Here is a 112,832-nt window from a genome sequence, read left to right on the forward strand (position 1 = left end):
TTGGATTATCAGTCGCGTTACCTGCTCGACCGCTGGACCTACGAAAGCGAAGGCGTCGACGACGACGGCGAGGTTTAACGAAGCGGGCTGCGGCCCCGCCACTGCAGTGACGGGACCGCGCCCTACGCGAACACCGGCGGCGGGTAGCCTTGCCGAACCGACCCTTCCCAGCCGGCGTCACGTAAATCGTTTTGTCGAAGCGATCCGGGTCACAACCTTACCGAACCAACGGACCTTCCCGAGATCGCTCCGACAAAAAGGGAAATCAGCAGCCCTCCTTTTTCTTCTTTTTGCGCGTGGCCAGCACCGGGACTTCGGTCGGGGGCGGCGGGGCGAGGAGTTGCGGCATGCCGTCACCGCCGGAAGCGGCGTCGGCGCGTGGGGTGCCGCCAAAGAATTTGGCCACAGCGGCGCGGGCGGCGAAGTCGGCGGTCTGTTCCGGGGTGGGGTTTTCGGATGCCGGGGCGGGGAAGAGCACCTCCTGTTTCCAGGCATCAAGGCCACCGCGTAGCAGGTAGCTGTGGTCGTAACCGAGGGAGCGCATGAGCAGCCACGCTTGGGCGGCCTGCAGCTCGCTGTCGCTGTAGAAGAGGATGCGTTCGTTGCGCGGCACGAAGTCGGCGGTGAGGGAGGCGAGCGGCACGTTGATGGCGCCGGGAATCCGATAGGTCGCGTAGGCATCGGCGTCGCGCACATCGACGATGAGCAAGTCGTTGCGGCCCTGCACAAGGCGGTCGGCGAGGTCGCGGACGGCGAGCTGATCGGCGGGGTTGGCGGCTTCGAGGGCGAGGGTGCGGGTATCGATGCGACCCTCGACGCCGCGGTAGGGATTGCCGGCGAGGGCGGCGATCACACCGAGGCCGAGCAGGGCGCCGGCGAGTTTGCGCGACGGGGCGAAGCGGCGGGCGGGGGCGAGGAGGGAATCGAGGTCGGGACGGCGACCGCCGAAGCGACCCTCGGCCCATTCGGCGGCGACGAAGGCGATGATGGCCATGACCACGACGGCGAGGACGAGGAAACCGTAGGGGATGTGGAGCAGCTCGGGCAGGGTGAGTTTGCCGAGGGGCGTGCTGTGGGCGAAGTCGGCGATGGACGGATAGATTTCACCGTAGGCGAAGAGGCCGACGATGATACCGCCCAAGTAAACGATGCCATCGATGCGGCCGGTGGCGGCGCTCACGCAGGACGTGCCGGGACAATAACCGCCGATGACGAAGCCGATGCCGAGCAGGATGCCGCCGATGATCTGCGGCCAGATGTAGGTGGAAGTCAGATACACCAGGGACAGGTCGACGAAGCCGGCGGCGGAGAGCAGGGTAAGGCCGACCATGGCGGTGATGATGGCGGTGAACATGACCTTCAGCACGCGCAGCTCTTTGAAGTAGAACTGGGCGGCGAGCACGCGGGCGTTGCCGAAGCCGGCGCGCTCGAGGATGAAGCCGAAGGCGATGCCGATGAGGAAGGCGACGATGAGCGACATCTCCTCACCGAAGAGACCGAATTTGTAGAAAGGGGCGGGCATCGGGAAAGGGGGAAGAGTGAATGGTGAAGGGTGAAAACTGGGGGCTCAGATCCATTGTTTGCGGACGAACCAGGCGAGGGCGTAGGCGCCGCCGAAGACGCACATCATGAAGGCCCAGCTGCCGACGTTGAGCAGGGCGCCGCCGGTGAGGGCCTGACCGCTGGTGCAACCGAGGGCGAGCTTGGCGCCGATGGCCATGATGGCTCCGCCGATGAAGGCGAAGACAAGGCGCGGGCCGTTGGTGATGCGCGGTCCTTTCTCGACGGTGAAGCGCAGGCGCGAGCCGAGGGCGCCGGAGAGGAAGCCGCCGACGAAGACGCCGAGGACTTCAAACACGAGCCAGTCCTTGAGCGGGTTGTAGGAGCCGTCGCCGAGGTAGCCGGTGTAGAATTCGTTGTTGGCAGCGTGCTCGGGGGCAACGGCATCGACGGTCACGGCGACCGCGGTGGAGAAGGCGCCGGACGCACCGAGTCCGCGGCCCATGACGACGAAGGCGGCGAGCAGCACAAGGCCGAGGAAGAAGCCGGCCCAGTAGGGATTCATGTGCGGTTGCGGGCCGGGTTTGGCGGAGGGAGTGGCGAGGTCGGGAGCGGACATGGCGACGAGCGGGTAAAGGGGTTAGTGCGAGGCGAGGGAGCTCCAGTGGCTGGCCTGGCCGGCGGCGACGATGATGAAGCGCAGGGCGAGACCGCCGCCGAGCACGAGCAGTGCGGGCGCGAGGGTGTGGCGGATGCGGTGGAGCAACTCGAAGTGTTGCAGGATGAGCGGCAGGAGGATGCCGAGGCCGACGACGAAGACCCAGAAGACGGCGGCGTAGGGACCGTTGAGGAGCAGGCCGATGGCCTGTTGGTGCACGGCGGTGGAGGTGAGGTGGCCGATGAAGAACAGGCCGATGAGGGCAAACTCGATGGTGAGGAAACTGTTGTCGGCCTGAGCGAGGGCGGGGGCCAGGCGGGTGTCGAGCGGGCGGGCCTTGGTCCAGCCGGTGACGGTGGAGATGAGGAAATCGGCAAAGGCCGGGCGTTCGTCGTCGGGCATGCTGACCACGAGGATGCCGTGCAGGAAGGCGGCGGCGCTGGAGAGGCCGGAGAAGAGGAAGAGCGGACCGAGCACGGCGCTGTTCCAGAGCGGGCGGGCGCCGAGGGCGCCGAGCAGGATGCCGGTGTAGATGCCGAGACCGATGCCGAGCAGCACGTTGGCCAGGCCGGTGAGAATGATGATGCGGGGCCGGGCCAGCATGAAGTCACTGATTGTAGTGAGAATGGGGATACGTCGGGCGACGCTGGGCAGGGTTTCCGGCAGGTGGACGAGGGCGTTGGCGAGCAGCGCGGGATAGACGGCGAGCAGGATCCACGAGCCCCACGACATGGGGGAGGTGATCTCGAAGGTGAGGTAGAGGCGCCAGACGTAGAGCTTGTGCTCGAGGTCGAGGAAGAGGGCGAGCATGCCCAAGCTGAGCAGGGCGAGTCCGGCGAGCGGACCGATGGTGCAGCAGACCATGGCCTGCCGTTGATTGGGTCGCATGAGCAGCAGGCGAGCACCGGCGATGACCATGAGACCGGCGACGAGGCCGCCGAGGAAGAGGTAAATCGGAACCTCCCAGCCCCACACATGGAAGTGGGGATCGATCCCGGGGTTGCTGCGGTGGATGACGGTTTCGGTCATGGCGGGGCCTCCTCAGTTAATGTAATAAATGCTGGGTTGGGTGCCGGCCTCGGGGAGGAGGGAGTGGGCGCGGTTGGCGGCGAGCAGGCGGCTGACTTCGCTCTGCGGATCATCGAGGTCGCCGAAGTGCATGCAGCGTGTTGGGCAAACGGATACACAGGCCGGTTCGAGGCCCTGCTCGACGCGGTGGATGCAGAAGGTGCACTTGGAGGCGTAGCCGTCGGGGTGGACGAAGCGGGCGTCGTAGGGGCAGGCGGCGAGGCAGGCCTTGCAGCCGATGCACTCTTCCGGGGTGACGAGCACGACGCCGCCGCGCTCATGCACGTGCGAAGCGCCGGTGGGGCAGCAGTGCACGCAGGGAGGATGGGCGCAGTGGTTGCAGCGCTCGGTGCGGATCTCGTGGCGCAGAGTGGGGAACTCACCGGTGGTGGTTTCGGTGATCCAATCGCGGCAGTAGCCCTCGGGCACGTTGTTCTCCGTCTTGCAGGCGACGACGCAATCCATGCAGCCGACGCAGCGGCGGGTATCGATGACCATTCCGTAACGCATGGGATCAGGCCTCCGCGGGTTCGAGGGTGACAAAGTTGATGTTCATGCCGGTGCCGCCCATGAGCGGATCGGTTTTGTAGCGGGTGATGAGACCCGCGTCGGAGGCGCCCTGGCGGTAGGCGTGGCGCAGGCCCTTGGCGGTGTGACCGAAGCCGTGGACCATAAACACGCAGTCGGAGCGGATGCGTTGAGTGGCTTTGACGAGGACGGGGTCGCTGAGCACGTCGTCCTGGTTGCGCAGGCGCACGCGGTCGCCGGAGCGCAGGCCGAGGCGGCGGGCGGCGGTGGCGTTGAGCCAGACCTCGTTTTCGCGCATCATGTCGGCGAGCAGCCGGTTGGTGTGGGTGCGGCTGAAGGAGTGCATGGGGGCGCGGCCGTAGAGCAGGCGGAAGGCGCCGGGCGGGCCCGGGTCGGGCGGGGTGTAGCGTGGGATGGGATCGAAGCCGTGCTCGGCGAGTTGGTTGGAGTAGAACTCGATCTTGCCGGTGGGGGTGTAGAACTCGGCGGGCACACCCTCTTCAAAATAGATGGGCGGACGCGGCCCGAGGATGAGGCCGTCGCGTTTGAGCGTGGCCCAATCGAGGCCGGCGGCATCGACGCGGTATTTGAGGTAGTCCTCGATGTGCTCCCACGGGTAGTAGCGACCGAGGTCGAGTTTGAGCGCGAGCTGGCGGGCGATCCACCAACCGGGCTTTTGGTCGTGCGGGGACTCGACGACGGGTTGGCGCAGGGCGACGAAGGGTTGTTTGAAATACTCGACGTTGAGGTCGTCGTGGCGCTCGAGGTAGTTGGATTCGGGCAGGACAACGTCGGCCCAGCCGGCGATCTCGGAGGGGATGACGTCGACGACGACGAGGAGCTCGAGTTTTTTGAGGGCCTCGATGGTGGCGCGCTCGTCGGGGAGGGCGTGGAGGAGATTGGTGGCGTAAACCATCCAGCCCTTGATGGGGTAGGGCTCGTCGCTGAGGGTGGCGTTGCGGATACCGGTGGTGATGGCTTCGTCGGCGAAGGGGTATTTTTCGTCGGGATTATCGAGGCGCCCGCGGGCGGGTTTTGGGTAGGCCGGGTAGGGGTAGCCGGGGACGTCCATGAAGCTCGGCACCCAGAAGCCGCCCTTGCGGCCCCAGTTGCCGAGGAGGGCGTTGAGCAAGGCGATGGCGCGGGAGCGTTGGGCGTCGTCGCCATACCAATTGACGTGGCGGCCGGGGTGGACGAGGGAGGCCGGGCGATGGCGGGCCATCTCGCGGGCGGTCTCGCGAATGACGGACGGCTCGATGCCGGTCTCGGGGTAGGCCCACTCCGGGGTGAAGGCCTGGACGTAGGCGGCAAATTGTTCGAAGCCGTAACCGTAGTTGGCGATGTAGTCGGCGTCGTAGAGTTTCTCCGTGACGATGACGTGCATCCAAGCGAGGAGCAGGGCGAGGTCGGTGCCGGGGCGGATGGGCAGCCAGTATTTGGCTTTGGAGGCGGCAACGGAGTAGCGCGGGTCAACGCAGATCACGGTGGCGCCGGCGCCGACGGCTTCGGCGAATTCCTGCACCTGGGTGTTGTGCATGTTTTCGCCGAGGTGGGAGCCGATGAGGGTGAGGCAACGGGTGTGGGCGATGTCGGTGCGCTCGGGGGAACCAACGCCCTCGCCAAAGGTGAGGTTAAAACCCACATCGCGCGGACCGCGGCATTGGGCGAAGGAAGGCGCGGAGATGTTGGGCGTGCCGTAGGCCTTGAGGGTGTGTTTGAAGAACGTGCCGCCGAGTCCGTGGCTGAAGAGGGCCATGGCTTCGGGACCGTGGCGCTCGGCGATGCCCTTCATCTTGTCGGCGATGTAGGTGAGGGCCTCGTCCCAGGTGACCTCTTGCCACTTCTCCTCACCGCGATCGCTGACGCGGATGAGCGGTGTGCGCAGCCGATCGGGGTCGGTGTGGGCGCCGATGCCGCCGGTGCCGCGTGGGCAGAGGCGACCGCGGGACAGCGGGTCGGAGGGGTTGCCCTCGATCTTCCAGAGCGCGCCGTCGCGGACGGAGGCGACGGCGTTGCATTTCCAGAAACAGATGTCGCAGAAGGTCGGCGTCGTGGTGGTGGTGCCGGGTTTGGCGCCGAAGGCCGAGGACCACGCGCCGGCCGCGGCCGAGGTCGCGCGGGAAGCGGCTTGGGCGGCGAGGATCGAACCGGCGCTGATGCGCAGGAAACGACGGCGGGAGAGAGCAGGGGCAGGCATGGCGGCAAGGAGGTTCGGCGGGGGGCAGGTTGCCCGAAATCAGACGGGGGGACTCTGCGTCGGTTGGCCTAGAGTGGTCATAAATTGAAATATGAGCAAAAACGGATATAGGCCGGGATGCGGGATGCGGGGTATCCGGGGTTCGGCTTATTTTTCGGTCGCTGGATTAGTTTTTAGCCACTGATTCCACGGATCCACACGGATAGAACGGCTGTTTTTACCGGGGAGAATCCGTGGATATCTGTGCAATCCGTCGCTCTTTCGTGTCCTCGAGGAGACCGTTCTAGAAGCGGTAGCCATACATGATCTGGGCGTTCAGCTGGCTGTGGCTGACGGTGATCCCGTAGCCGCTGGTGGTCTTCACTTCCGGGGCGTAGGTGAGCGAGAAGTCGAGACTCTGGCGGTCGTCAAACTGGTAACCCAGGCCGCCCGTGATGTGGGTTTTGATGATGGCCGGGAAGAGGCAGTTGAGGAAGGTGTCCGGCACGGGGTCGTTGCCGTAGTTGAAGCCGCCGCGGACGGTGAGCTGCGGGGTCACGCGGTAGGCGGCGCCGAGCTGGATGATGGTTTGGTCGTCCCAATCCTGATAGAGCACGGAGTCGAGCACGGCGCCGGCGAAGTTGCCGTTGGTGGCGACGTTGTCGGCGGTGAAGCTCATGGCGAATTGGTCCATGACATCGGCCCAAAGCACGTGGCGGAGGTCGGCGACGAAGAGCCAATCGGAGGAGGGGCGGTAGGCGAAGCCGGCGCCGAGCATGGCGGGCCATTCGAAGTCATCGACTTTGATGGTGCCGGTGAGGGACTGGGCCATGGCGCCCATGCCGGGAATGTTGAGCTGGAAGGCGAGGTTGTTGCCGGGGGCGTCGAGGTCGCCGAGGTCGGTCTTGGCGTGGTAGGTGAGGCCGAAGGTGAAGGTCTCGTTGACCTCGTAGGTGAGGCCGATCTTGCCGGCGAAACCGTAACCCTGCGCCTCACCGGTGAAGTCGGAGGAGTTGGAGAAATCGAAGTAGGCGTAGTCGACGTTGGTGCCCATGGGCAGCTGCATCATCATCTGCTGGAAGCCGGAGACGAGGGAGCCGGAGGCGCGGCCGAAGTTTTGTTGGGTGGGGTCAACGAGGTCGAAGAACTGCGGGCCGCTCATCGCCATCTGCAGGTCCATGCCGGCCCAGACGAAGTCGGCGGTGGCGCCGATGGTGAGGCGATCGTTGACGCGATAGGCGACCGGGAGGATGGCGCGGCCGAGGGAGACCTCGGTGCGGTTGATGAGGTCGAAGCCGAGTCCGCGCCAGGAGGCGGGATCGTATTCGCAGCCCATACCGCCTTGGCCGAAGACGGCGGCGCCGTAAACCCAGTCACCGGAGCGGCGGGTGTAACCGAAGGCGGGCATGAAGAAGGATGTGGCGCTGGAGTCGGCGGAGACGCCGGCGGGGTTGGTGGCGGTGATGTCGGGGCCAAGCACGCCGAGGGCGAGGTCGAGGCGGGCGGCCTCTTCCATGAGGGCGAGGGTGGCAGGGTTGTTGATCACCCCGGCGGTGCCATTGTCGTAGGCGAAGGAGGCGCCACCCATACTGGTGGCGACGGGCCCGTAGCCCTCCATGTTCATGCCGTTGGTAGCGTAAAGAGCGGAGGCAAACGTCAGCGCGACCAACGTCGAGCAGACGGACGAGCAGCGAATCGGGGAGTTCATGGCAAGGCGGCGCGCGGAGGCGCTTCGGGGTTTTGGAGGGGTGATGATAGGGGAGGGGTAATGCTGAGTATCGTCGCAATTAGCCAAACTTACACTGCGCCTTTTGTTCGATAAGTATCAGATATTGCTCATATGCGTAAGCATTGGATTAGTTGGGATGATGGTTCGCTGGTGAATGGCTCGTGGGCAGCAATTTAGGTGGGTGGGCGGAGGGGGGCCGGATGGGCCTACCTAAATTTGAGTATTCTGCTCCATCGTGGGTTGTTGCCCCTTTTGAGAGGGTCCGGGTCATCTGGTCGCGGGGCGGTTTTCCCCTCCTCGCAACTCATTTTCTGGAGCGGTTGAGTCGACCGCTTCAGGTCACCGGGGCCGTCAGCGTCAAGGCCAGTGCGCTGGCGGCCCACTTATTTTAGGGCGAATCACAGGCTGCGATTCGGCAAAACGGGGCGGGAGATCGGACTGGCTTTGGTGGGGACTTTTTCCAAGGTGAGCGCCGTGGATACACCGTCTGACTCTGCTCCGGTTGAAAGGGAGGCGCGCGCGGCCAAAAGGCGCGACGAAAAGTCCGCCTTGCAGCTTCCGCCCGTGCCGCCGGCGGAGCAGCGGATCGTGGTGGAGCATCAGGTGAAGCGGTTGGATTGGAGTCTGCCGGTCGAGGCGGTGCTTGGCGCCGTGAGCATGGAAAAGGGGTTTGGTTTCACCCTGTGGCAGTTTGTGCGGGCGCCGCGGCGCGCGTTCGAAGCCTACTTGGGCGCGGAGCGACTGCGTTTTAGCAATCCCTTGAAACTGGTCGTCCTGCTCACCGCGTTGGCGACGTTTGTGAATTACCAGTCGGGCGCGATGGACCAGATGGTCGCCGGGATGAGTGCAGACATGGATGCGGCGACGAACGGGCAGAGCGAGGCGGTGTTTGGCCTGCTGCAGCGGAACTACAATCTGATCCTGATGGCGTCGTTACCGTTCATGGCGCTGACCACTCGTCTGTTGTATTGGAAAAGGGCCTACAACTTGATCGAGCACCTGGCGCTCAACGGTTTCATTTTTGCGGTCACCACGGTGGCCTACCTGGTGGCGGCGTTGCTGGTGCCGGTCTGGGGCGGAGTGATGACGGTGTATGCGATCGGCTCGGTGATCTATCAAACCTGGGCCTACCGCCGCGTGATGGGGCCAAACTGGTTGATCGCAGTGGGGGCGGTGATCATCGGGGCCGTCGCCTACATGCTGGCGACGGGATTTTTGGTCGGGGTATTGATCACCTTGCAGCAGCGGGGCGCGCTCTGAATCAGAGGCGGCCGCCGAGCTTCACCAGGAGGTCGCGGGTGAGGCGGATGCCGGTGGCGGCGTCGATCTCATCGCCCTCGTATTCGACGTCGATGTATCCAGAAAAACCAGACGCGTGCACGATCTCGATGAGGCGACGGAAGTCCATGGTGTCCTCCTCGCCCGACGCGTCGAAGTGGAAGGTCTTGCCGCTGACGCCCTTGGCGTAGGGCATGGACTGGGTCGTGCCGAGGTAGCGGTCGTAGGTCCAGCCCGCGCGGTGGTCGCCGTAGTTGCCGAAGTCGGGCAGGGTGCCGACGCGCGGGTGGGCGACGAGGTCCATGAGGGCGGCGAGCCACGCGCCGTTGGAGGAGAGGCCACCGTGGGGTTCGACGATGACGGAGAGGTCGTAGGTGTCGCCGATCTCGCAGAGGCGGCGCAGGCCGTCGGCGGTGCGATCGAGTTGGGTGCCGTAGCTCTCGCTGGCGTCGGAAAAGGCGTTCACGCGGATGGCGTGGCAGCCGAGGGTGCGGGCGGCCTCGAGCCACGGGAGGTGGGCGTCGATGGAGGCCTGTTGGGCGGCGGGATCAGGGTCACCGAGGCGGCCGCAGCGATCGCACATGATGAGCACGCTGTGCACGCCCTCGCCGTCGGCGACGCGTTTGAGTTCGGCGGTGATTTTGGGGGAGAAGCCCTCGAGGTAGAACTGGTTGACGTATTCGACGGCGGAGATGCCGAAGTCGTTTTTGGCGATGGCGGCGAAGCGCAGTTTGTCGCGGGCGCCGCTCCAGAAATCGCGCTGCAGGGACCACTGGGCGAGGGAGATATCGAACCACGGTGCGACCTCGGGTGAGACGGGGTCGGCGGCGGTGAGGGCGCGGGGTGCAAGGGCGGCGGCGCCGAGACCGAGGGCGCTTTTGACGAAGGTGCGACGGGAAGGCATGGCGGGATAGGGAGACGCGTTTTGGGGCTGGCGAAGGGGCGGGGAGACGGGCAGGGTGGGTGCCGACTGGCCGTCCTGCGAGATTGTTTACCCCTATCCTCTGGTTGAGATGAAGCATGTCCCTTTGATGGTCGTCCTGGTGTTGTCGGTTGCTGCGCACGCGGTGTTGTGGTGGACGCGCGGAGCGTCTCCGGCGGAGGTGGCGTCGCAGCTCGAGGTGGCGAGAATAGCGGCGACGGTCGCGGCGGTGCAGAAAGCGGAAGCGGCGCAGGAAGCCATGGTCGAAGAAACGCAGGCGGCGTTGTGGTCGGACGTGGGCACGGGAGATTTGGAGGGGTTGGTGGCCCGGTGGCGGGATGCCGGCGTGCCGCGGCATCTGCTGCGAGCGATGGTGGCGGCGGAGGTGCGGCGACGGAAACAGGGGGAGGTGGAGGCTTTGTTGGCGGAGGTTAAACCCTATCGGTATTGGGATTCTGGTGACGCGTTGTATTTGGCGACACTGGGGCGGGACTACCAGCGGCTGCGGGAGGAGATGGACGCTGAGGTGGCGACCCTGTTGGGCGGGGAGGTGGAGCGAGACCCTTACCGTGAGGTGGCGGAGCGGCGGCAGTATGGAGAGTTGCCGGCAGAGCTGTCGGCGCGGGTGAGTGCGGTGGTCTCGGATTACGGAGATCTGCGGGCCAATCTTTACATGACCAGCATGGGGGTGATCACCCCGGAGGATGAAGAACGGCTGGCGTTTCTGGAGGCGGAGGAGCGGCGGGATTTGGAAGAATTGCTCACGCCCGAGCAGCTCTTCGAATATCGGCTGCGCAATGATCAGGCGGCGCAGATGTTGCGCACCCGCCTGGGGGTCATGGGTGTGACGGAGGCGGAGTTTCGCGCGATCTATCAGGCGAGTGAGGAACTGAACCGCACGCTGCCGGAGGTCGGGCAAACGGATTTCAGCTTCCCGGCGCTGCAGGCGCGGAGGGAGCGCACGACCGCGCTGGTGGCGGCGTTGGGCGAGACCCTGCCGCCGGAGCGGCAGGCGCTGTTGGAGCAGGCGCTGGATCCGTCGTTGATGATGCTCAACAATCTGGTGGCGCGCTACGGTCTGGAGCCGCAGGTGGCGCGCCGGGCGACTGAGCTGCAGACGGAGCGCATTCAGGAGGTCACGCAGCTGCGCAACAACAGCGAGATGGATCCGGCGGAGCGGGAGGCGGCGGTGGCGACTTTGCGGGAGAAGACCTTTGCCGAGTATCGTGAGCTGCTGGGCGAGGACGGTCTGGCGGCCTACCGTCGGTTCGGCGGGCAGTGGATGGACAGCATGTTTAACGCGCCGACGGCGCCGGGGGGCGGGGGCTGAGCACGTGGCGTGGCGTGGCGCGGGATCGGGTAATGTAGCCATTTATTGGTTACAGCATGAGGACAAGTCATGCGCGGGTTCGGGCAAGCGGTGGCGAGTCGAACGCGCGGGCTTGCGCTAGGGTGCTGCCGTTGCCGCCCCAAACGGTGACCGTGAATAAACCCTACACCTTGTTGCTATGAACTTCTCTCGTCTTGCCCTGGGCGCGTTGGCCTTGGGACTCGCTACTGCCTCATCTGTTTTTGCCGCTGGCCCCTGGTCGGTGCGCCTCCGTGCGACCTATTTGGAGACGGTCGACCAGTCGCCTGCGTTCTCCGCTCTGGGCATCAACTTCGCTGATGATGCGGTCATCGTGAGCGACAAGTTCATTCCGGAAATTGATATCGATTACGCGTTTAACGACGTTCTGTCGGCCGAGCTCGTGCTCACCATCCCGCAGAAGCATCGCGTGGATCTGGCCGGCGTGGGTCGTCTGGGTTCTTTCAAGCATCTGCCCCCGACGCTGCTGCTGCAGTATCACCCGAAGGTCTCGGATACCTTCCAGCCCTACCTCGGCGTGGGCGTGAATTTCACCCTCATCTTCGATGACAATCTGGTGGTGGCCGGTGTGCCGCTGGCGCTGGAAGACTACAGCGTGGGCCTCGCGGCACAGGCGGGCTTCGATGTGCGGGTCAACGATCGCTGGTCCTTTAATGTCGACGTGAAGCGGGCGGCCATTCGGTCGGACGTGTTGGCGGGGGCGGCCAAGCTCACTACGGCCAAGCTCGACCCGTGGCTGTATGCGGTGGGCATGAAATACGATTTCTGAGGCGCGGGTAACGTCTCAGGACGGACGATGGGTAAGTTGTCCGTTGGTCCGGCGCCGGGAGTGCAAGCCCGGCGCCTTTCCATGTCCGGACACAAAGAGATTGATCGGATCCGGCTAGGGAAAATTCCTATTGCGTGGGGTGGGGCGGAAGGCGCGTTGACTCGCTGTCGGGATAGGCCCGACTGTCTCGGCCCGCCTGTCCAAGATGATAGCCCACTGCGTGTTACCAAACTACAATCTCAAGCTGTTTAAGCTGGTGGGCGCGGTGGAGGTGAAGGAAGTGCTCGCGTTTATCAAGGGCCGGGCGGCGGCGGGTGATCGGGAGGTGATGCCCTCGCTGTGGGTGGATCTGCGGGAGGTGGCGACGGTGATGTCGTATGAGGAGGTGAGTCAGATCATCGCCGGTCTGCAGTTGAGTGAGGTGGTAAATCGGGAGCACCGGGTGGGGTTTTTGGTGGCGAGCAAGGCGGTGTTTGGGGTGTGCCGGATGTTTGGGATGTTGTTGACCTCGCGGCTGGAGGTGGAGGTGCAGGTGTTTCTGTCGATCGAGGCGGGGGAGAAGTGGTTGGGCGTGCCGCTGCGGGAGCTACTGGCCGAGCTGCCGCCGGAGCGGTGGGAAACGGCTTAGTAGCCGATTAGGTCGTGGCGCGGTCTTGGCATGAGGCGGTCGAGGGGGCAGACTCGTCGGCCTAAAATCCCATGAAGATCGGCGTGATTGCAGACATTCACGGCAATGCTCCGGCGCTGGAGGCAGTGTTGGAGGAGTTGCCCCGGCATGAGGTGGACCTGGTGGTGCAGCTGGGTGATGCGTTTAACGGGCCGATCGACCCGGTGGGCGTGGCGCGGTTGTTGCGGGCGGTGCCGATCGCGCACGTGCGCGGCAATGGTGAACGCATGATTTTGGCGGAGGATGCGGCGGAGCGTTCGGCGAGTGCGACGTTTGCGCGGGAGCGGCTGAGTGCGGATGACTTGGAGTGGATCGAGAGTTGGCCGCGGGTGCACCGAGAGGCAGGCTTGCTGGCCTGTCATGGCTCACCGCGCAGTGATGTGGAGTATTTGCTGGAGCACCTGCAGGCCGGTGGCGGCGTGACGCGGCGACGGCCGGCGGAGGTGGCCGAGATCCTCGGGGCAGACCGGGCGGGGCTGGTGCTGTGTGGGCACACGCATGTGCCGGGGATGGTGAGGGTGGACGCGCGTTGCACGGTGGTGAATCCGGGCAGCGTGGGGTTGCCGGCGTATGCGGATACGGTGCCCGTGTCGCACAAGATGGAGGTCGGCAGTCCCGAGGCGCGCTACGCCGTGGTCGAACTGGGTGGCGAGGACGGGTTGCGGGTCACGCAGTTCACGGTGCCCTACGCCGTGGAGCGGGCGGCGCACCGGGCGGAGCAGTTTGGCTTCGACGACTGGGCGTGGACCCTGCGCACGGGTTTTGCGCGCTGAGTCATTAGAAAACGGATACGTGGATCAGGCATCGGCCGCGGCAGCCGGGTCGCCGTTGTGCACGGAGTGGAAAAATTCGGTCACGTGTGTTTCCAGCGCCGGCAGCATGTCGTCGGCAGTGGAGACATCGAGGTCGTGGAAGTGCCAGTAGGTGATGCGGTCGACCCAGTCGGGGAAGTCGCGGCGCAGGTAGGCGCGGTGTTCGGCTTCCTTGAGGGCGACGCTGATCTGGGCGTAGGCGAGGTCGGCGGTGGTGAGCCGGTTGCGGTCGGGGGTGGTGTGGCGGCGGTCGATGCCGTGCTGGTCGAGCCAGGCGGTGGTGAAGGGCGACAGACCGGGCGGTGCAAGGTCGATATCGACGCCGCGGGAAAAGGCGCGCCAGGGAGAGTTATGCTGCTCCGCGAGATGGTTGAAGAGCGCTTCGGAGAAGCGGCTGCGGTAGTAGTTACCGGTGCAGATGAAGAGCACGTGCGGAGCGGCGGGCGAAGGCGACGTCATACCGGCGACTAGGATGCAGGCCGTGGCCGGTGGCAACGTGTTGTGGCGGGTTTACCTAATCGTAATCCGGAGCAGACGCGCCTCTAGGGCGTGGTCAGGCCGAGCAGCTCGAGGGTGGGATCGAGTTCTTCGCGGGCGAGGGGGAGCACGGCCTCGGTCTGGAAAATCATCAGAATCTGGGCGCCCTTGGAGGTGTTTTGCAGATCGGCAATTGTTTCGATGATGCCGTCGAGTTCGGGTGACTCGTAGCCTTTGCGGAAAGCGAAGATGCGATTGGGGTAGGGCTGCGAGGTGGCGATGGGGTGGAGCCGTTTGCCGATCTGGGGGTTCAGCTCGCTCATGGTGGCGAAACCTTGGGCGGTCACGAGACTGGCGGACACCTGCCCAAAGAAGACGGGGAGGACGGCCTGGGACAGTTTGCTTTTGCGGGTGAGGCGGCCGAAGTGCTCGGTGGCGGGAGGCAGGCCCGCGGTGGTGAGTTCGCGATCGAGCCAGGGCAGGGCGAGGCTGGAGTTGGCGTTGTCGAGTATGAGCAGTTCGCGGCCGGCGAAGTCGGCGAGAGTAGGTTCGGGAGAGCCGGGCGGAGTGTTGACGAGCAGGATGTAGCGGGTGTCCTCCGCGGTGCCGTATTCGGAAAGTCGATACATGTGGTCGAACTCCACCCGGGGCAGCAAGTGGGCAAATTCGTAGGCGGGCAGGGCGACCGCATCGGTCTCATGGGCGAGCAGGGAGGCCGCCATGGCGTCGGTGGAAGAGAAGATCACCACCTCGGGTTCGGCGTTGAGGCCGCGCTGGGAGGTGATGGTGTCGGCCCAGATGCGGAGGGAGGCGCGGGCGTCGTTTTCGTTGACGTCGGCGAACATGCTGGAGGTGAAGGCGATCTTTAGCGGGCCTTGATCTTCCTCGGCGGCGGGGGCGACGAGGGGAGCGAGGGCCGCCAGCACCAGTGTCGCAAGGGCAGCGAACAAACGGGCCAAACCGCAGCGGTGAAGTCGAAAGCGTTGGAACGCGAAGTTATACATGAAGCGGCCAGGGAGGAGTGCGGGTAGAACTTGGGAAACTGACCGCTGCATGGCGAGCGGGTTTCCGGCTACTTCAATGCAAGGCGTTAAACAGCCAGCCGAGCAGGGTGGTGCCGATCAGCACCACGACTGAAAAGGTGGCGAGCAGGCGCACGGTCATGACGCTGCGCAATAGCACGAGTTCGGGGAAGGACACGCCCACGGCGGAGAGCAGGAAGGCGAGCGCGGTGCCGAGGGGCACGCCTTTGGAAACGAAGGCGTCGAGCAGGGGCACAGTGGCATTGGCGCTCACGTAGAGGGGCAGGCCGGCGAGGGAGGCGAGCGGCACAGTCCAGGTGCTGGTGCCGGCGAAGAGGTTTTCGAAAAAGCCGGCGGGCACGAAGCCGTGCATGGCGGCACCGAGGCCGAGGGAGACGAGCAACCAAGGGGCGATCTTGCGGAGGATGTAGGCGCTGGTTTCGGCGGCGTCGCGCAGGCGGGGTTCGAGCCCGTGCGGGGCGGGTTCGTCGTCTTCGTCGGTGGGCGTCTTCAGCGCGTCGGGGCTGAGCCAGCGATCGGCGCGCAGGAAGGTGAGCACGAGCCCGCCCACGATGCCGAGCCCGATGCCGGCGGCGGCGTAGGTGAAAGCAAAGCGCCAGCCGAAGGTCGCGCCGAGCAGGGCGACGGCGATCTCGTTGACAAGCGGCGACGCGATGAGGAAGGCGAAGGCGACGCCGATGGGAAAGCGGGCTTGGATGAAGCCGAGGAAGACCGGCACGGAGGAGCAGGAGCAGAAGGGCGTGAGCGCGCCGAAAAGCGCGGCGGCCGGATAACCGAGGGTGCGGCCACCGGGGCGATCGAGAGCGGCGCGGATACGATCTAGCGGCAAGGCGCCGCGCACGAGGGCCATGATGAAGGCCACGACGGCGACCAGCACCACGATCTTGAGCAGATCGTAGACAAAGAAGTGCAACGCGGCGCCGGCGCCGTTGGCGGCGTCCCAGCCGGCGAGTGCAACGGCGCGGTCGGCGATCCATTCAGCCCAAGTCCACATGATGTCAGCTTACAACGGGCGCGAGGCGTTTGGCCATGCACGGCTTGGCCAAGTTGCGTTGAAATCTCACCGGAGTTCGGTGGCGGCTCGCAGCAATTCGAGCGACGGCTCCAGGTCGGCCGGGAGGCAGGGGACGAGTGCTTCGCCTTGGAAGATGAGCAGGACCTGTTGGCCGCTGGGCGACTGATGCAGCGTGCGGAGAGCGGCGAGAATGCCGGGTAACTCGGGGGAGTTGAAATCGGCGCGCAGGGCCATCACCGCCGGGATGTAGGGCGGGGAGCTGGCCACGGCCACCAGTTGTCGACCGAGCTGGGGATTGAGCTCGGCCATGGTCTCAAAATCGCGGCGGGTCAGCAGGCAGGCAGTGGCGCGGCCGAAGAAGACGGGCAGGACGACCTGGGTGAGTTTCGGGTGGGGAATGAGGTGGTCAAAAAAGCTCGGGGCGGAGGGCAGGTCCTGGTCGTGGAGGGTGCGATCGAGCCACGGGAGGGCGAGGCAGAGCCGGGGACTTTGGTGCACCAGCAGGTCGTGGTCCTGCAGCTCGGCGAGGGAGGTGATGCCCTGGTCGCGGCGGACCAGGATGACATACTCCTCGTGCGTCTGACCGGCGGTCTGAGTGACGAACAGATGGGAGAGCTCAACCGCTTCACGGAGGGCAAAAAAATCGTCGGTGGTGAGTCCGGCTGCCTCGAGGGTGCCGGACTGCAGGGCGGTCGTCAGTGTGGTGAGGTCTGCGATGATCTCGGCGTCGGGTTGGATGGAGAGATCGTTTTCGGCCGTGATCGCATAGGACCAGCTTTTGACGGCGGCGCGGGCGTCCTGGGCGTTGATGACCTCAAATAGGGAGGCGGAGAAGCCGACGCGAAAAGGAGTCGGTGGTGGTGCTGGGGCCAACTCGTCGGCGCGCGTGCTGAGGGCGAGGCAGGAGAGCATCACGAGGCTACGGCTGAGCAGGTGCCGGAGCGGGCCGAGGTGTAAGGCGAGAGAGCTGAAGCGGCCCCGGTTCGGAGAAGGAAGGCGGCGGCGTTGGGTGGGGTGATGCAACGTAAGCCTTTCCTACGGCACGCTTCAGGGGGAGGCGAGCAGCTTCAGGGACTCGGCCAAGTCTTCCATGCTCAGGGGCGACACGGATTCCGACTGGAACATGAGCAGGATCTGTTCGCCCTTGGGGGAGAGTTGGAGCTCGGTGATGGCCTCGATCACCGCGGGGAGTTGGGGGGCGTCGTAGTTGGCGCGAAAGGCGACCACGCGCGGAATCAGCGGCGGGGAAACGGCGATGGGCTGGAGTTGGCGGCCGATCTGGGGATTGAGCTCCTGCATGGTCTCGAAGCCCTGCAGCGTGACCAGGCAGGCCGCGGTCTTTTTGAAGAAAACGGGCAGCACGGCGCGGGAGAGTTTTCCTTCCGGCGTCACCTGGCCGAAATGCGCATCGGCGGAGGGCAGGCCTTCCTGGGCGAGCAAGTGGTTGAGCCAAGGGAGCGCGAGGCAGGATTGGGCGGTGTCCAGCGCGATCAGGTCGCCCCCGGCCAGGGAGGCGAGGGTCTGGGCGGGCGCGGCACCGGTGGCGGGGGCGAGCAACACGTAGCGGGTGTCCTCACCACCGTGGTCATACATGCGAAAGAGGGGATCGAACTCCACCTTATCGAGGAGCGTGACAAACTCGGTGAGGGGCAGGGCGATGGCCTCGACTTCGCCGGCGAGCAGGGCGGCCGAGATGGATTCGAGATCGGGGAAGACGAGGGCGTCGGGCTCGGCATCGAGATCGCGTTCGACCGTGATGGCCCGGGCCCATACGCGCAGGGCGGCACGGGCGTCGTTTTCGTTCACGTCGGCAAACATCGAGGACGTGAAGGCGACGCGGACCGTTTCCGATGCCACCCCTTCGTCTGAAGACGCACCAGCGCGGGGTGAAAGGATCAGGAGGGCTGCAAGGGTCGACCACACCGCCGGACGGCAGACGCACCGAAGCCATCGCCGACCGCGGACGAGCAGGTCGGCGACCGGAGTGCGACGGTCGTTGGACATGGTGGTGGTTGACATGGGAACGCTGGAGATGGGCAAAGGCTCCCCAAGCTCCTGTCTATCGGAGGGTGGGGCGAGACTCTTTAGGCGTTCCGGGGGCCGAAATTTTACTTAGCCTCGGAGCGGCGGCCCTCGAGGCGAAGGGCGTGGCCGCTGACCAAGGCGAGAGCGACGCGGTGACGGGCCCGGCGCAGGATGCGGTCGAACGTCTGACGGGACACTCCCATGCGGGTGGCGGCGTCGACTCGGTAGAGCCCCTCATGATCGGCCAGCCGGATGGCCTCCAATTCGTCGGTGGCAAGGGTCACTTCCTGCAACTCGCGCAGCGGAATGCCGGCGGGTTTGAAGAAGTGACTGGGGGGATGATGGGAAATGGTGCGCGGGCAGGGCGGGCGTGGCATGGCGAGCGGTCAGGTGTGGGCGCAATGCTGGCAGACTGCCGGAGCGGGGCTATGACGGAGTTCACCGGCCAGCCACGATGAAACCAGCTCCTCGGGCGGTGCCGCGAACACCCCGGTGAGCACATCGACTTGGTGACGGTGAAGCTCGGTCAACGCGCTTTGGCCAATGTGCTGCACAAGCAACTGCTCCACGCCGCTGCGCCGCAGCAGGCGGGGCCATTGGCACGGGCGCGAGGCGGCAGGCACCACGATGAGGCGTCGTCGCACCCGGCGTTGCTCCAGGTCGAGGTCGAAGACTTCAAATTTGGCCGCGTCGCCAAAATGCTCGGGCAGGCGGTCGTCGGCGGTGAGGGGCAGGGCGAGTTTCATAAACACGAAAGGGTGGGGCGGGGTTTAGGCGGCGGACATGAACTTGGCTTCGGCGGCGACGCAGCGGCGACCGTCCTGGGTGATGGCGGCATCGAGCACCAGCAGGCGGCCGAGGTGCTGGCGCAGGCAGGCGGTCACGGTGAGCGGGTGCTCGGTCGCCACGGGGTGGCGGTAGCGGATGCACAGCTCGGCGGTGCGAGCCACTACGCCTTGGGCGAAGAGGGCGTGAACCATGGCACTGTCGACCAAGGTGGCGAGGACGCCGCCATGCACGGTGTCGGCGTAACTGCAATGGGCGGCCGGGCAGCTCCACGCGGCGGTCACGCCGTGGTGGGTGGGGTCGACCTGAAACGCCAACGCCAAACCACCGGAGCCCTCAACGGTGCCGCAGGCGAAGCAATGCGGGTGCTCGCGGTGTTGCAGGCACTGGCGGTTTTCTTCGGAGGGAGGTGGCAGAGGGACTGGCGCGGACATGGGCGGCGGACTCGATTGAAGTGAGCATATGCTCAATACGAGTCGGCGCAAGTCAGGACGCATTGGCGGTGAATGTCGGGACAGTGGAGCCGATCACCGCCTGCGTATTCAATAAATGGTGACGTCGATCAGGGCGATGCCGCCGTCGCCGAGCGGATCGAGGGCGTGCACGGTGATGGCGCCGGGGCCGAGGTTTTGGAGGGTGAGAGGCTCGAGCGGGGTCTGCGGCCAGTGGTCGCTGGAGACGGTGCCGAGGACCTCGGGATTCAGCCAATCGCTGACGGCGAGCGGGCTTGTGTTGTTGGCGGTGTGCAGTTCGAGATCGAGATCGACGGCGGCGCCGCTGACGGCGAAGTCGGTGAGGGTGGGGCCGAGGGCGCGCACCAGCAACGGCAGAGGCTCGGAGCCCCCGAGGATGAAGCCGGCGATGAGGCGGCCGTCGCCGGGTTCGGTTTTGCCGCGGGCGGAGAGGTTGATGAGGCGGGCGGTTTGGTCGGCGGTGGGCAGAGCGTAGATCTCGGCGAGGCCGTTGCGGCCGGTGCCTTGGTTGGAGGCGACGACGGTGTAGGCGCCGGGGGCGAGGTCGACGATCAGGGCGGCGTCGGTGGGTGCGAGCGGGAAGATTTGGTGCGCGGCGAGGAGGGCCGGATCGAGGGCAGAGAGACCGTTGTCATTGGCGGCGATGGTCGTGCTGCCTTGGAAGAGTTCGATGGCGGGATCGCTGGCGGTGGCGGTGACGCCGAAGGCATCGAGCGAAGGGCCGCGGGTGGTGAGCAGGACGCGGAGCGGGGTGTCGCCGGAGATGATGAATCCAACGATGAGAGATTCGTCGCCGGAGCCGAGGGGGCCGCGCACGGAGAGGTTGGTGAGTTGGCCGTCAGTGGTGGGGGTGGCGAGGGGCGGCAGGGCGTCGAGTGCGGCGCGGAAGGCGGCGAGGTGGTTGTAGGACGCGTTGCGCAGGCGGTCGGCAGTGAGTTGCACGTCGGCGAGGTTCGTGCCGGCGATGAGATCGGTGAGGTCGTTGATGTCGGTGATCTCAATCATTTCACCGACGCCAAGGGCGGCGCGGGCGGAGACGGAGCCGGCGGCGACCAGGCGGTCGTAGAGGTGTTGGAGGACGGGGTTGGTGAAGACGCCGATGGCGGGTTGGGCGGGGTCGGGCAGGGCGTAGGTGGTGAGCAGGGTATCCATGCGATCCATGTGGGTCTGCTCGGAGCGGGCGATGTTGGTGAAGACGGCGAGGTCCCAGGTTTCGCCGAGGGTGGTGTAAACATCACGGGCCAGTTTTTCCTCCTCCTTCATGAAGGTGATCTGGTCGCGCTCGTAGTCGGTGAGGGCGGCGGCGGAGAGCGGCGCGAGCAGCGAACCGAGCGCGGCGAGGGTGGACAGGAGAAGGGAAGGACGAGAGGGGTTTAAATATGCAAGTATGCTCATGTAGTATTGTGACGTAGGTTTTCGCCCGAAGTTTCATGGCACGGTTAAGTGGCCTAAATTTTTCAGAAACGCGTTGGGCCCAGGCGGCGGAGTTGCTTGGGTTTCGGTCATGTGGAAATTGCTCCGGGTGAGGTTCGCTATGTTGGTTTTATTGGGGGCCGTCGTCCTGCGCCTGCCGGGAGAGGGAGCGGACGATGTCGCGGTTCCGATTGAAGGCGATGAGGCGGTGAAAGCAGCCGCGACGACTGTCGTGGTGGGCGTGAGGGAGGGTCCACTGCCGCTGGGGGCCGAGCGGCCAGGGGAGTATCAAACTCCGGGGCAGGAATGGATATGGGCGGAATTCGCCAATCAGCCGGCGGAGCGTCGGTTCTCGATGCTGGTGGGAAAACCCGGGCCGAAGTATTGGGATCTTTTCGCGGCAGCGCTGGAGGAGAAAGCGCGAGCGCTGGAGCTGGATGCGGACGGCTTGCGTCGGTGTCTGCAGGCTCTTAATCGGGGGCGGAATCGGGAGACGGCCTGGTGGCCGGCGCATAGTTTCGAGTCGTCGTTTATCACGCCTGAAACCACTCCAGAGGAGGTGGCGCGCATGGAGGCGAAGCAGCGGCGTGAGGACGAGGCTTACGCGGAACGACTCCGCTACCGCGAGGCGCACATCGAGGAGTTTTATGTCGATGAGGATGCGTTGTTGATCGTGCCGGTGGGCGCTTATGCGGTGCAGAGTGATCGCGGCCCGGGTTGGGTCATCGTGTGCAAATGGGAGTATGCGACGAGCAACCCGTCGGGGGAGGCCGACAAACCGCCCGCAACGCTCGGGCACATCATGATCTGGGCGATGCTCGCGGAGACTGGTGAGGTGCTGGCCTACATCAGTTGTGACTGATCAGGGCGTGAGTGAAACGCGGATGAGGCCTCGCCAGTCTCCCTCCTCATAGCCGGTGGCGGCGTCGGTGGGGTAGCGGGTGGCGAGGGTCTCGCGCAGGTCCGGGCTGAAGGTGGCCGGATCGCCGTGGCAGGCGAGGCACTGGGCGGCGAGGCGCAGGGGTTTGTAGACGCGGATCTCGGCCTCACGCTCCGGGGTCGCCGCCAGCTCCTGCACCAGTAGCGGAGGAAGATCCTCACCGGTGGACAGGAGCTGGGCGACATGGGTAAGCGCGGCCGATTCGGCCGGGTCCGGCGCATTCGCGGGGTTGCGAACGTGCAAGCTGGTGCGTTTGAGCGCGGTAACGCGGGGTGGCGACTGTTGGGCGCTCCGGTGGGTCAGGGGCAGCGCCTGTAGTTGACAGGCGGATACGCCTTGGTGGGGGCCGCCGTCGGCGACGGCTTCGGCCACGGAGGCGGAAAGGGTGGAGACGAGCAGTTGCAAGGCGACCTTGGCCTCGGCGACGTGGGCGGAGAGAGCCGGGTCGGCGGGATCGCGCCATTTCGTGGCCGGTTCCGCCGGCGGGGCGGAGGCGGTTTGGGCAACCAGGGGGAGGGCCGCTGCCCAGCAAAGGCAGGCGGCCCCGAGACGGAGCAAGCGATGGGGGCTCATCGCGGGAGAAGTCGCGTTAAGCGCTCAGGGCTTCTTGGCGTAGGCCATGCACCAACCGTCGGCTTTGACGATCTTGTTGGCGAAGGCGGTGCAGGGGCCCTGCTTGTCGCCGGGTTTGCCGGTGTAGAGGGCGCAGCCGGAGCACTTCTGTGCGGGGGTGTGTTGCGGATACTTGGTCTTGTCGACCTTGGTGGTGTCCTTCTTGTAGCCGAGCGCCATGGCGGTCGGATCGGTCTCGGTGAGTTCCTCGGCACCGGCCGCGCGGGCGGCAAGGGGGAGGAGGGCGGCGGCACCGACCGTGGCAGCGAACTGCTTGAGGAAACGGCGGCGGGGGTTGGTCGTATTCATTTGGTTTTGGTTATGTTCTTTATGTCTGGGAGAGGGGCGGGTCCTTGGTCGGGGACTAATCCGGCCCATCCTAATGATGGCAAAATTTGGGAGGGGAAGACTCGGCATTCTTTGTCCGCCACTGGTCAGTTATGGGCTCAAGGCGCGGGCGGCTTGGCGGGGGTGCGCGGGTCGAAGTGGGCGCGAATGCCGCCGGTGAGCGAGCGCACGTCGAAACCCTTCTGGGCGAGCACGCGGGCGGCGAAGTAGGAGGTCTTACCCAGGGCGCAAACGGTCACGACCAGGCGGGTTGTATCCAACTCACCAGCACGGCTGCGGAGTTGACCGAAGGGGATGTTGATGGCGTCAGCCCGCGGCAGCGGGTGGGCGGCGACGAGGGGCGGCGGCCGCACGTCCACGACCTGAATGGCGGGATCGTCGGGGATGTGGTCGACCGGCGTGACGAGACCGTCGCGGGTGTTGACGGCGGTGAAGCCGGCGAGGTTGACGATGTCCTTGGCCGAGCCGAAGGGCGGCGCGTAGGCGAGCTCGAGTTGGGCGAGGTCGTCGATGGTGAGGCCGCCCATGATGGCGGTGGCGAGCACGTCGAGGCGTTTGTCGACGCCGGCGAGGCCGGTGACTTGGGCGCCGAGAATGCGGCCGTTCACGGGTTCCCAGAGCAGTTTGAGTTGGAGGGGCTTGGCGCCGGGGTAGTAGGCGGCGTGGTGGTTGTCGTTGACGGTGACGGCACGGTAGTCGCGACCGGCGCGCTGGAGGCGTTGTTCGGTCCAGCCGGTGAGGCCGGCGCTGACATCGAAGACACGCACGATGGCGGTGCCGAGCACGCCGGCGAAGGGTTTGGCTTCGACCGGACGCAGGATGTGGTCGGCCGCGAGTCGGCCCTGGCGATTGGCGGGACCGCCCAGCGGCACGGCGCAGGGATCGCCGGAGACAAAGTCCTCCACCTCGATGGCGTCACCGGCGGCGTAGATGGCCGGGTCGGAGGTGCGCATGAACGTATCCACTTTGATGTGACCGCGGGGACCGAGCTCGAGGCCGGCGGCGGCGGCGAGGGCGGTATCGGGGCGCACGCCGAGGGCGAGCACGGCAAAATCGGTGGTGACGGTGCGGCCAGAGGCGAGTTGGCAGGCGAGGCGACCGTCGGCGGCGTCGGCGAAACTGGCGATGCCGTCACCGAGCACGAGTTCGATGTCGTGGCGGCGCAGCTCGTCCTCCATGAGGCGGGTCATGGCGGGGTCGAGCAGGGGTAGCACGTGGGGCTGGAGTTCGACGAGGGTGACGTCCTTGCCGGCGTGGCGGAACTGCTCGGCCATCTCGAGGCCGATGAAGCCGGCGCCGATGACGGTGACGTGGGCGGCGGCGGTGGTGGCGGCCTTGATGCGATCCATGTCGCCGAGGTTGCGCAGGGAAAAGAGGCGGGCGTCATCGATGCCGGGCAGAGGCGGCCGCAGGGGCTGGGCGCCGGGGGCGAGGATGAGCTTGTCGTAGGCGAGGGTTTCGGTGGCGCCGTCGGTGACGTGTTGCAGGGTCACCTGGCGCGCCGCGCGATCAATGGCGGTGACGGCGGTGGAGGTGCGCACGTCGAGATTGAGCAGTTGCTTGAGGCTGGCCGGAGTCTGCACGGCGAGGGCGGCGCGGTCGCCGATTTCACCGCCGATGAAGTAGGGCAGGCCACAGTTGGCGAAGGAGACATCGGGGCCGCGTTCGATGAGGGTGATGGCGGCGGATTCGTCGAGGCGACGGGCGCGGGCGGCGGCCGAGGCACCGGCGGCGACACCGCCAACGATGACGATGCGCAGGGGGGCGGGGGAGGCGGACATGGAAGGTTTTTTCTTACAGGAGGAAACAGTGGGGAACGGAGCGGAGAGGCAGCGGGGTCTTCACAAAAGGGAACGAAGGGAAGGAAGGAGCCCGCGGCGGACCGAGGCTTAGCTGTTGCCGAAGACGATTTCGGCGTAGGCTTCGGTGGAGAGCAGCTGCGGTTCGTAGGTGACGCCGTGGCGGCTGAGGTTGCGCACAAAGGCGGCCAGGTGGTGGTGGGACCCCTGCTCCAATTGGGCGACGATGGCTTTGGCGCCGTCGTGGTCGAGGCGACCCAGCAGCGCCTGCAGGTCGAGAATGTCCTTTTCCTCGATGTAGGCACCGACGCGGAGGGCCTCCACTTCGCTGGTGGAGCCCCGCTCGATGAGATCGTCACCAAGGGTTGAATACGTAGGGTTTGTGATCATGGCGGAAGGGGAGAAGGTCGGGTCGGCGCAGGCGAGCAGGGTCGCCACGGAGGCGGCGTGACGGTCCTCGGCGCGGGGAATGTTCTGGAAGGGGCGCACGGCGGGATAACGTTCGGCGAAGGCGCGGTAGATGCGTGCGGCCATACGTTCTTCGGCGAGTTGGTCGTGAAAAGCGCTGAGGGTGGCGGCGTCGAAGTGCGGGCGTTGGTCGTCGGTGAGGGCGGAGTTGAGTCCGCAGGGGCTGGCGGTGCCACAGGTGGGGCCGCAGTTCTGGCCGCGGGAACGCTCGGCCGCCGGGGCCTGATCGGCGCAGCCCGGACCGGTGACGGCGCAAGCGGAGGTCCGGTTCTGATTGGTGGCCGCTTGCAGGAGGGGCAGGCCGATGAGCAGAGCGGCGAGAATGGTGTGGCGCGCGGTGGGCTTCATGGGGTGGGGCGAAAAACGGGCGGTGGGGAGAAAGATAAAGAGGAAAGAGAAAGAGGCCTCGGAGGTTAGGCGCGGAGTTCTTGGGCGGAGGGCTGGCGGGTGGGGAGGCCGGAGCGGGCCCAGCGGCCGAAGCCGCCGAGGTTTTTGGCGACGTGGCCTTCGCTCATGAGTTGGCGGGCGGCGGTGCCGGAGCGCATGCCGGAGGCGCAGTAGAGCAGGAGGGTTTTGCCTTTGTGCTTTTCGAGGGCGGGGGTCCATTGGCGGCGGGAGCCGCGCAGGTCGGAGAGGGAGAGGAGCAGCGCGGGCGCGGCGACCCCGCCGGCCCACTCACCGGGCTCGCGCACGTCGATGAGCACGGCCTGGCCGGACTCGATCAGGCTGGCGGCCTCCTGCGGTTTCATGGCGTTGAGGTTGCCGAGCAGACGGAAGGCAACGAAGACCGCGATGACGACGATGGTGATGGTAACGGGATCCATGGGGAGGAAGTGGGCGGAGAGGCAGGATTTTTTTTAACCACGGATGGACACGGATGGCTTCGGCTACCGCCTACGCACAGGGCCCTCAGGGTTAGGATTTAGAAATTTAGGGCTTAGGATTTCTTCTCTTGGTTTGCCATGAAGTAGAGGACGGGGACGGCCATGCGGGAGATGGCGAGGGAGGCGATTTCGCCGAACATAAGGCTGATCGCGAGGCCTTGGAAAATCGGGTCGGCGAGGATGACGCTGGCACCGACGACGACGGCGAGAGCGGTGAGCAGCATGGGGCGGAAACGCACCGCACCGGCTTCGACCACGGCGTTGCGCAGGCTGAGGCCTTCGCTGCGGCGCAGTTCAATGAAGTCGACGAGGATGATGGAGTTGCGCACGACGATGCCGGCACCGGCCATGAAGCCGATCATGGAGGTGGCGGTGAAGAAGGCGCCCATCAGCCAGTGCGCGGGCAGGATGCCGATGAGGGAGAAGGGGATCGCGGCCATGACGACGAGCGGCGTCATGTAGCTGCGGAACCAGCCGACCATGAGCATGGCGATGAGCACGAGCACGGCGGCAAAGGCGATGCCGAGGTCGCGGAAAACTTCGAGCGTGATGTGCCATTCGCCGTCCCACTTGAGGGCGGGCTGGGTGTCGTCGGCCGGGAGGTTGAGGTGGTAGATGTCGAGGGTCTCGTCGGTCGCGCCATACTCGCGGGCATCGAGGTCGAGGAGCTGCATGTGCAGATCGAAGAGCGCGTAAGCGGGGCTCTCGACCTCGCCGGCGACGTCGGCGGTGACGTAGGTGACGGCCTTCAGGTTTTTGCGGTAGAGGCTGCGCTCGCGGGTGGAGTGCTCGATGCGCACGAGTTCGGAGAGCGGCACGAGGGGCGCGGTGGGATCGAGGTCGGAGCGCACGTGGAGGGCGAGCAACTCCTGCGGGGTGGTGCGGTCGCCGGCGGGCAACTCGAGGGTGATGGGCACGTCTTCGCGTTCGTCGGGCTGGTGCAGGAGGTCGACCTCGTGGCCCTGGGCGGCGAAGGCGAGGGTGCGGGAAATGGTGGCGGTCGAGATGCCGTGGAGGGCGGCCTTTTCCTTGTCGACGATGTAGGTGACCTTGGGCTGCGGCGCTTCGACATACCAGTCGAGGTCCACGATGCCGGTGGTGTTGGCCATGATGTCCTTCACCTTGCGGGCGAGGGCGACGCGTTGTTCGTCGGAGGGGCCGTAGATCTCGGCCACGATGCTTTGCAGCACGGGCGGGCCGGGAGGGACTTCGGCGACGGCGACGGCGGCGCCGTGTTTTTGGGCGATGGCGGCGACGTCGGGGCGGATGCGTTTGGCGATGTCGTGGCTCTGGTCGGCGCGGTCGTGTTTGCCGACGAGGTTGACCTGAATGTCGGCGACGTTGGGGCCGCGGCGCATGAAGTAGTGGCGCACGAGACCGTTGAAATTAAAGGGCGAGGCGGTGCCGCTGTAGATCTGGTAGTCGCGCACCTCCGGGTGTTGGGCGATGGCGGTGGCCATCTCCTGCGCGATGGCAGTGGTCTCTTCGAGGGAGGTGCCTTCGGGGGTGTTGATGACGATCTGGAACTCCGACTTGTTGTCGAAGGGCAGCATCTTGATTTTCACCATGCCGAAGAGCACGAGGGCGGCGGAGCCGGCGAGCAGGCCCACGATGGTGATGAGGAAGGCCCAGCGCCACCACGCGTAGTCGAGCAGCGGGTCCATGACCTTGTGATAGAGGCGCGTCGACCAATCGGCGGCTTCGCCGCCGTGATTTTCGATTTTGGATTCTGGATTTTCGGCCTTGGATTTTACGTGGCGCTTGAGGACGCGGAGGGCGGCCCAGGGCGTGATGGTGAAGGCGATCACCAGCGAGAAGAGCATGGCGGCGGTGGAGCCGATGGGGATGGGCCGCATGTAGGGGCCCATGAGTCCGCCCACAAAGGCCATGGGCAGGATGGCGGCGATGACGGCCCAGGTGGCGAGCACGGTGGGATTGCCGACCTCGTCGACGGCCTCGAGCGCGACTTGGACGAGGGACTTGTGGCGCGAGCTCGGCAGGCGCACGTGGCGCACGATGTTTTCCACCACGACGATGGCGTCGTCGACGAGGATGCCGATGGAGAAGATCAGCGCGAAGAGCGTGATGCGGTTGAGCGTGTATCCATAAAGGTAGAACACGAGCAGGGTGAGCGCGAGGGTCGACGGGATGGCGAGCAACACGACGAGGGACTCGCGCCAGCCGAGGAAGAAGAGGATGAGGATGGCGACGCCGAAGACGGCGATACCCATGTGCAGCAGCAGCTCGTTGCTCTTTTCGGCGGCGGTGTGGCCGTAGTCGCGGGTGACGGTGAGCTCGACGTCGGCGGGCAGCAGGGTGCCGCGCAGGGTGTCGACCTTGGCCATGATTTGGTTGACGACATCGATGGCGTTGGCGCCGGGGCGTTTGGCGACGGAGAGGGTGACGGCGGCCTCGAGGTTACTGCCGGGTTGGCCGTGCAGGACGTAGTTGGCGGGCTCTTCGGCGGTGTCGCTGATGGTGGCCACGTCGCGAAGGTAGATGGGGCGGTTTTGGAAGGCGCCGACGACAACGAGGCCGACGTCCTGGGCGTCGCGCAGGAAGGCGCCGGTTTCGAGCAGGATCTCGGTGTTGGCGAAGGGGCGGGAGCCGGCCTGAGTGGCGCGGTTGGCGGCCTGCACGGCGCGGGCGACGGTGTCGGCGGTGAGGTTGCGGGCGGCGAGGGCGGCGGGATCGAGGGCGACGCGCACGGCACGGCGGACGCCGCCGATGAGGGTGGTCTCGGCGACCTGATCGACGGATTTGACGGCTTCGTCGAGTTGGGCACCGAGGCGGCGCAGGGTGAGGTGGTCGTGGGTCGCGCTGTGCAGGGTGAGCGCGAGGATGGGCACATCGTCGATGGTGCGCGGTTTGATGAGCGGTTGGGAAACGCCGGGCGGGATGAGGTCGTAGTTGGCCTGAAGTTTCTGGTTGAGACGAATGAGCGCGGCCTCGATGTCGGTGCCGACGGTGAAGCGCACGATGATCATGGCGCCGCCGGGCTCGGAGGTGGAGTAGAGGTATTCGACGTCGGGGATTTCCCAGAGGAGTTTTTCGACGGGGCGGGTGACGCGGTTCTCGACTTCGGTGGGGCGGGCGCCGGGCATGCCGACGAGCACGTCGATCATCGGCACCTTGATCTGCGGCTCCTCTTCGCGGGGAAGTTGGAGCACGGCGAAGATGCCGAGCAGGATCGAAGCGATGACCGCGATGGGCGTGAGCTTCGAGTCGATGAACATGGCGGCCAGGCGGCCGGTCATGCCAAAGCGGGGCGGCTTGGGCGCGTCCCCGGAAGTGGATGAAGTGGGCGCGTCGCTCATCGTCAGCGGGCGGCGTTGAGGTTGAGCGGCTGACCGTCGCGCAGCGTGGCGGGCGGATCGGTGACGATGGTCTCACCGGGGTTAAGGCCGGAGAGGATGACGGTGGCACCGTCCTGCACGTGGCCGGTTTTGACGAGGCGCAGGATGGCGTGGCCATCGGTGGCGACAAAGACGCGTTGCATCTGGCCAAAGGCGGACACGGCGGAGGACGGCACGCGGATGACGGTGGCGGCGGCATCGGGCCAACGCACCCGCACGAACTGGCCGGCGGTGGCGGAGGCGTTGGCCGGGAGGGCGAGGCGCACGAGGCGGCTGCGGGTGACGGGATCGGCGGCCGGGGAGGCTTCGGTGACGGTGGCGGATACGGCGGAGTCGTCTGAGAGTTCGACGGTCAGGGTGTCGCCGAGGGTGGCGGCGGCGAGGGACTCGGGGACGGCGACCTGCACCTCGAGGTGTGCACCTTCGAGGGTGAAGAGCGGGGCGCCGGGGGCGGCGAGGTCGCCGGTTTCGACGTAGCGGGTGGTGATGGTGCCGGCGAAGGGGGCGGTGACTTGGGTGTAGGACAGTTGGGCGGTGGCGGCCTCGAGTTGGGCGGCGGCGATGCGGCGCTGGTCGTCGAGGTTGCGCACGGTTTCGGCGGTGGAGGCGCCGCGGGCGAGCAGGTCGGATTCGCGTTGGTGGTTGCGGGTGGCGAGATCGAGGGCGGCGCGGGCGGAAGCGACGGCGGCCTTGAGCTCGTCGGCGGCGACGGTGAGCACGACCTCGCCGGCGGCGACGGATTGGCCGACGCTGGGAGCGGTGGTGACGGTGCCCATCACCTTGGCCGCGACGGTGGCGCGGGAAGTGGCCTGGACGGTGCCGGGCAGGTGGCGGATCTGCGGCGTGGTCGCGGCGGAGACGGTGGTGGTGGCCACGTCGACGGCGGGCAGGTGAGCGCCGGGGCGGGCGGGAGCGGCCGTATCATGTCCACCACTACAGGCGGTGAAGGTGAAGGTCGCGGCGGCGGCGAGGAGCAAAGGGAGGAGGTGCGGACGGGTCATCGGTCGGCGGGGGGAGAAAGAGAAAGATAAAGAGGAAAGAGAAAGAGCTACGGGAGGATGGGCAGGCCGGCGGCGCGGCGGAGTTGGACGGCGGCGATGCGTTCGGCGGCGGTGGCGACGGCGCGGCGGACGCGGGCCTCGGTGAGGCGGGTCTCGGCGCCGATGAGTTCGGTGGAAAGCAGGGCGCCGGCTTCGAAGCGTTCGCGGGAGATGCGGGCGGCTTCCTCGGCCTGGGTCACGAGGGTGGCGGTGACGTCGAGTTGCTCGGTGGCGAAGCGGTGGGCGAGGCGGGCTTGTTCGAGTTCGAGTTGGAGGCCGAGCTCGAGTTGGCGTTGGGCGGCTTCGGTTTCGGTGAGGTCGGCGCGGGCAGCGCGGATCTTGCCGGTGGTGGCTTTGCCATCGAAGACGGACCACTGGGCCTGGAGGCCGGCCATCCAGGAATCGCCGTCACCATCGAGGCGCCAGCCCTTGTCGAACTGGTAGGAGGCGAAGGCGTTGACGGAGGGGCGGCGGCCGCTGGCGGCGGCGTCGAGGGACGCGGCGGCGGCTTCGCGCCGGGAGGCGAGGGCGTGGAGCTCGGGGCGTTGTTCGATGGACGCGGTCGAGGTGGCGGCGGGCGCGGAGAGCGCGGTCACGGCGGGATCGTCGGTGGCGAGCGCGACGGGTTGACCGGCGAGGGGCGGGTGGCCGAGCAGGTAGAGGAAGTGACGCTCGGCGAGGGTGGCCTGCTGGCGGGCGGCGAGGTGTTGTTCGCGGGTTTGGGCGAGGCGGACCTCGAGGTTGAGCAGTTCACTCTTGAGGAGCTCACCAGCCTCGAAGCGGAGGCGGGCGATGCGGAGGGATTCCTCGTAGGTGGCGATGGCGGCGTCGAGCGCGGCGATGGCTTCGCGAGCCTGGCGGATGTTGAAGTAGGCGGTGGCGACGGCGGCATCGAGGCGGGCGAAGGTGGCGTCGCGATCGTGGGCCGAGGCGGTGGCGCCGGCGCGGGCGGCGGCCTGGGTGGAGGCGGTGCGGCCGCCGGAGTAGAGGGAGTAGGCGACCATGCCGGTGAGGTTGAGGTTATCGACCTGGCCGGGGGCGTTAAAGTCGATGGCCGGCGTGAAGGCACCCTGGTTGAGGATGCTGCCGAAGGCCATCATCGGGTTGTTGGTCTGGGTGTAGCCGGCCGAGAGGGTGACCTGCGGCAGGGAGGCGGCGCCGGACTGGTCAACCATGGCCTGGGCGCGGTCGAGCCGGGCGGCGGCGATGGCGGCCTCGGGACTGTGGTCGCGGGCCTCGGTGAGGGCGGCACGCAGGGTCCAGGGAGAGGTGACGGAAGAGGCGTCGGATTGGCCGACGGCGGCGAGGCTCGCGCAGAGCGCGAGGGCGAGGATGGCAAGGCTTCGCATGGCGGGCGAACGGAGGAGGGTCAGGGAGCGGGCGGGGCGGGGTTATTGGCCGCCCCACGCAATCGTGCCATCGGCACGCACCCAGCCCAACTTGTGCAAGATGAGGGTGGGGGGGCAGAAACCGGTGAAGGCGGATTGGATGAGGTTAAGCCCGATGAAGGTGGTGAACAAGAGCCACCAAGGACTTACGAAGTGGGTAAGAGCGACGCTGATGAGAATCATCAGGCCGGCCAGGATGCGAATGAAGGAGTCGGTTTTCATGGTTGACGGTAAGGCTACTGCATGCGCATATACGTATATAGTTGCCAGCCATGTCAAGCGTTTGCTCAATAGCGGTGATGGGAAAAAAGCCGCGTCAACTTTCCGAACAGGCCATAGATCAGATCTCCCGGCGCTTTGCGGCGCTGGCCGAGCCGATGCGCCTGAAGCTGATTCACGCGCTCTTTAATGGAGAGAAGTCGGTGAACACGTTGGTGGAGCTCAGCGGGGGCACGCAGGCTAATGTGTCGCGGCACCTGCAGCATCTGGCGAATGCCGGGGTGTTGAATCGCCGCAAGGAGGGTTTGCAGGTGTTTTATTCGATCGGGGATCCGTCGATTTTTGACCTGTGCGAGCTGGTGTGTGGGAGCCTGGAGAAGCAGCACGCGACCAAGGCGGCGGCGTTCGGGAGCTGAGGCTACCCGTGCGGGTGCGGCGGTCGCGGCGGTGGTGAGGCAGGGGCCGAGGGGCAGGGGTTCTTCTTAGCCACAGAGGGCACAGAGGAGGCACTGAGGGCGCGGAGGGCGCCTCCAGGTTTAGGGGAGGACAGGGCCGCAGCAGACTCGCCTGAGGCGGGCAAGTGGCGCAGATGCGGGGGCCTGCTGGCTGGTTCAGCAGCTGGCTAGGACGGGGTCCAGGGCGAGGGTGCCGCTGGTGAGGATGCGGGCGCGGAGGCCGCCGCGGCCTTTTAAGAATTCCTCGGCGCCGGGGGCGAAGGCCTGGTCCATCCAGTAGCAGGGGCTGCATTCGGCGGTGCCCAAAAAGCGGATACCCTGAATCTCAAACTCCCGTCCGATGAGGGTGTTGAGGTCGACGCCCTCGGTGATGATGTTGCGACGCAGGACGGAGGGTTCGCGGTCGTAGACACCGAGAGCCTGTTGCATGGCTTGAAACACCTCGATGGCGAAGAAGGTGACCTGGCCCTTGTAGTTGTCTTTGAAGTCGAAGAAGCGGTCGCCCTGCAGTCCGCGGCCCGCGACACATTCCACGGAGTCGACTTCGAGGGTCGGGTGGGTGCCGGCGGGTTTGCCGTGATGGCCAAAAAAGTTGTGGCCGGGAGAGACGTAGCAGTGGAGCAGTTTCACGGGGATGGGAGTGACCTTGCGCGACGGAGAGCGGTTTGGCGAGTCGGCTTCTTGAGCGATCGCATGCGAGATGCTGCTCGAGACCAGTGACAATACCGCGGTTGAATTTGGTCTCAGGGCTTGAGCAACAGGAGCGTGAAGGCGGCGGGCTCGGGGGCGCGGACGGCGTGGGCGAGTTGGGGCGGGAAATGCAGGTGGTCGCCGGGGTTCAGTTCGAATTGCTCGCCGCCGGCCGTGATGATGAGGCGGCCGCGGGTCACGATCACCAGTGCTTGGTGGGGGTTGGTGTGCTCGGTCAGTTCTTCGCCTTCATCGAGGGCGAAGTGCATGGCTTTGCCGCCGACGCAGGAGAGCAGGGTTTGGCTCAAGATTCCGCCGGGAGGCGCGGTTTGCAGTGAGGCGGCGGGAAGTTGGGTCGCTTCGCGCGCGGTTGCCGAAAAGAGGGTGTTGGCCATGGTCGGGGGAGGGAAATCAGCTCTGCAGGCGTCGGGCGAAATTGTGCGCGACGGTTACGAGTTCTTCGGCGATGGGGCCGGGGAATTTGATGTGACAATGCCGGCTCCAGAGCTCCAACCAGGCGGCGAAGTGAGGCGGCTGAAGCGGCATGGATTTGTGGACGTGATAGACGGGACCGGCGTAGCGCGTCGGGCCGCCGAGGACGGTGCTCCAGAAATTGGCGATCTTCTCCAAATGGTTCGGCCAATCGGTGACGTGGGCGGCGAAGATGGGGCCTATGTCGGCGTGTTGGCGCACATCGGCGTAGAAGGAGCGCAGCAGCTGCAGGAGCGGATCGCGACCGCCAACGCGGTCGAAGAGGGAATCGGTTGTGGTCATCGGGTCCGTCAGCCGGCGTAGGTGTGCACACTCTGTTGGGCAGAGGGCAGGTAATTGACGCCAAACCAACATACCATGACCACCGCGCTGGCCAGCGCAAGGTAGGCGGCGGCGCGACGGGGGCGAGCCTGCCATTCTGAGCGCAGGTGCAGGTAGCCGAGATAAACGGCCCACGTGAGGAAGGCCCAGGTTTCCTTGGGATCCCAGGTCCAGTAGTGACCCCAGGCCTCCTTGGCCCAGACGGCTCCGGCGAGCAGGCCGAGACTGAGAAAACTGAAGCCCAACCAAAGGCCAACTTCGGCCAGGCCGAGGGTGCGTCTGCAACGCTGCCGGGCGCTGTCGTCATCGCGTCGACCCTGCCACCAAGCCCAGGCGGCCAGCGCGGCGGCGTAGGTGAGAAACGCATACGCCAGCAGGTAGAGCACGACGTGCGGCACGAAGAACGGACTCTGCAGGGCGGGCATGAGCGTGCGGTCGTGGGTCTCCGGGCGCAGGGCGGTGATGGTGAGGAACAAGGTCGCGATGCCCACGGCGTAGGCGAGGGGCCAGCGCCAGCGCACGAGCATGTAGATGGCGAGGCCGCAGAGCGGCAGCAGGGCCCCAAACCACAGGCGGGTTTCGCCGAGGGTGCGCAGGGGCGGGCGGCCGAGGTGGAGCCATAGGCCGCTGAGAAAGGCGATGACGAGGGCGGTGCCGGCGAGCACCCACGGCCATGGTTTTTGGCGGCCGATGGTAAAGCCGCCGAGCCAGAGCGTGCCGGCGCCGCCGACGATCCAAGGGAACAGTTGCCAGGTCATGCGGAGTCCTCCGGGCCGAGGGTTTTGAGTTGGCGGAGCAGGCCGGCGGCGCGACCGAGGCCGAGCAGGGCGCCGAGGCTCATGAAGGCGAAACCAGTGTAAACGGCGGGCAGCCAGGGGTCGCGAATGGCTTCAATCTGGGACCAGCGCAGGCCGTCGGGTCGAGCGGTGTCATACCCTTTCTGATACAACCACCAGCCGTCGACGCGCAGCGGGCGGTTGACTTGAATGGAGGCGGGCAACGGTTCCTGGTCGGGACGCACGAGGGTGAAGTCGGATTGAAACAGGTGGGCGCGCAGTTCGGGCATGGTGGCAACGACGTCACCGAGGCCGACGAAGAGCGGGGGCACGCGGGCATTGCCGGCGGAGACCCAGCCCTCGGCGCTGCGACCATCGGGGGCGGTGACCTTGAGGCGGGCGGCCGCGACGCCGTCGTCGGCGGCGGCGGACCACGGGGCTTGGTGAGTGACCTCGAAGACCTCGATGGCGTAACCGGCGAGGGTGCCGGAGGAGTCGGCCGTGAGGGTGAGAAGGTCCTCACCGCGGGCGAGCAGAGGTTCGCCGGTTTCGCCGTGGAGGAGGGTGAGTTGCGGCGGGTAGTAGTCGACGGTGAGCTTCTGGAGGTGAATCGCGAAGGGCGTCTCGACAGTGGTGTGGGCTTCGTTGTCGGTGCCCTGCCAGACGAAGCCGTTTTCGCTGACCCACAGGTCGAGGCGGCGGAGGTCACCGACGCCGAAGAGGGCGGCGGTCAGGGCGACATAAACGCCGACGTGGTTGAAGAGGAAGAGCGAGGACCAGTGGAGGCCGCGGGCCAGATGGGTGAGGGTGGCCCAGGCGAGGTTGCCGGTGAGCAGCAGCAGCAGGAAGACAAACGGCGGGGCAGTGAGCACACGCTGGTAGAGGGCGACGGGTTCACCGTGGGCGTGGGTGATCTGGGGGAAGGTGCCGAGCACGGCCCCCCAAGTGGCCAAACCGGCGAGAGTGAGCACGGCGAGGCGGGAGCCGGCGAGGGTGGCGAGCAGGGAGGTGCCGCGCAGGGTGAAGTAGGTGAGGAGTTGGAGGGCGATCCACGCGGCGAGCAGGATGCCGTTGAGCGGCCAGACGGGGATGGGGAAGCCGTGGTGGTGGAGGGCAAAATCGACGCCGAAGCCGGCGGCGGTGGTGCCGATGAGGACGAGCGCTGCGCCGCTCCACGTGTTGCCCAGCGGGAGCGTGCGGAGCGTGGCGCGGAGCAGGGACGGTGAGGTGGTCGCGGCGGTCGACATGGCGCGGACGGGAGCGGAGCGGAGAGACAGGGAGACGCGGCTTGGAGGGCCGCGTCCACCGGGGTCTGCGGTTACAGTTCGTTGTAGCGGGGGGAGTCGGCGTTGAGAGCGGCGGGAAGTTGGGCTTCGCGCTCGGCGGCGGCTTCATCCCAGGCGGGGAAGTTCTCGGCCTTTTGGCGTTCCTTGACGCCGTGGATTTTATCCATGTCGAGGCCGATGTAGGCCTGGGCTTTTTCCTTGGTGGAGATGTCGGGCATGGCCACGGGATCGGTCACGCCGTGGGCGAAGAGCACGCGGGTGAGGGCGTTGCGGGCGGATTCGGCCTTTTGCACGGCGGTGCCGAGCACGCGGCTGGCTTCGACAGGGGAGTGGAAGCCGTAGCCATTGGCGGAGGAGACCCAGTCCCAGCGCCATTGGGCGTGGCGGATGAGGGTCAAGACGGGTTTCATTTCCTCGGCGGTGGCACCGGCTTCCCAGGCGGCCTTGGCTTCGATGTGAGCGGCGACGAGGGCGTTTTCGGTGAGTTCGAGCAACTCGATGACGCGGTTCTGGCGGCTGTAGACATCGGTGAGGAGGGTGTCGTTGTTCTCGCGGTGACAGACGGCGCAGGATTGGGCGGTATCCGCGAGAGGACTACGCACTTGGTGGTCGGTGAATTTTTGGCCGCCCTCACTCTTGTAGGGCATATGGCAGTCGGAGCAGGAGACGCCGCGCTGGGCGTGGACGCCGGTCATGTAGAGTTCGTAGTCGGGGTGCTGCGCCTTGATCATGGGGGTCTTGGACAGGGGGTGCACCCAGTCGGCGAAGTCGATGGCGTCGTAGTAGGCTTCCATGTCATCGGCGGAGTAGCCCTTGTCCCAGGGGAAGGTGAGATACTTGTCCTTGCCCTTGAAGTAATACTCCACGTGGCACTGGGCGCAGACGAGGGTGCGCATCTCTTGGTGAGAGGCCTGATTGATATCCTTGCCCTGGCGGGCGAAAGCTTCGACGAGGGCGGGGCGGGTGACGCGCAGAGACATGCCCTGGGGGTCGTGGCAGTCCTGGCAGCCGATGGCGTTGGTGATTTCCTTGCCCATCTCCATAATGTTCGAGCCGTAGAAGGCGGAGGCGCCGATCTCGCCGATGACGCGGGGAACGTCGGTGGATTTGCAGGTCCAGCAGGTGCCGGGCAGGGTTTCGACGGTGGTGCGAAGGGAGTTGCGAATGTCTTCGACGGCGTGAGCGTGGCCGCGGCCCTGTTTGTAGTCGCGGGAAAAGGCGTAGCCGGCCCAGAGAATGACCATGCGAGGGTTCTTCTTGAGGTAGTCGATCTCGATGGAGCCCATGTGGGCGGAGGCGAAGTCGCCCTCGAGGGTGCGCTTGTAGGAGTCGTATTGGCGCGGGAAGTTGACGCCCCAGACGCCATTGCGCGGTTCGACGTCGGCGATGGGTTGGACGAGTTCGGTGCGGAAGGTTTCCTGGCGGCGCTCGACGATGGAAGCGGCGAGCAGGCCGACGGCGAAGACACCGGCGATGGTGCCGAGGAAGAGAAGCCAGCCGATCCAAGGGCGGCGTTCGACGGTTTCGGTAAGGGACTTCATGGCGGGAGGCGGGCGGAGCAGTTAGGGTTGAGTGGGTGCGGGCTCGGATAGCTGGGCTTCGAGCCACTTGGGCATGTTGAGAGGGGTGGGTTGCGGGACGTTGGCGTCGGGCACGGAGGAGAGGCTGTTGACCCGGCCGTGGGGCACCTCGCGGTGGCAGTCCCAGCAGGCGCGACCGGCCCCGTGCGGAGTGTCGGCGAACATGGGGCCGACCTCGGAGAGCAGGTCGTTGTGGCAGCGCACGCAGTTGTCCTGCACGACGGTGGCTCCGGCCTCGTGGATGCGGATGACCTGAGGCTCGAGGTGGAAGGTAAACATGAAGGCGTGGCGGGTGCCATCGGAGGCCTTGAAGGCGTATTTTTTGATCACGTTGTCGTGGGGCACGTGGCAGTCGTTGCAGGTGGCTACGCGGGCGTGGCTACTGGTGGCCCAGGTGGCGTATTGGGGAGCCATGACGTGGCAGTTCACACAGGTGGCCGGATCATTGCCGAGGTAGGAGGAGGCGCGGGACACGTGGAAAGTGACGGCGGAAAGGCCACCGAAGACGCCGAGGGCCAGGATGACGCCAAGATGCCAGCGGCGGGGGGGGCGCAGGGCCCGGAGCACGGAGAAAACGCGAGCGATGGCAGACACAGGCGGGCGGGGTCAGTAGGTGAAGACCGCTTGTAACCAAAATTTGGTGACATCGGGCTGCGGGCCGGCGCCGTGGAAGTCGGCCAGTTTGGCCAAGGCGGAGACTCGCGGGGTGAGGGGGCGGGCCAGCGTGAGGTCGATTTCGGAGCCGAAGTCGGCTCCGCCGTCGGACGCGCTGAAGTCGTGGTAGACCGCGGTGGCGGAGAGTTTGGCCGGGAGTTTGGCGGTGGCCTTGAGGTAGGCATCGGCCAGGCCGGTGGCGGGAGTGGAGAGGAAGCGGTCGGCCCAGCCGTTGAAGGCGTGAGCGGTCGCCAAGGGGGTTTTGAAGCCGATGCCGTGATCGGCGCCGAGGTCTTCGTAACCGAGGGTGATGGAGAACTGGGCGGTCGCGAGGCCGGCTTCGAAGCACCAGTAATCGGCGTCGAAGTTGGTGGGGGTGTTGCCGGAGTCGGTTTGGGTGGCGAACTCGGCGCGATAAACGAGGTTGAAGTCGTCGTAGAGCGGGCGTTTGCCGGTGAGGGCGATGCCGGTGGTGGCGGTGCTGTTGGCGGCGGCGTTGTCGAATTCGAGGAAGTAGGCGTAGGCGGTGACGGTGAGGTCGGGGCGGGCCTTCCAAGAGGCGTTGAAGAGGTGGGAGTCGGAGTCCCACTCGCCCTGGGCGTGGTCGCGACCGAAGATGCGCAGGATCTTGGTTAGGTAAGCGTAGTCGAAGGTGAGGCCGCTGTCGGGGGCGGCAATGGAAAGGCGGGCGGCGTCGAAGCTCTGCATATTTTGCCGCCAGCCGACGTTGCCGATGAAGCGGGCGTTGTCGTGGATGATGACCTGGCGGCCGAGCTTGGCGGTGGCGGCGTCAAACTTGGCGGAGATCCAGAGCTGGTTGAGTTCGGTGATCTCGGGGTCGGCGATGACCGTCTTGCCGGCACCACCGGGATTGAGGCCGGCCTGGTTGTAGCTGTCGGCGTCGAGGGCGGTGGTGTTTTCGAGCTGGGCGGAGGCTTTAAAAGTGTCGCCGTAACTGACCGTGTAACCGAGATCGGTGCCAGCGGTCAGGGCGTTGGCGGTTTTGAGTCCGGTCTGCTCGGCGGACTCGTAGCGGGCGGTGACCTTGAGGTTGAGCTGGCCGGCCCAATGGGTCGATTGGCCTCGAGCGGACGAGAGGGCAAGCGTTCCGACGAGCAGGGGCAACACGACGGATTTCAGCCGTTTGGAGTAGAGGGGCATGGTGGGGGAGGATTGCCCGATATGAGCACATGGAGGCTCCAAATAGCAAAAGCCGAAAAAGAGAGTATTTTATCTTTTAATGCGCGAATTTTGCCCCAGATTGGCGGGCCTATGATGCGTTTTGGAAAAGTGGCCCAGACAGCGGTGGCAGCGATGAGCCTGCTGGCGGAGCGTTACGACGGGGGAAAAACGAAGTTAAATTCGGCGGACATCGCGGCGGCGCGGGATTTGCCGAAGCCGGTGGTGGCGAAGGTGCTGACCGTGCTATCGTCGGTGGGTTTGGTGGACGGGGTGCGGGGGCCGGGTGGCGGGTATTGGCTGAAGCGGGAGCCGAGCGAGATCTCGTTGTTGGATATCGTGCGGGAGTTTGAGCGGGCCGATGCCGGTATTATGTGTCCGTTTGGACCGACTTGGTGTGGCAATGGAGAGCCGTGTCCAATGCATGATTCGTTGACCCGGATTGCTGCGGAGTGGGAAGCCTATTTGAGCACGACGCGGCTTGCGGTTTTTCGCGTGGAGTGACGGGCAGTGGGAGCGAAAATGCGGGGTCGGGGGTTGCTTGGGAGGAGGGGGGTGAGCTTGAGTGGCGGGGATGATTCCGACGCGGCGACGGATTGAATATGCGAGTGGTTATCTGGCCTTGGGCATGAATAAGGACGCGGCCGCGGAGTTGCAGGCGGTGGCGGCGGAGGATGCGGGCACGGAGCCGGTGCTGACGGTTTGGGTGGCGCTGTATCACGAGACGCGAAGTTGGCGGAAACTGGTGACGGTGGCGCGGGAGCTGGCGCGCGTGGCGCCGACGAACGAGCAGGGCTGGATCTCGTGGGCCTACGCGTTGCGCGAGTTGGAAGAGGTGGCCGAGGCGCAGCAGGTGCTGCGGGAGGCCGAGCCGCAGCATGGCGAGGGCTGCGCGGTGCTGCACTACAACCTGGCCTGTTATGCGTGTCTGTTGGGTGATTTGAAGGAGGCGTGGCGACGCTTGCTGCGCGCGATCGACTTGGACGCGAGTTTTTATGAAAGTGCGCAATCGGACCGGGATTTGGAGCCGCTGTGGGATGAAATCCGCGAGTTGGATGAGCCATTTTGAGGAACCGGTCATGAAGCGCCTTTCGATAAACGCCACGAGGTTGAGCTCCGGGAACCGGGCCTGGCGGCGCGCCGTCGCGCTGGTCGCGCTGGCGGTCGGAACGCTGCTGAGGTCGGGCATGGCGCAGACGACGGAGACCGAAGAGCTGCCGGCGGTTGATTTGGAGGGGCTCTACGAATTGGGACGGACCTTGTTTGAGACGCATGCATCGGAGGAGCTGAAGGCGCAGTTACGGTATCCGAGTAAGGAGGAAGTGGATACGTTTGTGGCGCGCCTGCAGACGGCTTTGCAGGAGGGCTCGTTGGAGGACCTGGCGGACTACGCCGGGGAGGCGCGGGCGGCTTTGGTGGTGATGCAGGCGCTGCCGGAGTATGCGCCGTATGCGGATTGGCTGCGGGAGCGTTTGGATTACATCGAGGCGGCGGAGTGGATTCGGTCACAGCCGAAACCGGGGGCGGTGACGCCAGAGCGGCTGCGGCCGGAGCGACCGGAGGGATCAAAGCCGGTGGTGAAGCGGCCGGATGAGGTGGTGCCGCATTATTCGTTGTGGATGGCGCGGGTGCGGCAGCGGGCGGTGCCGGCGGGGGCGGAGCGTTGGGTGCCGGAGTTGCAGGGGATCTTTGAGCGGGGTGGGGTCCCGGGGCGGCTGGTATGGCTGGCGGAGGTGGAGTCGTCGTTTAAGCCGGATGCCCGCAGTCCGGTGGGGGCGCGGGGGCTGTTTCAGTTTATGCCCGGCACGGCGGAGGACATGGGGCTGCGCTTGCGGCCGTGGGACGAGCGGGTGAATCCGCAGAAGAGTTCGGCGGCGGCGGCGAAGTATCTACAGCAGCTGCACGGGCGGTTTGGGTCCTGGCCGTTGGCCTTGGCGGCGTATAACGCGGGGCCGGGACGGGTCGGGCGGCTGCTGAAGGAGCGTGGCGCGACGGACTATGCTGGCATCGCGGAGGCCTTGCCGGCGGAGACGCGGATGTATGTGCCCAAGGTGTTGGCGACGGTGGCGGTGCGGGCGCCGGCGGGGCGGTGAGGCAAGCGGCGGCGTGCGGTGAGGCAGGGTGCCGAGGCTGGAAGGCTCGGCCACGGGGGGGCGGCGGTGAGGCAAGCGGGGGTGTGCGGTGAGGCAGGGTGCCGAGGCTGGAAGCCTCGGCCACGGGGCGGGAGAAAGAGAAAGATAAAGAGAAAGACTAAAGAGCGGGTTATTTAGGCTGAACGGTATTTGCGGCGGAGGGTGTAGCCTAGGAGGGCGGTGGCCATGAAGAGCAGGCCGTAGGTGCGCGGCTCGGGGACCGGCGTCATGGGGGTGATGTTGCCGGAGATGGGATCCCAGGAGGCGCTGCCGCCGCCGGTGAAGGAGATCTCGGAGGTCGCACTGTCGGGATCGATGGAGGCGTTGAACACGTCGAGGTTCTCCTCGCTCCAATTCATGATGGTGAGCGAGGCACCTTCATCGATGGTGATGGAGCCGATGGAGAGGTTGGCGTTGCCGCCGCCAAAATCGATGACCGAGTTGCCGGTGATGATGAGTTCGTCCCAGACCTGGGTGGAGCCGTTGAGGAGGAGGTTGACGTCATCGGTGAGGGTGACGGTGGTCCACTCGGGGATCTGCAGGTCTTCGCCAAACTGCAGGTCGACGCCGTCGAGGTTGAGGTTGGTCGTGTTGAAGGCGATGCCGTTCTGTTCGGCGATCACGGTGCCGCCCTCAAGGGAGACGCTGCCGAAGTAGTTGTCGCCGGTGCCGTTGAAAATGGTGGTGCCGGTGCCGGTCTGCACGAAGGAGTCGGCGTTGATCTGGGTGCCAAAGGTGGTCGCACCGTCGCCGGAGAGGAGGATGTCGCCGACGTTGATTTGGGCGCCGGAGAGGTTGATGTCGCCGGTGCTGGTGAGGGTGATGTCGGCGCCGCTGAGGTTGAGGGTGTTGGCGATATCGACGGTGGCGTTGCCACCGATGGTGAGGCCGCCGGCGGCGTTGACCTGGCCGCCGGTGAGGGTGGCGTTGGAGTCGCCCTGGATAGTGAGGGCGCCGTTGCCGAGGTTGAGGTTTGAGGAGATGGCGGTGGTGCCGGTGTTGTCGATGAGGAGGCCGCCGCCGACGTTGAGGTTGCCGGAGATGGTGGTCTGGCCGCTGGCGGTGAGGGAGAGGGTGCCGGTGCTGTTGGCGTTGACCTGGCCGGAGACGTTCCAGTCGCCGGGGCCCGCGAGGGTGAGGTCGTAGTCGCCCTGCGTGACGGTCTGGCTGAGGGTGAGGCTGTCCTGTTGGCTGGTGAAGGTGGTGTTGCCGGTGAGGGTGAGGGAGGCGTTGAGGGTGTTGTCGCCGGAGACGTTGAGGAGCTGGCCGGCGATGTTGAAGCTACCCTCGGTGACCGTGATGTTGTTGGAGAGGGCGAGGGTGGCGTTGGCGAGCACGGTGTTGTTCCAGGTGCTGGCGCCGAGGGCGGTATTGGACGCGAGGAGAGTGGTGCCGTCTTGGAGGGAAACCGGGCCACCAAAGGAGTTGTTGCCCGAAAGCGTGAGGGTGCCGGTGCCGGTCTTGGTGAGGCCGTTGCTCCAAGCGAGATTGGAGATGTCGCCGGAGAGGGTGGTGTCGTGGGCCCCGGTGACGGTGAGGGCGCGCCAATTGCCGTTGAGGTTGCCGGACACATCGATGTCGCCGGCCTGGGCGTCCCAGGTCTGGTTGGCGCCCAAGGTCACGTTGGAGGTGATGGTGTAGGTCGATGTATCCGTGTTGGTAATACCCCCGGACCCAATCGTCTGGGCCTGGGCCGCGGGGACCAGGAGCGCGCAGAGGAGTGGCAACAGAGCCGATGGGAGACGACGGGACATAACGGCGTCTTATCAATGTAGGCTTCGCGCCAAACGTTCACCAGCCCCGGTCCCTGCAATTTGCACGTATATCCGTTACGTAATTACGCGAATGTCAGCGGCTAATCCTCCTCGCCGAATTCCTGACAGCAGGCTCCGCGGACGGTGTAGCACGCGTCGCAGACGGGGAGGTCGGCGATGCGGGTGGTCACGGGGATGCCGCAGTGCACGCAAGGCGCAGGCGCCGGGTCAGGTTCGAGGGTATGCTCGGACATGGCCCGACGCTGCGCGGGTGGGGGAGGTGCTGTCAAATCAGCGGGTCGCTCCCCCAGTTTGGGCGACATTTGCGGCGGTGTCAGGTCGGCCCAAATCGAGAGTGGTGGCGTCGGCCGGGACGCGGTGGGTGGTGCGGGAGCCGTCCGGCCAGCGCACGGTGAGGGTCTCCGCCGTGGTGGTGGCGGGGATGCTGAAGTAGGCCACCGGCGCGGACTGGGCGAGGTGGGCGGCCCCGGCGGTCAACTCGATGGCCGGGGTGGAGCCGTCGGCGAGGGTGAGGGTGAGCTTGGCGCCGATGGCGGCGGCGTTGCCGATGGTGGCGCGGTCGTGGAGGCGGACGGTCAGGGGGCGGGACGCGGTGGTCGCGGTCGGGGCGTAAACCTGCGCGGTGGTATTGAGGCGGGTGACGAGAAGCTCGGGGCGGGCGTCGCCATCGAGATCGGCGAGGGCGGCGGCGCGGGCTTCGCCGGGAATGGCGAGACCGCTCTGTTGGGGCGTCAGGGGCGTGAAGTGGCCGCGGCCGTCGCCGGCGAGCACGACGCTCAGGCCGCCGTTATACCAACCCGTTTCGACTTGGGGGCCCTGAAAGTTTTGCAGGCCCACGAGGTCGAGCAGGCCGTCGCCGGTGAAGTCGGCGGCAGCGAGGCCGAAGATGGGCGCGGTTTGCGCGAGGTGGGGCAGCTCGGCGAAGGTGAAGCGGCCTTGTCCTTGGTTGATGAATACACCGGAACCGAGCTCGGTGACCTGGAGGTGGAGCGACTCATCGAGTTTTTCGGGGGTGTAGATCTCGGGCAGGACGGCGGAGCCGAAGTCGTGGAAGGTGGGGAACTTTTGCGCGAGGGTGGGCATGGCGCGGGAGCTGCAGGAACGGCCGCGCACGGGGAGCAGGCGGTCGCCCTCGTATTTGGCTTCAACGATCTCGCAGGTGCCGGAGTCCTCGAAATCGCCGTAGAACATTTCGACGGGATGATCGGGCGAGGGGTGATACTTGGTGTTGTGGCCGAAGTTGCCGGCGACGTAGTCGAGGTCGCCGTCGGCATCGACGTCGGCGGCGAGCAGGGAGTTCCACCAGCCGCGGTGTTCGGCGAGGCCGCTCACGCGGTCGTTGAGGGCGAGGGTGGTGCCGTCGTAGCTGAAGACGGTGGGGGCCATCCATTCGCCGATGAGGAGCAGGTCGAGGCGGTCGTCGGCATCGGCGTCGGTCCAGAGCGCGGCGGTGACCATGCCGATGTGGCGAAGGGCGTCGGGCGTGACATCGACGAGTTGACCGTCGCGGTTTTCGAAGAGTTGGGATTCGGGATGACTCGGGTAGGCGCCGGGCACGACGCGGCCGCCGATGAAGAGGTCGAGGTCGCCGTCGCGATCGAAGTCGGCTGCGGCCACGGCGGCGGAGCTGGCGGCGAGTGGGTTGAACTGGTCGGCGGGGGCGACGGTGAAGTTGGCCTCGCCGTCGTTGAGGTAGAGTTGGGCGCGGTAGTTGGCGTTGCCGGCGTCGAACTCGGTGGAGCCGGTGGAGACGATGAGGTCGAGGTCGCCGTCGGCATCGAGGTCGAACCAGAGCGGCGCCATGTGTTCGGCGGCGGAACGGGCGGCGTGTTGCCAGGGTTGGATGCCGGGGGCGGCGCGATAGCGGCCATCGGGCTCGGCGAGGTAGAGGGCGCCGGGTTGGCCGGCGCTGCCGGAGAAGAACACGTCGAGGCGGCCGTCGCCGTTGGCGTCACCGAGGGCGAGACCGGCGTCGAGGGTGTTCATGCGGTTGGGCAGGAGGGACTGCCGCAGCATGTCGTTGTAGGGTTGTTCGATATTGCCGTGATCGAGACCGAAGGCGGCGGCGCGTTCGCTGAGCAGGCCGTGGTCGACGGGGCGGCTGGCGACGGCGGGTGGCGGAGTGGTGCCGTTGGCGGTGGGTTCGGTGAGGGTGTAGCGGCGGTCGGCGGGCAGGTCGGTGAAGGTCTGCACGATGCCGCTGGGCCAGCGCACGGTGAGGGTTGGGATGGTGGTCGTGTCGCCGAGGCCGAAGTGGAGGATGGGTTCGGAGGAGGAGAGCACACCGCGGGCGACGGAAAGCATGCGGGTGAGTTTGCCTTGGGGCGCGTCGATGGTGGCGACGGTGCCGACGCCGCGGGCGTTGCTGGAGGTGCCGACGAGTTCGAGGATGACGCGGTGGCCGGCGGGGCTGTCGTTGCGATAGAGGCTGACGGAGGCGTCGTAGTTGACGTAGGCGAGGTCGAGGTCGCCGTCGCGATCGAAGTCGGCGAAGGTGGAGCCGAAGCTGATGCCCTCGTGGTCGAGGCCCCAGTCCTTTTGCACCTTTTTGAAGTGGAGGTGGCCGTCGTTGCGCAGAGTGAGGTGGTTCTCTTTGAGCGGCGGACTGTTCTTCATGAGGCGGATGACCTCGGCCGGGGAGTGGAGGCGACGGGCGGTGTTGATGAGGTCGGAATCGATGAAGGAGCGCACCATGCCGTTGGTGATGTGGAGGTCGAGGAAGCCGTCGTTGTCGAGGTCCTCGAAGCGCGGCGACCAGGTCCAGTCGGAGCTCTTCACACCGGCCATTTGGGCGATCTCAAAAAAGCGATCGGTGCCGGAGTTGAGGTAGAGGAAGTTGCGCATGTATTGCGGGGTTTCCATTCGGTCCATGGTGTCCACGAGGCCGCCCATGTCGCCCATGGTGACCTTGGACTTGTAATGGGTGGTGCCGGCCATGTCGGCGGCGAAGAGATCGAAGAGGCCGTCGTTGTTGATGTCGCCGAAATCGGAGCCCATGGCGAACCACGGGGTGGCGGGCAGGTCGCGGTCGGCGGTGTCGGTGAAGGTGCCGTCACCATTATTCTGATACAGGTGATCGGGCTTGGCGAAGTCGTTGGTGATGTAGAGGTCGGGCCAGCCGTCGGCGTTGGCGTCGAACCAGGAGGCGGAGTGGCCGCGCTCGTCGACGGAGGCGAGGCCGGCGGCGAGGGTGACGTCCTCGAAGGTGCCGTCGCCGCGGTTGCGGAGGAGAACGTCGGCTTCGCCGTCGGGGTGGGTGGCGGCGCGTTGGACGTTGGTGAGAACAAAAAGGTCGAGGTGGCCGTCGCGATCGTAGTCGGCGAAGGCACCGACGACGCTGGCAGAGGTGAGGTCGGCCCCGCGGGCGGCGGCTTCCTCGGTGAAGTGACCGGCGCCGTCGTTGATGAAGAGCAGGTTGGGGGCGTTGAACTGGCAGACGTAGAGGTCGAGGTCGCCGTCGTTGTCGATGTCGGCGAGGGTGGCGCCGGTGTTCCAGGCGGTGGTGCCGGCGACACCGGCGGAGGTGGTGATGTCCTCGAAGCGGAAGGGCGCGACCTGGCGGAAGAGTTGGTTGGGGCGGACCTTGTTGACGACGTAGAGATCGACGAGGCCGTCGCCATCGATGTCGCCGGACGCGATGCCGGAGCCGATGGAGCCGCCTTGGAATTCGGTGTAGTGGGCGGTCGTCCACATGGCCGGATCGTCGTAGGGGTTCTCATTGATGAGGCCGGACGCGGCGGCGGGGATGGCGGTGAAGCACATGGCGGAGCCGTCGCCGGAGCGCGGCGCGAGGGGCGTCGAGGCGAGCTGGGCCTCGGCGGCGAGGAGGGCGAACGGGGTCAGCGCGAGGAGCGCCAGGGTCGCAGGGGCGGAGGTTTTCATGGGGTAGGAGGGGGTGTCAGGAGAGTGAGGACTTCGGCGGTCGTGGTGACGGGGAGTTGGCAGACGAAGTTTTCGCAGAGGTAGAGGGTAGGGGCGGTCGGCGTCTCGTCGGGCAGGGCGGCGATGAGGGGGACGCGGGGGGCGAAGTAGGCTTGGCTGGTCGCATCGATGCGCAGGGTGACGCGGCGCGGGTGCGGGTGGGTGCGGAGCAGGTGGAGAAAGGTGTCGGTGGTGGGGCCGGGGGCGGCGTGGAGCAGGGCCTGTTGGGCGTCGCCGGTGAGCCAGCCGGTGGCGGCGAGGAAGGAGGGCAGGGCGGCGGGTTCGCGGGTGGCGGTCGGCGCAAGGGCGCGGGCGGCGAGGCGGGCGCGGTTGAGCAGGTCGTCGTCGTGGAAGAGGGCGGCGAGGCGACCGAGGTTGCGCACGGCGAGGGAGGTGGCGGCGGGCTCGGTGTTGTCGTGGTCGACCTTGAGGCGGAGGACGACGGTGGTGTCGGTGGCGGCGTTGGCAAAGTAGCCGCCGTGGGCGTCGTCCCAGAAGAGCTCGTCCTGGGTGGTTTGGAGCTCGCGGGCCCAGGCCAGCCAGGTGGGATCGAAGTCGGTTTCGTAGAGATCGATGAGGCCTTGGATGAGCGCGGCGTAGTCTTCGGGGAAACCGACGGCGTCGCGTTGGCCGTCGTGGAAACTGCGGGCGAGGTGGCCGGTGGTTTCGTCGTAGAGGTGAGCGCGGAGAAAGCGAGCGGTGCGTTGGGCGGTGGCGAGATGGGCGGGGTCGTCGAGGATTTGGGCGGCACGGGCGAAGGCGGAGAGGGCGAAGCCGTTCCAGGCCGTCACGACTTTGTCGTCGCGGGCGGGGCGGGGGCGCTGGGCGCGGTGAGTATTGAGAAGGTCGATACAGGCGTTGAGGCGGGCCTGTTCCGCGGCGGTGGGGGCGAAGTCGGGCGCGAGGGCGAGGGTGTTGCTGCCCGCGAGTTCGCCGGTCGGGTCGTGGGCGGGGGCGACGTTGCCGGTGTCGCGGACGGCGAAGGCGCGGCGGAAGAGGTCGAGGTCGGCGGCGGGCAGGACGGCGGCGAGTTCGGCGGCGGTCCAGGTGTAGAAGGCGCCCTCGCGGTGTTGGGTGGGGTCGCCGGGCAGGGCGGCGTCGGCATCCTCGGCGGAGGCGAAACCGCCGGCCGGCAAGGCGAGTTGTTGGTTGAGGTAAGCGAGGGTGTCGACGGCGGCGGCGCGGAAGGAGTCGTCGTCGGTGTATTGCCACGTGGTGAGCAGGATGGGGATGAGCTGGGCCTGGTCGTAGAGGGTCTTTTCGAAGTGGGGCACGCGCCAGGCGGGGTCGACGGTGTAGCGGTGGAAACCGCCGCCGACGTGGTCGTGGAGGCCGCCGCGCACGATGGCGTGCAGGGTGGTGGTGAGGAAGTGGCGGGCGCGCTCGCGGTCGGCGGGAATGGGTGCGGAGGCGAGTTGATCGAGGAGGAACTCGAGGGTGACAGGCGCAGGGAATTTGGCGGCAGGATCGAAGCCGCCGTGGGTGGTGTCGAACAGCTCGGCGAGACGGTCGAGGGCGGCGTTGCGAAGGGTGGGCCAGTCGGGAACAGTGTCGGCGCTGTTGGCGTCGGGGGCGGGGGTGAGCTCGGAGGAGAGAGCTGCGAGCATGTCGGTCGACTGCGCGCGGAGGCGGTCGGGGTCGGCGGCCCAGGCGCCAGCGATGCGTTGGAGCACGGTGGTGAAACCGGGGCGGCGACCTTCGTCGGCGGGCGGGAAGTAGGTGCCGCCGTAGAAGGGTTGGCGGTCGGGCGTGAGCCAGACGTTGAGCGGCCAGCCGCCGGGGGAGCCGAGGGCCTGGACGAAGGATTGGTAAACGCGGTCGAGGTCGGGGCGTTGTTCGCGGTCGACCTTGATGGCGATGAACCCGTCGTTGAGCACGGCGGCGATGGCGGGATCGGAGAACGATTCGTCGGCCATGACGTGGCACCAGTGGCAGGTGCTGTAGCCGATGGAGAGGAAGATGGGTTTGTTTTCGGCGCGGGCGCGGGCGAAGGCGTCCTCAGACCATGGATACCAATCGACGGGTTGGTCGGCGTGTTGGCGCAGGTAGGGCGAGGTGGCGTCGGCGAGGCGGTTGGCTGCGGTGCACGGGTTGGTTAGTCCGCCGAGACTTAGGAGCAGCGGCAGGGTGAAGCAGAGCCGTCGCAGGCGGGGGGACGCGGGCGAGCAGGAGGCTTGTGGCGGGGCAGACAGCACAGGCGAAAGGGGCAAGAAAAGGGGCTTGGGGTAAGCCGTCTCTTGGCGGGTCAACCAGGCGGCGCAAGCGAGCGGACGCGCGTGGCGAGCGTTTGGCAACAAACGCACATTTCGGCGTGGCGAGCCGTCGTGGGGTGGGGGCGAAGTGCGGGGGCGGGATCAGCGGGTGATCTCGTAGAGGGCGTAGCCGGCGCGGAGGTTGGGGAGGCGAGTGGCGGGGGTTTTCCAGTCGCCGCGCAGGTGAACCCGACGGGCGATGGTGTAGCCGTGGCTCGCGCAAAAATCTTCAAAGTCCGCGATGGTGAGCGGATTGGCTGGGCGGCTCTCGCCCCACGTTGTATTAAAAACGTCATTACGCGGCTTGCGGCCGCGCAGGAGGGCGTCGAGGCGGTTCTTCCAGTAGCCGTAGTTGGCAAAGCCGACGGTGAGGGAGCGGCCGACGCGGAGGGCTTCGGCGATCACGGTGGCAGGCGAGTCAACTTCCTCGAGCGTGCGCGAGCAGATGACGTGGCCGAAGTGGTTGTCGTCGAACTCCGCCATGAAAGACATCATGTCGCCCTGGTAGGCGGCGAGGCCGCGTCGCACGCAGGCGCCGATCTTGTCGATGTCGAGGTCGACGCCGATGCCCTGGGTCTTTTTTTGCTGCGCCAGTTCCTGCAGGAGCACGCCGCGACCGCAGCCGAGATCGAGCACACGCGCGCCGTCGGTCACCCAATCGGTGATGACCTGGAGGTCGACGGTGCGTTTGTTGGAGCGGAGCGACATGGCGAAAAGCTGAAAACTGAAACGCGGAAAACCTGAAATTAGGGGCCCACGGACAACACGGAAAACACGGAAAGGGAGAACCCACGAAAGGCACGAAACGACACGAAAGCGGGTCGCTTTGCAGGGGTGTCGTAAGGGGTGTTTCGTGAGTTCATCGGGGGTAGGAGGGAGGATCTTCCGTGTCGTCGGTGTGTTCCGTGGGCTTAAAGGGTTGGGTTCAGCTGGCGAGGAAGTCGCGGACGAGGTCGTAGAGTTGGGGGGACTCGAGCAGGAAGGAGTCGTGGCCGAGGTCGGTTTCGAGTTCGGCGTAGCTGGCGTTTTTGCCGGCGCGGAGCAGGGCGGTGACGATGGCGCGGTTTTGCTCGGGCGGGAACAGCCAGTCGCTGGTGAAGCCGACGACGAGGGTGCGCGCGGTGATGGCGGCGACGGCTTTTTCCAAGGAACCCGTGGCGGCGGCCGGGTCGTATTGGTCAAGGGCGCGGGTGATGTAGAGGTAGGAGTTGGCGTCGAAACGGTTGATGAACGCTTTGCCTTGGTAGCGCAGGTAACTCTCCACCTCGAAGGTCACGTCGAAAGCGTGATCGGGGTCGCTGGTGGTGCCGGCGGCGGTCGGTTGGGTGGCGGAGGGGGGCCGTTCGGCGACGGTGCGGCGGCCAAATTTGCGGTCCATGGAGGCGTCGCTGAGGTAGGTGATGTGGGCCATCATGCGGGCAATGGCGAGGCCGACGCGGGGGCCGCCGCCGGCCGGATAGTTGCCCTGAGCCCAGTCGGGATCCTGCAGGATGGCCTGGCGGCCGACCTCGTTGAAGGCAATGGCTTGGGCACTCTCGCGGGCGGTGGTGGCCATGGCGAGGAGGCGGCTGGCGAAGTCGGGGAAACTGAGGCCCCACTCGAGCACCTGCATGCCGCCCATGGAGCCGCCGACGATGGCGTGAAGGTGGGTGACGCCGATGGCGGTGAGCCAGCGGTGTTGGGCGCGCACCATGTCGCGGATGGTGACGATGGGAAAGTTGACGCCGTAGGGCTGGCCGGTGGCGGGGTCGGTGGAGGACGGGCCGGTGGAACCCTGGCAACCGCCGAGCACGTTGCAGCAGGTGACGAAGTAGCGGTTGGTGTCGAGGGCCTTGCCCGGGCCGATGATGTTGTTCCACCAACCCGGTTTGCGGTCGGTGAGGCCGTGGATGCCGGCGCAGTGGTGGTCGCCGGAGAGCGCGTGGCAGACGAGGATGGCGTTGGTGCCGGCGGCGTTGAGGCGGCCGTAGGTCTCGTAGCGCAGCGTGAAGCCGGGGATGGTGCGGCCGCACTCGAACGTGAAGGGCTCGGCGCTGGTGTAGTCCTGGGGACGCACGATGCCCACCTCGCCGGGTTCGGCGGTGGCCAAGTCGAAGGCATCGGGTTCGGCGTCGTTCATGAGGGCTGGAAGCGGGAAGCAGGGGAAAGGCGAAGGCGGGGAAGTTAGAAGTATGAAGTCAGAAGTATGAAGGATGAAGTCATTGCCGCGGGGAGATAACGGACGCTAGGGTCCCGCCCATGCTGAAAACTGGACGTTTGCTGGTCGGGTGCGGAATCGGAGTGATGGCGGGTTTGGTGGCGGGGCTGGCCCAGGTGGATCGGATCACGGGGGCGCCGTTTGCGACGCGTTCGGAGGTGATCGCGCCGCACGGCATGGTGGCGGCGAGTCATCCGCTGGCGGCGCAAGTGGGGCTGGATGTGCTCAAGGCCGGCGGCAGTGCGGTGGACGCGGCGATCGCGACCAACGCCGCGCTCGGGTTGATGGAGCCGGTGGGCAACGGCGTCGGCGGTGACCTCTTTGCCATCGTGTGGGATGCGAAGACGCAGCGCCTTTACGGGCTCAATGGCTCGGGGCGTTCGCCGCTGGGGCTCAGTTACGATCAGATGCGGGAGGAGTTGGCGAAGCTGGACCGGGACACGATTCCGCCCTTCGGCGTGCTGCCGATCTCGGTGCCGGGCACGGTCGACGCGTGGTATGAACTGCACGGCAAATTCGGCAAACTGCCAATGGCGCGTCTACTGGCCCCGACCATCACCTACGCCGAGGAGGGGTTTCCGCTGAGCGAGCTGATCGCGTTTTATTGGGATCGCAACGTGCGCTATTTCGAGGACCTGCCGGGGGCGGCTTTTGCCACCTGGGCACCCGGCGGAGCGGCGCCGAAGAAGGGAGAGATTTTCAAGAACCCGGACCTCGCCCGCACTCTGCGGCGGATCGCGGAGGGCGGTCGGGACATATTTTACCGCGGCGCGATCGCCGACGAGATCGACGCCTTCATGCGCGAGCACGGCGGTTATCTGCGCAAAGCCGACCTCGAGGCGCACACCTCGACGTGGGTGACGCCGGTGTCGGTCAACTACCGCGGTTACGACGTGTTTGAGTTGCCGCCCAACGGCCAAGGCATCGCGGCGCTGCAGATGTTGCAGATCTTAGAGGGTTACGACCTGGCGGCGATGGGGCGCAACTCACCCGAGGCGCTGCATGTGATGATCGAAGCCAAGAAGCTGGCGTTCGAGGACCGGGCCAAGTTTTACGCCGATCCGGACTTTTCCGACATCCCGCTGGAGTGGCTCTTGTCGGATGACTACGCGGCCGAGCGGCGCGCCCTGATCGATCCGGCGCGGGCGGCGGCGCGGGTCGAGGCGGGCAATCCGGCGCTGGAGGAGGGCGATACGATTTACCTCACGACGGCTGATGCGGAGGGCAACATGGTCTCGCTCATCCAGAGCAACTACCGGGGCATGGGCGCGGGCATCATGGTGCCGGGGCTGGGTTTTGGGTTTCAGGATCGTGGGCAGATGTTCGTCTTTGAGCCGCGCGACCACGCCAACGTTTACGCGCCGGGCAAGCGCCCCTTCCACACCATCATCCCGGCTTTCATCATGAAGGACGGGAAACCGTGGGTGAGCTTCGGGCTGATGGGCGGGGCGATGCAGCCGCAGGGCCACGTGCAGATCGTGACCAACCTGATCGACTTCGGGCTCAACCTGCAGGAGGCGGGCGACGCCGCGCGTTGGCAGCACGGCGGCTCGACGGACTACGACACCCCGCAGATGACCGACGGCGGCTACGTGTATTTCGAAACGGGAATTCCCTGGGAGACACTGCGGGCGCTGAAGCTGAAGCGGCACGACGTGCGCACCGATCTCGGCGGTTACGGTGGATATCAGGCCATCATGTGGGACGCCGAGAACGAGGTTTACATCGGCGCCAGCGAAAGCCGCAAAGACGGGCACGCCGTCGGGTATTGAGGCGACGCGGTGAAAGGTTTGCGAATGGTGCCTTGACACGTCGGGGGGTGTCCGGCACTTCAGTCGACCCTTTTAACGATTTACAACCATGCAACCGACTTTCCGCCCACACCGCAAAAAGCGCGTCCGTAAGATTGGCTTCCGCGCCCGCATGGCCACCCGCGGTGGCCGCGCCGTGATCAACGCCCGCCGTCGCAAAGGCCGCAAGCGCCTCACCGTCGCCTGAGCAACTGCTCGACCGGCGACAAACATAACTGCCGGAGCACCATGCGCTTCCGAGCCGAATCGCACCTGCGACGGCCGGTCGACTTCGCACGAGTGCGAGCCCAAGGCCGCCGCTATCATTGCGGCGGTTTTGTTTTGTGGGCCTGCCGGCAGCCCGAGCCGACCGCCGACGTGCCGGTCGCCGTGCTGGCGCCCATCCGCGCCGGCTTTGTCGCATCCCGGGCCGCCGTGGGCAATGCGGTGCAGCGCAATCGCGCGAAACGCCGCCTGCGCGAAGTTTTTCGACTCAACCAGCACCGGGTGGCCCCCGGTTTCGACCTGATTTTGCAGGCCCGACGCTCGCTCAATCAGCTTGAGTATGCCGAGATCGAGCGGTCTTTCTTAAAAGCCTGCGCCGTTTTGTTTCCTCTTTCCCAAGTCTGATGTCCGCCACCCGAGAGTCCCGATGGATTGCCGCCCTGCGAGCGTTGCCCGCTCAGGGACTGCTGGGGCTCATCCGGATTTATCAGAAGACGCTGTCGCCGGTGCTGCCGGCGGTCTTTGGCCCGGCTTGTGGCTGCCGGTTTCATCCCACCTGTTCGCATTATGCGGCGGGCGCCATTCGCACCCACGGGGTGCTGCGGGGCACGGCCCTCGCGATCTGGCGTCTGCTCAAGTGCACGCCGCTGCATCCCGGCGGCTTCGATCCTGTGCCGCCGCCGCGGCCGGCGCGGGTCGCGACTGCATCGGCTCGACCGGTGTGTGAGCGCGTGATCCGCGAGGCCCCCGCTCGCTGAGCCGTTGGTCCGCTCGCCGCCTCGGTCGTTCGTTCCCGTCTCCGTCCCCTTTTCCCGTCCCGTTTCGTCCCCTTTCTGCATGGATAAAAAGAATTCAGTCATTGGCGTGCTGCTCCTCGTAGCGGCTTTCGCCTTCCTTTTCCTCGGCCAGCGCTTTGCGCCGCCGCCGCCGCCCGCCCCGGAGGTCGCTCCGTCGCAGGCGCCGTTGCCCACGGCGGAAAACCAAGCCACGCCGGCCGCGAGCCAGCCGGTGAGTAGTGCCCCGGCCGACGCCGAGTTTGCCGCGCTTTCCGAGAGCAACGACGACGAAGTGCTGACCACGCTGGAGAACGACTACCTGCGCGTGTCCTTCACCAACTTCGGTGGCGCGATCGGCGAAGTCGCCTTCAAGCATTACGAGTCGCGCCTCGAGAGCGGCATGCCCTTCGTGTTCAACCAGCCGCGCGTCGAGCCGATACTGGCGATCAATGACGTGCCGGGGCTCGGTTCCAAGACCGCCTATCGTCTGGTGAGTGCGACCGACACCGAGGTCGTTTTCCGCGCGGTGCTGGAAGGCCGCGTCGAAGTCACCCGCCGCTACTCGCTCGGCACCGACACCGAAGGCTCCGATCCGTATTTGATTCGTCATGACACGACGATGCGTGACCTCTCCGGCAACGGTTCGCCGCAGACCTTGGCCGCCTTCAACCTCGGCACCACCTCGCTGGTCTCGCCGAGCGACTACGGCCAATACCTCAACGTCATGTCGTGGAATGGGGAGGACGAGACCTTCACCAAACCCGCCGAGATGGAAGGTGGCGGGTTCCTCGCCACGATCGGCCTGAAGGACGGCGCGCCGAAGTCCTCGCTGACCAAGGGCGACAACGTCGTCTGGGCCGCCGCCAAGAACCAGTTCTTCGTGAGCCTCTACACCGGCGACACCGTCGGCCTCAACACCACCGCGCGCCGCGTCGAACTGCCGCCCTTCCCGGGCAGCTCCCGCCCCAACAAAGGCATCACCGGCGTCGTCAACTACACTGTGCCGGCCATCGCCCCCGGTGGTTCCGTCGAGATGGGTGGCACGCTCTATGTCGGCCCGAAGGAATACACCCGCCTGCGCGAGTTCGGCCAGAAGCAGTCGGAGGTCATGCAGTTCGCGCCGTTCTTCTTCTCGAAGATGATGCTCTCCGGCGTGATCGCACCGATGCTCAACCTCACCATGGTCAAGATGCACGAATGGGTTGGTAACTGGGGTGTGGCGATCGTGCTGATGACGCTCATCCTCAAGCTCATCACCCTGCCGTTCACCCTGGCGGCGTCCCGTTCGGCCAAGAAGATGTCCAAGCTCCAGCCCCTGATGAAGGAGGTTCGCGAGAAGTATAAGGACAACCCGCAGAAGATGAACGAGGCCACCATCAAGATCTTCAAGGAGAACAAGGTGAACCCGATGGGCGGCTGTATCCCCATTTTCATTACGATGCCGCTCTTCGTGGCCTTCTTCGCCATGTTGCAGGGCACGGCTGAACTGCGGTTCTCGGACTTCCTCTGGGTGGCTGACCTTTCCGCCCCCGACACGGTGTGGCGCCTGTGGGGCCTGCCGCTCAACATCATGCCGCTGCTGATGGGTGCGACGATGGTTTACCAGATGCGTCTCACGCCGACGCCGACGACGGACAACGCGCAGGCGCAGATCATGAAGTTCATGCCGATCGTCTTCACGTTGATCTGTTACAACTTCGCCGCCGCGCTCGCGCTTTACTCCACTGTCAACGGTGTCTTCACGATCATCCAGCAGGTCATCGTGAACAAGACCACCAAGGATCCCGGTGAAGTGGTCGACCCGACCAAGCCGGTGAAGTCCACCGAGTGGAACCCCAAGAAGACCAAGCCGAAGAAGAAGAAATAAACCGCGCTCAGGATTCGGCGCTCCACCCCCTTCAGCTCTCCGCAAACCGAAAGGAATCAAACCCCATGGCCGGACATAACAAATGGTCCAAGATCAAGCGCCAGAAAGGCGCCAACGACGCAAAGCGCGGCAAGGTTTTCAGCCGCCTTTCGCGTGACATCACGCTCGCCGCCAAGTCGGGCGGCGGCGACCCCGACATGAACGCGCGCCTGCGCACCGTTTTGCTCAAGGCGCGCGCCGAAAACATGCCCGTCGACAACATCGACCGCGCCATCAAGAAGGGCACGGGCGAGCTGCCGGGCGTGAGTTACGAGGACAACACCTACGAAGGTTACGGTCCGGGCGGCGTGGCGTTCATCATCCGTTGCACGACCGACAACAAGACGCGCACCTCGCAGGACATCCGCTCCATCCTCTCGAAGCACGGCGGCAACCTCGCCAGCAGCGGCGCGGTGTCGTTTCAGTTTCTGCACGCTGGTCAGTTCCTCATCGCGAAGGACGCGAGCACGGAAGACCAGCTCATGGAGCTCGCGCTCGAAGCAGGCGCCGATGACGTGATCACCAGCGACGAAGGTTACGAACTGCGTTGTGAGATCGCGGCGTTTGACGCCGTGGCGCAGGCCCTCGACCAGGCTGGAATCACGCCGGAGAACGCCGAAATCGCCTACATCCCCACCAACACCGTGCCGGTCGGTGAGGTGAGCACGGCGCGCACGTTGGAGAAGTTGCACGAGGCCCTCGATGACAACGACGACGTGGGCCAGGTGTTCTCCAACGAAGAGCTCAGCGACGACGTGAGTGCGCAGCTCGAAGAAGCCTGAGTTGTTGTAGTAGTCTTTCATTAGCCGCCGGTTGGAACAGTCCACCGGCGGCTTTTTTACGTTCCTTTGCGGAGATCTGGTGGGGTCCATGAGGAAAACGCATCGCCCCATGGCTCGGGAGTTGCAGAGTTGGGTGGATGCGCATCGCGGTGCTGTCCGACACTCATGATCATATGCCGAGCCGATTGCCGGAGCAGATTGCGGCCGGTCGGCCGGACGCGATCTGGCATCTGGGTGACGTGTGTGATCCCTCGACGGTGGTGGAGCTGGAGCTATTGAACGTGCCGCTCTCGATCGTGGCGGGGAACTGTGATGGTTGGATGGGCTGGCCGCTCACGCGGGAGATCAGCCTCGGTGGATATGTGTTTCACTTGGAGCACATCCCGCGGGTGGTGGCGCCGCGCGGGGTTCAGGTGATGTTGCACGGGCACACGCATGTGCCGCGCGACCAGACCGATCCGATGGGCGTGCGTTGGCTGAATCCGGGGTCGGCCAGCTCGCCGCGTTATGAGGGGCCGCCGAGTTTTGGTTGGCTCACGGTAGACGCCGAGGCCGAGCGCGTGCCGCTCTCGTGGGAACTGGTGCCGCTGAAGTGATGCGGGGCCGGTCAACGCGGGACCCGAGAGGCAGGCTTGGGGGGAAGATAACCGCCAAGGGCGCGAAGCGGAGAGGCACGGATTTTTTAGCCCACGGACTACACGGAAGGACACGGATGGGGGTGGCTGTAGCCGGGGTCGGTGACCCCGGGAGGACGACAGCGCAGGGCCACGTTGTCGCGTTGCTCCAACGCAGCTACGGCCGGTGCTGACGGTCCCGGGTCCCAGGCTCCCGACCGACACCTTTGTGCGGCGCGGGCTTTACGGCGGGCGTGGATGGGGTTTAGTGGCGGGCTATCGATAGAGGCGCGGAACAACTTGATTTGTTTGGCTTCGTCGCGGCACCGGAAACGCCGCGCGAAGATGTCGCCCCGGCGGCTCCTCCGGTGACGGCGCCGCCGTTGACCTTGGTCAGCGAAGAGACCGAGGTCGCCGCGCCGCCGCAAATCGTGGTGTATGAGCGTAACCTGCGGGCGAAACATTACCGGCTCACCTTGCGCAAGGATGGGATTGCGGTGGCGACGATTCCGGCGCGCGGTAGCGAGCGGGCGGCGCGGAAGTTTGTGGCGGAGCACACCGACTGGCTCAAACGCGTGCGGGAACGGCAGCGCAAACGGCCGCGGCAGGCCGAGGTGTGGTCCGTCGGCACGGAGTTGTTGTGGCGCGGCGAGATGTTGCCGATCCGCCGCGCGGCCGAGGGACCGCCGGCGCAGGTGAGTCTGGGGGCGGATTTGTTTCGCGTGCCGCGCTTTGAGGGCAATCTGCGACCGACGCTGGAGGCGGGTTTTCTGCGCAAAGCGAAGATCGAGTTGCCGGCGCGCACGTGGGAATTGGCTGCCGTGACCCGCATGGACGTGAAGCGCGTGGCGGTGCGCAATCAGCGTTCGCGTTGGGGGTCATGCACCGAGGGCGGCGTGATTTCGCTCAACTGGCGACTCATCCTCACGCCGCCGTGGGTGAGCGATTATGTGATTTATCACGAGCTCATGCACCTGCGGGAGATGAACCACTCCAAACGTTTTTGGGCGGCGGTGGCCGAGGTGTGTCCGCGCTGGGAAGAGGCGGAGGTCTGGCTCAAAAAGCACGGTTCATTTCTCGGACTCTGATCCGGGGTCGGCGGACGGGTCGACGTCGAGATGCAGGCATTGGCGCACCATTGAGAGCAGAGATTCGATGGTGAAGGGTTTGCTGAGAAAGGCGTCGGGTCGGCGGCTGCCGAAGCGTTCGGCGATGTCCTGTTCGTTGAAGCCGCTCATGAGCAGGATGGGCAGCTCGGGTTGGCGGCGGTGGAGCTCCTGGATGACTTCGTCGCCGTCCATGTCGGGCATGGTGAGGTCGACCATGGCGAGGGTGGTGGTCCCTGGGTGAGCGTCGAACCACGCGAGGGCGGCCGGGCCGGAGTCGACCAACTCGACGGCGAAGCCGAAACGTTGCAGGGCGCGACCGGCGAGGCGGCGCACGGCGGGTTCATCATCGACGACGAGCACGTGGCCGGAGAGTCGCGGTTTGGCGGGCACGGCGGCTGGTGCAGGGGCGAGCTCGGCGGTGCTGGCGTCGTCGGCCGGCAGGAGGATTTTGAAGAGCGTGCCGCGGTCGGGTTCGCTGTAGACGCGAATGCCGCCGCCATGGTTGTGCACGATGCCCTGCACTGCGGCGAGACCGAGACCGCGGCCGGTGAATTTGGTGGTGAAGAATGGGTCGAAGATGCGGCCGCGGGTCTCGGCGTCCATGCCCTTGCCGTCGTCCTGCACCTCGAGGGTGATGTAGCGACCGGGTTTGAGGTTGTTGGTCAGATCAAGGGCGCGCAGGTAGCTGGCGTGAGCGTCGATGACCTGGGTGGAAACGGTGATGATGCCCAGCTTCGGCTCGACCGCTTCGGAGGCATTGATGACGAGGTTCATCAGCACCTGGCGCAGCTGGGTGGGGTCGCCCATGACGGAGGGCAGGTTGCGGGTCAGCCGGTAGCGGATGCGGGCGACCTTGCCGACGGAGACTTCGAGGAGTTTACCGGTTTCGGTGACGAGGTGGCTGAGGTTGATGGCCTTTTGCTCAAACTTGCCCTTGCCGGCGTAGGCCATGAGTTGCCGGCAGAGGTCGGCGGCGCGCTCGGCTGAGAGTTCGATCTGATCGATGGCTTCGAGCAGGTCACCCTCGGGAGGCGGGTTGTCGTGGCGGATGAGGGAGCTGTGGCCGAGGATGCCGGTGAGGATGTTGTTAAAGTCATGGGCGATGCCGCCGGCGAGGATACCCAGGCTCTCGAGTTTTTGGGTCTCGTGCAGGGAGCGCTCAAACTGGAGCCGCTCTTCTTCGGAGCGGTTGCGGTCGGTGAGGTCGATGATCGAGGCGAGGACCGCGGGACCGGAGGAGAGGTGAATCGGGTTGAGTCCGATCTCGAGCGGGATGCGGGTGCCATCGCGGCGACAGCCAAACAGATCGTCGCCGGCGCCCATGGCGCGTTTGGAGGGATGCGCCGCGAAATGCTGGCGGTGATGTTGGTGCGATTGGCGGTGGCCGTCCGGCACCAGGTCGTCGACGCAGGCGTCATGGAGGGTGCCGGGCTCGTAACCGAAGAGGCGATGAGCCTCGGTATTGGCGAGTTGGATACGGCCTTGGTGGTCGGCCAGGATCATGGCATTGGGCGAAGCCTCGATGACGAGGCGCAGGTCGGACTCGGCCTGCTGGCGGCGGGTGATGTCCTGGAAGGTGGCGACGCTGCCGCGCAAATTGCCCTCGTCGTCGGTGAGGGGGCGGGCGGAGACGAGCAGGGTGCGCTTGGTGCCGCTGGGCAGAATGATGCGCTGCTCGACATCGGTGATCACGCAACCCTCGCGGGAGCTGCGCACGAGCGGCAGCTCCTCGTAGCTCAGCTCTTGGTCTTCGACAAAACTTCGCACGGGGGCGAACAGCTCACGCGGGGGCAGGCCGGGTTCGCCGATGGCCGGGAGCGAGAGCTCGAAGAGGTCGCTGAAGGCTTGGTTGTGCATCAGCTGCACGCCTTGATCGCGGGTTTTGAAGGCGATGCCGACGGGCAGCAGGTCGAGCAGCGTGTGCTGCTCGCTTACGCGGTTCGCGAGGGTGCGGTTGAGTGCGGCCGCCTTGTCTTCAGCATGGCGGCGGTGGGCGATCTCATCGCGCAGGCGGGCGTTGCTGGCTTCGAGGCTGGCGGTGCGTTCTTTGACGAGGGAGTCCAGTTCCTCGTTGAGGCGGCGGTAGGTCTCGGGAGACGGCGCTTGGAGGAAGACCGGGCGCAGGCGCCACAGCGTGAAGGCGACGCCGATGGAGATGAGCGCGGTGACGGCTTTGATCGTCCCGCTCAGCCAATAAACCGGTGACCAGATGGTCAGCACTTCGAGGACGTGCGTCAGGCCACAGGCGAAAACGAAAGCCGCAAACCACGCCAGAATGCGTCGAAACGGAAAATCCGGCCGCTGGCGCAGGAGCAGGAAAATGATCGCGGGGATGGAAAAGTAAGCGAGCGCGATGAGGCCGTCGGAGATCGCGTGCAGCCAGATCAGGCTCGGATCCCAGACGTAACATACCCCGTGTGGCATGAGCGCTAGCATACGCCGACAACATCGGCGCAAGCGGCGGATTAACAAAGTGATCCGGCACAATTAGAGGCATTTACGGCAATTTAGTTCAAAGCCACTGCCAGGAAGTGAAGGGGTTACCCTATAATGATTTAGGGAATCAACCCAGACGCGCTGCGGAGCCGCGCCCGACGAGCGGGGCGGGGTGTCGGGGCTCAGTTGCGCAGCGGCAGCACGTCGACGAGTTCAACTTCGAAGACGAGGGTGGCTTCGGGCGGGATGTGGCCCTTGATGCCTTTTTCGCCGTAGCCGAGCCAGTAGGGGATGATGAGGGTGCGTTTTTCGCCCTTGGTCATCTCCATGATGGCTTCGTCCCAACCGGGAATCACCTGCGCCTGGCCGGCTTGGAGATGGAAGGGTTGGCCCTTGCTGTAGCTGTCGTCGAGTGGGGTGCCGTCGAGAAAGAAGCCGCGATAGTGGACCAAGACCTCCTGGCCGCGGGTGGGGCGGGTGAGACCGTCGCCGGGTTGAGTGATGAGGTAGCGCAGCCCGGTGGGGGTGATTTCGGCTTTGGGGTAGCGTTGGCTCACGATGCCCTCATCGACGATGGGCAGGGTCATCATGTTCATCGCTTCGCGCATGGCGCTGTTGATGGGCGCACCCGGGTTCTCGCGAGCGAGTTTACCGGAGCGCGTGACGAGCGCGATGGTGAGCAGGGCGAGACCGAAGAGAGCGGGGACAAGAAGGGTGCGGAGGGCGCGCATGGATCGGCCACGTTGAGTGAGGAGCCGAGGAAAGGCAAACGCGCGGAGGCGGAGCTGGGAAAGGTTGACTGATGCTCAAACCGGGCGGTAGGTTGCTGGGCCCCTTAACTTCCTAATGAATATTCACTTCGGGAAGTTCGTAAGTGAATTATCGGAAGGTCGCCCCCCCTTGCCCATGAAAGCTCAAGCCGTTGTCTTCACCGCTCCCGGAACTGTTGTATTCCAAGAGGTCTGCTGCCCCGAGCCCGGTCCCGAGGATGTGGTCATTGAAGTCACCCATTCGTGGATCAGCAATGGCACCGAGGGTTCCTTCCTACGCGGCGAGCGTTTGGCCGGCGATACGGCGCGCAAGCCGGATGACCCGGAGCCGTTTCCGCTCATCGCGGGTTACCAAAAAGTCGGCTGGGTGCGGCAGGTCGGGGCCGCCGTGCGTGACTTTGCGGTGGGTGATTTTGTTTTTGCGATCATGAGTCGGGTCGAGGGCATGTTCGACAACGAGTATGCGGGTCATGTGTCTCCGTCGGTGTGTCGGCAGGACTTCGTGCACCGTCTGCCGCCGGAGGCTCAGCTGGATCCGGCCGCTTACAGCGGGATGGTGCTCACTCAGGTGGGCTACAACTGTGGATCGCGGCCGCGGATCGAACCGGGTGAACTGGCGGTGGTGGTCGGAGATGGGTTGGTCGGGCAATGGACCGCCCAGACGCTGCTGGAGCGTGGTGCGCGGGTCATCATGACCGGTCGGCATGAGGATCGCTTGGCAGCATTCCGGCGCGAATGCGGAGACCGACCGGGGCAGGCGCTCAGGGTCACCGGGCTTGGCGTCGACGAAGTCATTGCGTTGGAAGCGGGACCGGTGGCGGTGCTTGTCGACACGGTGGGGGACGCCCGGCTTTTCGATGCCTACCTGCCTCACCTGAAGCACGGTGGCACGATCGTGGCGGCAGGTTTTTATGGTCTGGAAGGCTTCGTCGAAATCCAGCGCTACCGCTTTCGCGAAATCGCCTTTGATCTCGTCGCGGGCATCACGCGGGAGCGGGTCGATACCACCATCGATTGGGTGCGTGATGGCCGCCTGCGCACGGCCCCGTTGATCACGCACCGTTTCCCCGTTGAGCAGGCGGCGCAGGCGTGGGAGTTGATCGCATCCAAACGTGAGCCGGTGCTCGGCGTGGTGTTGGAGTGGTCGGCGGAAGGAGGTGCGGCATGAACGCGGTCTCGATTCCCCAAACCATGCGTCGGCTGGTGATCACGGCGCCCGGTGAAATCGAGTGGGCGGAGGCGTCGGTGCCGACCCCGAAGCCAGAGGAGGTTTTGGTGAAAGTGCTGGGCGTCTCGTCCTGTCCGCATTGGGACCTGCACATCCTCGGCGGTGAACCGATGTTTCCGGGCCAGGACCTGCATTATCCCTATTTGCCCGGTCAGCCCGGCCATGAGGCGGTGGGGGAAGTGGCGGCGGTGGGCTCGGCGGTGGCAAGTCTTCGGGTGGGCCAGCGAGTCGTGGCTTGGCGCGACACGGGCGAGGCGAGGCCGGGATTTTATGCTCAGTTCAATACCTTCCGGGCGGTCGATCTGTTGCCGGTGTCGGCCGAGCGCCCTCATGGGCAGTGGGCCTCGGTGGAGCTGGGGATGTGCGTGGAGGTGAGTTTTCAACGGCTGGCGGAGCTTGGTGGAGTCCGAGGGCGCCGGGTGGCGATCGCCGGGTTGGGACCAGCAGGATTGGTCGCTGTGCAACTGGCCCGTCATCACGGTGCCGCTGCGGTGATCGGAATGGACCCGGTGACGGAACGACGCGAACTCGCGCTACGGTTGGGGGCGACCCACGTGGAGACCGGCGAGGCGGCGAGTTGGCCGGCCGATCGCAACGACGAGCGGGCGGCGGACGTGGCGATCGACTGCACCGGGCTGGCCCCGGTAGTTGAATTTTTGTTACGCCGCACCCGGCAGGCCGTCGCCCTCTTCGGGGTGGTGCGTGACCCGATCCGCTACGACGGGGCGCTCATGTGGGGACCGGGGGTGACGTTGGTAGGTTACGGGGACCACAACCGGACGGCGGCGGAGACGGCGATTGCGGCGGTGGAGGCCGGCACACTGGATCTGTCGGCGCTCATCACCACGACGCTGCCACTGCGCGACTACGTGCGAGGGGTGGGCCTGCTGCGACGCAAGGAGGCGATCAAAGTGCTCTTCGACCCTTGGGCGTAAGAGGGGATGTTTCGCGAGCGAGGAGGAGACTCCTTCCTGCTAATAACTACACGGCCTGTCCCATCTGCTGCTACCAATCCGCCGCTCGCCAATATAGGTGGCGAAGAAAGGAAGGCGTTTGGCATTCACGGCCGCCGGCTCGCGAAATACCACAGGCCGTCTCGCTGAAACGCCCCAGCATACCAACGAACTTGGGTCGTTTTGTCGGTCGGATCTTTGCTCGCAAAGGTGAAGACGATGAGCTTTTCGGGCTCTGTGTTCCACTTCGGTGGCGGCAGGGAGTGAGGCCGGTCGCCGAAAAGCGCTTTGTGCTCCCTTTCTTTGAGGGTCTCGAACTCGGCGGGAGTCATCACGGCGGTAGAAACGTGACGCAGCTCGCCCGATACGCCGTTCCATTCCTTCCACGCGTCATGGATCGCAGATAGCTCGTTCGGAGGAAGGCCTGAAACATCCGCGTGCGCCCGAATCGCGTCGACATCGCCTCTTAGAATGAAGGCCTTCGCGAGGGTTGAGACCTGCGACCATTCTTTGATCCCTGTTGGTTCGGGAAATGGGCGAGAGCAGCCGAGCAACACTGACAGCAGGACACATGTAGCAACTGAGGTGGCCTTGAATTGGCGGACAAGAACACGGGGATGGGGCAGAGGGGTTTCTTGTCCTTGTTTCATGTTCGATCGGGATAGCGCCGCGCGTTTGGCGATCGGGCTAGCGCACGAGGTAAGGGATGAGGGTGTCGAGGAAGGCGTCGAGGTGGCGTTTGCGGGACTGCTCGGGCGGCACCGGGTCTTCGCCGTAGCGTTCGGCGATGGTGGCCGTGGCGGTGGCGTCGATGGTGGCGAGCAGGCGCTGCAGGGCTTGGTCGGTGGTTTCGTCGTCGATCGTGAGGCGGGTCGCAGTCGTGTCGCCGAGGTGGACAAACCAGAGGTGACTGTCGGCGACGTAGATGGCGGCGATGCCTTCGTCGGTGATGCCGGCCCGACGCTCGAGGGTGGCGGCGAGCTCGGGCGTAGTGCGGTCGGGGGGCTCGGTGGCGACGACCATCACGTGGAATTTGGCGCCGGTGAAACGTTCGAGGTTGGCCAGTTTGTTATCCAGGATTTGGGCCCAGTCGGGTGCGGCGGGGAGTTGGTCATCGGGGTCGGCCACGTGGGCGGGCGCGGCGTGGGGCACGGCGGCGATTTGGGCGGCGAACGCCGCGGGATCGGTCGCGAAGGCTTCGGCGGCGGGGCCGTGGCGGAGGATGCGCACGTTCATGGTGTCGCCTTGTTCGATCGTCTGCAGCACGTCGAGGCCGTCGACGACTTCGCCGAAGACGCTGTGCAGGTAGTCGAGGCGCACTTGCGGCGCCAGGGTGAAGAAGAACTGCGAGCTGTTGGTGTCGGGGCCGGCGTTGGCCATGGACAGGATGCCGGCGCGGTCGTGGCTGAGACCGGGCGTAAACTGATCGGGGAATTCATAGCCCGGGCCTCCTTCGCCGGTGCCGGTGGGGGCACCGCCTTGGGCGACGAAGCCGGGAATGACCCGGTGAAAGGTGGTGCCGTCGAAGAAGGACCGGCCGGGCTCGGGACCGAGCGTGCCTTCGGCGAGACCAACAAAATTGGTCACGGGCAAACGGGCGCGCTCGGCGAAGAGTTTTACGGTGATGGTGCCGCGCGGGGTGTCGAAGGCGGCGTAGAGTCCGTCGGGCAGGGCGGGCTCGGAGTCGGCGGCGCGGGCGAATTGCGCGGTGAGACCCACGAGGGTGAAGGTGAGGGTGAGGCCGAAGGTGAAGAGGCGGTGAAAACGGGTCATGGCAGGAAGGCGGATCACTTTTGGGATCTTGGGCTGAAAAATGCTCCGAGTCGTGCAGTCTTTTTTCCCATGTTGAGATACTTCCGGTTGATTCTGGCTTTGAGTGTGGTGACCCGGCTGTTCGGTGCGGGTGAGCCGCTGGACTATTTCCTCTCCGACGGCGGGCCCTACGACGAGAGCGTGCCGACGCCGGCAGAGCACTTTGGATTTGAGGTGGGAGAGTGGCATCTGCGCCCAGATCAGATCGAAAGCTACCTGCGAGCCTTGGCCGCCGCCGCGCCGGCGCGGGCGAAGGTCGAGGTGTATGGTCACACCCACGAGCAGCGGCCGTTGCTGCAGTTCATCGTGGCGGCACCGGAGCGTCTGGCCGATCTCGAGGCGGTGCGGGAGGAGCATCTCGCGCTTGGGCGCGTGGGCGCGCGCCCAGCGGTGGTGAATCTCGGTTATTCGATCCACGGCAACGAAGCCTCCGGTGCGAACGCCGCGATGGTGGTCGCCTATTGGTTGGTGGCCTCGGAGCACCCGGCGGCGCAGGCGGCGCGACGGGATCTGGTGGTGCTGCTCGATCCGATGTTTAACCCCGACGGCGTGGCGCGCTTTGCGCACTGGGCCAACACCCATCGGGGTCAAAACCTGGTGGCCGACCGCTACCATCGCGAACACCGCGAGCCCTGGCCCAACGGCCGCACCAACCACTACTGGTTCGACCTCAACCGCGACTGGTTCCCGCTGGTGCATCCGGAGAGTCAGGCGCGCATCGGCCGCTATCACCAATGGTTGCCCAACATCATGAACGACCATCACGAGATGGGCACCGACAAGACTTTCTTCTTCCAGCCCGGCGTGCCTTCGCGCAACAACCCGACCACGCCGGCGCGCGTGTATGAGCTGCAGGAGCAACTGGCGACGCATCACGTGGCGGCGCTCGATCGCGCGGGCTCGTTCTTCTACTCGGCCGAGGGTTACGACGATTTCTACGTCGGCAAGGGCTCGGTCTACCCCGACCTCACGGGCGGGCTCGGCATCCTCTACGAACAGGCCAGCTCGCGCGGGCATGTGCAGGAGACGGATTTTGGCGACATGCCCTTCGCCTTCACCATTCGCAATCAAGTCATCGCTTCGCTTTCCACCCTGGCGGGGGCGGTGGCGATGCGCGGCGACCTGCTGGAGCATCAGCGCGAGTTCTACGCCACCGCCAATGACTTCGCCCAAGAGCGTGGCATCGGCGGTTGGGTGATCGATCCGGCGGGTGACCGTGGCCGCGCCTGGGAATTGCAGTCGCGCCTGGCGCAGCACCAGATCGAGGTGCATGCGCTCAAACGCGACGTCGAGATTGGCGACCGCACCTACGCGGCGGGCGAAGCGCTCTGGGTGCCGGCGGCGCAGCCGCAGGCGCGCCTTTTGGCGGAACTCTTTACCGATCGTAGGGAATTTACGGATACGGCGTTCTACGACATTTCGGCTTGGAGCGTGCCGCTGGCCTTCAACCTGCCGCATGCTACGGTGGCCTGGGGGGACGCCCGTGGGCTCGCCGGCGAGGCGCTGACCGTCGGGCCACGCCCGGTGGGTGAGCTGGTCGGTTCGCGCGACGGCGTGCGGGCGTATTTGATCGAAGGATACGGCTTCGACGTGCCGCGGGCGTTGGGACGACTGGGGCAGGCCGGGATCGTGTCGCAGATCGTGACGGAACCGTTTCAGGCGGTGCCGGCGGGCGCGGACGCGGACGCGGCGGTGACCCTGAGTCGAGGCTCGGTCTTGGTGCCGGTGACGCGTCAGGCGAGCAAGGCGGCGGAGATCGAGGCGGTGATCGATTCCATTCTGGCGGAAGACGCGGTGACGGTGGTGGCGCTCGCCAGCGGTCACACTCCGGATGGGCCGGATCTGGGCAGCCCGAGTTTGGTGACGGCGACGGCGGGCCGCGTGGCGGTGCTGACCGGTGACGGGCTGAGTCCTTACGACGCGGGCGCGGTGTGGCATACGCTGGATACGCGCTACGGTTTGCCGGTGCTGTTGTTGGAGCTCGACGATGTAGCGTCGGCGGATCTGTCGCGACTGGATGCGATTGTGATGGTCGATGGCCGTTACAGCGGGTTGAGCAGCCGGGCGGTGGCGGCACTGGCCGAGTGGGTGCGCGACGGCGGCACGCTGGTGACCTTTGAGCGCGCGGCGGCGTGGGCAGCGGACACCTTGAAGGCGCCGCTGGCCATGCGGGAGGCGGGCGGCAAGTCGACCGACGAACCGCGGCAACCCTTTGCGCGAGGGGAACGTCTGGAGCGTGCCAAGCTGATTCCCGGCACGGTCTTCGCGGCGGACGTCGATCTGACGCATCCGCTGGCTTACGGGCTGGGCAGCGAAGTGCTGCCGCTGTTCCGTCAAGGCAAGGTGCAGCTGGAGACGTCGGAGTCGCCGTATCAAACGCCGTTGGTTTATGCCGACGAACCACTGTTGGCCGGTTATGCGCGCGACGAAGATGTGGCCAAGCTGGCGGGGCAAGCCGCCGCGGTGGTTGCGCCGATGGGGCGTGGCCGCGTGGTGGCGATGACCGACCTGCCGGTGTTTCGCGGCTATTGGTTCGGCTCGATGCGTTTGCTGGGCAACGCGATCTTCTACGGGCCGGCGATGCGCACGCCGTGAGTGCGGCCGATGGCGGGAGGGGCGGGCGGCCGCCCGGGATGGATTGTGCCGTTGGGCAAAGTCCCGCCTAGACGCGCGGTCGTTGCTGGCTGATGCTGCGCGGCCGTGGCCGTCCTGAATCTGCTCGCTCCCATTTTCCTGATTATCGCGCTGGGCGCGGCTTTGCAGCGCGGCGGGATGTTGGCCGGGCCGGTGGTGGCGGGGATCAACAAACTGCTCTTTTGGGTGGGTCTGCCGGCGGCGGTGTTTTCGGCGCTGGTGACTGGAGCTGGCGGCAACGAAGGTGCGGGGGCGCTCTTGCTGGCGATGTTGGGCGGCACGGCGTTGACGGCGGTGCTGGCGTGGTGGGGCGGACCGTTGCTGGGCGTGCAGGCGCGGGCGCGCGGCACGTTTACGCAGGGGGCGTTTCGGTCGAATCTGAGTTTTATTGCGCTGCCGCTGTTGCTGTCGGTGCCGGGCGTGCCGATCGGGCAGGCGATGCTCACCTTTGCGCCGATGCTGTTGCTCAACAACGCGGTGGCGGTGTGGGTGCTGTTGGCGAGTCAGGACGAAGTCGGTGGGCGGATGTGGCGGCGCATCGGTTTGGGCGTGGTGCGAAATCCGATCATTTTGGCATCGGTTACCGGACTGGCGGCGCGCTTGGCGGGTTGGACGCCGCCGGTGGCGTTGCTGACGACGCTGCAGTCGCTGGGGCGGATGGCTTTGCCGCTGGCGCTGCTCTGCATCGGTGCGGCGCTCATGACGGTGCCGGTGAAGGGCAATCGGCGGCTGCCGTTGATCGCGGCCGGCTTCAAGGTGCTGTTGTCACCATTGCTTGGATACGGCCTGGGGCGGTTGCTGGGGCTGGATGCGGCGGCGATGCTGGTGCTCTTGATTTGCCTGTCGTGTCCGACGGCGGCGGTGTCGCACACGATGGTGAAGCAGATGGGCGGCGACGAAGGCATGGCGGCGACGACGGTGGTGTTTGCGTCGATCGGCGGCGCGGTGTCGCTGGCCGTGGTGCTGGCGCAGTTTGCGGGGTGAGGGGGGGCGGCCGAGACGGCCGCTGCTTCATTTTGGTTTTGGGTGTTTGAGGTGGACCGTGGCCTCCGGACGCGGTCGGCGGTGGAGTGGGGGCGGAGGGGCAACGTTAGCGCGAGCAAGCTCGCGGCCTACAGTGCGGGTTCGGAAGCAGAGTGTAGGCTGCGAGCTTGCTCGCGCTGCGTTGCGTCGCGGGGGGGAGCTGACGCACTGGAGCGACGCGGTCGGGACGCCCGCGTCCACCTTGGGAGTGAGTTCGAGGTGGACCGTGGCCTCCGGACGCGGTCGGCGGTGGAGAGGGGCGGAGGGGCCGCGTTAGCGCGAGCGAGCTCGCGGCCTACAGTGCGGGTTCGGAAGTCGGGGGTAGGCTGCGAGTTTACTCGCGCTGCGTTGCGTCGCGGGGGGAGCTGACGCACTGGAGCGACGCGGTCGGGACGCCCGCGTCCACCTTGGGAGTGGACCGTGGCCTCCGGACGCGGTCGGCGGTGGAGTGGGGGCGGAGGGGCAGCGTTAGCGCGAGCGAGCTCGCGGCCTACAGTGCGGGTTCGGCAGTTGAGGGTAGGCTGCGAGTTTACTTGCGCTGCGTTGCCCCGCGGGGGGGCTGACGCGCTGGAGCGACGCGGTCGGGACGCCCGCGTCCACCTTGGGAGTGGGTTTGAGGTGGACCGTGGCCTCCGGACGCGGTCGGCGGTGGAGTGGGGGCGGAGGGGCAACGTTAGCGCGAGCGAGCTCGCGGCCTACGGTGTGGGTTCGGGAGTCGGGGGTAGGCTGCGAGTTTACTCGCGCTGCGTTGCCTCGCGGGGGCGGAGCTGACGCACTGGAGCGACGCGGTCGGGACGCCCGCGTCAACCTTGGGCCTTACGGGAGGCGGAGTTCGGTGCCGACGGGGAGGGCGCTGGGGTTGGGGATGGCGGCGCGGTTGAGGTTGAGGATGTCGCGCCAGCGCAGCGGGGTGCCGTAGTGCTGTTGGGAGATGCTCGAGAGGGTGTCGCCGGCCTGCACGGTGTGCGTGGCGGGGCTGGCCGCCGGGGCCGGGGTTGGGGCGCTGGCTACGGTCGGCGCGGTCGGTCGCGAGGGGGCGGCGCGGTCGATGACGGGCGCGGTCTGCGCGAGGGCGAGTTGGGTGCGCAGCTCGGCGACTTGGGCGGCGAGGGTGGCGGTCTGGTCCTGCGCCTGGCGGGCTTGTTCGCGGAGGTTGTTGTTCTCGGCGAGGACCTGTTCGGCGGCGGCGAGTTCGGCGCGCAGGGTGGTAAGTTCGTCGGCGCGCGCGGCGGCGAGGGCCTGGGCGGCGGCGAGTTCGTCCTGGAGGGTGTTTTGCTCGGCCGAGGCGCTGGAGGTGGCGGCGGCGAGTTGGTCTTCGACCTGGGCGAGTTCAGCCGCGGCGGTGGCGCGGTCTTCTTCGGCCGCGGCGAGCTGGGGTTGGAGGGACTCGAGTTGCTCGCGCAGGGCGGCGATGGAGGTGTCGGCGGCGTCGGCGCGGGCGGAGGCTTCACCGAGTTCGCGGCGGGTGCGGGCGAGTTCGCGTTCCTGGGTGGAGAAGGCGCGGAGGCTGGCGTCGAGTTTGCTCTGCAGGTCGCGGAGCTCGGCGGGGTCGGCGCTGGGTTCGGCGGTCGCGCTGGCGACGGCGTCCTGGGCGCGGGCGAGTTGGCGGGAGGTGGTGGCGAGTTCGTCGCGGGCGCTGCTCAGATCGGTCTGGGTCGACGCGAGTTCGGTTTGGAGGGCGTCGCGTTGGGCGGTGACGGCCTCGAGTTCGGACCAAGCTTGGGCGAGTTCGTTGGCGACGTCCTTTTGGTCGGCGTTGCGGTTGGTGGTTTCCTGGGTGAGGCGGGCGAGTTCGGTGCGGGTGCGACCGAGGTCGGTGGTGAGTTCGTCGACGGACTGGCGGGCGGTGGAGAGCTGGGCGGTGGCGCGTTCGTGGGCGGCGCGGCTGGTGGTGAGGTCACGTTGGGCGGTGGCGAGTTCCGACTTGGTGGCCTGGAGTTGGGTGGCGAGATCGGTGGCGCGAGCGTCGGTGGCGTCGAGCTGGTCGCGGAGGGTTTGCTCGGTGTCGGACTGGCCGTTGGCGAGGCGGTCGAGCTGGCCGCGGAGCTGGGTGTTGGCGTCGCGGGCGGAGGCGAGTTGTGTAAGCAGATCCTGAATACGCGTGGTGGCGGCGGGCAGATCGGCGGCGGTATCCTGCGCGGCGGCGAGGTCGGACTCGAGGGCGGCGCGGGCTGCGCGGGCGGCGGCGAGGTCGGCGGTGGTGGCGGCGAGTTGCTGGCGCAGGGACTCGGTCTCGCGGGCGGCTTGAGCGACGTCGGTCTCGGCGTTGCCGGCGGTCGCCTGGGCGGTGGCGAGGTCGGCTTGGGTGGAGGCGAGTTGAGCTTGGGTGGACTCGAGTTCGTTGCGCGTGGCGGAGAGTTCGCCGAGGAGGGCGCTGATGCGGTCGGCGGCGTTGCCGAGGTCGGCTTGGGAGTCGGAGAGTTCGGCGACGCGGGCTTGGGCGTTGGCGAGTTGGGTGGCGAGGGATTGGCGCTCGGCCTGGATGGTGGCGACCTGTTCGCGCAGGGGCACGAGTTGGGACTCGGCGGTTTCGGCGGCGGCTTGGGCGTTGGCGAGTTCGCGGGTGGCTTCCTGATTTTGCGCCTGGAGTTGCTCGGCTTGGCGGCGGGCGGTGGCGACCTCGTTGAGCAGGTCGGAAATGCGGGAGGTGGCGGCGGTGAGGTTGGCGGAGGCGTCGGCGCGACCGGCGAGTTCGTTGCTGGTAGCGGAGAGTTCGGCTTGGAGGCGATCGGCGGTGGCTTGGCTCTCGGAGAGGTCGGCGCGGGCTTGGCGGAGCTGGGTCTGGGTGCGGGTGAGCTCGGTGGTGAGTTGATCGACGGCGTCGGACTGGTCGCGGGCGGAGGCGGATTCCTCGACGAGGCGGGTGTTGGATTGGGTGAGGCGGGCGTTGGCGGCGCGGAGGGTGGCGAGCTCGGTGGCGGCGGCGGTGGCTTCGGCGGCGAGGCGATCGCGTTCTTGGCGGAGGGCGGTCTCGGCGGGGGAGGGGCCGGCGGCGCGGAGGGTGGCGAGGTCGGCGGTGAGGCGTTCGATGTCGCGCTCGCGGGAGGCGAGGGCGGCTTCGGCGATGGCGGCGCGTTTGCGGAGTTCGGCAGTGGAGCCGGAGGAGGTGGCGCGGAGCTGGGCGAGCTCGGCTTGGGCGGTTTGGAGTTGGGCGGCGAGGGTGTCGCGTTCGTTGGCGAGGGAGGCGAGGGCCTGGTCGTCGGCGTCGAGGGGGACGGGGGTGAAGGCGGAGGAGCCGAAGGTGGCGGGGGTCTCGGGGGCGGCCGTGACGGTGACCGTGGGGGTGTCGGCGTTGAGCGGACGGGCGAGGCGAGCGCGGGCGGTGGTGAGTTCGGAGGCGGTGAGGCGCTCGGTCACGAGGGCGAGTTCGCGGGAGCGGGAACCGTTGGCGGCGGCGCGGGAGAGCCAGACGTAGGCTTCGACGAGGTCGTAGGCGGGCTCGCTGGCATCGGCGTAAATGAGGCCGAGGTTATATTGCGCGATGGCGTTGCCGTCCTGGGCTTTAGCGCGGAGGGAAGCGATGTCGGCCGGCGGCGTGGCGGCCGAAAGGGACGTGACGGAGAGCAGAGATGAAGCGAAGGCGAGCGCGGCGCACAGCAGGCTGCGGGAGAGTCGGGCGGTCATTTGGGGGCGGAGCTTGGGCAGGTGAGGGGCGAATGCAAAGCGGTAAGGGGGCCGAAGCGTCGAAGTCGCGTCAGGGCGTGGGGGCGGGTTGGGGGGAAGGCGTGGGCGCAGGGGCGTCGGGGTGGTTGGCGGAGGGTGGGGCTTCGAGCTCCTCGAGGGCGGCCTGCATCTCGGCGAGGTCGGCCTGGAGTTGGGGGTCGTTGGTCGAGTCGATGATGACGGCTTGGCCGGAGGAGAAGTCGATGGTGGTGCCGTCTTGGATGATGATAGGGTCGGAGGCGGAAGTGGATGCGGTGGATGCGGTGGATGCGGCGGATGTGGCGGCCGGAGCGGGGGCGGGGGCAGGGGACGGTGTGGCGATGATGGGTGACGGTGCGGGTGTCGGCACCGTTGAGGGGGCGTGGGTGGGGCTGGCGCTGGTCGTATGGTGGGGCGCGGTGACCGGTTGGGCGCGGCGGGTGTGTTTAAAACGCAGCACGGCGGCGAGGACGATGAGGAGAAGGGTGATCCAGAGGAGCGGTCGGCTCAGTTTCATCGGCGGGGCAGTGTGACGGAGGTGAGGCGAATGTCGATGCGAGGGAGGCGGGCGGAAGGCGGATGGTTGCGAATGGGAGTTGCGCGCAGGTGGGCACGGTCCGTTGGTTTACGTTTGATGTCGTCCTATGTCCAAGAAGCGAAGCGCACGCTGGGGTTGGCCGGCCCCATCATCGTGGGGCAGGTCAGCCAGATGCTGATGAGCGTCACCGATGCGGTGATGATCGGGCGCGTGGGCAAGGAGGCGTTGGCGGCGTCGGCGTTCGCCGGGAGTATTTGGGGCGTGTTTTTTGTGATGGGGATCGGGTTGCTGATCCCGGTGGCGGTCAAGGTGTCGGAGTCGCATGGCGGGGGAGACGAGACGCAGACGGCGGAGTGGTTGAAGCACGGTGTGGTGACCGGTCTGGCGGCGGGGCTGCTGGGTATGGGGGCGATGCTGGGTCTGCGGCCGATGTTGCATCTGTTTAATCAGCCGCCGGAGGTGCTGGCGCTGGTGCCGCCGTATTACGCGCTGATCGCGGTGTCGTTGGTGCCGACCTTGGGCTTCCAGGTGCTGCGGCAGTTTGCGGAGTCGTTGGAGCGGCCGGTGATGCCGATGGTGTTTATGCTGGTTGGGGTGGTCCTGAATGTGGGGCTCAACTGGGTGTTCATTTACGGGCGGCTGGGGGCGCCGGCAATGGGGCTGACGGGGGCGGGGTGGGCGACGTTGATCTCGCGCACCTTGGGCGTGGTGGCGATCTGGTGGTGGGTGAGCCGGGCGACGCATTTTCAAGCGGCGTGGCCGACGCGCTGGTGGGGCGGTTATGCGTGGGAACGGGTGCGGAGTTTGCTCGGGTTGGGGGTGCCGATCTCGTTCAGTTTGTTGTTTGAGTCGGGCGCGTTTGGTCTGGCGGCGATCATGATGGGTTGGCTGGGGGCGACGCAGCTGGCGGCGCACCAGATCGCGATCAGTTGTGCGGCGTTTACGTTCATGTTCCCGCTGGGGCTTTCGATGGCGGTGAGCATGCGGGTGAGTCGGGCGCTGGGGGCGAAACGGTTTGAGGCGCTGCGGCCGATCGCGGGCAGTGCGCAGGTCATGTCGGGGCTCGTGATGGGGACCTTTGCGCTGCTGTTTGCGGTGGGCGGCGACTGGCTGGCGGCGCAGTTTGTGCCGGAGCGCGAAGTGATCGTGCTGGCGGCGTCGTTGCTGGTGGTGGCGGCGGTGTTTCAGCTCGCGGATGGCGCACAGGTAGTCGCGGCCGCGGCGCTGCGCGGCCTGAGTGACGTGGTGGTGCCGACGGCGATCACGGCGCTGGCGTATTGGGGCCTGGCGCTGCCGTTGGGCTGGTGGCTGGGCACGCGCACCGGGTGGGGCGCGCAAGGCATTTGGGTCGGCCTAGCGTCGGGCCTGGTGTTTGCGGCCGTGGCGCTCAACTGGCGCTTCCTGCGGCGGACGCGAGCCGAGCGGCTGGCGAGGCTCGTGGGGGCTGGGAGCTAGGGGCTGGATTACTAGGTGCTGGGGACTGGGGGCTGGATGCTGGGGACTGGGTTTCTGGGGGCTGGATGCTAGGGACTGGAGGTCGGCGCTGTGTCACCTAATGGGTGACGCGGTCGTTCGTAGTCTATAAGCGCAAGATATTACCCTGTAGTGAGATAAAAATTAGTTTAGACTAATTTTGTCACCTGATGGGTGACAAGTTGGTTGAGGCGGGACCACCGGACGGTGGGGGGGGCGGTGGTGGCGTCGGCCGAGATTCGAGAATTAGCCTAGGCTAATTGTGTCACCTATTGGGTGACAAGTTGGTTGAGGCGGGACTGGAGGTCGGTGGGGGTGAGGGTGGCGATGGCGACGCGTTTTTGGCGGGCGCTGGCGCCGGTGGCCAGGGTGACCGAGCCTTTGGGTAGTTCGAGGACCTCGGCGAGGAAACGACAGAGTTCGGCATTGGCTTTGCCGTCCACGGGCGGGGCCTTGAGCTTCACTTTGAGCGCGTCACCGAGCCAGCCGACGAGCTCGCTGCGGGCGGCGTTGGGGACGGCTTTGATGGCGAGCTGGGCGGAAGGGCTGGGAGGCACGGCGATTTGGACACAGAGGGCGCAGAGGAGACACAGAGGACTCGGAGCGATCAGGGCGGGGAGGGCTGAAATGCTGGAGAGGGAGGGTTGGCGGAGAGGCCGGGGGGACCGGGGTCGGCGACCCCGGCTACAGCTGTGGTGTGTTTGGGGTTTTCGGGAGGGCGGCGTCTAGGGTGGCTAGGATGTCTTCCACGGGTTCGGTGCCGATGGAGAGGCGGAGGAGGTGGGGGTCGATGCCGGCGGCGGCGAGTTCGGCGCGGCCACTTTCGGTCGTCACGAGGTCGTAGTGCGCGAGGTAGATGAAGGGGCAGATGAGGGTGGTCTCCATGCCGAAGCTGGGGCCTTTGGCGAGGTGGAGCCGGTCGTAGGTGGCGGCGAGGTCGCCGTGCACGGTGAAGCTGATGATGCTGCCGAGGTGCTCGGGGCTGCGCGCGATTTGGAGGTAGTTGGCGCGGGAGTCGGGGTGGAGCGACCAATAAACATCTTTCACGCCGGGGTGGGCGCGGAGGTAGTCGATTACGGCGGCGGCGTTGGTGTTGGTGCGCGCGATGATGGCGGGGTAGTCGGCGATCTGCGCGGCGAGGCGGCGGAGGTCGCGTTGGTAAATGGGATCGCTGCGGCGTTCGATGCGGGCGCGGAGCCAATCGGCGTCGGGGCCGGTGGGGTTGATGATGGTGGCGCCGGCGATGAGGTCGCCCTCGGGGGCGGTGTATTTGGTGAGGCTGTTCACCACGACGTCGGCGTGGGGGAGGACGGTGACGTTGAGCGGTGAGACGAGGGTGGGGTCGATGAGCAGGCGGCCGCCGGCGGCGTGGGTGAGTTGACGGAGGGCGGGGAGGTCGGCGGTCTGGACGAGGGGGTTGGTGGGGGCTTCGGTGACGATGCCGGCGAAGCGGTCGCCGGCGGCGGCGATGGCGGCTTCGATGGCGGGCAGGTCGGTGACGTTGTGCAGGGCAACGTAGTCGGCCGGGGTGGCGGTGAAGCGTTGGAGTTGGGCGATGGTGTCGAGGTAGAGCCAGCCGAGTTGGATCCAGACGGTGCGGCCGCGGGAAGCTTGGAGGTCGGCGAGGGCCGACCAGGCGGCGTGGATGGCGTTCATGCCCGAGGGGGCCAGAATGATGTCGCGGCGGGCGGTGCCGGGGTAGGCGGCGAGCAGGGTGTCGGTGACGGTCGCGAGGGCGGTATCGGCCGGGGCGAGGGTTTCGGGGTCGACGGAGGCGAGGGCGCCGCGGGCGGCGAGGCGGTCTTCGGCTTCGCGGGAGGAGAGGAAGCCGCCGGTGTTCTGGAGGTAAATTTTGGCGCGGCGGGCGAGGTCGCGGTCGGTGGGGTGGGCGATGCCGTGCAGGCCCTCGTGGTCAACGCGGATGGCGTGGGCGGAGCCGAGCTCGGCGAGCAGGGCATCGGCGGCACGGGCGGAGCAGGTGAGCCAGAGTTGGTGATCGGCGAGTTCGAGATCGGCGATGACGACGGCGGCCAGTTGTCGGTTGTAGCTGTGGACGACGAAGCGGGGGTAGCCGGTGGTGAGGTGCTGGATGACGGCCGGGTCTTTTTCTTCGTAGCCGATGACGTCCCGCATGGTGGGCAGGCTGCACGAGACCGCGTGGGGGCGATCGGGAATGGGCTGGCCGAGAGGGATGGGAGAAAAGGCAGGCATCGGAGGACGAAGGGTCACGATGCGGCTAACGGCCGGGCGGCGGCAAATCGCAAAATGGGGGTGCTGGGTGCTGGTTGCTAGGGGCTGGGTGCTGGTGGCTGGTGGCTGGTAGCTGGTAGCTGGGTGGCTGGGTGGTTGGGCCGAGGGGCATCCGCCTTCGCTCTGGGAGCTATGGCGGGCCGGGGAGGAGCGGCCGAGACGGCCGCTGCTACATCTTTGGCGTCTTTATCCTTATTCTGACGGCACGCAGGGCCGCTGCGGGGGCGGGGAGAAAGAGAAAGATTAGTTTAGCGGGGGAAGCTTAGGGTGAGGGTTAAGCCTCGTTTGGGGCGGTTGTCTAAGGTCCAGGTGCCGCCGAGGGCTTGGGTGAGGTGTTCGCTGAGGCGGAGGCCGTAGCCGGTGGTCGCGGGGAGGGGGTCGGGGAGGCCCATGCCGTGGTCGGTGATGGTGATTTGGTAACCGTCGGTGGTCGGCGCGAGGGCGACGTCGATGGGTTCACTTTTCAGCGAATAACGGCAGGCGTTGTCGACGAGTTCGGTGACGAGTTTGGCGAGGTATTCGCGGGGGACGGCGGCGGTGACGTCGGCGAGGTCCAGGCGGAGGTGCTCGGTGCGGTGGTGGCGGCGGGCGGCGTGTTCGGCGGCGTGGCGCACGAGGTCGGCGAGGGAGACGGCCGGGCCGGAGGCGGTGGGTTTGAGCTGACCGGACTCGAGGCGGGAAAAGAGGATGAAGTTCTCGAAGCGCCGGTTGAGGGTGTCGGCGGCGGCGAGGATGTTGCCGGCGAATTCCTTCACGTCGGCGGGGGGCATGATCTGGGCGTCGACTTCGAGGACGGAGGCGCAGCCGACGATTTCGTGGAGGGGTTCAACGAGGTCGGGCGGGAGGAGGGCGTCGAGGTTGCGACGCAGGGTCTGGAGCTCGGCGGAGGCGGCGGCTTCGCGCTGGGCCTGACGCTTGAGGTGCTGGTCGACGGTGCGCAGGAGGGTGGCGTGTTCGACGGGTTTGGCGAGGTAGTCGTCGGCACCGAGGTCCATGCCTTTGCGCATGTCGGGCAGGTCGGCTTCGCCGGTCATGAGAATGACGGGGGTGTGTTCGAGGCCGGGGGACTGGCGGAGCTGGGCGAGTGCGGCGTGGCCGTCGAGGCCGGGCATGCGCACGTCGGAGACGATGAGGTCGGGCCGGTGGGCGCGGGCGAGGCGGACGCCTTGTTCGCCGTCGGCGGCGGTGATGACGCGGTGGCCTTCGCCGAGGAGGAGCTCTTCGAGCATGCCGCGCAGGTTTTCGTCGTCGTCGATGAGGAGGAGCGTGCTCATGGGGAGGGGGGGGAGTGTGGGGAGCGAGGTGGCGGGGAGAAAGATAAAGATAAAGAGAAAGAAGAAAGAGCGGGTTGGCAGCCGGGGGTTGATTATTGGCGGCGGGGCGTGAGCATGCGCGCGATGAAATTGGTTTCTTGGAATGTGAATGGCCTGCGGGCGGTGTTGGGTAAGGGGTTTTTGGAGTTTTTTGCGGCGGAGAAGCCGGACGTGCTGTGCCTGCAGGAGACGAAGTGTCATCCGGGGGACGTGGCGCACGTGGAGTGGCCGAAGGGTTACTCGGTGGCTTTCAGCGCGGCGAAGAAGAAGGGCTACAGCGGCACGGCGGTCTTCACCAAGGACAGCAAGGCGAAGCCGTTGAGCGTGACGGAGGGCATCGGCATCGAGGAGCACGACCAGGAGGGGCGCACGCTAACGGTCGAGTTTGAGGATTTTTATCTGGTGAATGTCTATGTGCCCAACGCGCAGCACGGGCTGGTGCGGCTGCCGTATCGGGAGCGCTGGGATGTTGATTTCTGCAACTACCTGAAGGGGCTGGAGGCGAAGAAGCCGGTGGCGTTTTGCGGCGATCTGAATGTGGCGCACAAGGAGATCGATCTGGCGCGGCCGAAGGCGAATGTGGGCAACCCGGGGTTCACGGTGGAGGAGCGGGCGGGCTTTGACCGGTTTCTGGAGAGCGGCTTCACGGATACGTTCCGGGAGTTTGAGACGGGACCGGATCATTATTCGTGGTGGTCCTACCGGGCGGGGGCGCGCGGCAAGAACATCGGGTGGCGTATTGATTATTTCCTTACGTCGGCCGGACTGGCGTCGCGGTTGAAGGGGGCGTGGATCAGTCCGCAGGTGATGGGCAGTGATCATTGTCCGGTGGGTTTGGAATTGAAGTGAGCGCGCGGTCGCGCCTCTGTGTCGGACTTTCGGTTCCCCGCTTCCTTCCCCATGGCCAAGACGACCAAAAAACCAGCCGCTACGAAAAAGAAGACGTCCGTGAAGTCCGCTGCGGCTGCGAAGACGAAGGTGACGCCGGAGCCGACGACGTCGGAGTGGATTCGCGTGGCGCAGTCGCAGGTGCACGGCACGGGGATTTATGCGGCGAAGGACATTCCGGCGGAGACGCGCATCCTCGAGTATGTGGGCGAGAAGATCACCAAGGCCGAGGCGCAGCGGCGTGATGAGGCGCGGGTGGCGCGGCAGGAGGCGGGCGACGATGGCTGCGTGTATTTGTTTGAGATCAACAAGCGCTACGATCTCGACGGCGACGTGTCGTGGAACACGGCGCGGTTGATCAACCATTCGTGTAATCCGAACTGCGAGACGGAGAATGTGCGCGGGCACATTTGGATCAGCGCGCTACGCGATATCCCGGCCGGCGAGGAGCTGAATTACGACTACGGTTTTGATTGGGAGAACTGGAAGGATCATCCGTGCCGCTGCGGTTCGCCGGACTGCTTTGGGTGGATCGTGCAGAAGGACCAGCGCAAGAAGGTGCTGAAGGCGATCAAGCAGGAGAAGAAGGCGGCGAAGCAGGAGAAGAAAAAGCAGAAGGCGAAAGCGAAACGGAAGAAGAAGGGGAAGGGGAAGTCGAAGGGTGGGAAGAAGGATTGAGGCAGCGGCGGAGAGGCAACGGCGGAGGGGCAACGGCGGAGGGGCAGGGGAACGGCCGACAGGTCCGTTGCTACTTGTTGGGGGTTGTTTTGTGCTTTTTCAGGGAGTCGGGATGGCGTCAGTGTTGGGGGTGTGTTGGATTTGCTTCCTCTTAAATCGTTGATGGCGGGCCGGCCGGGGATGGGGTTGGCGGTGGCGGAGAGTTTGACCTCGGGGGGGGTGCAGGCGCGGGTTGGTTCGCTGTCGGGAGCGTCGGTGTTTTTTCGCGGGGGGATCACGGCCTACACGCTCGAACAGAAGGTGCGGCATTTGGGGGTGCACCGGGAGTCGGCGGCGGCGTGCAATTGCGTGAGCGACGAGGTGGCGCGGCAGATGGCACGGGGGGCGGCGTTGTTGTTTGAGGCGGACATCGCGGTGGCGACGACGGGTTACGCGGAGCCGTGGCCGGCGGAAAAGGTCGAGGTGCCGTATGCGTGGTGGGCGTTGGCGGAACGTTTGGCGGATGGGCAATGGCTCGAGTTGAGCGGTCGGGTGGAGTGTCCGGAAATGGATCGCGCGGGCGTGCAGGCGTTGGTGAGCGACACGGTGTTGGCGGCGCTGATCACACATCTGGAAGGTTCGGTGGAGGGGACGGTATGAGCGCGGGGGCAGGCACCTCCTGGCTGGGTCGTATGGCGCGGGGGTTGGTGCATGGTGTAGCGCGTTTTTATTATCCGCGCATCGAGGTGACCGGCGCGGTGCCGGAGGACGGGCCGGTGCTGTTGGTGGCGAATCATCCCAACTCGTTGCTCGATCCGGTGCTGCTGGGGGTGGCCGCGCGACGGCCGGTGCGGCTGATGGCGAAGGCGCCGCTGTTTACGATGCCGGTATTTGGGCGGATCATGCACGCGCTGGGCATGATCCCGGCCTATCGTGGCAGCGATGGGGGCGGGCGCGCGGAGGTGAAGAAGAACCTGGAATCGTTGGCGCAGGCGGCGGCCGCGTTGGGCGAGGGGGGGGGATCGGTGGTGGGCATTTTTCCGGAGGGGAAAAGTCACGACGACGTGCAGGTGGCGTTGGTGCGATCGGGCGCGGCGCGCATGGCCATGGCGGCGGTGGAGGCGGGCGTGCGCGGCCTGCGGGTGGTGCCGGTGGGCATCAACTACGAGCGCAAGGAACGCTTTCGCACGGCGGTGTGGATTCAGGTGGGCGCGGCGATCGAGGTGGATGCCTTGTTGGCCGAGCACGAGGGCGACGGGCGGGCGGCGATGCGGGCGCTCACGCCGGTGATCGATGCGGCGCTGAAGGACGTGGTGGTGCACCTCGAGGAGGCGCAGTGGGAACCGCTGTTGGAGGAAGTGGAAGGGCTGTTGCCGGCGCGGCGCGGGCTGCGGGTGGAAGGCGTGTTGAAGCTGCGCAAGCGGGTGGCGGATGCGATCAACCACTATCATCGGGCCGACCGGGCGCGGGCGGAGGCAATGGCGGCGCGGGTGGAGGCTTGGCGGGCGCGGCGGCAGGCGAGTGGGTTGCCGGCGGACGCGCGGTTTTTTCGGCAACCGCTGGCGCGGCGTTTGGTGGCGGTGGCGTGGGATGCGGTGCGGCTGGTGGTGGCGCTGGGGTTGGGTTCGGCGGGGTTGTTGCATCACCTCGTGCCGCATGGGATCACGCGGGTGGTGGCGGCGCGGTTTGATCATCCGGGGCGGGTGACGGTGGCGTTGCACCGGGTGCTGGTGGGCGTGCCGGTGTATGGGCTGTGGTATGCGGGGGTGGCGGTGGCGATGCTGCGCTACTTCATGCCGTGGGTGGCGGTGACGTGGCTGGCGTTGATGCCGGCGGCGGGGCTGTGCGCGATCTGGGTGGGGCGGCGTCTGCGGGTGGTGCTGCCGATCTGGTGGGCGGAGGTGAAACTCTTGCTGCAGCGGCGGCGGGTGGTCGCGTTGCGGCGCGAGCGGGCGGAGTTGGTGGAGGCGTTGCTAGCGATGGCGGCGGACTTTCCGGGCGCGGAGACGGCTGGGCGGGAAGTGGAGCGCAAGCTGTGGCGTCCGCCGCTGTGGGTGAGTGGAGTGATTGCGGCGGCGCTGAGCAGTGTGGCGCTGGTGGTGGGTGGCTGGCTGCTGCGGGATCGGCCGCTGGAGTGGCGGCAGACGGACGCGCCGGCGCTGCATCAGTTGGAGCCGGCGGTGTTGGCGGAGCGGATGGGCGCGGATGAACGCGGACTGGTGGCGGTGATCGACGGACTGGCGGACCTGGAGGCGCGCTTCCGAGTATTCGAAAAGCAATTACACGCGGGGGAGCGCAGTTATTATCGGCCGGAGGACGACGATGAGATGCGGCGCATGTTGGTGAGTTACCTGTCGCTGCGGCAGGCGCTGTTGCGGACGGTGTGGCGGTATCAGCGTTATGCGCAGGTGGGTGATGAGCGGCTGCGGTTGCGGGCGCTGCTGCTGCACTACGCGGCGGCGGCGGTGGTTTACGATTATTCGGCGCGCTTTGTGTTGGCCTTTGAAGGCAGTGAGACCGCGATCCGGAAACTGAATGAAGCGGAGCCGCGCTGGGGCGTGCCGGCGGGGGTGTATGATCGGATCCGCGCCAACCTGGCGAACATCGCGCACCGGCGGTGGTTGGAGGCTGGGTGGCGGCATTATCATGAGACGTTGCCGGCGTGGGAGTCGGTGGGGTTGGGGCCGGGCGGCGAGGATGTGGTCGCGGCGCGGTTGCATGCGGCAATTGCGGAGGCGGGGGCGCGGACGGCGGCGCTGAGTGAACGCATCCTGGTCTACAAGGTGGCGACGGCGATGAGTGACGCGAAGGCGGCGGTGGGGGGCAGCTATTATCGGGCGAGCGCGGCGATCTCGACCCTGATCGGGGATGCGAAGATTCGGGCGCCGCGGGAGGGGAAGACGCTGGTGACGCCGGAGTTGTTGGAGCGGCTGCAGCCGCTGTTGCAGCCGGGGGACATTTTGATCGAGCGGCGCAACTGGTATATGTCGAACGCCTTCCTGCCGGGGTATTGGCCGCACGCGGCGCTGTATGTGGGCACGGCGGAGGACGTGCGGGCGCTGGGGCTGGCGGAGGATCCGGCGGTGGCGGCGAAGCTGGCGGAGTTTGCCGGAACGGATGCGGCGGGACACGCCTTTGCGGTGATCGAAGCGATGAGCGAAGGGGTGGTGTTTACCTCGATCGAGCACTCGATCGGTGAGGCGGATGCGGTGGCGGTGCTGCGTCCGCGTTTATCGGTGGAGCAGAAACGCACGGCGATCGCGCGGGCGTTTTCCCATGCGGGCAAACCGTATGATTTTGATTTCGATTTCTTCAGCAGTGACCGGCTGGTGTGCACCGAAGTGGTGTATCGGAGTTATGGGGACATGCTGGAGATCCCGCTGGTGGAGATTCTCGGGCGGCAGACCCTGCCGGCGATTGAGATCGTGCGGGTGTGGGCGGAGGAGTCGGTGCGTGCTGATGCGGGCGAGGGGGAGGGCGCAGACGCGGGCGGCCAGTTTGAGTTTATCGCGCTTTTGGATGGCGACGAGGAGGCCGGGACCTGCACGTGGGCGGATGCGGCGACCTTGCGGGAGTCGTTGGGGCGGCCGGCGCTGACGTGGTTTAATTGAGGGCGGGATGCGTCGGGATGCGGGGGGGGCGGGATGCGGGATACGGGATACGGGATACGGGGGGGGCGGTCTTTATTCTTTCGTCTTTATCTTTCTCTTTATCCCCGACGACCGGAATTCGAACCCACCGCTTTTGGGCGGCGCGTTGCGCCGTCAGAAGAAAGATAAAGAGGAAAGAGAAAGATGTGCGGGGGGCACTAAAAAGCCCGGCCCTTTTTGGGGGCCGGGCGGGGGAGAGTGGTTTGATCGCTTACTGGGTGATTTGGGCGATGTATTGGTGGAGGGGTTCGGCCTCGGGTTGGAGGGCGACCCAGTCGCCGAAGAGGATTTCGGGGAGGCCGTAGCGGGTCTCGTAGAAGGCGCGGTTGCCGACGTTGTTGGCGGCGATCCAGCCCGTCTTGACGGTGGCGCCGGCGAAGAGGCCGGTCTTCTTGGTGTAAACGAGGATGGGGGCGGCGAGGATCTCGCGGTTGATTTTGGTGGTCTCGGCGACGCGGGGGCCGGCGATGGCGGCGGCGTCGACGCCGATGTTGAAACGGCCCTTGTAGAGGCGGCGGGCGATGTCGACGTCGTTGAGAATGTAGACCGTCTCGACGGAGTTGGCCCCGATCTGGAGGCCGAAGCTGGCTTCACCGGCCGAGAGCATGGCGGGGATGCTCCAAGAGCCGTCGGGGCGGCGCACCATGATCACGCCGTAACCGTCCTTCACACCGAAGAGGAAGCCGGCCTTAAACTGGTTGGTGATGACGATGGCCTGGGCGTTTTGGAGGACGGCTTGAGGGATCTGGTAGTCGGCGCTGGCCTGGAACTCGCGGATGATCGCTTCGCAGGATTCGATGCGGGTGACGTAGTCTTTGCGCGGCATGCTGCGCTCGGCGCGGAGGGCACCAGCGAAGCTGAAGGCAATGAGGGCGAGGATGAGGAAACGCTTCATAACGGGTCGGACTGTGACGGAACTAAGCACGACGGCGGAGTTTTGGAAATGTCGAATTGCGAAAGGGTCTGGGGGAGCGCGAGCGAGCTCGCAGCCTACAGGGAATCAGGGGCGGCGCGGAGGCCGCATCGATTGGCAGGAGGTCTGACGAGGTTGGGACCCGGGTTATTCAATCAAGTTCACGTTCGGCGAGGTCATCTTCGTCCCAGCCGAAGTAGTGGCCGAGTTCGTGGAGGAAGGTGACGTGGACCTCATCGAGGAAGATTTCGCGGTCGTGTTCGGCGAAGTCCCAGAGGTTGCCGAGGAAGAGCAGGATCTGGGTGGGCATGTCGTTGCGGTCGCCGGTGTCCTCGCCGTGGGGCGGGCCGACGAAGAGGCCGAGGATGTCGGGCTCAAACTCGGCGCCGAGGATCTCCGCGCTGGGGCGGTCATGGTAGAGCACGGGGATGCGGTCGACGTGCGGGCGCAGCTCCGGCGGAAGATCGGCGAGGGTGGCAGCAACTTCTTCGGCGGCGAGGGTGCGGAGTTGAGCGGGGGACATGGAGGCGAGGCGGCGGAGAGGCTGGGAGTCTTTGACACAGGGGTCACGGAGGGGACACTGAGAACTCGGAGGGAGGGGTGGAATATAGCCACAAAAAGGCACGAAAATTCACGAAAAGTGGTGGACTCGCCTTTTGGGTGGGGCGGTTCGCAACGGATTGCGGGTTGGGGGCGTTGTGGGCGGGGCCGGGATGACCCACGGCTGCATCTCCCGGTGTGCCCCTCTCCCGGAGTGCAGCGGGAACTCCGCTCATTTATCCGTCCGAGGCGACTTGGCGGATGATGAACCGATCCCTACCCCGCGGACGGCGCTCGGTCTCTTGGCCTGGCGATCGTTCGCCAAACCCCCATATCCCATGAATCGACTCATCCCCACCGTCCGCCGACGTCTGGTCGGACTTGTTGGTGTGATGGCGGTGCCTCTGCTGCCGCTGCACGCCACGGACTATTACCTCACCGTCAACGGAGCTGGCGCCGAAGACGGCAGCTCGTGGGCGGATGCCTTTCCGTCCTCTGATTTGGTCACTGCCGTCGGCGCCCTCGGGGCCGGCGACACGCTCAACATCGGCAGCGGCACTTACCTGATGGGAGCCGGCACCGTCCTGAACATCAGTTCGAGTGGCACGGCCGGTTCGCCCAAGACGCTGCTCGGCGTCGACACCGGCGGCGGTCTGCCGGTGTTTCGCGGCACCTACAACGTGAACAACAGTGCCTTGTCATCCGACATCTTCCTCAAGTTCACCGGTTCGACGGCGCACTGGGTGTTCAAGGACTTCAGCATCGAGAACTACGCTTTTCCGGTGCGCATGAATCTCTCCGGCACGACCTATACGCTGCGCAACAACCTCGTTTTTGAGAACATCGACGGGCAGAACTGCATGGACTTCTTCCAGATCCGCAACGCTTCGCAGGTGACGTTGATCGATTGCGACGTGGTGCGTTACCGCAAGAAGGGCTTCCGTTACGCCGACTACATCGAATACCTGACCTTCGACACCTGTTCGGCCGACGCGAATGGCGGCGACGACACCTTCCCGACCTTGTCCATCCCGGCGGGGTTTGTGGGCGGTGACACCAACGACGAGCCCCGCATTCACGACGTCACGCTCATCGATTGTGTGGCGCGCAACAACCGCTTCGTGCAGTCGACCGGCACCTACTGGAACGGCGACGGGTTTTCCACCGAGGAGGCCACCTACAACGTGACCTACACCCGCTGCTACAGCTTCGACAACCACGATGGCGGCTTCGACGACAAGGCCGACAACGTCACCTACGTGAGCAGCGTCGCCATCGGCAACGCCAAGGGGTTCCGCTACTGGGGCAACAACGGCGTCTACATCAACTGCCTCTCGGCCTATAACAAAAATTGGGGCGGCACCAATGCCTCCGACGGTCTGTGGGTGGGCTCGCAGACCAATGGCAACGTGGGCGTCGCGCACGTTTACCTGTCGACCTTTCACAACAACGACAAGTGGGCGCTGGAGTCCTACGACAATGGCGAGATCAACGTCACCGATTCGATCCTCTCGGTCGATGGAGTCTGGACCAACGCCAATCTCGAAGAGGTGACGAACGACATCACCCTGACCAATACGGCCCGCTTCAAGGCGAGCGCGGGCTACACGGTCGACCCGCAATACACCGCGCCCTCGCGCACCTGGACGGGGACCCCGGCCAACGCGTTCGACAGCGCGGTCTATTCGCCAACCCAGGGGTATTACAGTCTCTACGCGCCCAGCGCCGGCCCGGTCGCCACGATCAGCGCGAGTGATCCGGCCGCCGGCGAACCGGCCAACGACGGGGCGTTTACGGTCTCCGTTTCGCCGGCTCCCAGCTCGCCGGTTACGGTCAACCTGAGCGTGAGCGGCACGGCGAGTGCGGGCAGCGACTACACGGCCATCGCCAGCACGGTGTCCGTGGGCACCGGCGGCACCGCCGTGGTCGACGTGGAGGTCCTCGACGACAGCACGGTGGAAAGCGCAGAGACCGTGGTGGTGACGCTTGCGACCGGGGTCGGCTACGACGTCGGCACGCAGGACAGCGCGACCGTGACCCTCACCGACGACGATGTGGCGGTGCCCACGATCACCGTCACCGCCATCGATGACGATGCCGCCGAGCCGTATTACGATGGCAAATACAGGCTAACGGCCAGTCCCGCTCCGTCGGGGCAGTTGACCGTGAACGTGACCATGAGTGGGACCGCCACCAACGGCACCGACTACAAAACCATCGCCAACTACGGCACGCTCACCATCGGCTCCAGCGGCACGCTCGATGTGCTGCTGGATGTGACCAACGACTACGTGGTGGAAGGCGACGAGACCGCGGTGCTCACCGTGACTTCCGGCTCGGGTTACGCGGTGGGCAGTCCGGCCAGCGCGTCGATTACGATCGTCGACAACGACGTCACGCCCGTGGTGAACGCCACGTTGGTTGACAGCACGGCGGGGGAGCCGAGCAACAACGGCAAGTTCCGCCTCAAGGCCACGCCGTCGCCGGGCACCTCCCTGGTGGTGAACATCGCGATGAGCGGCACGGCGACCAACGGCGTCGACTACGTGTCCATCCCCGCGACCAAGACACTGTCGAGCAGCGGCGTGGTCGAGTTTGTGCTCGATGTGAACAACGACTCGATCGTGGAGGGCGATGAGACGGCCATCCTCACGGTGCTGCCCGGCACGGGTTACACTGTGGGCACCAGCGCCACCCTCACGATCACGGACAACGACTGATCGCCCCGGCGTTTCAATCCGACGTTCAGCGTGGTTCGGCGTCCGCCGGACCACGCTTTTTTTGGGCCCGGGTGGTTGGGCGGCCGCGGCGCCGGGTCAGCTCCAGCGCAGCATCACGTGGCGGGGTGCTCCGGTCGGCAAGTGGGCGCGCACGGCGCCGTCGGTCGTGTGCGTGAAGGGCACGGTCGCGCCGTCGCAGTGCACCGCGGCGGGCGGTTGAGGCGTCCAGGCGAGGAACTCGCCGCCATCGCGGAGGTTGAGTTCGGTGATGGTGCCGTCGGCGGTGTCCCGGCGGGACGAGACGGCGGCGGCGCTGTTGAGTTTGTCGGCCAGCCCGATCACGGCGCAGCCGTCCACCACGGGGGCAAAGGTGATGAGTTCCCACTCCCCGGCCGCGAGGTCGAATTCCAGCCGCGTGTGGCGGTCGCAGGGCACGAGGCGACGGGTGCGGGCATGGTAGGCGACAAAAGCGTCGCCGGCCAAATCGGCCACATCATCCACGCCGGTGGTGCCGGTGAGGCGGGCCGGTGACGCTGCCGTCGCTGCAGGTTGCGCGTCGCGCGGGGCTTGGGCGTTGAAGACGCCGAGCAGGCCGGTGTCGCCGACGCGGTTGAAGATCTTGAGCAAGGCGGGCTCGCGGGTGGGATCGGTGAAGAGCAGGTCGCGGGTGAGGCAACCCGGCCCGTCGGCACGCAGAACCGAGCCGTCACTGAGCACGAGTTGACGCAGCAGCGCCGCGTCGTGTTGTCCTGGAGAATCGGATACGTAGACCGGGCCGCCGGAGAGCACGCGGGCCGCGGCGTGAAACCCGCCGCGCGGATGGCCGGATTGAAACATGTCCCAGTCGGGGCGGATGAACTCGCCCCACCACAGGCTGGCGTGGGCGTTGTTGTAGAGATGCTGCCCGTGGCTGGCGGCGCGGTCGGGCCAAAAATCGTCGGACGTGCGCATGAGCGACGCGTGGCCGAGGTAGAGCCCTTCCGGGCTGCAGGACATGCAGTGCAGCACGCGACCGTCGAAGTGGCGCTGGGCGGAAGCGGCCAGGGCGCGGCGGTAGGCGCGGGACAGGGGCACGCGCCCGCCCAGGCCGGAAGCGACGCCCTCCAGCACCGCTTGGTTATCGACCTTCACGCCATCGACGCCCTGGGCGCGCAGGTGGTGGTGATAGTTCTCGAAAAAGTCGGCGACCGCGGCGGCGCTCGGCACGTTGACGGCGGGGCCCCACTTGGCGAGTTCACCGGTCTTGTCCTGGACGAGCAGGGCGGGGCTGAAGGTGCGGGGCACGCGGCGGGGCGCGCAGGCGGGCAACGCTTTCGGGCAGACGCCGCCCCAGTAACCGGTCAGCGCATGCCAGACGAGGAAGCGGGAGATGCCGAAGGTGGTTTTACTCGTTTGCACGAGCGCACTGAGGTCGTGGCCGAAGCGGGCGTTGGGTTGCCAGTCGGTGAGCACCTTTTCGCCGCCGGGCGCGGTTTTGATGCTTTGCCAACCGTCGTCGAGGATCAGCAAGCGAGGTGATACTCCGGCGGCGGCGAAGGCGCGCAAGCCCTCCAGCACCTTGGCGGGTGAGACCTCGTGGTAAAACGCATCCCAGGTGCACCAGCCGAAGAGCTCCACGAAATCCGGCACCGGCAGGTCGGCGGGGGCGGGGGAGAGGTTTTGCTGCCGGCGCACGGCTTCGGCCGCGCGATGCAGCAAGGCAAACGGATCGGGACCGCTGGCGACAAACAACCCCACCTCGGCGGCGACCGGCACGGCGGGGTCGCCGGTTTCGGCGTGCAGCGACAGACCATCGGCGTCGCCCTGCAGGGTGAAGGCGCAATGGTCGCCCAGCAAAGGAACGAACAGGACGTAGGTGTCGGCGGTGGTTTCCGCGAGCAGCCACATCGTGCCCGGCGGAACCTCGGCGATGTCGAGTCCGACGGTGGGCCGCACCCAAAAGGGGCTGCAGCGAAAAGACGCGGTGAAGCGGCGCAGCCCGGCCACGGGACCCAGCGCAAAGGTCGCCGTCGCTGCAGCCGCGGGGTGTGGCGGAGTGACCGCGGGCGCGAGAAAGACGCCGGTGCCGCAGGCATCCGGGTGTAGTTTCCAATCGGATACGTCCAGTCCGGGCAGCATCCGGCGCAGCACGTCGGTCGGGGCGGCCGGGTGGGCGCGGGGATGCGTCGAAGGGGAAGGGGAGGGGCAACTCATGGCGAAAAGGGGGAGGCGAAGCGGACGAGGCGGTTGCCACTCAAGCGCCGGGCGGGATGCGGCCAAAGCACGCCTCACGGCAAATCGTTGCGAAGGTCGACGGCGCCAATGGCACGCGCGCCGACTGTGCGCTGAGGGTGGCCGCGTTTCGCAACGCTTTGCGAAACGACCACGTTGTTTCGATGGGGGCGCAGCTGCCTGCTGGGGCATTCCCCTGGCCGCGCCTTTTGCGGGACTCGACCCCGAGCGAGGCGCGACGCCTTTCACCTTACCTCCATCCCACCATGAATCCTATCTGTAGTTCCCCGTTCACCCCTGCGGGCCGACTCAAGGTCCGCGCCTTGACCGTGCTCGGCCTGAGTTGTTGGTCGCTGGGCGTCCTTGCGCAAGGCGTCGACAATCCCACGCCCGACGCGCCGGAAGACGAAAACCTCGTTGTGCTCAACCCCTTCACCGTCAGCGCCGATCGTGATGTCGGTTATCTGGCCAACTCGACCCTCGCCGGCAGTCGCACCAACACCGAGATCAAGGATCTCGCCAACCCGCTCGACATCTTCACGCCGGAGCTGATCTCCGACCTGGGCGTGCAGGACATTCAGGACCTCACCGCCCTCGCCAACGGCGTCGAACCCAACGGCGCCGGTGGCTACAACACGGAGGGTCAGGAGGTCTCGATCTGGAACTACAACTACATGCAGATCCGCGGGTTCAAGACCGGCATCGCCACCCGCAATTTCATGGATCTCAACTCCACCTACGAGGCCTACAACTCGGACCGCGTGGAGTTCTCCAAGGGCCCCAATTCCATCCTGTTTGGTGCGGGCAACCCCGGCGGTTCCTCCAACTACGCGACCAAGGTGCCCATGCTGGCGCGCAGCGCCTACGAGGTGCAGCACCGGACCGATGATCTCGGCAGCCAACGTCTTTCCACCGACCTCAATCAGGTGCTCATTCCGGGCACGCTCGCGTTGCGGTTCAACAGCCTCTGGGAAGACCGCGACTTCTACCGCGAGCCGGCTTACGAGAAGGACCGCGGCATGCACCTCACCGCGCGGTGGCAACCCACGGCCTCGACCACGATCACCTTGGGTTACGAAGACCGCGTGACGCATCGCGCCTCCCCGCGCGGCGCCTTTTCCAATGACTACGTGACCCGTTGGCTCAACGCCGGCGCGCCGCTCGTCACGGCCGTGCCGGCCAACAACCAAGTGGTGCTCGAAGGCTCGTCCGATCGGCAAAGCGCTTCGACCGCCGGCGTCACCACCACCAACAGCGACCGCTGGGTCATGGTGGACGGCGTCATTCGCAACATGCGCCGCACGGCGGTGGGTGATGACATTTTCACCAACGACAATCGCATGGACACGGTCGCGACCGGTCTCGACTACCCGGAGAAATATTGGAGCGGCGGTCCCAACGGCATCAACGACAACGACCAGCAGATCACCGAGCTGAACATAACGCAGCGCGTCACCGACGACTTCTACCTCGATTTTTCGTTCGGTCACTCCGACTCGATCAACCGCACCGGCCAAAGCGTGAGCCGCGACATCTACGTCGACCCCAATGACTTTGGCGACAACACCCACCCGGGCGAATGGTATATCGAATCGCGCCCGTTCTGGATTGATCGCGGCATCGAGATCACCGACGCCCGCCTCACCGCTTCCTACGAGCTCGACCTCACGGGCATCAGCAAGTGGTTCGGTCGGCACCAGATCGCCGCCATGTATGAACACAGCGAGCGCGACGAATGGTGGGACAACGGTCGACTCACGCTGACCGCCACGCCCGACGGTCCGGTCACGGGCAATTTGCGCGCGGGTCGTCTCGCCTTTTACCTGCGCGAATACCTCGATCCGGCCAACGGCAAGTATGCCGCCAGCGACTACCGCGATCTCTACTACTCCGACGGGTTTTCGCAGGACGGCTACACCGCGAGTTTCCTGCGCCGCGAGTCTTGGGCCGCCTACCACACCTTGGATGAGTTGGATACGCTGCTCGGCGTCGTGCAGAGCCGTTGGTGGGATGATCGCATCGTCACCACGATTGGTCTGCGCCGCGATTACCGCGACTTCACCACGGCGCCGATGGCGACGGATTCGGTCACGCAGTTGCCTTACGCGGTGGAGATCGTCCCGGGAGCTCCGGCCGGTGCGACCAGCACCAAATACGCGGCCTTCCTCGATCCGGCCGAAGAGACCAACGGCATCTCGCGCAACTTCGGCGCGGTCGTGCACGTGACCGACTGGCTGAGCCTGACCGGCAACTACGCCACCAACTTCTCGCCCCGCGCGACCAGTCGCGATCTCTACGGCGACTACGTCGAAGCGTCTTCGGGCGAGTCGACCGACATCGGCGTGCGGCTCAATCTCTTCGAAGACAAAGTCAACGTGTCGCTGCTGCACTTCAAGACCAGCGAGCTCAACTCCATCACCAACGGCGACAGCATCAACACGCCGATCAAACTCATGTCCATCATCGAGGACCTGCTCGTCGATAATGGCGTGGTGAATACCAACATCCTGGCCCTCAACGGCAACCACACCACCTCGGACCGCACCGGCGAAGGCGAGGAGTTGATGATCATCGGCAACCCGACGCCGCAGTGGTCCTTCCGTCTGTCGGCTTCGCGCCTCATCAACGAGCAGCGCAACGTGGGTCCCGACATCCGCGCCTTCTACGATGAACGCATGCCCTTCTATCGGGCGCAGGATCAGTCGCTCACGCCGGCCGATCGCAACAAGACGCTGGCCGAATACCTCACCGAGGTGGACGAACAATATGCGCTCCTGCAGACCCGCGAGAAGGTGAAGGTCTTCCCGTCCAGCGAATACAACGTGCGCCTCACCGGCAAATACACCTTCGATCGCGACAGCGTGTTGAAGGGTCTGAGCATCGGCGGCACCGGCAAATGGACCAGCGCGCCGGTGATCGGTTACTACAAGATGGCCAACGGCGCCTTCGATGTGAACCGCTACGACGAAGGCGAGGACCTCTTCACCGCCGACCTGTTCCTGGCCTACCAGCGCAAGTTTGGCCGCGACCTGCGGTGGAAGGTGCAGCTCAACGTGAGCAACCTCTTCGACAACACCGATCCCATCGCAGTGTCGTCGATCAACGACGTGGATGCGGCCGATTTCGAGTGGGTGGTCTATCGCCACCGCCCCGTATTTGGCCGGGTCTTTTCACTGACCAATACGATCAGTTTTTAACCTAAGGCGCAGTCCTCTGGTTTTGGTTAGGGTGGGAAGGAGGTGGGGTTGCCTCCTTCCCCATCCGGCCGGGCCTTTTCGCTGAACGATGCTTATTTCCCGTGTTCCTTTTCGCTCCGGCCGCCTGCGGTCGGTTTTGGCCCTGGGCCTGTTGCTGCAACTCGCGACGGTGGTCGCGGCGGTCGAGACGCCGCGCGACCTGCTCGACTGGTTGCGAGTGGAGACGCAGTGGCGGGAAACCGTCGATCACACGGACCGCGAGACGTGGCTGACCGAGGCCCGCCGCGCTCATGCGGCCAGTGCGGAGAGCGCAGCCGGTGATGACGACGTGATCGCCGTCACGCGACGGCAGGTGCAGGCGCGGCTGCTGGCCGAGTGGAGTCGGGACGCCGCTGAACGCGCGCAATGGTTAGCCACGGCGCAACGCGAACGGGCGCGGGTGGACGCATTGTTGTGGGACAGTGAGCACGACGAGCTGCGAGCCACGACCGCCGCGTCTCCGCTGGAGGCGGTCTATTGGCCGCTGGTGGCCGGGGCGGTGCGCCGCGAGTTGGCGATCGAAGTGGGCGATGCCTGGCTGGCGCAGCCCGAGCTGCCGGCCCGCGTGGCCGGGGTCGACGACGCGCTGTGGCTGGCGCGCGGCTTTGAACGCTACGGCCGGCGGGATGTGGCCGCCGTGGTGCTGGACCTCGCGCGGGCGCAACCCTGGGGCGACGCGGCGCAGCTCGACGAAGCCTGGGCGCGTTTGACGGGTGGTGAAGCCGGGCGGGTGCTGCCGCCGCCGACCCCGTTTCCGGGCAATCCGCCGCCGGTGCCCTACTGGGCCTTTCGCCCCTGGGTGTGGGAGGACAACGGCAATACCGCGGAAACGACCCTGTCATTGGTCGATGGATACAAGGCGCGCGACATTCCGGTGGGGGCGGTGATCATCGACAGTCCGTGGTCCACGGCCTACAACGATTTTAATTGGGATCCGGCGCGTTACCCCGATCCCCGGGGGCTGGTCGACGCGCTGCACGACCGCGGCATCAAGGTGGTGATGTGGCTCACCGGCACGGTGAACGAAACCAGCAAGGACACGCTCTTGCAGGCGGACCCGATGGGCGACGAAGTGGTGGCGCGCGGTTACGCGGTCGACGGCGGGCGGGTGTTTGACTGGTGGAAAGGGCGGGGGCGGCTCATCGATTTTTCGCACCCGGAAGCGGTGGCGTGGTGGGCGCGACGTTTTGATCAGGTGGCGGCGCTGGGCATCGATGGCTGGAAGGTCGACGTGTCGGACGATTACACCGACGAGTATGTCGACACCTTCCTCGGGCGGCTGCCGCGCGCGACGTGGCGGCAGTATTATTATGCGACCCTGCACGACGTCTCGCGGCAGCGGAATCCGGATTCGGTGGTGGTGGCACGGCCCTTCTCGCATCAGGGCGGTTTTGCGGCGCCGGTGAGCAAAAGCACGATTGGCTGGGCGGGCGATTTCACCGGCACGTGGGAAGGGATGCGCAAACAAGTGCGCGACCTCTACGTGTCGGCGCGCGCCGGCTACGGCACGCTGTATTACGAAGTGGGCGGCTACCAACGCATCGCGCCGACGAAGGAGCAGCTCATTCGGCACGCGCAGCTCGGGGCGTTTTTCCCGGTGATGAGCAACGGCGGCGCCAACGGTGGCCTGACGGCGCACCTGCCGTGGTGGCACGATGAAGAGACGGTGGGGGTCTACCGCCGCTTTGCGCAGTGGCATGCGGCGCTCGCGCCCTACTACTTCGGCTTGGCGCGGGAGTCACATGTGACGGGCGAGCCGGTCTTGCGCGACGTGGATGCCGAGACGTGGCAACACCGACTGGGGCGCGACATTTTGGTGGCGCCGGTGTTTGCGGCCGACACCACGCGTGAGGTGGCACTGCCGGCGGAGGGTCGCTGGCGGGACTGGTGGACGGGCGCGCCGGTGGAGTCGGGCGAGTGGACGGTGCCGTTGTCCCATTACGCCGTGGCGGTGCGGGAAGGCGCGGTGATCGCGGTCGACCTGCGGGAAGGCCTGGCCGATTGGGGGCTGGCGCGGGACGCCCACGGGCTCGGTTTGTGGATCGTGCCGGGCGAAGCGCGGGAGACCGTGGTATTGTTACCCGCCGGGGAAGGGCTGGAGACCCGCAGTGTGGCGGTGAGCGTGAGCGCCGACGGGCATCACGTGCAGGTGCGCGGGGAAACCCATGCGCTCTTGACCTTGTTGATCGACCTGCCGGAGGCGCCGGTCGCGGTGGAGGGGGCCTTGAGCTGGCATCATGACGCGGAGCACGGGCGCTTGTTGGCGACGATCGGGACGGGCGATGCCGACGTGCGCCTGAGGGTGGCGCCGTGAGGGTGTGGCGCTGGTGGCTGGTGGTGGTCTCGGTGGTGTCGGTGCTGGGGGCGGAACCGAGCGCCGGCGAACAACGGACGCAGCTCGCGGAGCCCTTGCCAGAAGTCGGCGCGGTGAGTTTGTGGCTGGAGTTGCCGCAGGCGCATCGGACGGGCGTCGCGGCCGCGTCGTGGCGTCAACCGATCGTGCAGGTGGGCGACGGCTTGCTGCTGGAGTTCACCGCGGGGGAATCAACGGCGATGTTGTCGGCGGCGTGGCTGCATCCGGAAACCGGGCGGCGGGAGCGCGAGGTGCGGGTCATTTTGCCGGAGTGGCCGGGGCCGGGCTGGCATCATTTGGCGGTGAGTTGGGATCGGTCGCGAGGGGCCTGCAATGTGTGGCTCGATGGCACGCCGTATCTGTTGGGGGCGGGCACGGGGACGGCGTGGACGATGCCGCCGGGGCGCGACGTGGTGCTGACGCCGGATCGTTTTGCGGTGAAGGGGTTGCGGTGGTGGTCAGGCGAAACCGGACCGGAAACTTGGGCGGCGGAAGCGGGGGAGCGCCATCGGGGCGGCATGGATGCGTTGCTGGGGGTAAGCTCGCCGGGCGAGGCACCAACGGAGGCCGAGCGGGGGCGGTTGTGGTATGAGCGCAGCTTGGTGGCGGCGGAGGACGTGGCGGACTGGGTGTTGGAAGGCCCGGGCGTGGTGGCTCACGACGAGACGGGGATGCGGGTGCGTTCGGCGCGGCCCGACGGACCGCAGGGGCATGTGGTGTATTGGTGTCCGGAAGTCTGGCCCGAGCGGTTTTGGGCGGAATGGGAGATCGATGTGCTGGGCGAGGAAGGCTTGTGCATCGTGTTTTTTGCGGCGCGGGGGCGCGACGGTATCGATATGTTTGATACGTCGATGCCAGCGCGGGACGGCGTGTTCCTGCGCTACACCCAGGGCGCGATCGACGCCTATCACATCTCCTATTTCGCGCGCACGCCGGGCGAGGTGCGGCGGGTGTCTAACCTGCGACGCAACCGGGGGGCGTTTCTCTTGGCCAACGGACCGGCCGGGGTCGTGGACGGCGGTGAGCCGGGGCGATGGCATCGGGTCGTGCTGGTGAAGGACGGCGACCGGGTGCGGTTGGCGGTCAACGGCCGGGCCATCATTGACTACACGGATGACGGCGAGCGGGCCGGGCCGGTGCTGGGGGCGGGGCGCATCGGGCTGCGGCAGATGCAGTGGACCGATGCGCGTTACCGGAACTTTCGGGTCTACGCGCTGGCGGAGGAGGATGGGGTGGCGCGGTAGCAGTGTGGAGCGGGCCACGCTTTCGTTTTGCTCAAGCGCAGCTACTTGGAGGGGGTGGTGCGGGCGGTGCTGAGGTAGCCGTTTACGGTGGGGTCGATGGGGTCGAAAGCGGTGGCGGGGTCGCCCTGCCAGTCGCGTCGCGGGGCGCGCAGGCCGCCGTCTCCGTTTGCTGAATACACGGTGCAGTTGACCAGGCGGGTCGTGTCGTTGGCCGTGGCGGCCTGACTGCGGGGCGCGTCGACATCCGTGACGATGAGGCAGTCGGTGGCGGTGATGAGGCCGCCCTGATAACTCTCGAGGCCCCACTGGCCGTTCATGAAGAAGGTGGAGCGGATGACGCGGGCGACGCCGAGGTTGCCATGGCGTTGTTTGCCGACCCAGAGGCCGTCGGAGGCGTTGCCGCCACCCCAAGCGCGGTTGTAGGCGGAGAGGCAGTTTTGGTAGAGGCCGTTGTTGCCCCAGTAGCGGAAGCCCTTGGAGTTGCCGATGGCGACGCAGTCGATGTAGGTCGCGTTGTCGGCTTTGTCGTCGAAGCCGCCGTCGTGGTTGTCGAAGGAGGAACAGCGGATGTAGGTGAGGTGGGTGGTGCCCTCTTCGGAGGAGAAACCGTCGCCGTTCCAGTAGGGGCGCAGCTGGGGCGCGTAGCGGTTGTTGCGCGACATGCAGTCGATGAGGGTGACGTGGCGGATGCGCGGTTCGCCATCGGTGTCGCCGCCGTTGAAGCCGTTGGGAATGGCGCGGGTGGGGAAGGTTTCGTCGCCGCCATTGGCGTCGGCGGTGCAACGGTCGAAGGTGAGGCGTTCGATGTGATCGGCGTAGCGGAAGCCTTTCTTGGCGTAGCGGGTGACGTCGCAGCGTTCGACGCGCACGTCGGTGGCATTCTGCAGCACGAAGAAGTCATCGACGTCGCCGCCGTCGATGTTCTCGAAGCGCAGGTGGCTGCGGGTGGTGGCATCGTCGCCGGCCGGGGGCAGTTGCAGGGCGACGGTGAAGTTGCGCAGGTGCAGGTCGGCGACGATCCAATGGTGCGCGGCGCCCGGGAAACGCAGGCCGACGATGGCGCGAGTGGGCTCGGCGGGCGCGGGGGTGTAGGAGCCTTGGAGCGTTGGCAGACCGTCGCCGGTATCGATGCCGCGGAAGGTGAGCGGGGCTTCGCTGGTGCCGGAGCCGGTGAAGTCCAAGGGACGATCGAGGCGGTAGTGGCCGCTGCCGAGCAGCACGGTGTCGCCGGGCGTGAGTTGGGCGAGGAGTTGGGGCAGGGAGGTGAACGCGCGGGCGTTGCTCCAGTCGGTGCCGTCGCGTTCACCCGCACCCTTCGGAGAGACGTGATGGGTGGTGGCGGCGGAGACGGCGACGGCGGTGGCGAGCAGGAGGAAGGCGAGGCGGGACACGGGAGGGAGGACAGACATGATCGAGCAAGGAGCGGTGAAGTTGGTCAACGGGGCGGGGCGGTGGGCCCATCCTGCCAGGCGCCCTCGATCATGACGCCGCGGGCGTGTTCGGGGACACCGTATTCGTTGCTTTGCAGTTGGGCGACGAGCACATCGACGGCGGCCGCGCCGGTGCGGCGGTGGTCCTGGCGCACGCCGGCGATGTGGGGCGTGCGGGCATCCCAGTCGAGCACGGCGAAGCCGAGGTCCTCGGGCACGCGCAGCCCGGTGGCGGTGATCTGATCGAGCAAATCGACCATGAAGGTGGTGAGCACAGCGTCGGGGCGGTAGGTGCGCAGCCAGTCGGCAAAGGCGGGATCGCCGGGCTGGCCGTCGGTGTAGAAAACGGGCACGGCCTGCTCCGGACCGAGCGAAGGCGCGGCGGACTGGAATCCGCCGGTGAAGCGGTATTCGACGATGTCCTCGAGGCCGCGGGTGGTGACGAAGCCGACCCGACGGTAGCCCAGTTGCTGCAGATGCTGATGGGCCATGCGGGCGGTGTAGAACTGGTCGTTGGTGCTGTAGTGCAGGTCGGGTTTGGTGAAGCGGCAGCCGACGGTGACGACGGCAAAGGAGTTCACATCGAAGGGCAGCACGGTCTGGCGCGATTCCGGGGTGTCGGCGGAGCAGAGCACGCCGTTGATGCCGCGGGCGCGCATTATGTTGCGCAGGCGGCGCGGAGTCATGTCGGCCTCGAGGCAGCTCACGCGCTCGATCTGATAACCGAGGGTGCCGGCGCGATGCACGGCGCCTTCGAAGAACTGGCTTTGGACGGGGTTGTGGCGCCAGGTGTTGGCGGGGAGGCGATCGATCCAGCCGAGGTTGGCCTGGTAGGGCAGCGGGCGGTGTTGCCGCACGTGAGCCATGAGGGTGCTGACGTAGGGGTTGGGCACGTAGCCGAGGCGGGTGGCGATGTCGCGGATGCGGGTCTGCGTGGCGCGGGCGATCTGCGGGTTTTTTTGCAGGGCGCGGGAGACGGTGCTGATGGAAACGCCGGCGGCCTGGGCGATGGTTTCGAGTTTGGGGGAAGCGGCGGAGGGCGGGGCCAGGAGGGTGGAGGGGGGCATGGTTCAGGCGGGGTGGGGTTGAGGGAGCATCAAGGGGAAGGTCGGGAAGATGGGCGGCGGCGGGGCGGATCAGCTGGAGTCGAAGTCGGTGGGGTTGACCCACACGGGGTTGAGGGACTCGCCGGCTTGGAAGCGTTCGTAGAAATGGGCGCTGGCCTCATCGACGACGGGGTAGCGATCAAAGTCGTCGCCGTGGCCGAACATGCGGGGGTCTTCCTGAGCGCGCAGTTCGGCGAAGAGTTGGGTGCGCAGGGTGGTTTTGCGTTCGGTGAAGGCGGGGTCGTCGGCGAGGTTGTGAGTGCAGGCGGGATCGGTCGCCAATTCGAAGAGCTCCTCGGCCGGGCGTTTGCCGAAGGCCCATTGCCAGTAGTGGTGTTGGTCGGGGTCGTGGCGGGATTGGATGACGGCGGTTTTGGTGGGGCTGCCGTCGCAGTTGAGGTAGCCGGTTTCGGGGTTGCCGGCAGGCCAGCGGTCGGGGGCGAAGTTGTGCAGGTAAAGCAGCCCGTCGCGGAAGATGCCGCGGATGGGATAACCGGCGTCGTCGGGCCGGCCGACGTCGTGGCGCTCCTTGCCGATGAGGGCGTGGTTGCGGGTGGGATCGATCTGGCCGGAGCGGGGCGAATCGAAGAGGGGCAGCAGGCTGCGACCGGTGATGGGTTGCATGCCGCTGGCGGCGGGACTGAGGTCGGCGAGCTCGAGGAAGGTGGGCGCGAAGTCGGTGAAGGCGACGTAGTCGTCGATCACGCGGCCGGGTTGGCGGATGCCGCCGGGCCAGCGGATGGCGAGGGGCAGTCGGCTGGCGTAGCCGTAGGCCTGCCCCTTCACCATGGGGAAGGGCATGCCGTTGTCGGAGGTCACGATGACGACGGTGTTGTCGAGTTCGCCGCGGGCTTCGAGCAGGTCGAGCATGCGGGTGAGGTGGCGGTCGAAGTGCTCCACCTCGTAGCCGTAGTCGAGCAAGTCGGTGCGGACGGTTTCGTTGTCGGGCCAGATTTGATACAAGTCGTCGACGTCGGACGGTTGGCGGCCGCCGAGGCGGATGCCGGAGCCGTATTCGTAGCCGCGGTGCGGTTCCACGCAGCCAAACCAAAAGCAGAACGGGGTGTCGGCGGGGCGGTCGTCGAGGAAGGCGGCGAAATTGGCGGCGTAGTCGTTGTCGGAGATGCGATTGGTGGGCGGGGTGGTTTTGATCGCGCTGTAGTTGGTGCCGGTGAGCTCGCGCGGGCGGCCGTCGACGGTGCCGGGGTCGCCGGGGGCCCAGCCCTTCTGGGTGTAGCCGGTGAAGTAGCCGGCGTGTTTGAGGGCTTCGAAGGACGTGGTGAACTTGGCCGGGAAGTAGGACTGGTGTTGGCAGGCGGCCTCGAGTTGCCAGGGGTTGCGGCCGGTGAGGATACAGGCGCGGGAGGGCGCGCATTTGGAGCTCGGGGTGTAGGCGTGTTGAAAGCGCAGGCCCTCGCGGGCGACCCGGTCGAAGCCGGGGGTGTCGACCCAGCGGCAGCCGTAGGCGGAGAAGTGCAGGCCGGCGTCGTCGGCGAGGCAAAAGAGGATGTTGGGGCGCGTCATGGCAGACCGGGGCAAAGGGGTAGGGCCACTTTCTGCCATGCGGGGGAAGGCGGGCGGAGCGCGCGGTGGTGATTATTGAAACACGGTGCGATGGTGAGGTTGGCGGCGGCGCGTGGCGTGATGTTTCAATAAACACATCGCGAGGTGGATGCGGGCTTCTCAGCGCGGGGTGGGCTTGGTTGAGTCCGCTCCGTTTTCCTGCGCGGTCGCCGCGCCGTGTTTCTCCTCCACCCCAAGCCCGCATGCAGCTGCAGATTTTCGACCTTCTTATTGTCATCGCCTACCTTGCCGGGGTGCTCGTCTTCGGGATCTGGATCGGGCGACGGCAGCAGCAGAGTCGGGAAGGATTTTTTTTGGGCGGGCGCCAGTTTGGCTGGTGGTTGATCGGGACTTCGCTGTTCGCGGCCAACATTTCCAGCGTGCAGTTTGTGGGGCAGTCGGGACTGACCTATCAAATCGGCATCGCGGCGGCGAATCCGCAGCTCATCGGCGGATTCATGCTGGGGATCTCGGCCATCTTTTTCATCCCGGTGTATCTGCGGACGGGGATCTTCACGATCCCGGGTTTCCTGGAGCAACGGTTCGATCGGCGCTGCAAGTTGATCTATTGCCTCACGATGGTGGCGATGGGTTTGGTGACGATTCCGGTGATGCTTTACGCCGGGTGTCTGGTGGTGGTGCAGATCTTCGGGGTCGATGAAACCTATTTGCTGCCGTGTGCGATCGTGCTGGGGCTGACGGTGGGCGTGTATGCCATCGTGGGTGGGCTGTCGTCGGTGGTTTACACCGAGATGATTCACTCGCTGGTGCTGATTCTCGGGGCGGCGCTGGTGCTGGTGCTGGGCCTGAACCGGGTGGGCGGGCTGGACGTATTGATGAACTCGATACCGACCGAACACTTCAGTCTCATCCAACCGATGGACCACGCGCAGATGCCGTTCACGGGGGTGCTGACGGGGCTGGCGTTTTCGAGCATCTTCTGGGCGAGCAGCAATCAGGAGTTGCTGCAGCGCACGCTGGGAGCGCGGGATGTGCGCAATGCGCAGCTGGGCATGTTGCTGGGGGCGTTTTTGAAAATTCTGGCGATCTTCATCCTGGTGTTTCCCGGGTTGATCGCGCTGCACCTGGTGCCGGGGATCAACCCCGACCGGGCGTATCCCGCGCTGGTGCAGACGCTGTTGCCGGTCGGCCTGTCGGGCGTGGTGATGGCGGGTTTTCTGGCGGCGTTGATGTCGAGTCTCGACTCGGGACTCATCTCGTTGAGCTCGGTGTTCACGATCGAGATCTATCCGCTGCTGGATCGAAAGGTGAGCGAGCGGAAGGCGCTGCTGGTCGGGCGGATCGCGGCGGGTGTGGTGCTGGTGTGGGGCGTGATCGCGGCGCCGTGGATCGAGCATCTGGGGCTCATTTATCCGCTCATCCTGAAGACGGGGGCGTATCTTTTCAGCAGTGTGGGGGTGTGTTATTTGGTGGGGCGTTTTTCGCGGCGGGTGAACGCTACCGGCGCGTTGGTGACCCTGACGGTGGGGCTGTTGGCCGGAGTGTTGTTGGTGCCGCTGACCTCGGTGCCGGAGTTGCAGGCGCTGGCACCGGCGTGGTTGTTGGAGACGAACTTCCTGCACGTAGGCGCGGGTTTGGTGCTGGTGTATGCGGTTTGTCTATACGGGTTCAGCGCGCTGCGGCCGGCGCCGGCGGCAAGTCAGTTGGCCTTCATGACGCCGGAGACGGCGGGCGCAGGCGCGGGCGGGCCGGGCGGCGCGACGGAGTCGGTGGGCCTGCTGCGCAGCTTCCGCTTCTGGTTCGTGATCTACATCCTGTGTTTCCTCGGTGTTTACCTCCTCTTCTGAGCTTGTGGGGCCGGCGGTTGCGGTGAGGCCGACAATCGGTTTGGGTGGGGTGACCACCATGAATCGAGTCACGCAACGGGATCTCGCGGAGGCTGCGGGTTGCAGCCAGATGACAGTCTCGCGCGTGCTGCGGGGGGACTCGCGGGTGAAGGGCGAGATCCGGGCGAAGGTGGAGCGGTTGGCCGAGGAGATGGGTTATGTGCCGGATCCGATGCTGAAGGCGCTGGTGACGTATAAGCGGGGCAGCCAGGCGCGGCATTTGAATGCCAATCTGGCCTTGTTGGAAGTCGGTCCGAGCGGGGCGAAGCCGACGACGACCGACCGGGTGTTCCCCTTGATTCAAGCCGGGGTGAAGCGGCGGGCGGCGGAGATGGGGTTTGGCCTGGAGAGTTTTGATGCCCAGCCGGCGGATCTGAGTCCGCAGCGGTTTCAACGGGTGTTGGTCTCCCGCGGGGTGCGTGGGGTGGTGTGGACCGCGACGCGCTCTAGTTTGCATCTGGAAGCGCCGCCGATCGACATCGCCGGGCTGTGTGCGGTGACGGTCGCGTTTGATTTCACGCAGCGGCCGTTGAATGCGATCAACATCGATTACCATCAGGCGGTGCGGTTGGCGGTGGAGCACGCGTTGGCGCGGGGCTATCGGCGGATCGGGCTCGCGGTGGGCAAGGGGCACGACATTCGCGAGCGGCACGCGCACACGGAGGCGTGGTGGCGCTTGCATCGCGTGCATCCGGCGGCCACGGAGCCGGAGCCGCTCCTGTTTGAGGAGTCGACGATGCTGCCGGACGCGAGTTGGGCGGCGTGGTTTGAGCGTTATCGGCCGGATGTGGTGATCACGGGGTTGGAGGGGGCGGTGCGATTGCAGGCCTACGCGGAACACGCGGGGCTGAGCATACCGGGTGATGTGGGGCTGGTGTCGCTGGATGTGATCGATGGGCTCAATGAACACGTGGCGGGCATCCGTTGTCGGCGGGAGCACCTGGGAGCGATCGCGGTGGAGACGTTGTATTCGATGATCGCGACGGGGGAGTTTGGGATCCCGTCGCATGCCCGTCGGATCGTGGTGCAGCCGGAGTGGAACGAAGGCACGACGCTGCCGTGGAGGCGGGGTAGCGGGACGAGTTGATCGCGGAGGCGGGCAGGGGGGGCGGGCACCGGGAACTCGGAGAGAAGGGCGGAATATGGCCACAAAAAGGCACAAAAATTCACGAAAAGTGGGATGATCTTTTGGTGCTTTTTTGTGCCTTTTCGTGGCAATTCCCCTACCGGCGGTGGCAAGGGGGGCGGCTGATCACCGGTGGGTTGCGTTCTGGGAGTGAGGCGGTGGAGTGAGGCTTTCGATTCCATGAACGAGACTTTCAAAATTGCAGTGATTGGCGGGGGCGCGGCGGGATTTTTTGCGGCGGTGCGGGCGGCTGAGGTCAATCCGGCGGCGCGGGTGGTGATCTTTGAGGCCACGGCGCATGTGCTGGCCAAGGTGCGCATCTCGGGGGGCGGGCGCTGTAATACGACCCACGCCTGCTTCGAAGCGCGCGAGCTGGTGAAGCGGTATCCGCGTGGGTCGCGGGAACTGATCGGGCCGTTCAACCGGTTTGGTCCGCGGGACACGGTGGCGTGGTTCGCGGCGCGCGGCGTGGAGCTGAAAACCGAGGCCGACGGGCGGATGTTTCCGGTGACGGACGACTCGAGCACGATCGTGGATTGTCTGCGGCGGGCAGCGAGCAGCGCCGCGGTGGAGGTGCGGGTGCGCACGCCGGTGGAGGCGGTGGAGGTGGAGGGCGGAGAGGCAGGGGGGATGTCGGGCGTAAAGCCCGACCCACAGGGCGCCTCGGGTGGGTTTCGCTTGGTGTTGCGGGATGGGGTGGAGCGGTTTGATCGGGTGATTCTGGCGGCGGGTGGGGGCAAGGCGGGCGGCGGGCATGCGTTGGCCGAAGGGTTGGGGCATACGATCGAGACGCTGGCGCCGTCGTTGTTTACCTTTCAGATCGAAGACGCGGTGCTGCGTGGGTTGGAGGGGCTGGCGGTGCCGGAGGCGGAGGTGAGTGTGCCGGGCACGAAGCTGAAGGAGCGGGGACCGGTGTTGGTCACGCATTGGGGGCTGAGTGGTCCGGGCATCCTGCGGCTGTCGGCGTGGGGTGCGCGGGAGCTGGCGGCCTGCGACTATCAGTTCACCGTGCGGGTGGCGTGGACGGGCGAGGCCAACGAAGAAAAGGTGCGCGCGGCGATTGCGGCCGGACGGGAATCGCTGGCGCGTAAGCAGCTCACGACGGCGAATCCGCTGGGCTTGCCGGGGCGTCTGTGGGACCGGCTGGTCGAGGCGGCGGGGGTGCCGGCCACGACGGTGTGGAATGCCTTGCCGAAGAAAGGGCTGAGCGCGCTGGTGCGGGCCGTGGCGGCGAGCGAGTTTGCCGTGACCGGCAAGAGCATGAACAAGGAGGAGTTTGTGACCTGCGGCGGCGTGCGGCTGAAAGAGGTCAACTTCAAGACGATGGAGAGCCGGCGGTGCCCGGGGCTGTATTTTGCGGGCGAGGTGCTCGACATAGATGGCATCACCGGTGGCTTCAACTTCCAGAACGCCTGGACCACCGGGTGGATCGCGGGAAGCGCGGCGGCGGAGGTGATCCCGGCGGAGTAAACGGCGGAGCGCGCCGATCGGAACCTACGCGGCTGAGGGGCAACCGGGTTTTGCCGCGGGTCGGGTGAGTTGATGAGTGGCAATCCAGCGCCAAAGGAGGATGGTCGCGGCACCGGTGATCACGATGTTGAGGATCGAATCCTCGGGCCCGAAGGCACCGCCGGTCAGCCAAAATGGACCGGCCGCATGGCTGATCAGCGGCGCGCTGTGGCGCCATTCCTCCTGACCGGAGAGAGGCACACCGGACAGGAAGATGGTAAGATTCCAAAAGGCGTGATTCAGCCCGGCGACCCAGAGGTTTCGTGCAAGGGCATACACGCCGCACCAAAATGCGCCAAGCAGGGTGACCGAAACGACCGTGAAGGGCGTGGTGCCGTCGTTGAGAAGGTGCAGGACGCCGAAGGCTCCCGAGGTCACCGCCATCGCGGTCCAAGTTCCGAGTGATCGCTCGAACGCGCGGAAGAGCAGGCAGCGAAACACCAGTTCCTCGATCACCGCCGCGGAAAGAATGGTGGCGGCCACCGGCGCGACCGCGCTGAAGCCGCGCCACGAATCAAGTTGGTAGACGCCGAGGGCGAACAGGCTGGCGATCGTGAGGGCAATCAGGCCTGAACCGGCGACCGCGCCGACCGCGATGGGGGCTGGATGGACACCGAGTTCCGTTGCAGTCCGTCGCTCCCACCAGCGAACGAAGAGTCCGTAGGCCGCGACGGCCGCGGCCAAGGAGCCGAGTGGTCCCACCACGGGGGACAAAGATTCAGGCCATCCCGGGAGCTGCTGCAGGAGGGGGAACAGCAAGCGTTTGAAGGTGAGGAGGACGGAGTAGACCGCCGACAGGCCGATGACGAAGCCGAGGAGAGGAAGGGTGAGGCGACGAAGCAGGTCGGCCGAGGAGTTGTGCGGGGGAGGGAGCGCCATGGCGGGAAAACACCTCCAGTCCGAAAAAGTCGCAGCCGGCGGAGGGAATTACGGTGATCGGCGAACGCATGAGTTGCGCGGAGTCGACGAAGTCATGCCCTCACGTTTCCGTGCTTCGCGATTGAGTTCGCGGCCGTTCCGGTGCGGTTTGGGCGCCGTGCCTTCGTATTTTGAGCTGCTAGCGTTGATTGTGCCGGTGTTCGCGTTGATCGCGATCGGGTCGGGTGCGCGTTGGGCGGGGTGGATTTCACCGGACGCCGACTCGAGTCTGATGAAGCTGGTGGTGAATGTGCTCTATCCGGCGTTGATTTTTGATGCGGTCTTGGGCAACGCGGCGCTGAGCGATCATCGCAATGTCTTTTGGCCGCCGCTGGTGGGGTTTGGCACGATGGTGATCGGCATCTTCGGATCGCTGGCGATCGGCCGCGCGCTCGGATTCAGCAAGGGGCACGGGTTGCGGACCTTCGCGTTTGCGGCGGGCATCTACAACTACGGCTACATTCCGATTCCGCTCATGACGGGATTGTTCGGCCAGGAGAGCATCGGCGTGTTGCTGGTGCACAATGTCGGCTGTGAAGCGGCGGTGTGGACGGTGGGGGTGATCGTGGTATCCGGAGTTTCGTTACGCGAGAGCTGGCGCAAGCTGGTGAGTGGTCCGGTGGTGGCGTTGCTGCTGGCGGCGGGCGGCAACCTGGTGGGGTTGGATGAAGCGATGCCGGAGGTGGTGCGCACGGTGATCAAGTCGGCCGGGGTGTGTGCGATTCCGCTGGGACTGATCACGATCGGCGCGACCTTGACGGAGTATCTGCGCAAACCCTCGCAACTGTTCTCGGCGCGGGTCACGCCGCTGGCGTGTGGCTTGCGGCTGTTGGTGTATCCGGCGGTGTTTCTGGTGTTGGCGAAGGTGTTGCCGATCAGTCCGGAGTTGAAGCGGGTGATGTTGGTGCAGGCGGCGATGCCGGCGGGCATCGTGCCGATCCTGATCGCGAAACACTACGGCGGGCAGCCGTTGACGGCGGTGCAGGTGGTGCTGGGCACGACGGCGGTGGGACTGGTGGCGATCCCGCTGTGGCTGCGGTTCGGGCTGGGGTGGGTGTTCTGACGGCCTTGGCCGTCACCCCTCTTTCTCTTTCCACTTTATCTTTATCTTTCTCGGACGGCGCGGAGCGCCGCCGGTGAATTGGGATTGGCGGGGAGGGCGGGCGGATACCGGTCGGGCGGGGATAAAGAGAAAGATAAAGAATAAGGATATAGATGAGATTCGGTTGGCGCGGATGGGGGCGCGTGGGCTTGATCGGGCGGTATGGAGTGGATTGCTGACCCGCAGATCTGGATCTCGTTGCTGACCTTGACCGCGCTGGAGGTGGTGCTGGGGATCGACAACATTATCTTCATTTCGATCCTGGCGGGGAAGTTGCCGGCGGAGCAGCAGGACAAGGCGCGCAAGACGGGGCTGTTGCTCGCGCTGGTGACGCGCATTCTGCTGCTGTTGAGCATTTCGTGGCTGATGGGGCTCACGAAGCCGTGGTTTGAGTTGCCGCTGCTGCACCATCCGGTGTCGGGCAAGGACCTGATCCTACTGGTCGGTGGTCTATTCCTGATCGGGAAGAGCGTGTTTGAGATCCATGAAAAATTGGAGGGCGAGGATGGCCATGCGACGGCGTCGTTGGGGCGGGCGACCTTTCAGGGTGTGGTGGTGCAGATCCTGTTGCTCGATGTGGTGTTCTCGCTTGATTCGGTGATCACGGCGGTGGGCATGGCCGATCACCTGTGGGTCATGATCGTGGCGGTGATCATCGCGGTGGGCATCATGTTGCTGGCGGCGAAATCGATCAGCGATTTTGTGAACCGGCATCCGACGCTGAAGATGTTGGCGCTGAGTTTCCTGATTCTGATCGGCGTGATGCTGGTGGGCGAGTCGCTCGGTCATCACATCCCGAAGGGCTACATCTACTTCGCCATGGCGTTCTCGTTTGGCGTCGAGATGCTCAACCTGCGCATGCGAGCCAAGAAGAACGCGGCACAGCCCGTGGAGCTGAATCAGCCGTATCGGTGAAGGCCGGCGGCTTTTGTTGTTACAGGAGGACGCAGAGAGAAACAGAGGCAGGAGCGGCGTGGGTTCTTTTTAACAGAAGGTAGCAAAGGGAGCGAAGCCACTCCGACGCCCACGCTGGGGCTTTACGTTGGATCGCCCTCTGTGGTCTCTGTGGCAAAAACCATCCTGCCACTCCGCCCGGCTTCGTTGGCTTCCTTCCCTTCTGTAAAATCCCCTGACGCTTATTCGCCGCGGCGGGATTTGATGGCCCAGCGGTAGGTGTCGACGTAGCGGCGGGCGCTGGCGCCCCAGCTGAAGTCGCGGGCCATGCCTTGGCGGCGCAGCTGGCGGTATTGGTCGGGGCGATCGTAGTAGGTCGCGTTGGCCCAGCCGATGGTGTTGTAGAGCGCCGGGGCGGAGGCGTCCTCAAACTTGAAGCCGGTGCCGGCGCCGGTCGTCTCGTCGAATTGATCGACGGTGTCCACGAGTCCGCCGGTGGCGCGCACGATCGGCGGGGTGCCGTAACGCATGGCGTAGAGTTGGGTGAGCCCGCAGGGTTCGGCGCGGCTGGGCATGACGAAGAAGTCGGAGCCGGCCTGGATGAGGCGTGCGAGCTTGGCGTTGAAGCCCACGTGCAGGCCGACGCGGCCGGGGAACTTGGCGGCGCAATCGCGGTAAACCGCTTCGAGCCCTTGGTCGCCGCTGCCGAGGATGGCGAACTGCACGTGCATGCGGCCGACGATGTGGGGCAGGGCTTCGGCGAGCAGGTCGAGACCCTTCTGCGTGGCGAAGCGCGAGACGACGCCGTAGAGCGCGATGTGCGGATCGATGTCGAGGCCGAGCTGTTTCTGCAGGGCGGCTTTGCAGACGGTTTTGCCGCCGAAGTTCTGGGCGGTGTAGGAACTGGGGATGTTGGGGTCGGCGGCCGGGTTCCACGAGGTGGTGTCGATGCCGTTGACGATGCCCATGAGGTCGGCGGCGCGGAAACGCAGCACGGGATCGAGGCCGAAACCGCCGGCGGGTTGTTTGATTTCCTCGGCGTAGGTGGGGCTGACGGTGGTGATCTTGGTGGCGTGGTAGAGCCCCGCCTTCATCATGTTGATCTTGCCGTGCGACTCGGTGCTGTCGGCGCGGAACTCGTTCACGGGCACGTGGGCAAAGTCGAGGGCGCGACGGTCGCAGTAGCCCTGGTGCTCGAGGTTGTGGATGGTGAACACCGAAGCGGTGCGGCCGAGCGGCGTGTTCTTGAGCGTGGTGTTGAGCAGGAGCGGCAGGAAACCGGTGGTCCAGTCGTGGCAGTGCACGACGTCGGGAATCCAATCGAGCTGTTGGCAGAGCGTGAGGGCGCCGCGGCAGAGGAAGATGAAGCGCAGGTCGTTGTCGGGGTGGTCGCCCCACGGGCCGGCGTAAACCTCGGGACGGCCGAAGAGGTGTTCGTGCTCGAGGCAATAGATGGGCACGGTCGACCCCGGCAGATGCGAGACCCAGGTGCGGCCCCAGTGGGCGGCGGCCCCGACATCGACGCCGAGCGGTTCGTTGCGGGCGGACCAGTCGTCGGAGAGCTTCAGGCTGCCGTAGGCCGGGCAGACGACGCGCACATCGTGGCCCATGGCCGCGAGATCCTTGGGTAGGGACCCCACCATGTCGGCGAGCCCGCCAACTTTGACGAAGGGCTCCACTTCGGGAGAGACGAACAGGATTTTGAGAGGCGCGTCGGCGGGCATGGAAAGGGACGGAGAGTCAGGGAGCTGGAGGCTGGTGGCTGCTGAAAGGCTGAAGACGAAATTAACCGCGAAGGTCGCGAAGAAAGGCGAAGCTAAAGGCAGCGTGGTTTTTGGCGGGAACGGATTGTCGTTAAGGGACTTCGGGCTCGGCGCGGTGTCTTTTAGGCTTGTTTCAACTGGTCGAGGAGGGCGGGGAGGTCGGTGATGGTTTCGAGCTGGTGGAAACGGGGACCGCTCGGTTCGCGGTCGGCGCGGTCGAGCACCCAGGTGTGCGGGTAAGGCACGTGAGCGGCGTGGGCGCCGAGGTCGAGGACGGGGAGGATATCACTTTTGACCGAGTTGCCGACCATGAGGAATTCGTCCCTCGCGATGCCGTGGCGGCGCAGGATGCGGTCGTAGGTGGCGGGGTCCTTTTCGGTGACCACTTCGAGGTCGGCGAAGTGCGGATCCAGCTGGGAAAGGTTGAACTTGCGGGACTGGTCGCGCAGGTCGCCCTTGGTGATGATGAGCATGTGGTAGCGACCGGTGGCGGCGATCTGGGCCACGGTCTCGGGCACGCCGTCGAGCATCTCGACCGGGTGGTCGAGCATGTCGTGGGCGAGGGCGATGATCTCGCGGATCTCCTGGGCGGAGATCTGGCCGTCGCTCAGGTCGATGGCGGTTTCGATGGCCGAGAGGGTGAAGCTCTTGATGCCGTAGCCGTAGCGGGCGAGGTTGCGGCGCTCGGTGGTGTTGAGCGTGTCGTCGACCTTGGCGGCGTCGTGATAGCGGGAGAGCAGTTCGCAGAGTTTGCCGTGAGTGGCGACGAACAGCGTCTCATTGTGCCAAAGGGTGTCGTCGGCGTCGAAACCGATGGTTTTGATCATTGGCGCAGCACCTTTGCGAGGGCGGCGCAGGGACGGAAGCGAAAAGACGGCGGGGGGCGCTGAGTGCCCCCGCCGACGGGGACGAAATCGGTCTTATGGCGCGATTGAGAGGTTGCTGGCGCGTTCCGACCAGTGAGGGGCGAGGGCTTGGCGCTGGCGGGCTTCGAAGGCGGTGGCGCGTTTGCGCAGGGCGCGGTCGAGGCGGGAGACCGCTTGGTTGATGGCTTTGTAAGCGTCGTCGGCGGAGGCCGAGGCGAAGAGGTCGGGGCCTTTGACCTCCACCCGCCCCTTGACCACAAACTGCTGATCGGCGGCGCGGGTTTGGTCGTGGATGACTTCGAGGTTGATCCAATCGATGCGGGGTTGGTGACGCAGCAATCGACCCGCTTTAAGCACGATGTGATGGCGCATCGCATCGGTGAGATGGAGGTGCACGCCGGTCGCCGAGAGGCGCTCGCCGAAACGGTGGAAGGATCGATCGGATGGAATCATAGCGCAGGCTGGGACGGCGGAAGCGGAGGTTTGGTTCGTTACAAAGGGGGCGACGGATTCAAATGCGTAAAAAGGGAACCAAGAGTGTCAGGCTGGGTGGCTGGGCGCTGGGGGCTGGTCGCTGGTGGCTGGTGGCTGGTGGCTGGGCGCTGGTGGGTTGGGTGCTGGGGGCTGGGAGCTGGTGGGTTGGGTGCTGATAGCTGACGGCTGAGAGCTTATAGCTGTGTTACATGTGAGGTGCGGGTGGGTGGTGGTATTCCTGGTGCAGTGGGCGCAAAAAAACCGGCCGCACGAAGGGTGCGGCCGGTGGGAGAGAGGGGAGATCGGACAGGACCGGTTAGTCGACCTTGGGCAGGTCGGCGTCGAGTTCGACGCCCGACGGGTGGTTGCGCTTGCTGAGACGATCAGTGGCACGCTTGCGCAGGAGGCGGTCGAGTTCCTTCACCGTTTTGTCGATGGCGGCGTAGGCGTCGTCGCCGGTTTCGCCGGCGATGCAGTCCGGGCCTTGGATTTCGATGCGTCCCTTGGCGGTGAACTGACCGTGGCGGGACTTGGTTTCCTGGTATTCGATATCGATGCGGACGCGGACGATCTGGGGCTCGTGGCGGAGGAGTTTGGTCACCTTTTCGCGGACGTGGGCCTTGATGGCGTCGGTCAGGTCGAGGTGGATACCGCTGATGATGAGCTTTTCGTCGAGAACTTCAGGGGGGATTTCTTGGATCATGGGAAAGGGGTTTAATTGCGAAGTGTTCGCGTTTGAGAACGCTTGCAACCTACCCGTGGTTGATCGGGTTGCAAGGGTTACAGGTGGGTTACGGGGACTGGGTGCTGGGTGCTGGTAGTTGGTAGCTGGGGGCTGGGGGGCATCCGCCGTCGCTCGGTGAGCTTTGGCGGACAAGGGGGGGGGAGCGGCCGAGACGGCCGCTGCTACAAGGGGGTTCTGAATGTAGCCGCGGGCGTGTCGCCCGCGTTCGTTGTGTGGGGATTCGGGATCGAGGGTTGTGTCGACTGAGGGGCAAGGACGCCGACGGGGGCGTCGGCGGTGCTGGTGCTGAGCGCTGAGTGCTGAGAGCTGAGCGCTGGAGGGGCCGACGTTG

The 112,832-nt window shown here is 66.1% G+C and carries 96 protein-coding genes (1 of these 96 only partly in view); 37 read left to right on the top strand and 59 right to left on the bottom strand.

Translation table 11 applies throughout. The features are described 5' to 3' along the window. Positions 1–78 carry the end of an FRG domain-containing protein gene (locus K1X11_RS15985; RefSeq protein WP_221031245.1) on the top strand. It extends 1,131 nt beyond the left edge of the window, so only the last 78 of its 1,209 coding nucleotides appear in the window; the start codon falls outside the window, past its left edge; its stop codon occupies positions 76–78. A gap of 187 nt (positions 79–265) precedes the next feature. On the opposite strand, the gene K1X11_RS15990 is transcribed toward K1X11_RS15985, so the two are convergent. The 6 genes from K1X11_RS15990 to K1X11_RS16015 all read right to left on the bottom strand — a co-directional run bounded on the left by K1X11_RS15990 (position 266) and on the right by K1X11_RS16015 (position 7,638). Beyond that, on the bottom strand, positions 266–1,522 hold the full coding sequence (locus K1X11_RS15990) for a YeeE/YedE thiosulfate transporter family protein (RefSeq protein WP_221031246.1): 1,257 nt from the start codon (positions 1,520–1,522) through the stop codon (positions 266–268). Positions 1,523–1,567: 45 nt separating this feature from the next. Next, positions 1,568–2,119 (bottom strand): YeeE/YedE thiosulfate transporter family protein, encoded by a 552-nt coding sequence (locus K1X11_RS15995; RefSeq protein WP_225919458.1) that lies wholly within the window; start codon positions 2,117–2,119, stop codon positions 1,568–1,570. A gap of 21 nt (positions 2,120–2,140) precedes the next feature. Then, entirely contained in the window at positions 2,141–3,187 is a 1,047-nt protein-coding gene (gene nrfD, locus K1X11_RS16000) for an NrfD/PsrC family molybdoenzyme membrane anchor subunit (protein WP_221031247.1), read from the bottom strand. A 12-nt stretch (positions 3,188–3,199) separates the two neighbouring features. Continuing rightward, positions 3,200–3,736: a 4Fe-4S dicluster domain-containing protein gene (locus K1X11_RS16005; protein WP_221031248.1), complete on the bottom strand. Its 537-nt coding sequence runs from the start codon at positions 3,734–3,736 to the stop codon at positions 3,200–3,202. Between the two features lie 4 nt (positions 3,737–3,740). Beyond that, positions 3,741–5,951 carry a molybdopterin-containing oxidoreductase family protein gene (locus K1X11_RS16010; protein WP_221031249.1) on the bottom strand — a complete coding sequence of 737 codons (2,211 nt, stop codon included), beginning with the start codon at positions 5,949–5,951 and terminating at the stop codon, positions 3,741–3,743. A gap of 283 nt (positions 5,952–6,234) precedes the next feature. After that, complete coding sequence (locus tag K1X11_RS16015) at positions 6,235–7,638, bottom strand: OmpP1/FadL family transporter (RefSeq protein ID WP_221031250.1); 1,404 nt, start codon at positions 7,636–7,638, stop codon at positions 6,235–6,237. 570 nt (positions 7,639–8,208) lie between these two features. Here K1X11_RS16015 and K1X11_RS16020 point away from each other — a divergent pair. Then, positions 8,209–8,919, top strand: coding sequence for a hypothetical protein (locus K1X11_RS16020; protein WP_221031251.1), 711 nt, complete (start codon positions 8,209–8,211; stop codon positions 8,917–8,919). A gap of 1 nt (position 8,920) precedes the next feature. On the opposite strand, the gene K1X11_RS16025 is transcribed toward K1X11_RS16020, so the two are convergent. Then, positions 8,921–9,841 carry a sugar phosphate isomerase/epimerase family protein gene (locus K1X11_RS16025; RefSeq protein WP_221031252.1) on the bottom strand — a complete coding sequence of 307 codons (921 nt, stop codon included), beginning with the start codon at positions 9,839–9,841 and terminating at the stop codon, positions 8,921–8,923. Positions 9,842–9,950: 109 nt separating this feature from the next. Here K1X11_RS16025 and K1X11_RS16030 point away from each other — a divergent pair, with 109 nt between their 5' ends. The 4 genes from K1X11_RS16030 to K1X11_RS16045 all read left to right on the top strand — a co-directional run bounded on the left by K1X11_RS16030 (position 9,951) and on the right by K1X11_RS16045 (position 13,437). Then, positions 9,951–11,189, top strand: coding sequence for a hypothetical protein (locus tag K1X11_RS16030; RefSeq protein WP_221031253.1), 1,239 nt, complete (start codon positions 9,951–9,953; stop codon positions 11,187–11,189). Between the two features lie 178 nt (positions 11,190–11,367). Further along, the gene (locus K1X11_RS16035) at positions 11,368–11,997 is read left to right on the top strand and encodes an OmpW/AlkL family protein (RefSeq protein ID WP_221031254.1); all 630 of its coding nucleotides are present in this window, start codon (positions 11,368–11,370) and stop codon (positions 11,995–11,997) included. Positions 11,998–12,202: 205 nt separating this feature from the next. Then, on the top strand, positions 12,203–12,625 hold the full coding sequence (locus K1X11_RS16040; protein WP_221031255.1) for a hypothetical protein: 423 nt from the start codon (positions 12,203–12,205) through the stop codon (positions 12,623–12,625). 71 nt (positions 12,626–12,696) lie between these two features. Beyond that, on the top strand, positions 12,697–13,437 hold the full coding sequence (locus K1X11_RS16045; protein WP_221031256.1) for a metallophosphoesterase family protein: 741 nt from the start codon (positions 12,697–12,699) through the stop codon (positions 13,435–13,437). A 24-nt stretch (positions 13,438–13,461) separates the two neighbouring features. Here the strand turns inward: K1X11_RS16045 and K1X11_RS16050 are convergent, their stop codons facing one another. From K1X11_RS16050 to K1X11_RS16090, 9 genes are all read right to left on the bottom strand, one after another. After that, positions 13,462–13,935 (bottom strand): arsenate-mycothiol transferase ArsC, encoded by a 474-nt coding sequence (locus tag K1X11_RS16050; RefSeq protein ID WP_221031257.1) that lies wholly within the window; start codon positions 13,933–13,935, stop codon positions 13,462–13,464. Positions 13,936–14,018: 83 nt separating this feature from the next. Beyond that, a complete protein-coding gene (locus K1X11_RS16055; protein ID WP_221031258.1) occupies positions 14,019–14,957 on the bottom strand; it encodes a PhnD/SsuA/transferrin family substrate-binding protein in 939 nt (312 codons plus the stop codon). Between the two features lie 73 nt (positions 14,958–15,030). Beyond that, complete coding sequence (locus K1X11_RS16060; protein WP_221031259.1) at positions 15,031–15,990, bottom strand: permease; 960 nt, start codon at positions 15,988–15,990, stop codon at positions 15,031–15,033. Positions 15,991–16,056: 66 nt separating this feature from the next. After that, positions 16,057–16,923: a phosphate/phosphite/phosphonate ABC transporter substrate-binding protein gene (locus K1X11_RS16065; protein ID WP_225919482.1), complete on the bottom strand. Its 867-nt coding sequence runs from the start codon at positions 16,921–16,923 to the stop codon at positions 16,057–16,059. 135 nt (positions 16,924–17,058) lie between these two features. Next, positions 17,059–18,030: a PhnD/SsuA/transferrin family substrate-binding protein gene (locus K1X11_RS16070; protein WP_221031261.1), complete on the bottom strand. Its 972-nt coding sequence runs from the start codon at positions 18,028–18,030 to the stop codon at positions 17,059–17,061. Between the two features lie 89 nt (positions 18,031–18,119). Beyond that, on the bottom strand, positions 18,120–18,413 hold the full coding sequence (locus K1X11_RS16075) for a DUF134 domain-containing protein (RefSeq protein WP_221031262.1): 294 nt from the start codon (positions 18,411–18,413) through the stop codon (positions 18,120–18,122). 9 nt (positions 18,414–18,422) lie between these two features. Continuing rightward, positions 18,423–18,782 (bottom strand): NifB/NifX family molybdenum-iron cluster-binding protein, encoded by a 360-nt coding sequence (locus tag K1X11_RS16080; RefSeq protein WP_221031263.1) that lies wholly within the window; start codon positions 18,780–18,782, stop codon positions 18,423–18,425. Between the two features lie 24 nt (positions 18,783–18,806). Further along, positions 18,807–19,256, bottom strand: coding sequence for a PaaI family thioesterase (locus tag K1X11_RS16085; RefSeq protein ID WP_221031264.1), 450 nt, complete (start codon positions 19,254–19,256; stop codon positions 18,807–18,809). Between the two features lie 108 nt (positions 19,257–19,364). Continuing rightward, the gene (locus K1X11_RS16090; protein WP_221031265.1) at positions 19,365–20,690 is read right to left on the bottom strand and encodes a DUF2202 domain-containing protein; all 1,326 of its coding nucleotides are present in this window, start codon (positions 20,688–20,690) and stop codon (positions 19,365–19,367) included. Between the two features lie 139 nt (positions 20,691–20,829). Between K1X11_RS16090 and K1X11_RS16095 the strand changes: the two genes are divergently transcribed. Beyond that, positions 20,830–21,570, top strand: a complete 741-nt coding sequence (locus K1X11_RS16095) for a hypothetical protein (RefSeq protein ID WP_221031266.1) — start codon at positions 20,830–20,832, stop codon at positions 21,568–21,570. Here K1X11_RS16095 and K1X11_RS16100 read toward each other — a convergent pair whose 3' ends face one another. The 9 genes from K1X11_RS16100 to K1X11_RS16140 all read right to left on the bottom strand — a co-directional run bounded on the left by K1X11_RS16100 (position 21,571) and on the right by K1X11_RS16140 (position 31,765). Then, a complete protein-coding gene (locus tag K1X11_RS16100) occupies positions 21,571–22,221 on the bottom strand; it encodes a Tll0287-like domain-containing protein (RefSeq protein ID WP_221031267.1) in 651 nt (216 codons plus the stop codon). 24 nt (positions 22,222–22,245) lie between these two features. Then, complete coding sequence (locus tag K1X11_RS16105; RefSeq protein ID WP_221031268.1) at positions 22,246–22,569, bottom strand: high-potential iron-sulfur protein; 324 nt, start codon at positions 22,567–22,569, stop codon at positions 22,246–22,248. Between the two features lie 137 nt (positions 22,570–22,706). Further along, the gene (locus tag K1X11_RS16110) at positions 22,707–24,389 is read right to left on the bottom strand and encodes an FAD-dependent oxidoreductase (RefSeq protein ID WP_221031269.1); all 1,683 of its coding nucleotides are present in this window, start codon (positions 24,387–24,389) and stop codon (positions 22,707–22,709) included. Positions 24,390–24,497: 108 nt separating this feature from the next. Then, the gene (locus K1X11_RS16115; protein WP_221031270.1) at positions 24,498–25,223 is read right to left on the bottom strand and encodes a DUF2202 domain-containing protein; all 726 of its coding nucleotides are present in this window, start codon (positions 25,221–25,223) and stop codon (positions 24,498–24,500) included. Between the two features lie 65 nt (positions 25,224–25,288). Then, a complete protein-coding gene (locus K1X11_RS16120; RefSeq protein WP_221031271.1) occupies positions 25,289–25,699 on the bottom strand; it encodes a rhodanese-like domain-containing protein in 411 nt (136 codons plus the stop codon). A gap of 113 nt (positions 25,700–25,812) precedes the next feature. Beyond that, entirely contained in the window at positions 25,813–29,076 is a 3,264-nt protein-coding gene (locus K1X11_RS16125; RefSeq protein WP_221031272.1) for an efflux RND transporter permease subunit, read from the bottom strand. Positions 29,077–29,078: 2 nt separating this feature from the next. Continuing rightward, entirely contained in the window at positions 29,079–30,116 is a 1,038-nt protein-coding gene (locus K1X11_RS16130) for an efflux RND transporter periplasmic adaptor subunit (protein ID WP_221031273.1), read from the bottom strand. A gap of 47 nt (positions 30,117–30,163) precedes the next feature. After that, positions 30,164–31,504: a TolC family protein gene (locus K1X11_RS16135; RefSeq protein WP_221031274.1), complete on the bottom strand. Its 1,341-nt coding sequence runs from the start codon at positions 31,502–31,504 to the stop codon at positions 30,164–30,166. Between the two features lie 42 nt (positions 31,505–31,546). Continuing rightward, entirely contained in the window at positions 31,547–31,765 is a 219-nt protein-coding gene (locus K1X11_RS16140) for a YgaP family membrane protein (RefSeq protein WP_221031275.1), read from the bottom strand. A 50-nt stretch (positions 31,766–31,815) separates the two neighbouring features. Here K1X11_RS16140 and K1X11_RS16145 point away from each other — a divergent pair, with 50 nt between their 5' ends. Beyond that, on the top strand, positions 31,816–32,178 hold the full coding sequence (locus K1X11_RS16145; RefSeq protein ID WP_225919459.1) for an ArsR/SmtB family transcription factor: 363 nt from the start codon (positions 31,816–31,818) through the stop codon (positions 32,176–32,178). A gap of 195 nt (positions 32,179–32,373) precedes the next feature. Here the strand turns inward: K1X11_RS16145 and K1X11_RS16150 are convergent, their stop codons facing one another. The 8 genes from K1X11_RS16150 to K1X11_RS16185 form a co-directional block, all read right to left on the bottom strand. Further along, the gene (locus tag K1X11_RS16150) at positions 32,374–32,847 is read right to left on the bottom strand and encodes an MOSC domain-containing protein (RefSeq protein ID WP_324726007.1); all 474 of its coding nucleotides are present in this window, start codon (positions 32,845–32,847) and stop codon (positions 32,374–32,376) included. A gap of 113 nt (positions 32,848–32,960) precedes the next feature. Further along, positions 32,961–33,302: a cupin domain-containing protein gene (locus tag K1X11_RS16155; RefSeq protein ID WP_221031276.1), complete on the bottom strand. Its 342-nt coding sequence runs from the start codon at positions 33,300–33,302 to the stop codon at positions 32,961–32,963. 16 nt (positions 33,303–33,318) lie between these two features. Next, complete coding sequence (locus K1X11_RS16160) at positions 33,319–33,681, bottom strand: truncated hemoglobin (RefSeq protein WP_221031277.1); 363 nt, start codon at positions 33,679–33,681, stop codon at positions 33,319–33,321. Positions 33,682–33,689: 8 nt separating this feature from the next. Continuing rightward, positions 33,690–34,478 (bottom strand): cytochrome c biogenesis protein, encoded by a 789-nt coding sequence (locus tag K1X11_RS16165; protein ID WP_221031278.1) that lies wholly within the window; start codon positions 34,476–34,478, stop codon positions 33,690–33,692. Continuing rightward, positions 34,475–35,743, bottom strand: a complete 1,269-nt coding sequence (locus K1X11_RS16170) for a cytochrome c biogenesis ResB family protein (RefSeq protein ID WP_221031279.1) — start codon at positions 35,741–35,743, stop codon at positions 34,475–34,477. The genes K1X11_RS16165 and K1X11_RS16170 overlap by 4 nt, the downstream gene beginning before the upstream one ends. 71 nt (positions 35,744–35,814) lie before the next feature. Continuing rightward, positions 35,815–37,323, bottom strand: a complete 1,509-nt coding sequence (locus tag K1X11_RS16175; RefSeq protein WP_221031280.1) for an ammonia-forming cytochrome c nitrite reductase subunit c552 — start codon at positions 37,321–37,323, stop codon at positions 35,815–35,817. A 21-nt stretch (positions 37,324–37,344) separates the two neighbouring features. Beyond that, positions 37,345–37,956, bottom strand: coding sequence for a cytochrome c nitrite reductase small subunit (nrfH, locus tag K1X11_RS16180; RefSeq protein ID WP_324726008.1), 612 nt, complete (start codon positions 37,954–37,956; stop codon positions 37,345–37,347). 12 nt (positions 37,957–37,968) lie between these two features. Continuing rightward, positions 37,969–39,177, bottom strand: coding sequence for an alginate export family protein (locus tag K1X11_RS16185; RefSeq protein WP_221031281.1), 1,209 nt, complete (start codon positions 39,175–39,177; stop codon positions 37,969–37,971). A gap of 21 nt (positions 39,178–39,198) precedes the next feature. Here K1X11_RS16185 and K1X11_RS16190 point away from each other — a divergent pair, with 21 nt between their 5' ends. The 3 genes from K1X11_RS16190 (at position 39,199) to K1X11_RS16200 (ending at position 41,288) form a co-directional block, all read left to right on the top strand. Beyond that, complete coding sequence (locus K1X11_RS16190; RefSeq protein WP_221031282.1) at positions 39,199–39,699, top strand: RrF2 family transcriptional regulator; 501 nt, start codon at positions 39,199–39,201, stop codon at positions 39,697–39,699. A 124-nt stretch (positions 39,700–39,823) separates the two neighbouring features. Next, a complete protein-coding gene (locus tag K1X11_RS16195) occupies positions 39,824–40,264 on the top strand; it encodes a tetratricopeptide repeat protein (RefSeq protein ID WP_221031283.1) in 441 nt (146 codons plus the stop codon). A 118-nt stretch (positions 40,265–40,382) separates the two neighbouring features. Next, positions 40,383–41,288, top strand: a complete 906-nt coding sequence (locus K1X11_RS16200) for a lytic transglycosylase domain-containing protein (RefSeq protein ID WP_324726009.1) — start codon at positions 40,383–40,385, stop codon at positions 41,286–41,288. A gap of 173 nt (positions 41,289–41,461) precedes the next feature. On the opposite strand, the gene K1X11_RS16205 is transcribed toward K1X11_RS16200, so the two are convergent. The 6 genes from K1X11_RS16205 to metX form a co-directional block, all read right to left on the bottom strand. Then, entirely contained in the window at positions 41,462–43,081 is a 1,620-nt protein-coding gene (locus tag K1X11_RS16205; protein ID WP_221031285.1) for a beta strand repeat-containing protein, read from the bottom strand. Positions 43,082–43,182: 101 nt separating this feature from the next. After that, on the bottom strand, positions 43,183–43,335 hold the full coding sequence (locus tag K1X11_RS16210; protein ID WP_221031286.1) for a hypothetical protein: 153 nt from the start codon (positions 43,333–43,335) through the stop codon (positions 43,183–43,185). Positions 43,336–43,372: 37 nt separating this feature from the next. Next, complete coding sequence (locus K1X11_RS16215; RefSeq protein ID WP_221031287.1) at positions 43,373–46,984, bottom strand: CRTAC1 family protein; 3,612 nt, start codon at positions 46,982–46,984, stop codon at positions 43,373–43,375. Further along, positions 46,981–49,218: a thioredoxin domain-containing protein gene (locus tag K1X11_RS16220; protein ID WP_221031288.1), complete on the bottom strand. Its 2,238-nt coding sequence runs from the start codon at positions 49,216–49,218 to the stop codon at positions 46,981–46,983. Before K1X11_RS16220 ends, K1X11_RS16215 begins: the two co-directional genes overlap by 4 nt. Positions 49,219–49,377: 159 nt before the next feature. Then, positions 49,378–49,983 (bottom strand): methionine biosynthesis protein MetW, encoded by a 606-nt coding sequence (locus K1X11_RS16225; protein ID WP_221031289.1) that lies wholly within the window; start codon positions 49,981–49,983, stop codon positions 49,378–49,380. A 217-nt stretch (positions 49,984–50,200) separates the two neighbouring features. Then, a complete protein-coding gene (gene metX / locus K1X11_RS16230) occupies positions 50,201–51,394 on the bottom strand; it encodes a homoserine O-acetyltransferase MetX (RefSeq protein WP_221031290.1) in 1,194 nt (397 codons plus the stop codon). A 119-nt stretch (positions 51,395–51,513) separates the two neighbouring features. On the opposite strand from metX, the gene ggt reads away from it, so the two are divergent. From ggt to K1X11_RS16270, 8 genes are all read left to right on the top strand, one after another. Then, on the top strand, positions 51,514–53,244 hold the full coding sequence (gene ggt, locus K1X11_RS16235) for a gamma-glutamyltransferase (RefSeq protein WP_221031291.1): 1,731 nt from the start codon (positions 51,514–51,516) through the stop codon (positions 53,242–53,244). Positions 53,245–53,332: 88 nt separating this feature from the next. Further along, the gene (rpmH, locus tag K1X11_RS16240) at positions 53,333–53,470 is read left to right on the top strand and encodes a 50S ribosomal protein L34 (protein ID WP_221031292.1); all 138 of its coding nucleotides are present in this window, start codon (positions 53,333–53,335) and stop codon (positions 53,468–53,470) included. A gap of 41 nt (positions 53,471–53,511) precedes the next feature. Next, positions 53,512–53,892, top strand: coding sequence for a ribonuclease P protein component (gene rnpA, locus K1X11_RS16245; RefSeq protein ID WP_221031293.1), 381 nt, complete (start codon positions 53,512–53,514; stop codon positions 53,890–53,892). Continuing rightward, complete coding sequence (yidD, locus tag K1X11_RS16250) at positions 53,892–54,245, top strand: membrane protein insertion efficiency factor YidD (protein ID WP_225919460.1); 354 nt, start codon at positions 53,892–53,894, stop codon at positions 54,243–54,245. The genes rnpA and yidD overlap by 1 nt, the downstream gene beginning before the upstream one ends. Before the next feature lie 79 nt (positions 54,246–54,324). Next, positions 54,325–56,130, top strand: coding sequence for a membrane protein insertase YidC (gene yidC / locus K1X11_RS16255; protein WP_221031294.1), 1,806 nt, complete (start codon positions 54,325–54,327; stop codon positions 56,128–56,130). Positions 56,131–56,195: 65 nt separating this feature from the next. After that, entirely contained in the window at positions 56,196–56,951 is a 756-nt protein-coding gene (locus tag K1X11_RS16260; RefSeq protein WP_221031295.1) for a YebC/PmpR family DNA-binding transcriptional regulator, read from the top strand. Positions 56,952–57,088: 137 nt separating this feature from the next. After that, entirely contained in the window at positions 57,089–57,547 is a 459-nt protein-coding gene (locus tag K1X11_RS16265) for a metallophosphoesterase family protein (protein ID WP_221031296.1), read from the top strand. Between the two features lie 323 nt (positions 57,548–57,870). After that, complete coding sequence (locus tag K1X11_RS16270; protein WP_225919461.1) at positions 57,871–58,653, top strand: M48 family metallopeptidase; 783 nt, start codon at positions 57,871–57,873, stop codon at positions 58,651–58,653. On the opposite strand, the gene K1X11_RS16275 is transcribed toward K1X11_RS16270, so the two are convergent. Next, complete coding sequence (locus K1X11_RS16275) at positions 58,636–61,098, bottom strand: PAS domain-containing hybrid sensor histidine kinase/response regulator (protein WP_221031297.1); 2,463 nt, start codon at positions 61,096–61,098, stop codon at positions 58,636–58,638. The two genes, K1X11_RS16270 and K1X11_RS16275, sit on opposite strands and share 18 nt — an antisense overlap. Positions 61,099–61,292: 194 nt before the next feature. Continuing rightward, positions 61,293–61,841, bottom strand: coding sequence for an FKBP-type peptidyl-prolyl cis-trans isomerase (locus K1X11_RS16280; protein ID WP_221031298.1), 549 nt, complete (start codon positions 61,839–61,841; stop codon positions 61,293–61,295). A gap of 175 nt (positions 61,842–62,016) precedes the next feature. Between K1X11_RS16280 and K1X11_RS16285 the strand changes: the two genes are divergently transcribed. Then, positions 62,017–63,048, top strand: coding sequence for a zinc-binding dehydrogenase (locus tag K1X11_RS16285; RefSeq protein WP_221031299.1), 1,032 nt, complete (start codon positions 62,017–62,019; stop codon positions 63,046–63,048). Then, a complete protein-coding gene (locus K1X11_RS16290) occupies positions 63,045–64,043 on the top strand; it encodes a zinc-dependent alcohol dehydrogenase (RefSeq protein WP_221031300.1) in 999 nt (332 codons plus the stop codon). The genes K1X11_RS16285 and K1X11_RS16290 overlap by 4 nt, the downstream gene beginning before the upstream one ends. 125 nt (positions 64,044–64,168) lie before the next feature. Here K1X11_RS16290 and K1X11_RS16295 read toward each other — a convergent pair whose 3' ends face one another. Then, positions 64,169–64,711 carry a hypothetical protein gene (locus tag K1X11_RS16295; protein ID WP_221031301.1) on the bottom strand — a complete coding sequence of 181 codons (543 nt, stop codon included), beginning with the start codon at positions 64,709–64,711 and terminating at the stop codon, positions 64,169–64,171. Positions 64,712–64,748: 37 nt separating this feature from the next. Then, the gene (locus K1X11_RS16300) at positions 64,749–65,834 is read right to left on the bottom strand and encodes a peptidylprolyl isomerase (RefSeq protein WP_221031302.1); all 1,086 of its coding nucleotides are present in this window, start codon (positions 65,832–65,834) and stop codon (positions 64,749–64,751) included. Positions 65,835–65,903: 69 nt separating this feature from the next. Here K1X11_RS16300 and K1X11_RS16305 point away from each other — a divergent pair, with 69 nt between their 5' ends. Together K1X11_RS16305 and K1X11_RS16310 are read left to right on the top strand one after the other, a co-directional pair. Beyond that, complete coding sequence (locus K1X11_RS16305) at positions 65,904–68,468, top strand: DUF4350 domain-containing protein (RefSeq protein ID WP_221031303.1); 2,565 nt, start codon at positions 65,904–65,906, stop codon at positions 68,466–68,468. Positions 68,469–68,573: 105 nt separating this feature from the next. Further along, positions 68,574–69,491, top strand: coding sequence for an AEC family transporter (locus K1X11_RS16310; RefSeq protein ID WP_221031304.1), 918 nt, complete (start codon positions 68,574–68,576; stop codon positions 69,489–69,491). Between the two features lie 855 nt (positions 69,492–70,346). On the opposite strand, the gene K1X11_RS16315 is transcribed toward K1X11_RS16310, so the two are convergent. Then, positions 70,347–73,154 carry a LysM peptidoglycan-binding domain-containing protein gene (locus K1X11_RS16315; protein WP_221031305.1) on the bottom strand — a complete coding sequence of 936 codons (2,808 nt, stop codon included), beginning with the start codon at positions 73,152–73,154 and terminating at the stop codon, positions 70,347–70,349. Positions 73,155–73,224: 70 nt separating this feature from the next. After that, positions 73,225–73,689, bottom strand: a complete 465-nt coding sequence (locus K1X11_RS16320) for a hypothetical protein (RefSeq protein ID WP_221031306.1) — start codon at positions 73,687–73,689, stop codon at positions 73,225–73,227. A 117-nt stretch (positions 73,690–73,806) separates the two neighbouring features. Here K1X11_RS16320 and K1X11_RS16325 point away from each other — a divergent pair, with 117 nt between their 5' ends. Beyond that, positions 73,807–75,165, top strand: coding sequence for an MATE family efflux transporter (locus tag K1X11_RS16325; RefSeq protein WP_221031307.1), 1,359 nt, complete (start codon positions 73,807–73,809; stop codon positions 75,163–75,165). Between the two features lie 287 nt (positions 75,166–75,452). Here the strand turns inward: K1X11_RS16325 and K1X11_RS16330 are convergent, their stop codons facing one another. From K1X11_RS16330 to K1X11_RS16340, 3 genes are all read right to left on the bottom strand, one after another. Continuing rightward, positions 75,453–75,740, bottom strand: a complete 288-nt coding sequence (locus K1X11_RS16330) for a DUF167 domain-containing protein (RefSeq protein ID WP_324726010.1) — start codon at positions 75,738–75,740, stop codon at positions 75,453–75,455. Between the two features lie 127 nt (positions 75,741–75,867). Continuing rightward, positions 75,868–77,394 carry an aminotransferase class I/II-fold pyridoxal phosphate-dependent enzyme gene (locus K1X11_RS16335; protein WP_221031308.1) on the bottom strand — a complete coding sequence of 509 codons (1,527 nt, stop codon included), beginning with the start codon at positions 77,392–77,394 and terminating at the stop codon, positions 75,868–75,870. A 287-nt stretch (positions 77,395–77,681) separates the two neighbouring features. Continuing rightward, a complete protein-coding gene (locus K1X11_RS16340; protein ID WP_221031309.1) occupies positions 77,682–78,707 on the bottom strand; it encodes an ATP-binding response regulator in 1,026 nt (341 codons plus the stop codon). Positions 78,708–78,830: 123 nt separating this feature from the next. Between K1X11_RS16340 and K1X11_RS16345 the strand changes: the two genes are divergently transcribed. The 4 genes from K1X11_RS16345 to K1X11_RS16360 all read left to right on the top strand — a co-directional run bounded on the left by K1X11_RS16345 (position 78,831) and on the right by K1X11_RS16360 (position 83,902). Continuing rightward, positions 78,831–79,595, top strand: coding sequence for an exodeoxyribonuclease III (locus tag K1X11_RS16345; protein WP_221031310.1), 765 nt, complete (start codon positions 78,831–78,833; stop codon positions 79,593–79,595). A 51-nt stretch (positions 79,596–79,646) separates the two neighbouring features. Continuing rightward, positions 79,647–80,312, top strand: coding sequence for an SET domain-containing protein (locus tag K1X11_RS16350; RefSeq protein ID WP_221031311.1), 666 nt, complete (start codon positions 79,647–79,649; stop codon positions 80,310–80,312). Positions 80,313–80,453: 141 nt separating this feature from the next. Continuing rightward, on the top strand, positions 80,454–80,951 hold the full coding sequence (locus K1X11_RS16355; protein WP_221031312.1) for a CinA family protein: 498 nt from the start codon (positions 80,454–80,456) through the stop codon (positions 80,949–80,951). After that, a complete protein-coding gene (locus K1X11_RS16360) occupies positions 80,948–83,902 on the top strand; it encodes a 1-acyl-sn-glycerol-3-phosphate acyltransferase (protein WP_221031313.1) in 2,955 nt (984 codons plus the stop codon). Before K1X11_RS16355 ends, K1X11_RS16360 begins: the two co-directional genes overlap by 4 nt. A 250-nt stretch (positions 83,903–84,152) precedes the next feature. Here K1X11_RS16360 and K1X11_RS16365 read toward each other — a convergent pair whose 3' ends face one another. Together K1X11_RS16365 and K1X11_RS16370 are read right to left on the bottom strand one after the other, a co-directional pair. After that, positions 84,153–84,836: a lipid-binding SYLF domain-containing protein gene (locus K1X11_RS16365; RefSeq protein ID WP_221031314.1), complete on the bottom strand. Its 684-nt coding sequence runs from the start codon at positions 84,834–84,836 to the stop codon at positions 84,153–84,155. Positions 84,837–85,005: 169 nt separating this feature from the next. Beyond that, on the bottom strand, positions 85,006–85,377 hold the full coding sequence (locus K1X11_RS16370; RefSeq protein ID WP_221031315.1) for a metallopeptidase family protein: 372 nt from the start codon (positions 85,375–85,377) through the stop codon (positions 85,006–85,008). Positions 85,378–85,732: 355 nt separating this feature from the next. On the opposite strand from K1X11_RS16370, the gene K1X11_RS16375 reads away from it, so the two are divergent. Then, positions 85,733–88,114, top strand: coding sequence for a Calx-beta domain-containing protein (locus K1X11_RS16375; RefSeq protein WP_221031316.1), 2,382 nt, complete (start codon positions 85,733–85,735; stop codon positions 88,112–88,114). 96 nt (positions 88,115–88,210) lie between these two features. On the opposite strand, the gene K1X11_RS16380 is transcribed toward K1X11_RS16375, so the two are convergent. Next, positions 88,211–90,307, bottom strand: coding sequence for a Sip1-related alpha-galactosidase (locus K1X11_RS16380; RefSeq protein WP_221031317.1), 2,097 nt, complete (start codon positions 90,305–90,307; stop codon positions 88,211–88,213). A gap of 284 nt (positions 90,308–90,591) precedes the next feature. On the opposite strand from K1X11_RS16380, the gene K1X11_RS16385 reads away from it, so the two are divergent. The 3 genes from K1X11_RS16385 to K1X11_RS16395 all read left to right on the top strand — a co-directional run bounded on the left by K1X11_RS16385 (position 90,592) and on the right by K1X11_RS16395 (position 97,158). Beyond that, complete coding sequence (locus K1X11_RS16385) at positions 90,592–93,522, top strand: TonB-dependent siderophore receptor (RefSeq protein WP_221031318.1); 2,931 nt, start codon at positions 90,592–90,594, stop codon at positions 93,520–93,522. Positions 93,523–93,610: 88 nt separating this feature from the next. Next, complete coding sequence (locus K1X11_RS16390; RefSeq protein WP_221031319.1) at positions 93,611–95,875, top strand: TIM-barrel domain-containing protein; 2,265 nt, start codon at positions 93,611–93,613, stop codon at positions 95,873–95,875. After that, positions 95,872–97,158: a DUF1961 family protein gene (locus K1X11_RS16395; protein ID WP_221031320.1), complete on the top strand. Its 1,287-nt coding sequence runs from the start codon at positions 95,872–95,874 to the stop codon at positions 97,156–97,158. Before K1X11_RS16390 ends, K1X11_RS16395 begins: the two co-directional genes overlap by 4 nt. 41 nt (positions 97,159–97,199) lie before the next feature. Here K1X11_RS16395 and K1X11_RS16400 read toward each other — a convergent pair whose 3' ends face one another. The 3 genes from K1X11_RS16400 to K1X11_RS16410 all read right to left on the bottom strand — a co-directional run bounded on the left by K1X11_RS16400 (position 97,200) and on the right by K1X11_RS16410 (position 101,218). After that, a complete protein-coding gene (locus K1X11_RS16400) occupies positions 97,200–98,567 on the bottom strand; it encodes a polysaccharide lyase domain-containing protein (protein WP_221031321.1) in 1,368 nt (455 codons plus the stop codon). A gap of 26 nt (positions 98,568–98,593) precedes the next feature. Beyond that, positions 98,594–99,655 (bottom strand): LacI family DNA-binding transcriptional regulator, encoded by a 1,062-nt coding sequence (locus tag K1X11_RS16405; protein ID WP_221031322.1) that lies wholly within the window; start codon positions 99,653–99,655, stop codon positions 98,594–98,596. Positions 99,656–99,724: 69 nt separating this feature from the next. Further along, positions 99,725–101,218 carry a sulfatase family protein gene (locus K1X11_RS16410; RefSeq protein ID WP_221031323.1) on the bottom strand — a complete coding sequence of 498 codons (1,494 nt, stop codon included), beginning with the start codon at positions 101,216–101,218 and terminating at the stop codon, positions 99,725–99,727. A 242-nt stretch (positions 101,219–101,460) separates the two neighbouring features. Between K1X11_RS16410 and K1X11_RS16415 the strand changes: the two genes are divergently transcribed. The 3 genes from K1X11_RS16415 (at position 101,461) to K1X11_RS16425 (ending at position 105,700) form a co-directional block, all read left to right on the top strand. Continuing rightward, on the top strand, positions 101,461–103,065 hold the full coding sequence (locus tag K1X11_RS16415; protein WP_221031324.1) for an SLC5 family protein: 1,605 nt from the start codon (positions 101,461–101,463) through the stop codon (positions 103,063–103,065). A gap of 58 nt (positions 103,066–103,123) precedes the next feature. Further along, positions 103,124–104,191, top strand: a complete 1,068-nt coding sequence (locus K1X11_RS16420) for a LacI family DNA-binding transcriptional regulator (RefSeq protein WP_225919462.1) — start codon at positions 103,124–103,126, stop codon at positions 104,189–104,191. Between the two features lie 219 nt (positions 104,192–104,410). Continuing rightward, positions 104,411–105,700, top strand: coding sequence for an aminoacetone oxidase family FAD-binding enzyme (locus K1X11_RS16425; protein ID WP_221031325.1), 1,290 nt, complete (start codon positions 104,411–104,413; stop codon positions 105,698–105,700). A 24-nt stretch (positions 105,701–105,724) separates the two neighbouring features. Here K1X11_RS16425 and K1X11_RS16430 read toward each other — a convergent pair whose 3' ends face one another. Beyond that, positions 105,725–106,618, bottom strand: coding sequence for a CPBP family intramembrane glutamic endopeptidase (locus K1X11_RS16430; protein WP_221031326.1), 894 nt, complete (start codon positions 106,616–106,618; stop codon positions 105,725–105,727). A gap of 157 nt (positions 106,619–106,775) precedes the next feature. On the opposite strand from K1X11_RS16430, the gene K1X11_RS16435 reads away from it, so the two are divergent. Further along, positions 106,776–107,720, top strand: coding sequence for an AEC family transporter (locus tag K1X11_RS16435; RefSeq protein WP_221031327.1), 945 nt, complete (start codon positions 106,776–106,778; stop codon positions 107,718–107,720). 201 nt (positions 107,721–107,921) lie between these two features. After that, positions 107,922–108,674, top strand: coding sequence for a TerC family protein (locus K1X11_RS16440; RefSeq protein ID WP_221031328.1), 753 nt, complete (start codon positions 107,922–107,924; stop codon positions 108,672–108,674). A 221-nt stretch (positions 108,675–108,895) separates the two neighbouring features. Here the strand turns inward: K1X11_RS16440 and glgA are convergent, their stop codons facing one another. The 4 genes from glgA to hpf (K1X11_RS16460) form a co-directional block, all read right to left on the bottom strand. Next, positions 108,896–110,377 (bottom strand): glycogen synthase GlgA, encoded by a 1,482-nt coding sequence (gene glgA, locus K1X11_RS16445; RefSeq protein WP_221031329.1) that lies wholly within the window; start codon positions 110,375–110,377, stop codon positions 108,896–108,898. Between the two features lie 161 nt (positions 110,378–110,538). Then, positions 110,539–111,243: an HAD family hydrolase gene (locus tag K1X11_RS16450; protein ID WP_221031330.1), complete on the bottom strand. Its 705-nt coding sequence runs from the start codon at positions 111,241–111,243 to the stop codon at positions 110,539–110,541. Positions 111,244–111,336: 93 nt separating this feature from the next. Beyond that, positions 111,337–111,735 (bottom strand): ribosome hibernation-promoting factor, HPF/YfiA family, encoded by a 399-nt coding sequence (hpf, locus tag K1X11_RS16455; RefSeq protein WP_221031331.1) that lies wholly within the window; start codon positions 111,733–111,735, stop codon positions 111,337–111,339. A 337-nt stretch (positions 111,736–112,072) separates the two neighbouring features. Further along, on the bottom strand, positions 112,073–112,459 hold the full coding sequence (hpf, locus tag K1X11_RS16460; RefSeq protein ID WP_221031332.1) for a ribosome hibernation-promoting factor, HPF/YfiA family: 387 nt from the start codon (positions 112,457–112,459) through the stop codon (positions 112,073–112,075). Positions 112,460–112,832: the final 373 nt, after the last annotated feature.

The organism is Actomonas aquatica, assembly GCF_019679435.2.
GTDB classification, from domain to species: domain Bacteria; phylum Verrucomicrobiota; class Verrucomicrobiia; order Opitutales; family Opitutaceae; genus Actomonas; species Actomonas aquatica.

Excerpts from the sequence above, each read along its gene's own strand:
- K1X11_RS16225 (WP_221031289.1), bottom strand. The coding sequence starts at position 49,983 with ATGTCGCTCCGCTCCAACAAACGCACCGTCGACCTCCAGGTCATCACC.
- K1X11_RS16375 (WP_221031316.1), top strand. The coding sequence starts at position 85,733 with ATGAATCGACTCATCCCCACCGTCCGCCGACGTCTGGTCGGACTTGTT.
- K1X11_RS16390 (WP_221031319.1), top strand. The coding sequence starts at position 93,611 with ATGCTTATTTCCCGTGTTCCTTTTCGCTCCGGCCGCCTGCGGTCGGTT.
- K1X11_RS16430 (WP_221031326.1), bottom strand. The coding sequence starts at position 106,618 with ATGGCGCTCCCTCCCCCGCACAACTCCTCGGCCGACCTGCTTCGTCGC.
- K1X11_RS16405 (WP_221031322.1), bottom strand. The coding sequence starts at position 99,655 with ATGCCCCCCTCCACCCTCCTGGCCCCGCCCTCCGCCGCTTCCCCCAAA.
- K1X11_RS16105 (WP_221031268.1), bottom strand. The coding sequence starts at position 22,569 with ATGAATACGACCAACCCCCGCCGCCGTTTCCTCAAGCAGTTCGCTGCC.
- K1X11_RS16030 (WP_221031253.1), top strand. The coding sequence starts at position 9,951 with ATGAAGCATGTCCCTTTGATGGTCGTCCTGGTGTTGTCGGTTGCTGCG.
- K1X11_RS16410 (WP_221031323.1), bottom strand. The coding sequence starts at position 101,218 with ATGACGCGCCCCAACATCCTCTTTTGCCTCGCCGACGACGCCGGCCTG.
- K1X11_RS16275 (WP_221031297.1), bottom strand. The coding sequence starts at position 61,098 with ATGCCACACGGGGTATGTTACGTCTGGGATCCGAGCCTGATCTGGCTG.
- K1X11_RS16040 (WP_221031255.1), top strand. The coding sequence starts at position 12,203 with ATGATAGCCCACTGCGTGTTACCAAACTACAATCTCAAGCTGTTTAAG.
- K1X11_RS16065 (WP_225919482.1), bottom strand. The coding sequence starts at position 16,923 with ATGCTCTCCTGCCTCGCCCTCAGCACGCGCGCCGACGAGTTGGCCCCA.
- K1X11_RS16120 (WP_221031271.1), bottom strand. The coding sequence starts at position 25,699 with ATGGATCCCGTTACCATCACCATCGTCGTCATCGCGGTCTTCGTTGCC.
- hpf (WP_221031331.1), bottom strand. The coding sequence starts at position 111,735 with ATGATTCCATCCGATCGATCCTTCCACCGTTTCGGCGAGCGCCTCTCG.
- K1X11_RS16320 (WP_221031306.1), bottom strand. The coding sequence starts at position 73,689 with ATGAAACTGAGCCGACCGCTCCTCTGGATCACCCTTCTCCTCATCGTC.
- K1X11_RS15990 (WP_221031246.1), bottom strand. The coding sequence starts at position 1,522 with ATGCCCGCCCCTTTCTACAAATTCGGTCTCTTCGGTGAGGAGATGTCG.
- K1X11_RS16415 (WP_221031324.1), top strand. The coding sequence starts at position 101,461 with ATGCAGCTGCAGATTTTCGACCTTCTTATTGTCATCGCCTACCTTGCC.
- K1X11_RS16125 (WP_221031272.1), bottom strand. The coding sequence starts at position 29,076 with ATGAGCGACGCGCCCACTTCATCCACTTCCGGGGACGCGCCCAAGCCG.
- K1X11_RS16050 (WP_221031257.1), bottom strand. The coding sequence starts at position 13,935 with ATGACGTCGCCTTCGCCCGCCGCTCCGCACGTGCTCTTCATCTGCACC.
- K1X11_RS16210 (WP_221031286.1), bottom strand. The coding sequence starts at position 43,335 with ATGTCCGAGCATACCCTCGAACCTGACCCGGCGCCTGCGCCTTGCGTG.
- K1X11_RS16160 (WP_221031277.1), bottom strand. The coding sequence starts at position 33,681 with ATGACCACAACCGATTCCCTCTTCGACCGCGTTGGCGGTCGCGATCCG.
- nrfD (WP_221031247.1), bottom strand. The coding sequence starts at position 3,187 with ATGACCGAAACCGTCATCCACCGCAGCAACCCCGGGATCGATCCCCAC.
- K1X11_RS16365 (WP_221031314.1), bottom strand. The coding sequence starts at position 84,836 with ATGAAGCGTTTCCTCATCCTCGCCCTCATTGCCTTCAGCTTCGCTGGT.
- rnpA (WP_221031293.1), top strand. The coding sequence starts at position 53,512 with ATGCGCTTCCGAGCCGAATCGCACCTGCGACGGCCGGTCGACTTCGCA.
- K1X11_RS16450 (WP_221031330.1), bottom strand. The coding sequence starts at position 111,243 with ATGATCAAAACCATCGGTTTCGACGCCGACGACACCCTTTGGCACAAT.
- K1X11_RS16010 (WP_221031249.1), bottom strand. The coding sequence starts at position 5,951 with ATGCCTGCCCCTGCTCTCTCCCGCCGTCGTTTCCTGCGCATCAGCGCC.
- K1X11_RS15995 (WP_225919458.1), bottom strand. The coding sequence starts at position 2,119 with ATGTCCGCTCCCGACCTCGCCACTCCCTCCGCCAAACCCGGCCCGCAA.
- K1X11_RS16425 (WP_221031325.1), top strand. The coding sequence starts at position 104,411 with ATGAACGAGACTTTCAAAATTGCAGTGATTGGCGGGGGCGCGGCGGGA.
- K1X11_RS16085 (WP_221031264.1), bottom strand. The coding sequence starts at position 19,256 with ATGTCCGCGCCAGTCCCTCTGCCACCTCCCTCCGAAGAAAACCGCCAG.
- K1X11_RS16005 (WP_221031248.1), bottom strand. The coding sequence starts at position 3,736 with ATGCGTTACGGAATGGTCATCGATACCCGCCGCTGCGTCGGCTGCATG.
- K1X11_RS16115 (WP_221031270.1), bottom strand. The coding sequence starts at position 25,223 with ATGAAGCCCACCGCGCGCCACACCATTCTCGCCGCTCTGCTCATCGGC.
- metX (WP_221031290.1), bottom strand. The coding sequence starts at position 51,394 with ATGAACGACGCCGAACCCGATGCCTTCGACTTGGCCACCGCCGAACCC.
- K1X11_RS16345 (WP_221031310.1), top strand. The coding sequence starts at position 78,831 with ATGAAATTGGTTTCTTGGAATGTGAATGGCCTGCGGGCGGTGTTGGGT.
- hpf (WP_221031332.1), bottom strand. The coding sequence starts at position 112,459 with ATGATCCAAGAAATCCCCCCTGAAGTTCTCGACGAAAAGCTCATCATC.
- K1X11_RS16045 (WP_221031256.1), top strand. The coding sequence starts at position 12,697 with ATGAAGATCGGCGTGATTGCAGACATTCACGGCAATGCTCCGGCGCTG.
- K1X11_RS16170 (WP_221031279.1), bottom strand. The coding sequence starts at position 35,743 with ATGTCGACCGCCGCGACCACCTCACCGTCCCTGCTCCGCGCCACGCTC.
- K1X11_RS16075 (WP_221031262.1), bottom strand. The coding sequence starts at position 18,413 with ATGCCACGCCCGCCCTGCCCGCGCACCATTTCCCATCATCCCCCCAGT.
- yidD (WP_225919460.1), top strand. The coding sequence starts at position 53,892 with ATGTCCGCCACCCGAGAGTCCCGATGGATTGCCGCCCTGCGAGCGTTG.
- glgA (WP_221031329.1), bottom strand. The coding sequence starts at position 110,377 with ATGCCCGCCGACGCGCCTCTCAAAATCCTGTTCGTCTCTCCCGAAGTG.
- K1X11_RS16340 (WP_221031309.1), bottom strand. The coding sequence starts at position 78,707 with ATGAGCACGCTCCTCCTCATCGACGACGACGAAAACCTGCGCGGCATG.
- K1X11_RS16285 (WP_221031299.1), top strand. The coding sequence starts at position 62,017 with ATGAAAGCTCAAGCCGTTGTCTTCACCGCTCCCGGAACTGTTGTATTC.
- K1X11_RS16090 (WP_221031265.1), bottom strand. The coding sequence starts at position 20,690 with ATGAGCATACTTGCATATTTAAACCCCTCTCGTCCTTCCCTTCTCCTG.
- K1X11_RS16420 (WP_225919462.1), top strand. The coding sequence starts at position 103,124 with ATGAATCGAGTCACGCAACGGGATCTCGCGGAGGCTGCGGGTTGCAGC.
- K1X11_RS16360 (WP_221031313.1), top strand. The coding sequence starts at position 80,948 with ATGAGCGCGGGGGCAGGCACCTCCTGGCTGGGTCGTATGGCGCGGGGG.
- K1X11_RS16300 (WP_221031302.1), bottom strand. The coding sequence starts at position 65,834 with ATGACCCGTTTTCACCGCCTCTTCACCTTCGGCCTCACCCTCACCTTC.
- K1X11_RS16095 (WP_221031266.1), top strand. The coding sequence starts at position 20,830 with ATGTTGGTTTTATTGGGGGCCGTCGTCCTGCGCCTGCCGGGAGAGGGA.
- K1X11_RS16185 (WP_221031281.1), bottom strand. The coding sequence starts at position 39,177 with ATGCCCCTCTACTCCAAACGGCTGAAATCCGTCGTGTTGCCCCTGCTC.
- K1X11_RS16035 (WP_221031254.1), top strand. The coding sequence starts at position 11,368 with ATGAACTTCTCTCGTCTTGCCCTGGGCGCGTTGGCCTTGGGACTCGCT.
- K1X11_RS16145 (WP_225919459.1), top strand. The coding sequence starts at position 31,816 with ATGTCAAGCGTTTGCTCAATAGCGGTGATGGGAAAAAAGCCGCGTCAA.
- K1X11_RS16380 (WP_221031317.1), bottom strand. The coding sequence starts at position 90,307 with ATGAGTTGCCCCTCCCCTTCCCCTTCGACGCATCCCCGCGCCCACCCG.
- K1X11_RS16280 (WP_221031298.1), bottom strand. The coding sequence starts at position 61,841 with ATGCGCGCCCTCCGCACCCTTCTTGTCCCCGCTCTCTTCGGTCTCGCC.
- K1X11_RS16335 (WP_221031308.1), bottom strand. The coding sequence starts at position 77,394 with ATGCCTGCCTTTTCTCCCATCCCTCTCGGCCAGCCCATTCCCGATCGC.
- K1X11_RS16440 (WP_221031328.1), top strand. The coding sequence starts at position 107,922 with ATGGAGTGGATTGCTGACCCGCAGATCTGGATCTCGTTGCTGACCTTG.
- K1X11_RS16025 (WP_221031252.1), bottom strand. The coding sequence starts at position 9,841 with ATGCCTTCCCGTCGCACCTTCGTCAAAAGCGCCCTCGGTCTCGGCGCC.
- K1X11_RS16195 (WP_221031283.1), top strand. The coding sequence starts at position 39,824 with ATGAATAAGGACGCGGCCGCGGAGTTGCAGGCGGTGGCGGCGGAGGAT.
- K1X11_RS16295 (WP_221031301.1), bottom strand. The coding sequence starts at position 64,711 with ATGAAACAAGGACAAGAAACCCCTCTGCCCCATCCCCGTGTTCTTGTC.
- K1X11_RS16015 (WP_221031250.1), bottom strand. The coding sequence starts at position 7,638 with ATGAACTCCCCGATTCGCTGCTCGTCCGTCTGCTCGACGTTGGTCGCG.
- K1X11_RS16155 (WP_221031276.1), bottom strand. The coding sequence starts at position 33,302 with ATGGCCAACACCCTCTTTTCGGCAACCGCGCGCGAAGCGACCCAACTT.
- K1X11_RS16350 (WP_221031311.1), top strand. The coding sequence starts at position 79,647 with ATGGCCAAGACGACCAAAAAACCAGCCGCTACGAAAAAGAAGACGTCC.
- K1X11_RS16315 (WP_221031305.1), bottom strand. The coding sequence starts at position 73,154 with ATGACCGCCCGACTCTCCCGCAGCCTGCTGTGCGCCGCGCTCGCCTTC.
- K1X11_RS16260 (WP_221031295.1), top strand. The coding sequence starts at position 56,196 with ATGGCCGGACATAACAAATGGTCCAAGATCAAGCGCCAGAAAGGCGCC.
- K1X11_RS16175 (WP_221031280.1), bottom strand. The coding sequence starts at position 37,323 with ATGAAGTCCCTTACCGAAACCGTCGAACGCCGCCCTTGGATCGGCTGG.
- K1X11_RS16400 (WP_221031321.1), bottom strand. The coding sequence starts at position 98,567 with ATGTCTGTCCTCCCTCCCGTGTCCCGCCTCGCCTTCCTCCTGCTCGCC.
- K1X11_RS16215 (WP_221031287.1), bottom strand. The coding sequence starts at position 46,984 with ATGAAAACCTCCGCCCCTGCGACCCTGGCGCTCCTCGCGCTGACCCCG.
- K1X11_RS16080 (WP_221031263.1), bottom strand. The coding sequence starts at position 18,782 with ATGAAACTCGCCCTGCCCCTCACCGCCGACGACCGCCTGCCCGAGCAT.
- K1X11_RS16205 (WP_221031285.1), bottom strand. The coding sequence starts at position 43,081 with ATGTCCCGTCGTCTCCCATCGGCTCTGTTGCCACTCCTCTGCGCGCTC.
- K1X11_RS16060 (WP_221031259.1), bottom strand. The coding sequence starts at position 15,990 with ATGTGGACTTGGGCTGAATGGATCGCCGACCGCGCCGTTGCACTCGCC.
- K1X11_RS16165 (WP_221031278.1), bottom strand. The coding sequence starts at position 34,478 with ATGACCTGGCAACTGTTCCCTTGGATCGTCGGCGGCGCCGGCACGCTC.
- ggt (WP_221031291.1), top strand. The coding sequence starts at position 51,514 with ATGCTGAAAACTGGACGTTTGCTGGTCGGGTGCGGAATCGGAGTGATG.
- K1X11_RS16325 (WP_221031307.1), top strand. The coding sequence starts at position 73,807 with ATGTCGTCCTATGTCCAAGAAGCGAAGCGCACGCTGGGGTTGGCCGGC.
- K1X11_RS16130 (WP_221031273.1), bottom strand. The coding sequence starts at position 30,116 with ATGACCCGTCCGCACCTCCTCCCTTTGCTCCTCGCCGCCGCCGCGACC.
- K1X11_RS16135 (WP_221031274.1), bottom strand. The coding sequence starts at position 31,504 with ATGCGAAGCCTTGCCATCCTCGCCCTCGCGCTCTGCGCGAGCCTCGCC.
- yidC (WP_221031294.1), top strand. The coding sequence starts at position 54,325 with ATGGATAAAAAGAATTCAGTCATTGGCGTGCTGCTCCTCGTAGCGGCT.
- K1X11_RS16110 (WP_221031269.1), bottom strand. The coding sequence starts at position 24,389 with ATGTCCGCCTCCCCCGCCCCCCTGCGCATCGTCATCGTTGGCGGTGTC.
- K1X11_RS16140 (WP_221031275.1), bottom strand. The coding sequence starts at position 31,765 with ATGAAAACCGACTCCTTCATTCGCATCCTGGCCGGCCTGATGATTCTC.
- K1X11_RS16370 (WP_221031315.1), bottom strand. The coding sequence starts at position 85,377 with ATGTCCCCCGCTCAACTCCGCACCCTCGCCGCCGAAGAAGTTGCTGCC.
- K1X11_RS16055 (WP_221031258.1), bottom strand. The coding sequence starts at position 14,957 with ATGTATAACTTCGCGTTCCAACGCTTTCGACTTCACCGCTGCGGTTTG.
- K1X11_RS16290 (WP_221031300.1), top strand. The coding sequence starts at position 63,045 with ATGAACGCGGTCTCGATTCCCCAAACCATGCGTCGGCTGGTGATCACG.
- K1X11_RS16100 (WP_221031267.1), bottom strand. The coding sequence starts at position 22,221 with ATGAGCCCCCATCGCTTGCTCCGTCTCGGGGCCGCCTGCCTTTGCTGG.
- K1X11_RS16265 (WP_221031296.1), top strand. The coding sequence starts at position 57,089 with ATGCGCATCGCGGTGCTGTCCGACACTCATGATCATATGCCGAGCCGA.
- K1X11_RS16305 (WP_221031303.1), top strand. The coding sequence starts at position 65,904 with ATGTTGAGATACTTCCGGTTGATTCTGGCTTTGAGTGTGGTGACCCGG.
- K1X11_RS16385 (WP_221031318.1), top strand. The coding sequence starts at position 90,592 with ATGAATCCTATCTGTAGTTCCCCGTTCACCCCTGCGGGCCGACTCAAG.
- K1X11_RS16200 (WP_324726009.1), top strand. The coding sequence starts at position 40,383 with ATGGCGCAGACGACGGAGACCGAAGAGCTGCCGGCGGTTGATTTGGAG.
- K1X11_RS16190 (WP_221031282.1), top strand. The coding sequence starts at position 39,199 with ATGAGCACATGGAGGCTCCAAATAGCAAAAGCCGAAAAAGAGAGTATT.
- rpmH (WP_221031292.1), top strand. The coding sequence starts at position 53,333 with ATGCAACCGACTTTCCGCCCACACCGCAAAAAGCGCGTCCGTAAGATT.
- K1X11_RS16070 (WP_221031261.1), bottom strand. The coding sequence starts at position 18,030 with ATGTCAACCACCACCATGTCCAACGACCGTCGCACTCCGGTCGCCGAC.